Raw genomic sequence first — 113,283 nt, forward strand, 5'->3', positions numbered from 1 at the left:
ACCCGGGATGTCTGCGGTGAGCGCGACTTCCACGAAGATCAGCGGTTCGTCGGGCATGGACGGGTGGAAAAAGGCGAAGCACCTGCGGTCGCCAGGGGCCAGGCGGCTGCGCAGGTCTTCCCAGCTGGTGATTTCGTGCACGGCCTCATAGGCGATGATCTTTTCAAGGATATGCGCCGGACTTTCCCAGCTGATCGGCCGCAGCACCAGAAAGCCCCGGTTGAACCAGGAAATGAACAGGTGTCGGAAATCCTGGTCGAGCGCCTGCAATTCCGGATCGGCGCCTCCGAGGCGCAGGAGGTCGGCGCGCATGCGCACCAGTTGCTCGGTGGCACCGGGAATCTGGTTCAGCCGCCGGATCAATTCCTGGCGCTTGGGCTCCACAGCCGCCATGAAGGCCGTGTATGTCTTCCGGTTCGGGCTTGCCTCATAGGCATCCAGGGCAGTGCGCACGCCGGCCGGATCGATGTTCATGTCGTGGGCAAGGTGGCGGAAGAACTGCAGCTTGTCGCTATCCTCCATTTCCTGAAACCGTTGCAGGAGCGTGCTGGCCGCGGCAAGGCCCGTCACGTCGCCAGCCGTGCCGACAAGTGCGCTGACCAGATCCTCCATCGGCCGATTGTCGCGCCGGTCCGGCGCCGCTGTGCGATAGCGGCGCTCGAAGATGGTCGACAGCAGGTCGCCGAGAATGGTCATGTGGGCCTCCAGAACGTCCAGTGAGGGGTGGGCTCTGTCCTGAAGATAAGAGGTGTGAGGCTTTGACCCAATTCCCCAAAAGAGGCAATCCGGGTACGAACGCCCGGGTTGGATTGCCTAACAGCCAGTGTGCCTAGGCGGCTTCGCTGTCCTGCTGGTCGAGCGGGCCTTTCTTCAGCGATTTGAAGAAGGCCGCCACTGCTTCGGTGAGCTGCCCGGCGTTGGAGGACATGCTTTCCGCGGAGCTCAGAACGGTCTTGGAGGCCGCGTGAGTGGTTGCCGCATTCTGGGCGACACCATCCACAATTCCGGTCACCTTGTTGGTGCAGGCCACGGTGTTGGTCACGTTCTCCTGTATGGCCTGTGTCGCTTCCGCCTGCTTTACCGAGGCGTTGGAAATCATCGTGGTAATGGATTCGATTTCCGTAATGGTTTTGGAAATCGTGTCGAAGGACTGAGCCGTATCGCGGCTGGCCGCGTCGACCTCTTCCAAAGACTGGGTGATCTCCTGAGTCGCCTTGGCTGTCTGCGTTGCCAGTTCCTTGACCTCGGCAGCAACCACCGCAAAACCCTTGCCCATTTCACCGGCACGGGCCGCCTCGATGGTGGCGTTGAGTGCCAGCAGGTTTGTCTGGTCGGCAATGGAGGAAATCAGGTCGATGATCTCGCCGATAGCTTCGGCGGAAGTCCGAAGGCTGTTTGCCTTGTCCTGGCCTTGCGTGACCTGGATAACGGCAGCACGGGCGATTTCGATGGAGCGTTCGATCTGGCCGCTGATTTCGCTGGCTGTCGAGGACAGGTGATCGGCGGCGGATGCTGCCGCATTCACATTTTCGGCTGTCAGGTCGGCCGCGTCGGCAATGGCGGTCACGACTTCCGAATTGGAAACGGCAGAGGTTTCCATTTCCTCGGCCGTACCGGTCATCTGCTCGGCGGAAGCCATCAGGCTCTGGGCAATCTGGCTGATCTGGCTTTCAAAGGAATCCGTCGACTGGCGGAAGGCTCCGACCCGGCCCTTGATGGTCTCGATGGCCGTGTTCATGATTTCCGCATTCTGCAGATAGCTGCCATTAAGGCCACCTGGCTGGATGCGGCGGTAGTAGCGGTTGTTCTCGATTGCCGTCATCGAAGCGGCAGCCTCACGCAGGAAGGCGTCCGTCCGGTCGATCATGTGGTTCATGGAGGTCATCAGCTCACGGACTTCACCGGCTTCGGTGTAATCCTTGGCCCTCACCTCGAAGTTGCCCCAGCCGATCTGGTTGCAGACCTCTGTCGCAGCCACAAGCCCCCGCCGGGTCCGATGCACCGCGGTCAGCGCGAACAGCATGGCCAGCATGACGATGGCGCCACAGAGGACCGTAGCCATGGTCAGGCCCAGCAGGGCACAGACCACCGTCGCCGCGCCGCCCACCAGCGCGACACCCGACGCGATCGTGGCGTTAAAGAGTGTGAATGAGCTCGTCATAGCTCACGCCTTTCGATTGAAGGATCGATACCAGCTGATCGTGACCGGCCTGCATGCCGGTCTTGCGGTTGTCCGCCTGCTGTTCTGTCTGTCGCAGCTGGGCGTAAAGCGGGGTGATGATGTCGTCGACAATCCGGCGGTTGGGCACTCGGCGATTGGAATGATAGCCGATGATCTTGCCGCTCTCGCCATAGGACGGCGTGACATGGGCCAACACCCAGTAGTGGTCGCCGTTCGCGGACATGTTGACCACATAGGCGAAGATCTCTCCGCCGGCCTCTATCGTGTCCCACAGCAGCTTGAAGACACAGCGCGGCATGTCCGGGTGGCGGATGAGGCTGTGCGGCGCATTCTCCAGAGCCTTGCCATCGAAACCCGCAATATCCCGAAAGATGTTGTTGGCGTAGGTAATGCGCCCGCGCGTGTCTGTTTTCGAAACGATCAGGTCCCGTTCGGAAAAGAACCGTTCCACCCCCGTCGGGGTGACCTTGTACTGGGTCATCCTTGGTGCGCCCGCTCATGTTGGCAATTCAGGGTTAGGGTACGGTTGTGTGCTTAATGATCCTTAAATGAAACCGGATGAGGTTTGATTTTTAACTATATGAATTCATTCGTATTTCTAACGATGTCATCTTTCTCTGTAGAGAGTTTTGTTGAGGCGAATTGTTGTCGATCTTTTTGTTGCTCTGACGCTATTCTTCGATTCTTCCGAAGGGTTTGGGCGATGTTCCTTTCGACGAACTTCAATCGGCAAGTTCCGCGTTGCATGGCCCTTGGCGCATGTTCGGTTGTGCTCAGCCAAAACCTGCAGGGCGGCCTCGCCTGCAGAGAACCGGGTCCGAGAAACTGCGGACTTTTCAGAAGGGGGGCTTAGGCTGTATAGAGGGCGCCAATAGCCGGGTGGTGCTTTTGCCCCTTGGGCCCGGCGTCTTTCAAGAAACAGAACAAGCCCCATGAACGAATTTCTCGTTGCCGCCCTTTATATGTTTACGCCGCTCGACGACTTCGAGGCCATGCGCAGTCCACTCAAGGCCTATTGCGAGGAACGGGATGTGCGCGGGAGCCTGCTGCTTGCAGGAGAGGGTATCAACGGCACGATATGCGGGCCGGAAGCCGGTGTGCGAGAGGTCCTTGCGCATCTGCGGTCGGATCCGCGGCTTGCCGGGCTGAACCACAAGGAAGCCTGGACCCACCGACATGTCTTCAAGCGCATGAAGGTGAGGCTCAAACAGGAGATCGTGCGGCTTGCGGTTGACGGGATCGACCCGAACGAGATCGTCGGCGAATACGTCAAGCCGGAAGACTGGAATGCCCTAATCTCCGATCCGGATGTCGTCGTCATCGACACGCGCAACGACTACGAATTCGCTTTCGGCACCTTCGAGCGGGCGCTCAATCCGAAAACCCAGTCGTTCCGGGAATTCCCGGCCTGGGTGGACGGCGAAGACGAGCTTCAGAAAAAGCCGAAGGTCGCCATGTTCTGCACCGGTGGCATCCGCTGTGAAAAGGCGACGGCCTGGATGCTGAAAAACGGCTTCGAGGAAGTCTATCACCTGGAAGGCGGCATCCTGAACTATCTGGAGAAGGTGCCGGAAGCCGACAGCCTCTGGAAGGGCGAATGTTTCGTCTTCGACGACCGGGTGTCCGTCGACCATCAGCTGCAGCCACGCTGGGGAGAATGGATCCCCGAAGAGGCCCGTCACATCATCAATGAGGACACCGACTACGAGAAGAGTGCTCGCGCTGAAGCTGATGACGAAGACGTCGAACAGCAGATCGTCAGGGCCGTTTCTTAACGGATATTAACTTTTTCGCTTTAATGCCTTGTGGAACTTCCCTAAAGTCAGGGGTGCGGGAGATCTCCTGCGCCAGACTGGGGGAAAGTACATGCGTCACAGGTTCTGGAGCGCGCTTGCCGCGCTGATCGTCAGTCCGTTGGTCAGCACGTCCGTGCTGGCCGGGGGCAAGGCACTGTCCTGCTATGAACAGGCCACCGTGCCGGCCGTCTACAAAACCGTGAACGAGCGAGTGCTCGTCCAGCCGGCATCAAGCTACGTGGTGCAGAAGCCGGCCGTCTACAGTTATCAAGCCCGGCGTGTTCTGGTGCAGCCGGAGCAGGTCAGCTATCGCACATCGCCTGCCGTCTACCAGACACGGCAGAGCCGGGTTCTGGTTCAACCCGCCAGCGTCGGCTGGGAATACCGGGTCATCAACGGTCGCAACATCCTGTGCAAGGTGCAGAACCCCGCCGTTTATCGAACCGTCAGCCAGAAGGTTCTCGTGCAGTCGGCTTCACGTGTCGCAGTACGCCAGCCTGCCATTTACAGCTCTGTGAAGGAAAAGGTGCTGGTTCAGCCTGCCACGAGCTACCGGGTGCAAAAGCCCGCGGTTTACCAGACGGTCAGCCGTCAGGTGCTGGTTCAACCCGCCCAGACAGTCTGGAAGCCCGTAAAGGTGCGGGGTTGCCGCTACTAGGTGACTGGGTCAAGATCGGTTCCCTGTTCGTTTTCCGGAGCAGGTTGAAAGCCGGTTACCTGACCAGTTGTGGGGCTGAAACATGATTTGCACATTGATTGCGTCTTCCATCCTGCTCAGCATGGAGGACGGTTCCATGGCCGTGCTCATTCCCGAAAACCAGTCGGTCCGCATTTTCAACGAGCAATCGGTGAAGGGGGAAGGCGCCGTCGTTCACCTTTACGGGGAAACGAAAATCCAGGTGCCGGGTGTGAAAGCGGAGCAGATCATTGAGGCTCTCAGGGACTGCCAGCCTCCGAAAGATGCTGAATAACCGGCCCTAAACAACTGCCGTCGACAGACAGCAGTCAGGCGGGCCGCTCAAAAATTCGTCCCGGCATGGCCTCCGAGCCAAAGGCTCTCCCTCATCCTTAGGAAGAGAGATGTTTGTCTTCACCCTGATGTTGTGCCCGGGTCGGCGGAACGGATGACAGGCCAAATGTGCGGCAGGAGCCGGTTCCAGCAGAAACCGACTTGCCCAAGGCGTTGCTTTTGATCAGCTTTTTGCTGTCCTGAACCGGTAGGTCTTCAAGCCGGTCTTGCCGTGACCTTCCACCAGGAACAGGCCGCCTGACAATGTGTCGGGTTCGACCGCGGTCGGGTCGGCGGGCTGCTTGATGCTGGTGACGATCAAATGGTCCAGATCCGGGCCGCAAAAGCAGGGCATGGTGGGCTTGTCGACCGGAAGCTTGATGGCGGCAAGCAGGTTGCCGTCCGGAGCAAAGCAGTTGAGAACGCCGGCGGATACCCCTGCGCTCCAATAGTTGCCTTCGGTGTCGACCGCTGCGCCATCCGGCCGTCCGGTGTCGTTGGTCTGCTGGGCGTACAGCATCTTGGAGCCAAGTGCACCGGTCTCCGGGTCGAAGCCGTAATATTCGATCCAGCCGGGGGAGGTGTCGGAGTGGTACATGTAGGTGCCGTCCGGCGTCCACGCGAGCCCGTTGGAGCATTGCAGTTCGTCACGGATCTCGGCAACGTCGCCGCTGCCGTCGACCCGGTAAAGACCGGCTATCGGTTCACGCGGTGAGCTGGTGTCCATGGTGCCGACCCAGAAGGCCCCATCCGGACCGACCTTGCCGTCGTTCAACCGTGTGCGCGGCTCATCAGCCTGAACTTCCGCCAGAACCTCGCAGGCACCGCTTTCGGGATCGAACAGAACGATCTTGTCCCACACGCTGACAATCAGGCGATCGTCATCCGTCAGGCCGAAGGAACCGACCTCATTGTCGAATTGCCATGTGGTGATCTCGCGGCTGGCCCAATCCATGGACTGGATGGAGCGGCCCTGGATGTCAGCCCAGAGCAAGCGGTTCAATCTGTCGTCCCAGGTCGGACATTCTGCAAGCTGGTAAGTCGTATCGATGAAACGGGTGATCGTATGGGTCACCGGAGCGGGTTCCTTGAAAAGCCGGGCAGTTGAATGGATGCGGACTATACCTGCCAGTGCTGGCTGCGTCGAGACGCTGGATTTAGTGACGGAATTGCAGGCGGTTTGGTTGTGGACCGGTCCTGAAGGGAACTCATGTTTCGCCATTCAGGGGAATCGCCGTGCGTCTGACGATCGGCCGGATGGCGAAGGACGATTTCATTCTGAGAACGCCTGGGAGCTGGGCAAGGTGGTCGCGGTGGATGCGTTCGAAGTCGATCGGGTCACGGGCCGAGAGGCGCAGAATGTAATCGGCATCACCCGCCATCAGGAAACACTCCATGATTTCGCCGGACCGGGCCACGGCGCGTTCGAAATTCTCAAGCGTTTCCTTGGACTGACCGGTCAGCGAGATTTCCACGAAAACGTCCATGTGCCGGCCGAGTTTCTTCTGGTCCAGAAGCGCGACGTATTTTTCGATGATGCCGGCTTCCTCCAGCGCGCGCATGCGCCGCAAACAGGCGGAAGGGGAAAGCCCCACCTTTTCCGCCAGGTCCGCGTTGGCGATGCGGCCGTCGCTTTGCAGAACGTTCAGGATCTTTTGGTCGAGGCGATCGAGTTTCATTTTTGCTGCACCGCACATAATGCCGAGTTCAAGATAATACATAGCAGATAATTTGAAGAAATATCAATTCGACACAATAAAATTGCGCGTATTTGAATGGAGGCCCCCGGGAACGCAAGCACATTCGACGAAAACAGGCGTAAAATCGTCGGCAATCAATAATGCTTCCAGAGGAGTCGAGTTATGCGCATTGGTGTGCCGAAAGAAATCAAAAACCACGAGTATCGGGTTGGTCTGACCCCGAACAGTGTTCTTGAAATGGTGGCACATGGCCACGAAGTTGTCGTTGAAACCAATGCCGGTGTCGGCATCGGCGCCAGCGATGCCGACTACGAAGCAGCAGGCGCGAAGATCCTGGCAACAGCCAAGGAAGTCTTCGATGCCGCGAATATGATCGTGAAGGTCAAGGAACCGCAGGCCGTCGAACGCGCCATGCTGCGCCCCGACCACATTCTCTTCACCTATCTGCACCTGGCGCCAGACGCGGAGCAGACCGCGGACCTGGTAAAGTCCGGTGCGACCTGCATTGCCTATGAAACCGTTGTCGATGCTCGCGGCGGTCTGCCGCTTCTGGTGCCGATGTCCCAGGTTGCCGGCCGCCTGTCGGTGATTGCCGGCGCCAAGGCGCTGGAAAAGGCCCAGGGTGGCTCCGGCACGCTCGTGGGCGGTGTTCCCGGCGTCGAACCGGCCAAGGTCGTTGTCATCGGCGGTGGTGTGGTCGGCTCGCATGCCATTACCATGGCGCTTGGCCTCGGAGCCGATGTCACCGTTCTCGACCGGTCTACCGCCGTTCTGGGCAATCTCTCACAGACGTTCGGTCCGGCTCTGAAAACCGTCTATTCGACCAAGGCTGCCCTGGAGAAACATGTGCTGGAAGCTGACATGGTCGTCGGTGCGGTGCTGGTTGCCGGTGCGGCGGCTCCAAAGCTGGTCTCACGCGAGCTGGTCAGCCGCATGAAGCCGGGCTCGGTTCTCGTTGATGTTGCCATCGACCAGGGCGGTTGCTTCGAAACCTCCAAGGCAACGACGCATTCCGAGCCGACCTACATCATCGATGAAGTCGTTCACTACTGCGTCGCCAACATGCCGGGCGCCGTGCCGAAGACGTCCACCTACGCGCTGAACAACGCCACCCTGCCGTTCGCTCTTGCACTGGCAGACAAGGGGGCCAAGAAGGCGCTGCTCGATGATCCGCACTTCCTGCCAGGCCTTAACGTGATCGGCGGTCAGGTGACCTGTGAGGCGGTCGCAACCGCTCTCGGCTATGCCTACGTCGATCCGAAGGTTGCTCTTGAGCAGGCCAAGGAAAGCGCTGCAGCCTGATAAGGGGACTTCGCTTCAAAGATGAGAAAAGCCGGTCCGTTGGGCCGGCTTTTTGCTTTCGCAACGGGATTTTGGACTGACGTGACAGCGGTGAGCCCGTGACCTGCTGTTCGGCGCAACTCGCGTTGAAAATGTCGGTCTGTTTCGCAGGTTATTGCATTCCTGATTTCACAGGGGGGCAAACAAACCTTATTTGCTGTGCGAAAGGGGTTACGGGCAGCGGACCTTGTAAGGTGTGCCCTGTTCATCCGTGGCAATGCAGTTGCGTGGGGTGGTGACGACACCGATCAGGCCGCCTCCGACGGCGCCGAGAGCGGCGCCTGCAAGGGTCGCGTTCACCGTGGAACCGGCAACGGCGCCGATCGTGGCGCCCGTTGCTGCACCGAGACCTGCCCCGATCAGCATCCTGTCCCGTTGACTTTCGGTGTTGGCGCAACCTGTCAGCACAATGGCGAGACTTGCGGCTGCAAGGACGGATCTCATCCAGAACCCCTTGGCGAAAAACATGTGTGAGCCAAGGGTGGAGATCTATGGTTAACAGTTTCTTACCAAGGCGGATTTATCCAAGGCAGATCCTGAAAGCAAAACGGGCATGCCCATGAATCCATGGCCATGCCCGGTATTGTCGTTAAATTCGTCCGCTCTGACGATGGTCAGGACGACAGAGAGCCTGGCCTTACGGGCAGGCGACTCGGTAAGGGTTGCCATACCGGTCATGCGCCACGCAGTTTTTCGGCGTGGTCGCAGCGCCGATAACAGCGCCACCCGCAGCACCGATAGCGGCACCGGCGAGAACCGGAGCTGCACCGGCACCGGCGGCGGCACCGACAATGGCGCCGGTCGCGGCACCAAGGCCACCGCCGACAAGCGCGCGGTCTCTCTGGCTGCTTGACTGACAGCCGGCGAGGGCGATGGCCGCAAGGGCCACCAGCAGGATCTTTTTCATTTCGTAAACCTGTGAAGACCCGATTGACTCAGGTCAGTTGAGATCAGGGGCAGGCGACGCGGTACGGGTTGCCATACCGGTCGTAGGCGACACAGTTCTTGGGTGTCGTTGCAGAGCCGATGATGGCACCGCCTGCTGCACCGATTGCCGCACCGGCGAGGGCCGGGCCTACGCCGTTACCGGCGGCGGCACCGATCACGGCACCGGTTGCCGCACCAAGACCGCCGCCAACAAGCGCGCGATCCCTTTGACTGTCAGACTGGCAACCTGCCAGAAATGCGGCCGAAGCGGCAATCAGAAGGAGTTTCTTCATAGTTTTCTTCCCAACGGTCTATTACCGAAACGAAAAAGGATCGCTCCCGATTACGGGCAAGCGACCCGGTAAGGATTGCCGTAGCGGTCGTAGGCGACGCAGTTCTTCGGAGTCGTTGCACTGCCGACAATTGCACCACCGGCTGCACCGATTGCACCGCCAACCAGGGCGCCGCCGACATCGCCGGTTGCCGCAGCACCGATTGCTGCACCGGTTGCCGCGCCAAGACCACCGCCTACGAGGGCGCGGTCGCGTGAGCTATCGGATTGGCAGCCCGCCAGGGCAAGGCCTACTGCTGCGAGCAGAACTAGTTTTTTCATGAAATCAGTCTCCCTGTCGGACCGCAACCTTGGTGGGTCGAATGTATAAAATCATTCCAAGCCTAAGCTGCTTTGCACGTTGGGGCAATCTCTGTTTGCCGCAGCCGGCCCGTGTTCATCGTGAATACCAATAAGAGTTCTTCAACGATGTGAACCAGATAGGGCCGGTTGGGCAAAATTATGACGAGATCGCCTCACGTATTAACGCGTAAACAAAGGTGTGGTTCCCGCGTCAACTTTTCAGGGCGGCAAGCAAGCCTTTGGTCGAGGCGTCCTTGGAATCTGCAGAGACTTCGCCCTTGACCATAGGCAGCAGGGCAGTGGCCAGTTCCTTGCCCAGTTCCACGCCCCACTGGTCGAAGGAGTTGATTCCCCAGATCACGCCTTCAACGAAAACCCGGTGCTCGTAAAGGGCGATCAGGCGGCCGAGTGCGAAAGGTGTCAGCTGGTCATAGACAAGGGTCATGGAGGGCCTGTCACCCGGGAACACCTTGTGGGGTGCCAGACGATCGACTTCGTCTGCAGCCATTCCGGAAGCGCTGAGGAGTGCCTTTGCCTCGTCAAGCGTCCGGCCGAGCATCAGGGCTTCGGACTGGGCCAGGCAGTTCGCGACCAGAAGGTCGTGATGATGTTTCAGGTCTTCTTCATGGCCGTTGGCGGCAATCAGGAATTCACACGGGATGACAGTCGTGCCCTGGTGCAGGAGCTGATAGAACGCGTGCTGACCATTCGTGCCTGGTTCGCCCCAGACCAGTGGTCCGGTTTCCTCGGTCACGGGGCTGCCGTCCAGCTTTACGTGCTTGCCGTTCGATTCCATGTCGAGCTGCTGCAGATACGCGGGCAGGCGTGACAGGCGCTGGTCGTAGGGCAGGACGGCGCGGGCGGAAAGGTCAAGCGCGTCCCGGTTCCAGACGCCGATCAGAGCCATCAGAACCGGCAGGTTGTTTTCAAGCGGGGCTTCGGCGAAATGGGTGTCCATCGCATGGGCGCCGGACAGAAAGTCACTGAAGGCGTCCGGTCCGATGGCGATCATGAGAGGCAGGCCGATGGCCGACCAGACGGAATACCGGCCGCCGACCCAGTCCCAGAAACCGAAGACGCGGCTTTCGTCGATGCCGAAGGCGGCAACCTTGTCGAGGGCGGTGGAGACGGCGGCGAAGTGGTCGCCGACAGCCTCTTCGCCAAGAGTGCCGGCAATCCATTTGCGCGCGGTCTGCGCGTTGGTCATGGTCTCGATGGTGGTGAAGGTCTTCGAGGCAACGATGATCAGCGTCGTGGCCGGGTCGAGTTTTTCCAGCGTATCGGCAATATGGGCGCCATCCACGTTCGAAACGTAGTGCAGCTCCGGACCATCATGATAGGGGCTGAGCGCGATTGTCGTCATGACCGGCCCGAGGTCCGAGCCGCCGATGCCGATGTTGACCACGTCGGTAAAGGCGTCGCCGGTGGATGAGGTCAGTTCGCCGGAGCGAACCGCTTCGGCAAAATCCGCCATCGCGTCCAGAACCGCACGTACATCGGGCATCACATCCGCGCCGTCGACCAGAACCGGCTGGTCCGACTGGTTGCGAAGTGCTGTGTGCAGGACGGCGCGCTTTTCGGTGCCGTTGATCTTCTCGCCGGCAAACATGGCCGCACGCTTGCCTTCCACGTCCGCAGCGCGGGCAAGGTCGAGCAGCAGGTTGAACGCCTTGTCGTCGATCCGGGACTTGGAATAATCGAGCAACAGGTCGTCTGTGCTGGCGGAGAACGTGTCGAACCGGTTGGGGTCGGCCGCAAACAGTTGCCGCAGGGAGGTGCCCTTCAATTGTTCCGCCTGCCGGTTGAGAGCCTCAAATGCTGCTTCTAGCGCCATGAACAATCCTCTTAAATCGATTTAACAGCTTGTTTTCGCGCCGACGCGCGCGGGGCATCCATTAGCATACCCGCCCGGCGAGGGGGAGAAGAAATTCAAGGAGAATGCCGCCGGAAACAGGCAGGTGGATTCCGGCGGCTGAAGTCCAATCAATTGGAAATAGGGGCCAGCAATTCTGGGGCTGTCACAAGTTGGCGAATGCCGTGGGAATGGTCTTCCTTGAAGACATTGCCTTTTTCCGCCCAGGCGTTGAGCGAGTTGATGTCCAGCTTGGCGCATTGCGGATTCACGCTCCAGGTCACCTGGAGCGGGGAGCAAGTCGCCTGGGTGAAACTGGGCCCTGTTGTCGACCCGATGAAGGTGACCGGCGTACCCGTGCCTTCCGGCAATGACTTGGCCTGATGCAGGCCATTCACGATGTTGCCGTCATAATCGAAGTCGAGAAAGCTCAGTGCCTTGGGATCATTCACGACAAGGAAGACCTGGGCCTCGACACGAAGTTGCGGATTGGCGCAGGCATCGCTCAGGCAAGAACCGAGTCCTTCACCTGGGGTGATGTTGCAGGATGTATGCACCCAGTGGACTTCGATCGTGTCGCCGGGCTTGACGCCATGGAAAGCTGACCCGGCGGGTTCTGCCAGTTCAGCCTCGGTCAGGTCGGCGGTCTCGTTGCACTTGTAACCGCCATGATCGCCATCGCCGGCAAAGACGGTGAAGCCCGGCCCCTTGTGTTCCGCGTTGGTGTGCGTGTGGATGTTGCACAGGTTCAGCTTGTCGGCGGACGGCGCTATCGAGACAGAAGACGTGTTCAGTCCTGCAGTCTGCGAGATATCGCGTGGTGTTTGCGGGCCGAAACCCTGACAGAGCTCTTCTGCCTGAGCCTGGGAGAGAAAACCGAGGCCCACGAGGGCCGCAATTGTGAGTCCGATGTATTTCGCCATGGGAATCTCCTGCAAATGTGGTTGAGGCAGGCTGTTGGGCGCATTTCAAGAAAAGGTAGCCGAAGTGGCGCGGATGATTTGAACGCGCTTTTGATAGGAACACCAATTGCAAAAATTGCTCAGGGTAAATCACCGTTCAGGGCAAAAAGCCCGAAGTTGGCGGAAAACAACGATAAATTGAATTGTCAGACTGTATTTTAAGTGAAATGAAAGTTTGCTCAAGGTAAACTAAATCTATGAATTCCGAAAACAAATCACACGGTCTGACCCATCTGCTCGATCAACCTGATGCCGAGGAAGAAGTCCTCGTGGTTGATTTCGACAATCTCTCGGTCATCAACGCGGTTGCATCCAACGTCAGCGAGTGGGGCTTCCGGTTGACCTCTCCGGATATCGGCGAGCTTTACAAGAACATCGGGGTTCGGCCCAAGGATGCAAGCAAACTGGTGAAGGCTCACGTCACTTCCGTAAAGGGCAATGATGCCGCTGTGGTCTTCGCCAAGAGCGAGAAATCCGTTTCGGACAAGCGTCGCGAAAAACGGAACAACGTCAGCATTCCGGTAAAGATCGCAGACCTGGACGGAATTACGGAAATCAGTGGCACGATCGTTGATGCCGGCAAGAACGGTTGCCGCATAACTGCCAAAGGTCTGACAGCGCTTCCAGAGGAAGTTCTGCTGACGATGAAAAAATTCGAAAGGCCAGTCGTCGCCGAATTCGCCTGGCGAAATGACACCTCCGCCGGCATGCGTCTCTTGTGGGATCGGACGCTTGAGCAGGACGACGATCACGGAGACGACGACGAGACCGACGTCACCTCAGAAACGGATACCGAAGAAGCCCAGAGCGTCTGACATGGCCCGCTTATGCTGCGGTCGGCGTGTGTCCCAATCAACTCCCCACAATTGACTGAGCTTGCCGCGCGGGCGTGAAACAAAGCGCGGCGAGCGGTGGTTTCACGCGTCCATCCGTACCTTGGGTGCTGGGCGAGTTTTCCGCCTGTCTTCGAAAAGGCAATTGTCACTTTTTTCGAAAATTTAGTTTTTAAGCCGGAACTTCTTTCTTCCTCGGTTGTTCTCACAGTAACCGCCTCATCAATAGCAATACTGATGTTGCCGGCTTGGGAAATCACAGTGAGAGGAAATAATATTATGAAACGGATTATCACCGCTACCGCGATGTCCTTGATGCTGACAACATCACTTTACGCGGCAAACGAAGTAAAACCGCTCCAGACTTATGAATTCAATGAGTCTGCAAACATGAGTGATGTTCTTGCATCTGATCTGATTGGCATGCGGATCTACTCGGTCGAAGAAAACTATGACCGGTTCAACGAAGACTATCAGGCTCAGGCTGACGAAGAAAAAGACTGGGACGACATCGGTGAAGTCAACGATGTGATCCTTGGCTTCGACGGCTCGGTAAAGGCCGTTATCCTGGGTGTCGGTGGTTTCCTTGGTATTGGCGAGAAAGACATCGCCCTTCCGATGGAGCAGCTGAAGGTTGTCCGCGAGCAGGATGACGCCGATAGCTACTTCCTGGTGGTCAACGCCAACAAGGACGTGCTGACCAATGCTGCGGCGTATGAGAACCCGTATGCTGACGAAGCGGAAACGGCTGCCACACAGACTTCTGAAGGTATGGAGAAGCCTGCTGATACGGCAATGACGACGGAAACCGACACGTCGACCGAAACCGCGATGAGCCAGGATAGCGACGCCGGCGTGACGGCTGCTCCGGAAACTGCAATGGCGCCCCAGACCGATGCTGATGGTCGTGCGCTTCTGCCGCGTGCCGAAGTCGAGCGTGAAGGCTACACCGAAGCGGTTGTTGCCGAACTTACTGCCGACGATCTTGAAGGTGCCACCATCTACGACGCCAACGATGAAGACATCGGTGAGATCGATTCACTCATCGTGAGCCAAGACGGTACCATCGAAAAGGTCATCCTTGATGTTGGCGGCTTCCTGGGTATCGGCGAGCGTGAAGTTGCCGTCACCTTTGACGAGCTGCAGATCATTCGCAACGAAGACGGTTCGGACCTGCGCGTCTATGTAGGCGCCACCAAGGAAGAACTGGAAGCTCAGCCGGACTACGTCGCTGAGTAAGAGTAGTGGACTGCTCCGGGTGTCATCACCCGGGGCAGCCTGACACAGCGTTCGGTTCTATCGAGATCCTTCCCGATATACGGACGCCTATCCCGAGACAGATGGCTTCAACAGGCGTCTGTCACTTTCTCAAACCTCAACACATGCAGCAGTTGGCCGGAAGCCTCCGGTCGAGAAGCTGACTGCACCCTGACTGGAGTGATGAAAATGAACTGGGACATTATCGAAGGCAATTGGAAACAGGTTAAAGGCAAGGCCCAGGAACAGTGGGGCAAGCTGACCAACGACGATTTGGATCGGATCGAAGGCAATCGCGACCAGCTTGCCGGCAAGATCCAGGAGCTCTACGGCAAGTCGCGCGACGAAGCAGAGCGCGAAGTCGATGAGTGGGCAAGTCGCCACTGATCGTCGAACAGATGAAAAAGAGCCGGGCGATCCGTCGCCCGGCTCTTTTCGTTCGAAATTGCTGATCTGCTGGTTGCTGATCAGATTTTGAGGGCAGCAGCCGCCTTTGCACGGGTTTCAATGCCGGACCAGTCGTCCTCCGCAATCGCCTTTGCGTCGGCAATCCAGGAACCGCCAACGCACAGGACGTTCGGCAGTTTCAGATAGTCCGGAGCCTTGTCGAGACTGACGCCGCCGGTGGGGCAGAATTTGGCCGCCGCCAGCGGGGAGGAGAGAGACTTGAGGTAAGACGCACCGCCTGCCTGTTCGGCGGGGAAGAACTTCAGCCGCTCATAGCCGCGTTCCAGCAGGAACATGACTTCCGATGCGGTGGCTGCGCCTGGAAGCAGAGGCACGCTGTGCTGGTCGGCTGCGTCCAGCAGGTTGGCGGTTGCGCCAGGGGAGACGATGAAACGGGCACCTGCAGAAACGGCGGCATCATATTGCTTGCCGTCCAGCACCGTGCCGGCACCCACAATCGCGCCTTCCACATGCTCGTTGACCGCGTTGATCGCTTCCAGGGCATGGGCCGTGCGCAAGGTGATCTCGATGGCGGGCAGGCCGCCGCGCACAAGCGCCTCGGCCATGGGGACGGCCTTCCTGGGATCCTCCACGATCAGCACCGGGATCACCGGTGCCGCGCACATTACCTTCTCGATCTTTTCAATGTCCTGGGCCATATCGCCTCCAAAATCTCTTTCTTGTCGTCCCTGCACCGACCGCAGCCGGAGCAGATCGCAGACACTATCGTGCCGAATTCACCTGGCCGATCCGGACCTGATCCTTACTCACCAAACACATGCGCGCCAGTGTCGGCCGAACCAACTGCACCGCGGAAGGCGGCGAAAAGATCCCGGCCGGTGCCGAACTGGCTCTGGCTCAGGTCAGCTTCCGCCAGCGGGCGGGCGTTGAATTCTGCTTCGTCGACCAATACTTCCAGTTTACCCGTCACCGCATCGACTCGGATCATGTCACCGTCACGGATTTTGGCGATCGGGCCGCCGGCAGCAGCTTCCGGGGTCACATGGATTGCCGCCGGGACCTTGCCGGAAGCACCAGACATGCGGCCGTCGGTAATCAGGGCGACCTTGTGGCCGCGGTCCTGAAGGATGCCGAGGCAGGGCGTCAGCTTGTGCAGTTCAGGCATGCCGATTGCCTTCGGGCCCTGGAACCGGACTACGGCGGCAACGTCGCCGGTCAGTTCCTTGTTGTTGAAGGCGGTCAGGAAATCGTTCTGGTCGTGGAAGACGCGGGCAGGTGCCTCGATGATGTGGCGTTCCTTGGCAACAGCCGAAATCTTGATGACAGCCTTGCCCATGTTCCCGGTGAGCATCTTCAGGCCGCCCGTCGGCTGGAAGGCCTTGGCAACGGGAGCCAGCACCGTTTCGTCGCCGGAGGTCTCAGGAACCTCTTCGCGTTGCACGTTGCCGTCAGCGTCGAGTTTCGCTTCCACGGTGTAACCGGAGAGGTCTGTGCCGTAGACGGTCTTCACGTCCTGGTGCAGGTAACCGTCACCCAGCAGTTCGCGGATCAGGAAGGCAAGGCCACCGGCGGCCTGGAAGTGGTTCACATCGGCCTTGCCGTTCGGATAGACGCGGGCCAGAAGCGGCACGACATCGGAGAGATCGGAGATGTCGTCCCAGGTCAGCCTGATGCCTGCAGCAGCAGCAATTGCCACCAGATGCATGGTGTGGTTGGTCGACCCACCCGTGGCGTGCAGGCCGACAACGCCGTTGACGATCGCCTTTTCGCTGATGACTTCACCGGCGGGGGTGAACTCGTTGCCGAGAGCGGAAATCGCGATGGCGCGCTTGGCCGCTTCCCTGGTCAGGGCGTCGCGCAGGGGCGTGCCCGGATTGACGAAGGAGGCACCCGGCATATGCAGGCCCATGATCTCCATCAGCATCTGGTTGGAGTTGGCCGTGCCGTAGAAGGTGCAGGTGCCCGGCGAATGATAGGCGCGTGACTCGCTTTCCAGCAGGGCGTCACGGCCGACTTTGCCTTCGGCATAGAGCTGGCGGATCTTGGCCTTCTCGTCGTTGGAAATGCCTGTCGGCATCGGACCAGCGGGAACGAACACGGCCGGCAGATGACCGAAGGAGAGGGCCGCGATGGCAAGACCGGGCACGATCTTGTCGCAGATGCCGAGAAAGACCGCTGCATCGAACATCTGATGCGACAGGCCGACGGCAGCAGCCATGGCGATCACATCGCGGGAAAACAGCGACAGTTCCATGCCGTCCTGCCCCTGGGTGACACCGTCACACATGGCCGGAACGCCACCGGCAACCTGGGCAACCGCGCCGATTTCGTGTGCGGCTTCGCGGATCAGGGCCGGATAGGTCTCATAGGGCTGGTGGGCCGACAGCATGTCGTTATAGGAGGTGATGATGCCGAGGTTCGGTACCACGTCGCCGGAAAGGGCCTGCTTGTCGGAGAGGCCACAGGCGGCGAAGCCATGGGCGAGGTTGCCACAGGACAGGCGCGAACGCTGCGGGCCCTTGTCGGCGGCCTTGCCGATGCGGTCCAGATATCTTGAGCGGCTGTCGTGACTGCGTTTGACGATCCGTTCGGTGACGTCGCCAATGCGATCCTGGATGGTCATTGCTTCAAATCCTTTGCTAGCCGCGCCGCGGCCTGGCTGGTCCTATGTCCGGCACATAGGGCGTTGCGGCGAGCTTGCCGCTCTCTAATCGATTTAAGAGGCCGGAAACGCGCAAGGCCGGGCCTTGCGCGAGTGATATCAGTTGCTGTCGTCTTCGGCCCAGGTGCGGCCGTCACGCTCGACCAGAGCGATGGAGGCGGACGGACCCCAGGTGCCGGCGGTGTAGCCTTTCGGCGTTTCCTTAGAGGCTGCCCATGCAGCCTGGATCGGGTCGATCCACGCCCAGGCGGCGTCAACTTCGTCACGGCGCATGAACAGGGTCTGGTTGCCGCGGATCACGTCCATGATCAGGCGTTCGTAGGCATCCGGGTTACGCACCTTGAAGGCTTCGGCAAAACTCATGTCGAGCGGAACCTGACGCAGGCGCATGCCGCCGGGGCCGGGGTCCTTGATCATGATCTGCATCTGGACGCCTTCATCCGGCTGCAGACGGATGATGAGGCGGTTGGCGGTGATCGCCCCGGCTTCCGCGTCGAAGATCGAATGCGGGATCGGGCGGAACTGGACGACGATTTCCGATACACGCTGCGCCAGACGCTTGCCGGTGCGCAGGTAGAAGGGCACGCCGGCCCAACGCCAGTTGGCGATTTCCGCCTTCAGGGCGACGAAGGTTTCCGTCCGGCTTTCGTTGTTGCCGAGCTCTTCCAGGTAACCGGGAACCGCACCCCCGGCCGAAGCCCCTGCGCGGTACTGGCCGCGCACGGTCAGCTTGTCGATGCTCTGCTCGTCAATCGGGGCAAGAGCTTTCAGAACTTTCAGCTTCTCGTCGCGCACGCTGTCGGCGTTCATGCTTTCCGGCGGCTCCATCGCAACAAGGCAGAGCAGCTGCAGGATGTGGTTCTGCACCATGTCGCGCAGGGCACCCGCAGTGTCGTAGTAGCCGGCACGGCCGCCGGTGCCGAGCGACTCGGCCACGGTGATCTGGACGTGGTCGATATGGGCCGCGTTCCACAGCGGCTCGAACAGGGCATTGGCAAAGCGCAGGGCCATCAGGTTCTGCACCGTTTCCTTGCCGAGATAGTGGTCGATACGGAAGATCTGGTGTTCGTTGAACACAGCGCCGACCGTGTCGTTGAGTGCCCTGGCGGACTTGCCGTCCTTGCCGATGGGCTTTTCCATGACGACGCGGGAATGGTCGTTGACGACGCCGATCCGGCCCAGGTTCTCGCAGATCGTGCCGAAGAGATCCGGGCCGACTGCAAGATAGAAGGCGCGGATGACTTCAGGGCGTTCGTCCAGGATGGTTCTCAGATCTTCAAAGCCGTCGCCTGTGGCGATGTCGATCTTGACGTAGCGCAGGCGCTTCAGGAACTGCTGAAGATGCTCGTCGTCCAGATCCTTGACGTGTTCTTCAAGCGCGGCCTTGGCATAGTCGCGATAGTCGTCGTCGGAATAGTCCCGGCGGGCACTGCAGATGATGCGGGCGTTTTCCGGCATCTGGCCGTCCGCGTCGCGGTGGTAAAGGGCAGGCAGAAGCTTGCGGTGGGCGAGGTCTCCGGAGGCTCCGAAAACGACGAGGTCGAATTCTTCAACTTCAATGACGCGTACCGCCATAAAACATCCCTTCTCACAGCTGCCAGTCCGATGGGCCGCTCCGGCCTGGACCGTTTTCGACTGCCTTTTAAATCGATTTAATTCTCTTGTCAGCCCCTCATTTCAGGGCCGACCACTCTTTTTCCAGTTCGCTCCTGCGCGGCAGATCCGCTCCCCGCCGGGAGCAAGTGATGGCAGCTGCCCCGACAGCGAAGTCAAGAAGACGATTTAGCTGGCCGGCGTCAAGGGCTGCAAGAGCATCACGGTCGGTTGCACCTAGATGTTTCAGCCCTGCAAGCAGAGCTGCCTGGAAGGTGTCGCCCGCGCCAACGGTGTCTTCAACGGTTACCTTGATGCCCGGACGGCTGACTTCGATGCCTTCGGCAAATGCGGTTGCACCGTCGCCGCCCCGTGTGACGATGACCAGCGAAGCCCCCATGCCGAGCCAGGCGCGGGCAATGGTTTCGACGGGTTCACCGGGAGCGATCAGGGCAAGGTCTTCGTCCGACACCTTGACGACATCCGTCAACGGAACAAGGCTTTCCGTATTGCGGCGCCAGAGCGCCATGTCCGGTACCACGGTCGGGCGTATGTTCGGGTCGAAGGAGACCAGCGTATGGTCTCGCTCGCGTTCGATCAGAGCCCTGAAGGCGGCCGAAACCGGCTCGACCAGTGCCGTGTAGGACCCGATGTGCAGAAACAATGGCGGTTCGTCGAACTGCGGCAGGTCATCGACGGTCACCATGCGGTCAGCCGCGTTCTCGCCGTAGAACGTATAGGCAGGAGAGCCGTGCTCATCCTTCTGGACGAGGCTGAGCGTCGTCAGGTAGTCAGTCCTCAGGATATAGCGTTCCGAAACGCCTTCACTGCGGAACTTCTGGACCAGACGTTCGCCAAGGGCATCGCGTGAAATGCCGCCGAAAAACCCGGCGTCCTCTTCAAGGCGCGCCAGCCCCATGGCCACGTTGAAGGGGGATCCGCCGATACGGGCGTCGAAAGAAACACTGTCGCCGGAACCGGCTTCTCCAAAGAGATCGAACAGTGCTTCGCCGCAAATCAAAAACATATACGTTCTGGTCTTTCGTCGTTTGTCAGGAACCGCATCGACGGCGGATTCATGGCTTTGTGTCATTTCGCGGCAGCGGCCTTTCAGACCACCGCCTCATCCGAAGGTGGCCCGCAAGGCGCCGAACTCGCCGCCCATCCTTCGAGACGAACCTTTCGGTTCTCCTCAGGATGAGGGTTCGGGTGGGAGAGGTGCTGAACCCGGAGTCTCCCGTTCCCTTATTTGTTCCAACGAGGCCTGCCAATGGCACCCGTTGAATGACCTTTCTCCACCCCACAGCGGCTTATCAAACCACCACCTCATCCTGAGGAGGGCCATAGGCCCGTCTCGAAGGATGGGCCACAAGCACCGAATTTGCCGCCCGTCCTTCGGGACGAACCTTTCGGTTCTCTTCGGGATGAGGCCTCGGGTAGGAGGCGCCGGATGAAGGCACCTCCCGTTTGTCTTCCCTGGTCTAGGCCGCCATGCTGTCCGGCGGATCCATGGCTCCGGTCATGATCGCCACCGCATCGGACATGGAAAAGTCCGACGGTTTGATGACACAAGCCCGACTGCCCAGCCGATGAATGTGGATACGGTCGGCAACCTCGAAGACATGGGGCATGTTGTGACTGATCAGCACGATGGGCAAGCCCCTGGCCCTGACATCCTTGATCAGCTCCAGCACGCGCCGGCTTTCCTTGACGCCGAGAGCGGCGGTCGGCTCGTCCATGATCACGACCTTGGAGCCGAAAGCGGCCGCCCGTGCCACCGCCACCCCCTGGCGCTGACCGCCGGAAAGCGTTTCAACGGCCTGGTTGATGTTCTGAATGGTGAGCAGCCCAAGTTCGTTCAGCTTTTCGCGGGCGATCTCTTCCATCTTCTTTCGGTCCAGCTGGCGCAGCCAGGTGCCGCGGAAGCCGGGTTTCTTCAACTCACGGCCCATGAACATGTTGTCGGTGATCGACAGGGCAGGGGACATGGCCAGGGTTTGGTACACCGTCTCTATCCCGGCTTCGCGGGCATCGATGGGCGAGGTGAAGTGAACGGGCTTGCCATCGAGCAGGATCTCTCCGCCATCAGGCTGCACGGCTCCGCTGAGAGCCTTGATCAAGGTGGATTTGCCGGCCCCGTTGTCGCCGATCACGGCGAGGATCTCGCCGGGATAGAGTTCGAAGTCGGCTCGGTCCATGGCCACGACACGGCCGTAGCGCTTGACCAGTTTACGCGCTTGCAGGACAGGTTCCATCACACAGATACCTTTCTGATCCATTGGTCGATCGCGACCGCGCCGATGATGAGGATGCCGATCAGCAGGTAGGTCCACTGCGCATCGGCGCCAAGCAGGCGCAGGCTGAGCGTGAACACACCGACGATGAGCGCCCCGAACAGGGTGCCGAGCACGGATCCACGTCCGCCGAAGAGCGAGATGCCGCCGATCACCACGGCCGTGATGGATTCGATGTTGGCAAGCTGACCGGTGGTCGGGGAGACCGAGCCGATGCGGCCGATCATCGCCCAGCCGGCGAAGGCGCAGATGAGCCCGGACAGCATGTAGACCGATATCAGAACCTTCTTCACCTGCACGCCCGAAAGCTGCGCGGCCTCCGGATCGTCGCCAACGGCGTAGACATGCCTGCCCCAGGCTGTCTGACGCAGGGCGTAGGCCAGCACCAGCACCAGAAGCACCATGAAGATGACGCCATAGGTGAAGACTGCGCCGCCGACATTGACCTTGTTGCCGAAGAACTGAAGCAGCGGTGCCACTTCGGCGATTTCCTGCGACCGGATTGTCTCATTGGCCGAATAAAGGAAGTTGGTGGCAAGCACGATCTGCCACATGCCGAGCGTCACGATGAAGGGGGGCAGCTTGACGATGGCGACAAGGAAGCCGTTGAGATACCCGCAAAAGGTACCGCAAATAAGGCCGCAGACGATGGAGACCTCCACCGGCAAACCATAGCGGAAGGTGAACTGCCCCATGACGACGGAGGACAGCACCATGATCGCGCCGACCGACAGATCGATGCCGGCGGTCAGGATGACGATGCTCTGTGCTGCCGCCACGATGCCGACGATCTGGACCTGCTGCAGGATCAGCGTCAGTGCGAAGGGGGAGAACAGTTTCGATCCGAGCAGCAGCCCGAAAACGACAAGGGAGAGTACCAGGACGATCAGCGGAACCAGTGATGGGGTCTGGTGCAGCGTGTGCTGGATTTTATGCCCGATCCCATGACGTTCGTCATCGAATGAGGCGACAGCTTGCGGTCCGGAGGTGGCAGCGGATTCGTAGTCCGCCGGCCCCTTGGCCGTTTTGCTTTCTAAGGTCATGCCCGTTTAACCTTCTTTGCGCCGGTTTTGAAAAAAGGGGCAAGGTCGCCCATGCCCCTTTTGATCTCGTCCAGGGGTGTCTTAGCCCCAGCAGAGATCCGTTCCCTTGGCGGTGTCGATGGATTCGACGCCTTCAACCGGCTTGTCGGTCACAAGGGCAACACCGGTATCGAAGAAGTCCTTGCCTTCGGTCGGCTCCGGCTTGGTGCCATTGTCGGCCCAGGCCTTGATGGCCTCGATGCCGAGCGATGCCATCAGCAGCGGATACTGCTGCGAGGTGGCGCCGATAACACCGTCCTTGACGTTCTGAACACCCGGGCAGCCGCCGTCGACAGAAACGATCAGCACGTCGTTTTCGCGGCCGATGGCCTTCAGTGCTTCATAGGCGCCGGCAGCAGCGGGTTCGTTGATCGTGTAGACCACGTTGACCATCGGATCCTTGGCGAGCAGGTTTTCCATGGCCTTGCGGCCACCTTCCTCGTTGCCTGCGGTCACGTCGTTGCCGACGATGCGCGGATCGGTTTCGTCACCCCACTTGTTCGGGTCGCCAAGCTCGATGCCGAAGCCCTGCAGGAAGCCCTGGTCACGCAGCACGCCGACGGTTGGCTGGCTGATGCCGAGATCAAGCATGGCGATCTTGGCATTGGCTGCCTCGTCGCCCAGGCTGGCCGCGGCCCACTGGCCGATCAGCTCACCTGCCTTGAAGTTGTCGGTGGCGAAGGTTGCGTCGGCTGCGTCGATGGGATCGAGCGGCGTGTCGAGTGCAATCACCAGAAGGCCGGCGTCGCGCGCCTGCTGGACAGCCGGCACGATGGACGACGTGTCGGATGCAGTCAGCAGGATGCCCTTGGCACCGTCAGCAATGCAGGTTTCGATCGCTGCCACCTGGGTTTCATGGTCGCCGTCGATCTTGCCTGCGAAGGACTTCAGTTCGATGCCGAGTTCTTCAGCCTTTGCGGTGGCGCCTTCCTTCATTTTCACGAAGAACGGGTTGGTGTCCGTCTTGGTGATCAGGCAGGCGGAGATGTCTGCTGCGACTGCCGGAGTGGCAGCCATGGCGGCGAGAACGGAACCGGTCGCGAGTAGTTTGCGGATCATTTGCGTTTTTCCTCCCTGGCCAATTCAGGTTGAACGGTTGGGTGTGGCCAGATGTGACCCCAACCGTGCTGCCCGTGCCGGAAAGCTGGCTCTATCCTCCGAGCTGCCAGCCCCGGCGGGTCCGGTGTCTTTCCCGCCCGTCAGGATTGCTGCCCTGGGCGAGAAATTGAAGAATTGCGGCAGGCTGGCTGCGCCGATGGCGCCTGCGTCGTGGCCAAAGCTGCCGATTTCGATGTCGGGTGAATGGCGTTTCTCAGGCGCGGCCTTTTCCACGGCCTTCTTCAAGGCTGCCCGGAACGTTTCCGGGAACGGGCCGCCCAGGTCGCCGTCGAGGACGACCAGCGGAACATCCAGAAGCGCATAGGCCGAGCGCAGGGCAAGTGCGAGCGCTTCGGCGCAGTCTTCCAGCCACTCGGTGTATTTCGGATCTCCGGTTTCAACCGCGTGCTGCAAGTCGGAGCGGTTGAGCTTTGGAAAATCTTCCGGCGACATGTGTCGGGCGAGTGCCACCAGCGATGCGCGGGTCAGCAGCAGGTCCCAGGAATTGCGGGCCTTTGGTGCGGTGGTCAGCGTGCTTGGCGGAACGGGGATCATGGCGACGTCGCCTGCGTTGCCGGATACACCGCGCACCACATCGCCCTTCAGGATCAGGCCGCCACCGATCGCAGGCCCAAGGAAAAGGTAGACGAAATTGTCGTTCTGCCGGCCCAGACCGTAGAAGAGTTCGGCCACCGCGGCTGCCGTGCCGTCGTTCTCGCTGAACACCGGCAGGCCGGTTGCCTTTTCAAGGGCGTCGGTCAGGTCGAAGTCTTCCCACTTCATGAAATCGGCCTGGGGCAGGCCCAGTTCGTGCAGCCAGGCACCGAGGTTGAACGGTTGCGCCAAGCCAATGCCGGTGATGCGGGACTGGTCTTCCTTGCTCAGATGCTGGCGCAGGAATTCCAGATCGTCCTTGAGGATTTCCATGGCCTCTTCGGGTGCGGGCAGGATCATGTCATGAAGCCGGCGGGCAATCAGCTGGCCGGAAAAATCCATCAACACGGTTTCCATGTTGGTCCGGTCCAGCCGCACCCCGAAGGAATAGGCGCCGCGCGGGGCAAGCCGTAGAATGGTTGCCGGTTGCCCGCGGCTGCCGTCGTGGCGCTTGCCGGCTTCCACGATCAGCCCTTCCTCGATGAGGTTCTGGATGATGGCGCCGATGGCCGCGTTTGTCAGCTGGACCGCCCGGGCGAGTTCCGCCTTGGAGGCCTCACCGGCACGCCGAAGGATCTGAAGTACGATGCGTTCGTTGTACCGACGCAATTGCGCGGAATTCGAACCACGGCCGCTTTTTGGCGTGTCCTCCACCGGTCTTGCTCCTCCCCAGGAACTGCCTGCTCTCGTCGGCGGCATCATAATAAATAAGTTTGATAAAATTATTCGCCCAAGTGGCCCGGCTGTCAATCGCAATCTGTTTTGCAACGCACGTTTTCGATATTGTGGCGCGGTAAGTCTCTGCGCAACAACACGAAAAATTCTCGCCTGCCTCGGTAACATTTTTCCGGCAGGGGCCGGTCTGGCACATCCGCGCAGCCTGGGTGCGCACGGGATTGACGGGCGATCCGTATTTCAGCTCTTTCGTGCAGGACATCCTAACACACCTTCGCGAAATCGTTGCCGGAGCTTTCAACATCCGTATTGTCGGGGATGGACGAGAATCGGAGACAAAAAATGCCGGCCACACATGATGAAGCGTTTCTGGAGCGGGCGATTGCTGCCGGGGCAGGGGAGCGTCCTGCCGATCTGGTGATCAGGAACGTCAGCCTGTTCAGCGTTGTCGATGGATCCACGATCGAAACGGATATTGCGATCGTCGGTGACAGGATCGTCGGCACACACGGGCAGTATGAAGCCGCGGAAACCATCGACGGCAGCGGACTGACCGCCGTTCCCGGTTTCATCGACACGCATCTTCATGTGGAATCGTCTCTGGTCACACCGTTCGAGTTTGACCGCTGCGTGCTGCCGCACGGAGTGACCACAGCCATTTGCGATCCGCATGAGATTGCCAACGTTCTGGGTGCCGAAGGGATCCGATATTTCCTGGACAGTTCTCTGGAAACGGTGATGGACCTCAGGGTCAACCTCTCGTCCTGCGTTCCCGCGACGGCTTTCGAGACGGCCGGGGCCTGTCTGGAGATCGAGGACCTTCTGCCGTTCCGCGATCATCCAAGTGTGATCGGCCTTGCCGAATTCATGAATTTTCCAGGTGTGCTTGCGCGCGATCCCAAGGTGCTGGCAAAGCTCGCCGCGTTTCAAGACGGTCATATCGACGGCCATGCGCCTCTGCTTCAGGGCATCGGCCTCAACGGTTATCTGGCCGCGGGCATCCGCACCGATCACGAGGCAACCTCCGCCGAGGAGGCGCTGGAAAAGCTCGCCAAAGGCATGACGATCCTGATGCGTGAAGGCTCCGTTTCCAAGGACCTGGAAGCGCTTGCCCCGATCCTGACACCGGATGTTTCCGCGTTCGTCGCGTTGTGCACGGACGACCGCAATCCGCTGGATATCGCCGAAGAGGGCCATCTCGACAGCATGATCCGCCGCCTGATCGCCAAGGGCATTCGTCCGCTCGACGCCTATCGGGCCGCAAGCTGGTCGGCGGCCAATGCCTTCGGCCTGAAAGACAAGGGTGTGATTGCACCGGGCAAGCGCGCAGACATTGCGCTGTTGAGCGACTTTGCCGATTGCCGAGTGGCGCAAGTGATCTGCGGCGGTGTTCAGGCGACGGACGCGGCCTTTGCAAAAAGAACCATCGTCCCGCCGGTTGGCCTCGACAGCGTGCATGTCGGCCAGGTCACCGCGTCAAAGTTCGATATACCGGCGCGCAACAGCGAGGCCGACGTCATCGGCGTGGTGCCGGGCAGGATCATCACCGAACACCTGAAGCGCACCCTGCCGGTTACCGGCGGCAAGACGCTGGCCGATCTTGACCAGGATGTGCTGAAGGTCGCTGTCGTCGAACGGCACAAGGGCACGGGCAACATCGGGCTCGGATTCGTCAATGGTTTCGGCATGAAACAGGGCGCAATTGCTTCGTCCGTCGGCCATGACAGCCACAACATCTGCGTGGTTGGCGCGGACGAGGAAGCCATGGCGCACGCGGTCAATCGGGTGATCGCCATGAAGGGTGGATTTGCGGTTGCCGACAAGGGCGGAGTGAAGGCTGAGCTTGCCCTGCCGCTGGCGGGACTGATGAGCCTCGAACCGTTCGAAACGGTGAAGGAGGAGCTGGAGCATCTTCGTGCCGCCGCCAAGGATCTCGGCTGCACGCTGGCCGAACCGTTCCTTCAGGTCGCCTTCCTACCGTTGCCGGTCATTCCGCATCTGAAGATCACCGATTTTGGCGTCTTCGACGTCAACAAATTCGAACTGGTGGATCAGGGGAGCTGAAACAGGTCTTTCGATGATCCTCACTCTTGCCGTTTCCGGATACCGCTCGCTACGCGACATCGTCTTGCCGCTCGACCGCATCACCCTGGTGACGGGCGCAAACGGCAGCGGCAAATCGAGCCTTTACCGGTCGATTCGTTTGCTGGCCGAAGTCTCGCAGGGCCAGGCGATCGCCTCGCTGGCGGCAGAAGGTGGCCTCAATTCGACGCTCTGGGCCGGCCCTGAAGCTTTCTCCCGCGCCATGAAACAGGGCGAAGTGCCGGTTCAGGGAACCGTGCGCAAGGGCGTGGTCAGCCTGAAGCTGGGCTTTGCCGATGAGGACTACGGCTATGCGATAGATCTCGGTCTGCCGGCTGACGCCGGGCGGTCGCTGTTTTCCATGGATCCGGAAATCAAGACCGAGGCCCTTTGGGCCGGCGAAGCATTGTCCCGTTCGAACGAAATCGCGGCCAGAAACGGCCCGACGGTTCGGGTTCTCAACAGCCAGGGGCAGCGCATACCGGTATTCCAGAACCTTGCCCGCTTCGACAGCATGATGACCCATGCCGCCGATCCGAAAGACGGTCTGGAACTTCTGGTCATGCGTGAGCGCATGCGCGCCTGGCGCTTTTATGATCACCTGCGCACCGACAGGGACGCTCCCGCGCGGTTTCCCAAGATAGGAACACGGACACCTGTGCTGAGCGGGGATGGCGGGGATCTGGCAGCCGCTCTTCAGACCATCCTGGAAATTGGTGACGAGCGGGCCCTGGAAGAAGCTGTCGATGACGCGTTCCCCGGAGCATCCGTCAGGATTTCGGTCAACGACGGCTATTTTGAACCGCTGATGCAGCAGAAGGGGCTGTTGCGCGAGCTACGGGCCAGTGAACTGTCTGACGGAACGCTCCGGTATCTCCTGTTGACGGCGGCGCTCCTGTCTCCGCGCCCGGCGCCCTTGGTGGTGCTGAACGAGCCCGAGACAAGCCTCCATCCGGCATTGCTGGAGCCTCTCGCCCGGCTGATTGCACGGGCCGCGGAAAAGACGCAGGTGATCGTCGTTTCCCATGCGGAAGAACTGGTGTCCGTGCTGTCGTCGGAAAGAGGCTGCATGCGCTACGATCTGCGCAAGGAACTTGGCGAGACGGTTGTGGATAGCGCTGACACACCTCGCTGGAACTGGCCAAAGAGATAAACCGCCTGTTTTGCGGAGTTGTCTATAAGTTTTTGATTTGACGTCTCTATTGCCAACCGGCTCAGCTGGCTTATCTTAAGCGGATGGTTCTTCGCGCGCAAAAAAACGACGAGGTGTCGTTACGTCGCGAGTTGACGTGAACGGAAGGTTGCGTCATGTCAGAAGAGACCCAAAGAGGTGACGCCTCATTGGTGGCCGGGCCCTTGAGGAGGACCATTTCGCGGTACGGATTTTGTCCGGATCACGAAATTTCAGGATAAAGGCCCGTCCGCGCAGTGAAGCGATAAAACGCGTTGGAGAACGTAATGACGACTGCGGAGGAGTGGAACGCGGCGTTCAAGCCCCGTCCAGTACACGAGTATCTCGAGACGACCGTTGCCCAATACGGGACCCGTCCTGCCTGTGATTTCATGGGCAAGGTGTGGACTTATGCCGAGTTCGGAGCGCTGGTCGACAGGACGGCTGCCGGACTGCAGGCGATGGGCGTCGGCCCGGGTGTTCACGTCGGCCTGTGCCTGCCAAACACACCTTTCTACACGATCTTCTATTTCGCGGTTCTGAAGATCGGCGCCACGGTCGCCAACTTCAATCCGCTCTACGTCGAGCGCGAACTGTCGTTCCAGGCGCGAGATGCCGATGTGCGCATCATGGTGACCATGGATCTGAAGGTGATCTACGACAAGGTCGAGGAGGTTCGCAAGGAACGGGCGCTCGACAAGATCATTGTCTGCCCGATGGCCTGGTGCCTGCCGACGATCAAGAAGGTGCTGTTCAGTCTGTTCAAGCGAAAGGAACTGGCGGACATTCCCCTTGATGACGCCCACATTCGTTTCGAAGACCTGCAGACGAGGGGAGACAAGCCCAAGCCGGTCGCAATCGATCCGGCAAACGATATCGCGGTGCTGCAGTATACCGGGGGCACCACCGGCGTTCCCAAGGGCGCGATGCTGACGCACAGAAACCTGTCGGCCAATATCGAGCAGATGCGCTGCGTCTTCGAAAAGGCGCGGCCGGGCCAAGAAAAGATGCTGTGCGTTCTGCCGTTCTTCCACGTCTTCGCAATGACGGTGGGGCAGAACCTGTCAATCATTCTGGGCGCTGAAATGGTGCTGCAGCCGCGCTTTGAGCTGAAGTCACTGCTCGAAGCGGTCAAGCGCAAGAAAGTGACCCTCTTTCCGGGTGTGCCGACGATCTACACGGCCATCAACAACTCGCCCATGACGGCGAATTACGATCTGACCAGCATCAGGATCTGCTTGTCGGGCGGCGCGCCTTTGCCGGTGGAGGTCAAGGAAAGCTTTGAAAAGATCACGGGCTGCATTCTGGTGGAAGGGTACGGCCTCACCGAAACGTCGCCAGTTGCCGCGGTCAACCCGCTGGACGACAGTCGCCGGGCGGGGTCCATCGGAAGGCTGGTGCCGGGGACCAGTGCCCGCTTCGTGAGCATCGAGGACCGCGAAACCGTGGTTCCGGCAGGCGAGAAGGGCGAGTTGCTGCTGCATGGGCCCCAGGTGATGAAGGGCTACTGGAAGCGCGAGGACGCGACCGCCGAGACCATCACACAAGACGGCTATCTGCATACGGGTGATGTCGGTTATCAGGATGATGGCGGCTTTATCTATCTGGTCGACAGGATCAAGGACCTGATCCTGTGCTCTGGATACAACGTCTATCCGCGTGTCATCGAGGAAGCGATCTACCAGCACGAGGCCGTGGACGAGACCATCGTCATTGCCGTGCCGGATGCCTATCGCGGCCAGAGCCCGAAGGCCTTCATCAAGTTGAAGGAAGGCCATTCGCTCACCGCCGATGACATGAAGGCCTTCCTGAAGGACCATTTGTCGACGATCGAACTGCCAAGAGACTATGAGTTCCGTGACGAGTTGCCGAAAACCATGGTCGGCAAATTGTCGAAGAAGGAACTGGTCGAGGAAGAAGCCCAGAAGCGGGCAGCGGCGGAAGCCCGGAGCGCCTGAGCGCACCGTTCCTGAAAACACTGGGAGCGCTCTCAATCGAGCGCTTCCGCGCAATGCTTTCTGTCTAAACCGGCACAATTTTCATGTCACGCAGGGCGGGTTTCCACCTGACAAGCAGACACACTGCTGTCGCATATACCCGTTGCAACGGAGCGGCGTGATTGCCTCACAGTGTCTTTAAATAGTCCTGAAATTCCTTGCCCGGCTCCTTCGGAAACCGTGTGTCGGTGATCGCAAATGACCTGATGCGGTCGAGCCGGAAATTCCGGAAGCCGTTCCGTACTTCGCACCACGCAGTCAGCACCCAGACACTTTCGAAGGCGGTCAGTCCCAGCGGGCGGGTGAGGCGTTCACTGACGCGGTCTTGCAGGTCGCTGTAGCCGAGTTGCACCTTGCGCCGTTTGCGGATGGCATCGCGCAACGGAGACAGGGCGTCATGTCCTTGTGCCGAGGAGGCCTTGCCGACCGCAAGCAACGGACGGTTCAGCGAGCGTTCGCCTTCGGACAGAACAGCTCCAAGCTTGCCGAGCACCCGCTCGGCCGTTTCGCGCATGGTTTTGTCGCCACGTGCCTTGACCATGCGAATGCCGAGCAGGATGACATCCAGCTCGTCCGGATCGAACTGCATTGGCGGCAGAAAATAGCCGCGTTCAAGAACGTAGCCGACACCGCCTTCACCGCGAATGGGCGCGCCCATCGCCTTAAGCGTGGCCATGTCCCGATAAATGGTGCGTTCCGTCACGCCCAGCAGCTCCGCAAGCATGGCGGCCGGAACGGCGCCTCTGCGGCTGCGCAGGGTATCCAGGATGGAAAACAGCCTGATGGTTCGCATGGGGTTCGGTCTCCGGCAGGTTTCTGCAAGGCGCTCGCTGCGGTCCAGTTTCCGGCGACCATAGACGCATCCCCCTGACAGAAGCTGTCTCTGACCTCTTCTATAGAGCTGGCAGCAGAAACACGGAAGGACATCTCATGCTGCGAAAAGAACTGGGACCGATGAAAGTGATGGGGTTTGCCCGCTACGAGGCGAAAGCGGGCGTTGGTGCGCCGGACCTGATAACGGCCGCCCACCTGTGGCAGAAGGAGTTCCTGAGCAACCAGCCGGGCATCGCCTTTCACTGCTTCTTAGGCAATGCAACAGGCGGTTATGCCGATGCAATTCTGGCAAGGGATGAGGCCAGTTTCGCAGCCATGTCCGAGGCGCATATGCAGGCTGCGTGCTCAAGGGCATTCATGGAATTGCTGGAGCCCGGCAGCATTCGCCTGTGTCTCAACCGTCTGATGAAAGACCTCGAGGCGGTGCCGGACGGATTTTCCGCCATCGAATTCGGTACCTTTCGTCCCAGGAACGACGGCAGCTTTTCAGAAGAGGCGCTGATGGCTGCGTCCGGACGGATCGAGAGGGAGTATCTTGCCCCCTTGCCGGAAACCAGGGCGCATCTGATGGCGCGGGCAGGGGAGGATACCTATTCGGAGATCTGCTTTGTGGAAACGGAAGGTGCTGCCAGGGAGATCTGCGGAGGCTATGTGTCGAACGCGGCCTGTGCGCCGCTTTTGAACCTGTTTGATCCCGCCAGCGTCGATCTGGATTTCTGGCACGTGCTTGCCTGAGCCGGCAGGCGACCTAATCGCCTGACGGTCTAGCTATTGTACCCGCGTCCGTCCGAGGCCCTTGCCAGTTTCTGGCCGCGTTTGGCCTCGCGGCGGACAGTGTAGATCGACGCGGCGATGATGACGGCGGCGCCCACCAGTGTTTCCACACGCGGCCACTGGTGGAAAACCAGGGCGCCGAAAACGGTGGCATAGAGCAGCCTTGTGTAGTCCAGCGAGGCAATGGCGGTGGCTTCGCCGGCGCGGAATGCCTGGATATTGGCCATCTGGGCTGCCCAGGACACGATGCCGATCCCAAGAAGAATTCCCCATTGTGCCAGGGTCGGGCTCTGCCAGGTCAGGATGGCGGGGATGATCATGATCAGCCCGACGCCGAAAGCCTGGTAGGTCAGGATGGTGACCGGGGGATCGGTACGCGTCAGCAGGCGGACGACAATCATCACCAGGCCGGCACAGGCCGCTCCGGCAATGGCGAGCAGCGCAAAGGGATCGATCAGCCCGTCGCCTTGCGGGCGGAGCATCAGAACAACCCCCAGAAAGCCGACGATGGTGGCACCCCAGCGGTGCACACCGACTGTTTCTCCCAGCAACCAGATGGCGAAGATCGTGAGGAAGAACGTCTTGGAGAAGCTGATTGCCGTGGCATCGGCCAACGGCAGTTCGATGACGGCCGTGAAGCCGCAGAGCATGGCGGTCGCGGCAACCACGATACGGGTCAGCTGAAGTCCGGGACGTTTTGTTGCCAGGGAGGTCGGCAATCCGCTGAGGATCTTCGGGGCAACGATGGCAAGCATGATGCCCTGGCGGATCACCAGGATTTGGAACACCGTCAGGTCCTTGCCGAGCAGCTTGATCAGGGTGACCATGATCGAGAACAGAAAGGCGGCCAGAAGGATCCAGAGCGCGCCGATGGTGTTCGACGGCAGGTTCTCCGTCAGGCTGGTCACCTTGCGCCGAAGACGGTTGCCGGTTGCCTCGGAAGGCTCCGGCTGTTGGGTGGGCATGTCCATCGTGAATCCTTGCCGGAGGGTATGCGGATGCGGCGGCGCATTGGGCCGGAGCACAGGCAAGACTCGGATAAGGCTGTTTGTTGCAGTTGAAACAAGCTTAGCGCTTTTCGCTGAGAAGGAAAGAGGGCGGCTGTTTGCCATCGCCAGCAGATGCAATTTAAACTGCGCCGAACGGGGAGGACTTCCATGGAAAAAATCCAGACGCAGGGCGTGCATCACATCACTCTTGTCGGGGCCGACAGGCAGACTTCCATCGATTTCTGGGAAGGGCTGCTGGGCATGCCTTTCGTGTTCGAGCAGCCCAATCTGGACGATGAAAACCAGAGCCATCTCTATTTCGATCCGGGCGACGGCCGTCTCATCACGATCTTCACCAACGAAGACCGCAAACCGGACCCGGAGCCGGCTCCCCAGACAATCGGCTGTGTTCACCACCTGGCACTTGCCGTATCGCAGGCAACCTTTCGGCAGATTGCCGAGCGGCTTGATGTACGCGGCATATCGCACAGCGGTCCGAAGGATCGCGGCTTCATGGATTCCATCTATTTCCGTGACCCGCTCGGGCTGCTGATCGAACTGGCCAGTTATCGCTTTGTACCGCCGGAAGGCGTGGCCATGGGCGAGGTCATGCTGGAAGCACACAAGATCCGGGTGGCGCGGGGTGACTACAACATTCAGGAAGTCCATCTTGCCGATGCCATCGAGCAGTTGACGCGCGAAACGAGGCGCAGCCTGTCTGACGACCGGCGCCCGAAGAACCCGTACAAGCGGTAGGGCGTCATCCGGGTGTTGCACCTGCCAGACGTTCTTTGCACTCGCTCGCAAATTCGCTTGCGCGCCGATGTGAATCATGATGATGAGCTGCGTCCGAAATCTTGTTTTCAGACCGGACCGCAACCTCAGTTGCGCTCTCCGGCGGGCCATGCAATGCTCGGTTAACAAGGTCGTTTGGGAAAGGCCCCAGCAAGGGGGCTCCAGGGTTTTTTTGAATGACAATGGCTAAGAAGGGGCGTCCCTTGGCCGCTGCCGATATCATCGGCTGGCGTGAAATCGTGAGCCTTCCCGAACTGGGCGTTTTCGATATGCGTGCCAAGATCGACACCGGCGCACGCACCTCGGCGCTCCATGCCGAAGAACAGGAAGTGTTCGAACGCGACGGCCGGACCTGGGTACGTTTCCGGGTGCCTGCCTCGCGTCATCACAGCGATTTCCGGGCGGAGGTTCCGGTTCTGGACGAGCGCAACATCAAGAACACCAGCGGTGTTCCCGAGCGGCGCATTGTCATCCGGACGTTACTTCATCTTGGAAAACATCACTGGCATGTGGATGTGTCGCTGGCGGACAGGTCGAACATGGGGTTCGACATGATCCTCGGCCGGACGGCGATCAGGCGGCACAACGTGCTGGTGCATGCCGGCCGGTCTTTCCTGGCGGGAAAGCCCGCGCTGGCAACAAAACACTAAGCTGCGCGTTTACGTGGCAGGAAACAATCACTGAAAATTCGGTGTCGCAACACCGGTCGGAACGAGGCTGAGACCGAGGGACTTGAACCAATGAAAATTGCTATGATGGCACGGAATCCCGAGCTCTATTCGCACAAGCGCCTGAAGGACGCTGCCGAGGAGCGCGGTCACGAACTGGAAATCATCAACACCCTGCGCTGCTACATGAACATCGCCTCGCGGCGGCCGGAAATCTATTACAACGGTAGCAAGCTGACCGGCTTCGACGCGGTAATTCCGAGGATCGGCGCATCGGTCACTTTTTACGGTCTGGCCGTGTTGCGCCAGTTCGAGATGATGGGCGTCTACCCGCTGAACGAATCCGTTGCTATCGGACGGTCGCGCGACAAGCTTCGGTCGATGCAGCTGCTTGCCCGCGACGGGATCGGCCTGCCGGTGACGACCTTCGCTCACGATCCGAAGATGACCGAGGAAGTGCTGGCGACCGCCGGCGGTGCGCCGGTTGTGATCAAGCTGCTGGAGGGCACGCAGGGCATCGGTGTGGTTCTTGCCGATACGGAGCGGTCTGCCAAGTCGGTGATCGAGGCGTTTCGCGGTGCCAACGTGAACATCCTGGTGCAGGAATTCATCAAGGAAGCCGGCGGCACCGACATCCGTGCGCTGGTGGTTGGCGGCAAGGTGATTGCGGCCATGAAGCGGACGGGTGCGGAGGGCGAATTCCGTTCCAACCTGCACCGCGGCGGCAGTGCGGCCGCCATCAAGATTTCTCCCGAGGAACGTTCGACTGCCATTCGCGCGGCAAAGACCATGGGGCTGAACGTCTGCGGTGTCGATATGCTGCGCTCCAACCATGGCCCGGTGGTGATGGAGGTCAACTCCTCGCCCGGGCTGGAGGGCGTTGAAAAGGCAACGGGTATTGATGTTGCCGGCAAGATCATCGACTTTATTGCCAAGAATGCCCAGGTTGGCAAAACCAAGACCAAGGGACGCGGTTGACCACAAAAGTGAAAGCCTTCGAGATCGGCGACCACAAGATCGCACCGGGAACCCGGCGTACGATCGATCTGCCGGTCAGCGTGCTGTCGGACCACACGCCCGTGACGATGTCCGTGCATGTCCTGCATGGAAGCAAACCCGGGCCGGTCATGTTCGTCAGTGCGGCCGTGCATGGTGACGAGGTCATCGGTGTGGAGATCGCACGCCGTGTCCTGAAAGCGCCACAGCTTGAAATCCAGGAACTGGACAAGCTGAAGGGTACGCTGATGGTCATCCCGATCGTCAATGCGTTCGGTTTTCTGAACCATTCGCGCTATCTGCCTGACCGGCGTGACCTGAACCGCTCGTTCCCCGGTAGCCTGCGCGGCTCGCTGGCCGGGCGGCTGGCGCATCTTTTCATGAGTGAGATCGTCAACCGGTCTGATTATGGCATCGACCTGCATTCGGCGGCCATTCACCGGACCAACCTGCCGCAGATCCGCGTTTCGCCTTCACGGGCAGACACGCTGTCGCTCGCGAAAGCTTTCGGTGCTCCGGTCATCCTGACCTCCAAGGTGCGCGATGGGTCTTTGCGACAGGCCGCACAGCTGAAGGGAACCGACGTCCTGGTGTTCGAGGCGGGCGAAGGCCTGCGGTTTGACGAAATGGCGATCAGGGCCGGCGTTTCCGGCGTCTTGCGCGTGATGCGCTCCTTGAAGATGTTGGGCGCCAAGGGCATCACGCGGCCAAAGGCCCGTTCGATCCTCAGCAAGACGAGCTACTGGGTCCGTTCGCCGGCCGGTGGATTGTTGCGGCCGTTCAAATCGGTCGGCGATGTTGTCGAACCCGGTATGCTGCTTGGCATCACCTCTGATCCGTTCGGCGAGAAGGAACGGAACGTGCTGGCCGAACTGGGTGGGCTCATCGTGGGCAGAACCAACCTTCCGGTGGTCAACGAAGGGGACGGGCTGTTTCATATCGCCGAGTTCAACGAACGATACGACGCTGAAACGACCCTCGACAGCCTGGCTTCCCAGCTTGAGGCCGATCCGCTGTTCGACGAAGACGAAATCATCTAGCGGCGGCTTGGTTTCAGCGTTTCTCCGCGTGTGCAGCAGCTCACCCACCTATCGCATGCTTCAGGGGAGGGACTGGCTCGTGTTGATGGATGGGCCATTGGCACCGAATGAGCAAGCCGTCTCAGCCCCCACAGCTTGCCCGGAAAAACAATTGTGCGAAGCAGAATTGTCCAAACCTCTGGCCACGTCGGCTTTCGGGCACTATGTTGAACAAAACCGGCGCTCCCGGCGCGTGGATATTTCCCAAGGGAAAGTCTTCCCAATAAAAGCAGGTCCAGATTCATGAACCAGATGGTCACTCCGAAGTTCGGTGTTGGCGCCCCATTGCGCCGCAAGGAAGATGAGCCGCTCATAACGGGCAAGGGCATCTATACGGGCGATTACATGCCGGAAGGCTGCCTGCACGGGGTCGTCGTTCGGTCCGCCATGGCGCATGCGCGCATCAGCCTTGGAAATGTGGACGAGATCCGTGAGATGGACGGTGTCCGGCTGGTGCTCACCGGAGCCGAGCTGGAAGGTCGGACGATGCCTTGCCGGGCGCGTCCGAAGCAGATCGACGGCTCCAATTTCGCAGCGCCCGATCAGCCTGTCCTGTGCTCCGACGAAGTACGCTATGTGGGCGATGCGATTGCCTTTATCGTCGCGGACGATGTCAACGCAGCCCGGAATGCCGCCGAGATGCTGGAAATCGACTACGACCCGCTGGACGTTGTCGTCGGGATCGAGCAGGCCCTTGCACCGGACGCCGTGAAGGTCTGGCCGGAGTTCGGCACCAACGTCGCCTTCACATACGGTCAGGGTGATCAGTCCAAGACCGACGCTGCCTTCGAAAAGGCTGACAAGGTCGTTTCCATCGACGTCGTCAACAACCGGATCGTCGCCAACTACATGGAACTGCGTGGCTGCGTTGCCGAATTCGACGCTGCGAGCGATCGGTTCAAGCTGACGGTCGGCACCCAGGGCGGTCACGGACTGCGTGACATCATCTGCAGCATTCTGGATCTGGAAGCTGACAAACTGCAGGTGATCACGCCGGAAGTCGGTGGTGGCTTCGGTACCAAGATGTTCTGCTACCGCGAATACCCACTGAGCATGGTCGCGGCTCGCGAACTTGGACGGCCAGTGCGCTGGACGGGTGAGCGCATGGACCACTTCGTGACGGATGCGCATGGCCGGGACAACGTCACCCACGCGGAACTGGCGCTGGACGCCGATTGCCGGATCCTGGGGCTCAAGGTGCACGTCAAGGCTGCCATGGGTGCCTATCTGCACCAGTTCGGCCCGTTCATTCCCTTCGTCGGCACATCGATGACCTCCGGTCTCTACGATATTCCGGCCGTCTTTGCGAAGGTCGAGGGCGTCTACATGCACACGGTGCCGACGGATGCCTTCCGCGGCGCGGGCCGTCCGGAAGCTGCCTATCTGATCGAGCGCCTGATCGAGAAGGCGGGAGAGGAAACCGGTGTCGGATCGGTAGAGATCCGCAAGCGCAATTTCATCAAGCCGGAGCAACTGCCTTACACGACCCAGACCGGGCGAATGTACGACACCGGCGATTTTTCCGGCCACCTGCAAAAGGCGCTGGAAGTTGCCGACTGGGACGGCTTCAAGGCCCGGCAGGACGACAGTGCGAAGCACGGCAAGTACCGCGGCATCGGCATCTGTTCCTATATCGAGGCCTGTGCCTTCCCTGGCAGCGAGGAAGCCACCCTTGAGCTCAACGACAAGGGTACGTTGACGTTGCTGATCGGTACGCAGACCAACGGCCAGGGCCATGCAACGGCCTACAGTCAGGTGATCGCGGAACAGTTCGGCATCTCCATCGAGGACATCGACGTTATCCAGGGCGACACCGACCGGGTGCGCAAGGGGGGCGGCACTGGTGGGTCGCGCTCCATCCCCATCGGCCTGCCGTCTGTCCGCGATGCGGGCATTGCGCTGGTCAAGAAGGTGAAGGAACTTGCCGCTGACCGGCTTGAGGCCGGGATCGAGGATCTTGAACTCGACGGTGGCATGGTTCGTGTGGTCGGAACCGACCAGCAGGTGACACTAGCCGAGATTGCGGCAGGCGCCGGGGAAACCCTGACCGCCCGCGAAGAGGTCAATCAGACCGAGGCGACCTATCCGAACGGCACCCATGTGTGCGAGGTGGAAATCGATCCGGATACCGGTGACGTTGCCATCGTCAACTACGTGATCGTCGATGATTTCGGTGTCACGGTGAACCCGCTTCTTCTGGCCGGTCAGGTGCATGGCGGTGCGGCCTCCGCACTCAGCCAGGCTCTGTGCGAACAGACGATCTACGACGAAGACGGCCAGCTTCTGACGGCTTCGCTACTCGACTACCGCATGATCCGTGCGGCAGACCTGCCGGACATTCACTTCGAGACCCGCAACGTTCCATCGACCACCAATGCCATGGGCATCAAGGGCGCGGGTGAAGCGGGAACCATCGGCGGCTGTGCATCGGTCATGAATGCCGTGCAGAAGGCGCTGAAGGACGGAGCAGGGGTCAGTGAGCTGATCGACATGCCGGCAACCCCGCTTCGCGTGTGGGAAGCCATCCAGGCAGCAAAATAACGGAAACTGAAAAAGGCGCCCTTTCGAGGCGCCTTTTATCTTTCAGGCAGCAAGTTGACACCGGTAAAGCCCGGTTCTCAAGATTGTGTCTGTGGTTTCTTTTAAATAAACGTATGAATTATCCGGTTCTTGCCGCAATCTTGCGGTTCATCGGTGCGTGGCGCGAATCCTTCCGCTTCAAGAAATAGGATCCTCCCGTTGTTTCAGTCCTTCTTTCCCAAGCCCAAACTTTTCTTCCTGTCTGCCTTCCTCTGGTCACTCGCCGCAATCCTTGCCTGGTACGGGTTTGCTGAAGGACTGACAGAAACACTGGGCTTCGGCACGCCGCCACAGGGTGAGCAACCACCCATCGGGCTGCCCTATTTCGTCACACCTGATTTTCTTTGGTTCTATATCTATTACGGCATCTGCACGCTGCTCTTCGGCGGTTTCTGGTGGATGTTCTCTCGCGACCACCGCTGGCAGATCTGGTCGATCTGGGGCTCGTCCCTGATCATTTTCATGACCTACTACAGCGTTCAGGTGTCAGTCGCGATCAACAACTGGCGCAGACCGTTCTTCGATACGCTGCAAAACGCGCTCAATGGAGAGGAAAGCGGTGTCACCGCAGCAGACTTCTACAACCTGATGCTGATCTTCGCGCAGATTACATCGGTCTGGGTCATTCTCTACATCTTCACGCGCTTCTTCGTCAGCCACTACGTCTTCCGCTGGCGCACGGCGATGAACGACTACTACGTCGAAAAGTGGTCGAATGTGCGCCACATCGAAGGTGCCTCGCAGCGTATTCAGGAAGACACGATGCGCTTTGCTTCCATCATGGAAGGGCTTGGCGTTGCATTCATCGACTCGATCATGACACTGATTGCCTTCTTGCCGGTGCTGTTTGCGCTTTCAAGTCATGTCTCGTCCCTGCCGATCGTAGGCGAAATTCCGGCGCCATTGTTCACCGCGGCAATCATCTGGTCGCTGTTTGGGACGGTTTTGCTCGGCCTTGTCGGCATCAAGCTGCCCGGACTGGAGTTCCACAACCAGCGCGTCGAGGCAGCCTACCGTAAGGAACTTGTGTACGGGGAAGATCATGAAGATCGCGCCAATCCGGCGACCTTGCGCGAGCTGTTCGGTTTTGTCCGGCAAAACTATTTCCGGCTCTACTTCCACTATCTCTATTTTAACCTGGCCCGCGGCATTTACCTACAGTCGGACAACATCTTCTCCTATTTCATCCTCATTCCGACGATTGTGGTGGGCAAGATCACCTTTGGTATCGTGCAGCAAATCCTGACGGCCTTCAGCCAGGTGTCCTCGTCCTTCCAGTTCCTGGTGAATTCCTGGACGACGATCATCGAGCTCCTGTCCATCTACAAACGTCTGAAAGGTTTTGAGGTCTCCATTGCCGAGCGGGAGCTCGCGGTTGCCGGTGGCACCACTCCTGAACCGGGGGCGCAAGCTTAAGGTCAGGTCTGCGCAAGACGTTCAAGCCAGTTTTCTGTCCCGGCGGTTCCGCGGTCCGACGCACCGCCCGTGGCTTCATGAAGAGCGCCGGGCCTGGAAGTTGTCATGGCGTTCTTGAGCCAGAAGTCCCGTTTCTCCGGACCTCCGGCGCCTACCGGGATGACCCGGCAGGCACCTCTTATCGGAATATCGCTGAAAGTAGCCTCCACCATGGTGTTCTTCGTCATGGCAACGGCCCTCAAGATCGCCGCCGAGACGGTGCCGATCGGTGAGCTTGTGTTCGCACGGAATTTCTTCGGGCTGTTTCCGGTGCTGATCATGGTGGCGATGCGCCGGGAGTTGGGGCTCGCCTTTCGAACGGCCAACCCGCTGGGACATCTTACCCGGGCGTCCGTCGGCCTGACGGCGATGGTTTGCGGCTTTACCGCGTTGTCTCTGCTGCCCTTGCCGGATGCGACGGCGATCGGCTTTGCATCGCCGCTCTTCGTGGTGGTGCTGGCGTTTCTGCTCCTTGGCGAAAAGGTGCGGGTCTATCGCTGGAGCGCAGTCGGTGTCGGCTTTGTCGGCATTCTGGTTGTGCTGTCACCGCATCTGGGTGACGCGGAGTTGGACAGCAACTCGATGATCGGGGCCTTGATCGGCCTGACAGGAGCCGGCTTTGCCGCGCTCGCCATGATCACCGTGCGCAAGTTGTGCGAGACGGAGCGCACGTCCACGATCGTTACCTGGTTTGCGGGCATGTCGTCCGTATTGTCGCTGCTCACGCTGCCGTTGGGCTTTTTGCTGCCGGGTCAGGCCTGGATCATTCCGGACCTGCCCACGGCAGGTCTGCTTCTGCTGATCGGCCTTGCAGGTGGTGTCGGCCAGATCCTGCTGACGCAGAGCTACCGGTTCGCGGATGCCTCCACCATTGCCCCGTTCGACTATGTCAACATGCTGTGGGCGATCATTGTCGGTTGGGTAGTGTTCAGCGAAACGCCTTTGCCTGCAGTGGTGCTGGGGGCGCTGATCGTGATTGCCGCCGGTATTTTCGTCATCTACCGCGAGCACAAGCTCGGGCTGGACCGGACAAAGGCACGCCGGGCGTCATCGCCCTCGCGTTCGTAGGGGGAGAGACAAGAGGGCAGGTCCCGCTGTCTTCCCCGTCATTCCGGACAAGCACAGCAATGCTGTGCGCCGATCCGGAATCCAGACTTATTTCGCGCCTTAGGCGCGGCATTAAACAAAGAGAGAAGAGTTCGCTTTGCTCACGCTGATGCGCTGGATCCCGGATCGGCACGCAGCTTTACTGCGCTTGTCCGGAATGACGGCGAATGCGGGTGGTTTCCGAAATCGGCCTTACTGCGACTTGTATTCGAACCGCTCAACAGCGCTCTTGGTGCCGTCCTTGAAGATCAGCTGCACGCTGATCGACTGGGCCGACCCCAGGGGCAGCTCCAGATAGGGCTTGTCCTTCAGAACGACATTCTGGTTGTCCGGGTCACAGGCTTCCAGTTGCCATTCCTGCTCAATCGGGTCGTCGTTCAATCCGTAGAAGACATAGTCGATGCCGCACTTCCAGGATTCCAGGTGGGTGAAATAGATCAGCTCCTGGCCCTGCCAGTCGCGGAATGACACCCAGTTGGCTTTGGTAAGGTCCAGGATCTGCTTGATCTGCTCCGGTGGCATGCCTTGCGCGGACGCGGTCGAGCCGATCGGAGCAAGAGCGAGGGGCAGGCAAAGGGCGGCGATTTTAATGAGTTTCATGGAAAATTTCCGGGTCTGAGTTCAGAAGGCCTTGAAGGTAATGATGGTTTTGGTGTCCTGAATGCCGTCGATCGGGTGGACCTTCTCGTTCACGAAGTGGCCAATGTCCGAGCCGTCGTCGACATAGAATTTCACCAGAAGATCGTAGTCGCCGGAGGTGGAGTAGACTTCGGACGCAATTTCCGCATCGGCGATCGCATTGGCGACCTGGTAGGTCTTGCCCAACTGGCATTTGATCATCACGAAAAACGGTACCATGGGGCGCTCCGGGCAGTTGGTGTTTGAAGGGGGTGAACGTGTCACCTGAACCATCAGCCGGGCTGTTCGGTCAGCCAAACATGCCGGGCAACAGATTCACGAAAGCAGACTAGGACATCGCCTATCTCCTCCCGCCAGTCAATTGCCGAGTAGCCGCTCTGCACAAGCCGGGTCTTGCAATCGCACGGCCGGCTTGTTAGCAGTGCAATCATCTCATGGGGGTGCCCGGCCATCCTGGACCGGGCTGAGAGGCGGCCTGCCAACTCCTTGAACCTGATCCGGCTGATACCGGCGGAGGGATTTGAGATCATGATGCACACACCACTCCCTTCAACACGTCCTTTCCGGAATACCGGCAACGGGCTTTCTGTCGCAGGAGAGCCGTCATGAGCCTTTCCGTTGCTGCTTCCACGCAAGCCCTGAGCGCCGAACAGGTCTTCACCCTTCTGGAAAGGGTGCGGCAGAAAACGCCGCGCGTTCACGCTATCACAAACGCGGTCGCCCAGAGTTTCACCGCCAATGTGCTGCTTGCGCTAGGCGCGGTTCCTTCCATGACCATCGCGCGGGAGGAAGTTGCGGCCTTTGCCGGTGGGGCTGATGCACTGCTGGTGAACCTCGGCACCCTTGACGAGGAACGCCGTGCAGCCATTCCGCTAGCGATCGAAGCTGCCCGGACGGCCGGACGTCCGGTTTGTGTCGATCCGGTCTTCGTCAACCGGTCACCCGTGCGCTGCGTCTATGCGCGCGAATTGCTGGGCGTGAAGCCGGATCTGGTGCGGCTCAATCCGGAAGAACTCACTGCTGTCTTGCCGGATCGGGCGGATGCCGATGCATTGATCGAGGCCGGAACGGTTTTTGCGGTCACTGGCCCGGAAGACAGGGTCGAGAGCCGCGGCGAGGATTTCCTGCTGCGCAACGGCGATCCACTGATGTCACGCGTGACGGCCACCGGCTGTGCCGGCGGTGCGGTTCTGGCGGCGTTCCTGAGCATCGAAAAGGACAGGGCGCTTGCAGCTGCTTGCGGACTGTCCGTCTTCAACATTGCCGGCGAAATCGCTGCCGGCCGGTCAGGCGGGCCAGGCAGTCTGGTGCCGGAGTTGCTCGACGCACTCTATTGCCTGACTGACCGCGACATTGAAGCCCGTCTCAAGACCGGCTGACGCAGGCTTTTCGGCATCTACTCCCAGGAGGTTCCCATGACCGCAATTGCGGTAACCATTGCAGGATCGGATTCCGGCGGCGGAGCCGGCATTCAGGCTGATCTCAAGACCTTTTCCGCAAATGGCGTCTTTGGTGCCAGTGTTATTGCAGCCCTGACGGCGCAGAACACGCTTGGCGTCAGCGCCATTCATGATGTGCCGCCGGAGTTCGTGCGGGCCCAGATGACGGCCGTCTTTTCGGACCTTGCCGTCAAGGCGACAAAGATCGGCATGCTGTCGCGTGTCGATACGATCGAGGTGGTAGCTGAAGGGCTTCGGGCACATGAGACAGGCCCGGTTGTGCTTGACCCGGTGATGGTGGCTGCCTCCGGTGACCCGTTGCTTGCCGACAGTGCGGTCGACACGCTGATTGCCTTGCTGCTGCCGCTGGCCGATATTGTTACCCCGAACCTGCATGAAGCTGCCCGCATGTTGCAGGGCGACGTTGCCGCGGACGAAACGCAAATGCAGGCGCAGGCAGAACGTCTGCTCGGTCTTGGAGCCAATGCGGTTCTGCTCAAGGGCGGGCACGGGTCTGGCGCGAATAGCGCCGATCTGCTTCTGGATCGCAACGGCAATGCGGTCTGGCTCAGGTCAGAGCGGATCAAGACCGATAACACGCATGGCACCGGTTGCACCCTGTCATCCGCGATTGCCTCGGGTCTCGCCAAGGGGCAGGACATGGAAGCGGCCGTCAGGTCCGCAAAGTCCTATATTCAGGCCGCCATCGCCGCTGCCGACACACTTCACATCGGCAGTGGTCACGGGCCAGTCCATCATTTTCACGCGTTCTGGAGCAAGTGAGATGACCGATCAGCCAAAGACCGAAACCGGACGGATCAGCCGTCGCGGACTTCTGGGGGCTTCCGCCGCCGCCGGTGCAAGCGCATTGGCCGCCCCGGCGGTGGCGCAGGAGCAGGCGACGCTGGAATGGAAGATGGTCACGTCCTGGCCAAAGAACTTGCCAGGGCCCGGGGTCACGGCGCAGCGCATTGCCGACAGGATCGAGTTGATGTCCGGCGGTCGCCTGCGCGTTCGGCTTTATGCTGCAGGGGAACTGGTGCCGGCTCTGGGCGTGTTCGAGGCTGTCTCGGCGGGGACGGCGCAGATGGCGCACACGGCCTCGTTTTTCTGGCAGGGCAAGATCCCGGCTTCGGTCTATTTTACCGCGATCCCCTTCGGTTTGCTGCCGCATGAGCATATCACCTGGATTGAGCAGGGGGGCGGCCAGGCGCTTTGGGACGAGCTTTATGCCCCGTTCGGACTAAGGCCCGTAATGGCCGGCAACACCGGCGTCCAGATGGGTGGCTGGTTTAAGCGCGAAATCAACACTCTTGACGATCTCAAGGGGCTGAAGATCCGCATGCCGGGCCTTGGCGGCGAAGTGATGCATCGGCTTGGGGCGACGCCTGTCAGCCTGCCACCTGCAGAGTTGTTCCAGGCGTTGGACAGCGGCGTGCTGGATGCGACGGAATTCCTGGGTCCCTGGTCGGACAGGGCAATGGGGTTCCAGAAAGCAGCCAAGTCCTACTACACGCCGGGGTTCCATGAACCCAACGGCACCGGTGAAGCGCTGTTCAACAAGGTGGCGCTGGAAGGTCTGCCGGAAGACCTTGGCGCAATCGTTCTGGAGGCCTGCAAGGCAGAAAACGGCCGCTCGCTTGCAGAAAGCGATTGGGAGAATGCAGGCGCACTGAAGCTCCTGCAGGAAGAGGACGGCGTTACCGTCCGTCCTTATCCGGACGACGTTCTGGACGCTTTGCGGGAGACTTCGGCAGTCGTGCTGTCCGAGTTCGCGAGCAAGGATGCGCTTAGCCAGAGGATCTACGACAGTCATATGGCTGCGCGGGCACGCCTTGCCCCCTGGAGTGACGTTGCCATGCGTCGCTTCCTCGAAGCTCGCGACAGCTAGGCTTGCCGCTTGAGGTCGCAAACAAGGAATGGAGTGCGGTCCTGGACCATCTCTTTCTGCGAGCCGGTGCAACCCACCGGTTCGCAGCTTGCAACCTGCCTTGCCGGAAAAGCTGTAATTGGCCGGACAGTGGCGCTGCGCCTGCTGACAAACATCCTGACAAAAATTCAATTTCGAATGGAAAGACTACTGCCCAACGGTGTGCCGACGCGATTTCCGTTAGGAAAGGTGATTGGCGTTTTTACCAAGGAATATCAAGGGACTTGTCCTACAAAAGATCCACATTCCGTCACGAAACCTGTGGCAAAGCCGCAACGATTCACCGTTAAATTACGTTATCGGAAACTGACATTTCGAGTGCCTGTTTTTTAGGCAAATGTTTGAAAGTGTGTCGGTGCGATGGCGAAGAGACTCTGAACCTGTCGTTTTTGAAGTGTTTTGAATGTCTACGCAGCAATACCTACCAGAAAAGCTGCGCATTTCGCATTGCAGCATGAAAAAACGACCGCATAACTGACGTAAATATTCAGTTGAAACGGACGGCATTCTCCTAAAACCCTGTCTCAGGTTGTCATCAAGCATCCGGTGGCTAGGGGATGGGAGGAAACTCAATGCCGTGGGTAAACAAGAAATCAGTTCTACTTGCTTCTACAGCTGTAGCTCTATCAATGGTTGCAAGCTCTGCGTTCGCAGGTGGTTTCGCACTTAGAGAGCAGAGTGCCTATTATCAAGGAATGTCTTTTGCGGGGAACGGAACGACGGGTGAGTCCATCTCCTCGATGTTCTGGAACCCGGCAACGCTGATTGGTGCGGGCAAAGGGCTTACGATTGAATCGCACAGTTCTTTCATCATGCCTGAGTCCGATATCGACGGAACCTTTACGCCCGGAGCACTGACAACCGTCAATGGTGCGACCAGCAGCACAGCGGGCAGCGGCGACATTGCATCGGATGCCTGGGTACCGTCCACCTACACAGCTTACCGCTTCAATGATCAAGTGGTGTTCGGCCTTGCCGTCAATGCGCCGTTCGGGCTTAGCACCAAACCGGAGCAGAACTGGGCAGGCCAGTATTATTCCCGATCATCCGAAGTGTTCTCGGTCAACGTTAATCCGGCCATCGCCTATCAGATCAACGACATGTTCGCTGTCGGTGTCGGGGTCCAGGCGCAGTATCTGCAAGTCCGGCTGAAATCGGCCTATCCGTTCTCTACCTCTGCGGCGACGACCGAGTTCAAGGGGGAAGGCTACGGCATTGGTGTCACCGCGGGCCTGACTGTGCGGCCTTGGGAGGGGACCGAGATCGGTCTTGGCTACCGGTCCGCGGTCGCCAACAATCTCGACGGGTCCTACATCAACCCGGGCGGGCGCTTTTTTGCCGGCATGACCCCGGTTTCCTTCGCGGGCAATCGTGCAGGCATCGAGGCGACAGTCGTCACGCCAGAAACCGTTACTCTGTCGGCAAGTCACCGCATCAACGATACCTTCAAGATCGCCGGTACGGTTGAATGGACCAACTGGTCCCGCCTGAAGACAGTGCATCCGAGCAGTGATGGCGGCACGGCAACCACCAATCCGACCGGTTTGCCAAACCTGGAATTCAACTACGACGACGGTTGGTTCTTCTCGGTGGGTGGCGAGTACAACTGGAACCAGCAGGTTACCCTGCGTGCAGGTGTCGGCTACGAGCTTTCGCCGATCGATGAGGCCATTCGTTCCACGCGTTTGCCGGACAACGATCGTCTGTGGTTGTCGGCCGGTATGACATGGTCTCCGTCGGACAATCTCGCTTTCGACATTGGCTACTCACACCTGATACCAGCCGACACCAAGATCGATATCTCGGGTAACCACCAGGACTACAATTCCAATATCGGTACATACACAGGCAAGGTCGATAGCCAGGTGAACATCATCTCGGCCGCGCTCAGATACACCTACTGAGCGGAAACCCGCTGATAAAAACAAACAAGGCCGGGGCATATGCTCCGGCCTTTCTTCATGACTTTGGACGCTTAGAACGCCGCCGGATAGAGCCCGCCATCCATCAGGATGTTCTGGCCGGTGATGTAACCGGCATGGCGGGAGCACAGGAAAGCGCAGGTCTGGCCGAACTCCTCGGCTGAACCGAAACGTCTTGCCGGGATTTCCGCTGCCTGTGCCGCCCGGACATCCTCGATGCTTTTACCTGACTGCTGCGCGGCGCGCTCGAAGCCGCCTTTCAGACGGTCGGTGTCCATCTTGCCGGGCAGCAAGTTGTTGACCGTCACGCCGTGGGGGGCAAGCTGGCGGCAGACGCCGGCCAGGAATGCCGTGAGCCCCGCCCGAGCACCGCTGGACAGATCGAGCCCTTCGATCGGCATCTTTACCGAAAGCGAAGTGATGTTGACGATGCGGCCGAAACCACGCTCCTTCATGCCGGGGACAACCACCTGGATCAGCTCGATGGGGGTGACGAAATTCTGCACCACACCTTCCATCAGCGCCGCACGGTCCAGCTCGGAATAGTCGCGCCGGGGCGGGCCACCGTTGTTGTTGACCAGGATGTCCGGATCCGGGCAGGCCGCCAGAAGCGCTTCTTGTCCCTCCCGTGTGGAAACATCCGCTGCGATGGCGGCAACGCTCACGCCGAAGCGGTTCTGCAGCAGGGTGCGGGTTTCTTCCAGAACCGTTTCGTTACGTCCGTTCAGGACGATATCGCAGCCTGCTTCCGCCAGTGCTTCGGCGCAGCCCTTGCCGAGGCCGCGGCTTGACGCACAGATGATTGCCTTTTTGCCCTTGAGGCCGAGGTCCATGAACGTTCTCCTTGATGCAGGTTGGACATGCTTTGTGGCTGGCAAAACCCGATGCTGTCAAATGCCGTCAGGGACATATGGAGCCGGTCAGCATCCGGCAAGATGTTCGTGAAGCAACGGAATGAAGTGAGGGAGGCCAATACCCGATCCGTGCCGGTGTTAATCATTAAGCTGGAAAACAAACAGGCCCGGGGAAGTCTCGCCGTTTGTCATAATAGTGATACTTGAATCGCGTCTATAGCGCTCCAAAGGGAATTTGGAGAAGTGCTATGTCTACCGCTGAGGCATCGCGGCATTACCGGGCCTTGTTTATTTCCGACGTCCATCTTGGCACGCGCGGTTGTCAGGCGGAGATGCTGCTGGACTTTCTGAAGGACAATGAAGCCGAGACCATCTACCTGGTCGGCGACATTGCCGATGGCTGGCGTCTGCGGCGGTCCTGGTACTGGCCACAGCTTCACAACGACGTGGTGCAGAAGATCCTGCGGAAGGGGCGCAAGGGAGCGCGGGTCATCTATATTCCGGGAAATCACGACGAGTTTCTGCGCAGCTTCCTCGGTACGCATTTCGGCGGTGTCGAAGTGACCGACAGCATCATTCACGAAGCTGCCAACGGCAAACGCTATCTGGTCATTCATGGTGACCAGTTCGACGTGGTGATCCGCCATGCCAAGTGGCTGGCCTTCTTTGGCGACAAGGCCTATGTGACCGCGCTCGGCGTCAACACCTGGCTCAATGTGGTTCGCCGCCGTCTCGGCCTGACTTACTGGTCACTGTCCGCCTGGGCCAAGTTGAAGGTCAAGAACGCGGTCAGCTTTATCGGACGTTTCGAAGAAGCCCTGTCCGACGAGGCGCGCCGGCAGGGCGTCGATGGCGTCATTTGTGGTCATATTCACCACGCCGCGGACCGTGATATGAACGGCATTCACTACATCAACACGGGTGACTGGGTGGAAAGCTGCACTGCGGTTGCCGAGCACCACGATGGAACATTTGAGGTGATCCGATGGGTGGACCGTACCCAGGAGGAGGCCGTGCCGGCGAAAGCCAAGGAAGCACCGGTCGCCGCATGAGTTCCATTCTGATTGTGACGGATGCCTGGCATCCCCAGATAAACGGTGTGGTTCGCTCGCTGGAGCGCACAGCCGAAGAACTCGAGAAGATCGGCGTGCGGGTGGAATTCCTGACCCCTCAGGAATTCACGACGCTGCCTTGTCCGACCTATCCGGAAATTCGCCTGTCGTTGACCCATCGCGGCATCGTGCGCCGGAAGATCGAGGATTACGGTTGCGAGCATCTGCACATTGCAACGGAAGGCCCGCTCGGGCTTCTGGCGGCAAGCGTCGCCAAGAAGGCTGGGCGCCCGTTCACCACGAGTTACCACACCCGGTTTCCCGAATATGTTTCAGCCCGGCTCCCGGTTCCGCTGACTTGGTCCTACAGCTGGCTGCGCCGGTTCCACAATTCCGGCTGCGGCTGCATGGTCGCCACACGGTCGCTGGAGCAGGATCTGCGTGATCGTGGTTTTACCAATCTGATGCGCTGGTCGCGCGGCGTGGATGAGCAGCAGTTCAAGCCTTACGAGGGCTCCGTTCTGCCAGCCGACCTGCCGCGTCCGGTGTTCATGTATGTCGGCCGGGTCGCAATCGAAAAGAACATCAAGGCGTTTCTGGATCTCGACCTGCCGGGCTCGAAGGTGGTGGTCGGTGGAGGCCCACAGCTTGACAGTCTGCGCCGGGAGTACCCGGGGGTGCATTTTACCGGTTCCAAGGTGGGCGAGGATCTCGCAAGGCATTATTCCGACGCGGATGTCTTCGTGTTTCCCTCACTCACCGACACTTTCGGCAACGTGATGCTTGAGGCCCTGGCCTGCGGCGTGCCGGTTGCCGCTTTCCCGGTAATGGGCCCGCTCGACGTCATCAGCGATACGGGGGCGGGTGTCTTGTCGGAAGATCTGCGCGAAGCGGCTGAAGCCGCGCTGGATATCCCACGCGAACATTGCCGCACGATTGCCATGAATTACACCTGGGCGGCCAGCGCACGTCAGTTCCTGGACAATTGCATTGAAGCCCAGGACATACACAACGCCCGTACGACGCAGGGAAAAGCCGCCGAATAAGGCGGCTGCCCTGATGTGCAATGACGTCGCGCAGTGCGGCAAACGAAATTGACACCAAGACAAGTTCCCGCTGGAACTGCCCGCTTTCCTGTGAAAACACTTGCATCGAGACCCGGCCCTGAAAGGGGCCGAGGCATTGCCTTGTACGCTTCTGCGGCAGGCCTCCAAGCAGTTGTTTGACGTTTAGAGCGAGTTCCGATGACGAATATGCAATCGCTGCCTGTGTCTGAAGCAGGTTCGAAGTTGGCTGGTAAAACCGTTTCCATAGAGGATGTTGAAGCTGCAGCGGAGAGGATCCGAAGCGAGGCGCTGGTGACACCGCTCCTGAGACATCCGTTGCTGGATGAGGTAACCGGGGCAACTGTCGTCGTGAAACCGGAAAACCTGCAACGCAGCGGCTCGTTCAAGTTTCGCGGCGCCTTCAACCGCCTCAGCCTCATCCCGCCGGCAGACCGACCCAGGGGCGTTGTGGCCTGTTCGTCCGGAAACCACGCGCAGGGCGTTGCTGCAAGCGCGCAGCTGCTCGGCATGCCCGCAACCATCGTCATGCCGTCGGACGCTCCAAGGATCAAGCTGGAGCGCACACGCGGCTACGGGGCGACCGTCATCACTTACGATCGTGAGACTGAAGACCGTGACGCGATTGCAGGCGACCTGTGTTCCAAGTCAGGGGCGACGTTTGTCCACCCCTACAACGATGTCGGTGTCATCGCAGGGCAGGGTACAGTCGGACTGGAGATGGCAGCCCAGGCAGCTGCGCTGGGCCTGCATCTGGACGATGTGCTCGCCTGTACCGGCGGTGGCGGATTGTCCAGCGGCATTGCCCTGGCGCTGGAAGCCAAGTCGCCCGGTACGGTCTTCCATACGGCTGAACCGGAGCTGTTCGACGACTACAAGCGCTCGCTTGACGCCGGTGAGCGGCTCTCCAATGCCGTAAAGACCGGCTCTGTCTGCGATGCGCTCCTGTCCGATTCGCCGGGTGATATCGGCTTTTCAATTCTAAGCCGCGTTGCGGGCGAAGGCGTGACTGTCACGGACGAGGAAGCTCTGGCTGCCGTCGCCTTTGCGTTCACCGAACTGAAGCTCGTCGTTGAGCCCGGCGGAGCCGTTGCACTTGCAGCACTTCTGGCCGGAAAGCTGCCTTTCAAGGGCAAGACCGTCGGTATCGTTTTGACGGGCGGAAACATCGATCCACAAATGCTAAAGACTGCGCTTTCCCGTTAACGCGCCTTTAGGGGGCTACCCGCTAGAGCGGTTCCACAAGCATGGCTTGCCGAAGTCGGGTGGAGGAGACCGGACCAGGCAGTCCTGTTTGCCTTTTCGTCGGGACGGCGCGAACAGGGCTGCTGAAAATTGAATTCCAGCGTGGATTGCCAGGCAACGGCGCCGCGTCTTCTCCTTTCATCACCTGAACATTGCCAGCGTACCGATGCATCGAGCATGGCGCGGAACGCCTTGTTGTGCCTTTAAACAGCCCGCATGGGTTCGCGAGGGAACAGGTGACACGTGCTTTATTGAATCAGGATCTCCTGCCTCTTCACTGTGAGGCTCGGAGATCCGGCAACTGAAGAGCGATCAGCTCACGGGCCCGTCAAACCGGACCTCCATCGGCTGATCCAAGAGGCATTCATGCAGACAAACACCTTGAAAGATCGGCTGAAGTTTTTCCGTTTCACGGACGAGGATCGGGCTGTGGCCCAGTCCATGTGGCCGGCAATCAAGGAAGCCTTGCCGACCGTTCTGGACGGGTTCTACGCACACGTTAAAACCGTGCCGCATCTGGCGGCACTGGTCGGTAACCAGCAGTCGCGCCTGGTGAAGGCACAGATGAGCCACTGGGAAGGGCTGTTTGCAACGGGCCCGGATGAAGCCTACCACAAGCGCGCTGTGCAGATCGGCCTCACACATGTGCGGATCGGCCTCGATCCCAGCTGGTACATCGGTGGCTATTCCTTCGCCCTCACGCAACTGACGGAGACGGTCCTGAAGAAGCGCTTCATGTCGACCGGCAAGCGCGTTCGGGCCATGCAGGTGATGACGAAGCTGGTCATGCTGGACATGGATGTCGCGATCTCCACCTATCACGAGAAAATGGTGGCAGACGCTGTCGGACGCGAGACCGAACTGAAGGCCGCCATCCAGGAGTTTCAGGGCGTTCTGGGCGGTACGGTCGGCACGCTTGGCGCGGCATCCGAACAACTTGAAGTGTCTTCGGGCAGTCTGCGCCGCGAGACGGGCTCCATCGGCGAGCGGATGGTCAAGATGGACAACACGTCTGCCGAAACCGCAAGCGGTGTCCAGTCAAGCGCGACGGCAACGGAGGAAATGTCCGCTTCCATCACCGAGATCGGTCGCCAGGCAGGCCAGTCCCGCGAGATGGCACTGAAGGCCGTGGAAGGTGCACGCAGCACAAACGACTCCGTAACGAAACTTGCCGGCTTCGCGGATCAGGTCGGATCAGTGATCGGGCTGATCTCTGAAATTGCCGAACAGACCAACCTGCTGGCACTGAACGCCACCATTGAAGCGGCGCGTGCCGGGGAAATGGGCCGCGGATTTGCGGTTGTCGCAGCCGAAGTGAAGGAACTCGCCAGCCAGACCACCAAGGCGACGGAAGAAATCACCGAACAGGTCGCCAGCATTCAGCAGGCGACCAGACAGTCTGTGCAGGATATCGAAGGCATCACCTCGATAATCGGTGCCCTGTCCGAAATCGCGACCGGCATTGCCTCCGCGGTGGAGCAACAGGCGTCGGCAACGGCAGAAATCTCGGCCAACGTCCAGATCGCTGCACAGGGCACCCAAGCCTTTACCGACGAGATTACCGCTGTGCGCGGGTCGGTCGAAAATGTCGAGGGGACTGTCGGCACCATTCAGGACATGTCGACGGCGCTGAAAGACCAGGCCGGCCAGCTCGGCCAGCAGGCGGAACAGTTCTTCGCCAAGATCAATTCCGGCCGCTGACCGCCACCTTGCTGTCCCGGCCTTGCGCCGGGACCTCGGAGGCAAAGGGTCTTCCGCTCGCGCGCCCCGGCTCCCCGATCCCGGAAATCCGTAGCGTTCCATCCGCAAGAATCGATAGGAGCGGCAATAAAAAAGGCGCCGTAACGGGCGCCTTTTTCGAAAATCCTGCCGGATGCAGACTTAGTTGAAGAGTGCCTGGCGCTCGGCTTCGGACAGCTGTTTCAGCGGATCTTCACCATCTTCTTCACTGACTTCCTCGGTCAGCTCCCATTCGGCGTCGGCCTCGGCTTCGTCTGCCGCTTCATGAGTGCCACCACCCACTTCGCTGTCGAACAGGCGTTCGATGGCAGCTTCATCCAGAGTGGCGTCCGGGTCGGCACCAGCGAATTCGTCGTCTTCTTCCTCTTCGTCGGCAGCAGGAGCGGAGGCGAACATGTCGTCGATAGCGGCTGCGTCCATCGGCTCGTCACCGCCGGCCATGATGGCATCGACGTCGGCTTCGCTTGCCATGATGGCATCAACATCAGCTTCGCTGGCATGCTTCGGAGCTTCTGCCGGGGCTGCTTCCGCGCCGGTTTCCTTCAGTGCGGCGTCAAACACGTCGTCGCTGACGGACATCAGCTCATCAACGTTGTTCTGGGAAACGCCGCCCGCAAGCTGCGGACCGTTCAGGAGATGTGCATCCGGACGAGTGTCGACCGGGCCAGCCGTTGCTTCGGCTTCCAGCTCCTGGATGCCCCAGATGTTGATCATCAGGTTGATGCGGCTTTCAAGATAGCGCAGTACCTGAACAACCTTGTTGGTCCGCTGGCCGGTCAGATCCTGGAAGGAACAGGCCATGAAGATTTCGGTCGCCTTGGCATCGATGTCGTCGCACACGGCATCGTCCGCACCATTCTCGCGCAGGACCCAGGCCTTCTCCTGAATCTGCTCTGCAGCTTCCAGAATGGATTGGGTCGCGCCTTCGGTCTGGGTGACGATGGCATCGAGTTCGTGAGAGGCGTCGACAAAGCGGTTGCTTTCCTCGCCTTCCGCCTTGATGTTGGCAATCTCGGCCTTGGTACGCTCGATAGCCTCGTGCATGTCGGCAATGTCGAGACGGATCTTGTCGAGATCCGGCACCTTGCGCTGCCGGGTCATCATTTTCTCTAGCCGGCCAATCGCGGTCAGGATCTCGGTGGTTTCCGGGGTCTTGTTGCGATTGAGAAACTCTTTCAGAAACCTGCGCCCGCGATCGGACTCCATCAGGGTCTGTTCGAGAGTCTGGTATTCGGCTTCGCCGATCAGCTCCGGCTGTTCCTGTGCTGCTTCCGCTTTCATGTGGACGCGAATCTCAACTTGCCTAAGGGTCGTTTATTGCCGTAACACGGACAACTTCGCCCCCAAGGTAAGGCGGAAAACGTTAACATCCTTTTAGGGCGCTACTTCGCCCGGTATCCCATGTCGCTCGACCGTTCCAGTATCAGCAGCCGTGTCTCGGCCCTGTTCGCCAGCCATTTCTTCGGCGTTGGCCTGTTTCTGCCGTTTATTCCGGTCGTGCTCGGGTTTCGCGGGCTGACAGCGGCTGAAATCGGATTTGTTCTGGGGATAGGCACGATTGCCCGGATCGCGGCAAGTCCGCTTCTGTCGAATCTCTCCGACCGCACCGGCCAGCGCCGTCTGTCGATCCTGATCTATTCGCTGGCCGCCGCGTTTTTCATCGGGCTCTACTTTCTGCCGTTAGGGCTGGTGTTCCTGTCCGTCGCGGTGATCGGCTACATGGTCATGAATGCGCCGGTGGTGCCGCTCAGCGATGCCTATGCGCTGGATGTCCAGCGCAATACGGGAGCGGATTACGCCCGCATGCGGCTATGGGGTTCAGCCGGTTTCGTGTTTGCCAGCATCTTCGGAGGTTCGTTGGCTGCGGAAGGTACGTCCTGGCTCATCGTGGTTGCCGTCGGCCTTGCGTCCCTGGCAACGGGTGCTGTTGCCATGTCGCTTCCCCGGCAAAAACGTGGTGAAACGCCTTCCGAAGCGGCTGACGGGACTTCGGACGACCACAAGGACACGCCGTTCAAAAGCGTCTGGTTCTGGCCGCTGTTGATGGTGCTTGGATTGTACCAGGCGAGCCATTCAGCCTTTTACGGCTTCGGGACGCTTTACTGGCAGGCGATGGATGTCCCTGACTTTGCGATCGGTCTCTTGTGGGCGACGGGTGTTGCGGCTGAAATCGCCCTGTTCACGGTTGCCGGAAAACTGGCACAACGGTTTGATCCGCCAATCTTTCTGCTGGCCGCCGGGGTGGCGGCAACCTTGCGTTGGCTGCTGTTCCCCTTCGCCGACACGCTCCCCGCCATGGCTGCCTTGCAGACTTTGCACGGCCTATCTTTCGGCGCGGCCCATCTGGGGGCCGTCGCGATCCTTGCACGGGTCGTGCCGAGCCGTTGGGCGGGAACGGGGCAGGGGCTGCTTGCGACTTCCGTAGGCATCCAGATGGCGATCGGCCTCAGCATTTCCGGCGCCATTTACGAGATCAATCCGGACTGGCCCTTCTTCGTGATGTCTGTGGTTGCGGCAATCGGCACGCTGTTGACACTGGCGATGACGCCAATGCTGCGAAATCGCATGGCGGCGGAGTGAGGTTGGGGAATGTCCGTATTCTCCCGCTGAAGAGGGATTTCAGCGCCCTTCGATAGTGCAGATACGCATGCCCACAAAAAACGCCGGCCCAATGAGAAGGAACCGGCGTTTTTCTGTTTTCCGAGGTCGAAGCGCTTACCCCCACAGCTCCGGCTGAGGCGGATAGAGCGTGCTGCCTTCGAACTTCAGTCCCGGTGAGCGGTCTTCGGCCAGGAGCAGCGGTCCGTCGAGGTCGACAAAATCCGCCTTCTGGGCGATCAGGACCGCAGGCGCCATCGCGAGAGACGTGCCGAGCATGCATCCGACCATGACCTTGAGATCCTGGGCGCGTGCTTCATCGCAGAGCTTCAGCGCAGCCGTCAGACCACCTGCCTTGTCGAGCTTGATGTTGACCGCGTCATATTTTGCGCGCAGCCCATCGATGCTCTTGCCCGGATGAAGGCTTTCGTCCGCGCAGATCACCACACGCCGCTCGAGCCCTGCCAATAAACCGTCGTTCTTTGACGGCAATGGTTGTTCGATCAGGGCCACGCCCGCAGCTTCGCAGGCGGCCATGTTGATCTCAAAGCAGCTTTCGTCCCAGGCTTCGTTGGCATCGACGATCAGGGTGCTTTCAGGAGCGGCAAGGCGTACGGCAGCAATCCGCTCGTCATCACCGGGGCCGGCAAGCTTGATCTTCAAAAGCGGGCGGTGAGCTGCAGCGCGGGTCTTTTCAGCCATCTTTTCCGGCGTGTCGACGCTGATGGTGAAGGCTGTCGTGACCGGCTTCAGCGGACCGACACCGGCAATGTCCGTTGCCGGTGTTCCGGATTGTTTTGCTTCCAGGTCCCAAAGTGCGCAGTCGACGGCATTGCGGGCTGCTCCGGCGGGCATCGCCTCCAGAAGCTGTTCCCGGCTGAGGCCGTTTTTCAAAAGGGGCGCGATTTCCTCGATCTGCGTCTGAACGGTTTCGAGCGATTCGCCGTAACGCGGATAGGGCACGCTTTCGCCATGGCCGGTTGCCTTGCCGTCACTCAGGGTGACGACCACGACCTGGGCATGGGTTCGGGTCTCGCGGGAGATCCTGAAACCTCCCGCGATTTCGAAGCGTTGCGCTTCGATGCTGACCTCAAGGCTCATGGCGCACCGAATTCCGCCGAGACCTTGTCAACGATGGCTTCCATGCCGTAGCGGACCGGATCGGTTGCCGGCAGGCCGTGCTTTTCACCGACCTTTGCCAGGTAAGCGAGGGCCTCATCGTCATCGAGTGCGGTGGTGTTCACCGCAATACCGACGCAGCGGATGTCCGGATTGGTGAGTTTGCCGCAGGCAATGGTCATGTCGATGACCTGCTGGATCGTCGGCAGTGCCGCTTCGACGCCGCGCATCTTGGTGCGTGTCGGTTCATGGCAGACGATGAAACCGTCCGGCTGGGAGCCGTGCAGAAGACCAAGGGTGACGCCGGCGAAGGACGGATGGAACAGGGAACCCTGGCCTTCGATGATCTGCCAGTTATCGGGATCGGTCTCCGGAGAGATCCACTCGGCAGCTCCGGAAATGAAGTCGGCAATCACCGCGTCAAGTGCGACACCGCGGCCGGAAATGAACACGCCGGTCTGGCCGGTGGCGCAGAAGGTGCTGGAATAGCCCCGGTCGTTCATTGCTTTGTCCATGGCAAGGGCGGTGTATTTCTTGCCGACGGAACAATCGGTACCCACGGCCAGGATCCGTTTGCCGGCGCGTTTGGTGCCCTTGCCGGTGGCAAAAGCCATGCTGCTGTGGCGCACGTCGTGGAGCTGTCGACCGTTCCGTTCTGCGGCTTCCTTGATCGCCGGCACGCTGGCAAGGCGCACATGGAGGCCGGAAGCGACGTCCATGCCTGCATCGAGTGCTTCGACGACAGATTCGACCCAGTGCTCCGGCAGGCGCCCACCGGCATTCACAGCTCCGATGATGAACGTCTTGGCGCCAGCTTCCGCCCCTTCTGCAATCGACATGTCGGCAAGGCCTGTGTCGGCGGCGCATCCGGGCATGCGGACCTGGCCCAGGCACCAGTCCTTGCGCCAATCGACGATGCCGATCGCGGTCTTGGCGGCGAGGGCATCGGGAACATCACCGAGAAACAACAGGTAAGGACGTGCAATTTCCATGGATTAAGCTTTCAAGTGGCTGCTGGAGGGTTTACCAACTTCATGGTGAATGACGGTTGGTATTGAACTTCTCCATCAGGTATACGAGGGATGGTGAACCAGCGGCAAGAGGGCAGCCAGCCGGAATGGCATTCTTGGAAAAAAACATCGCACCGGAGATGGTTCTGGAAGCAGACGGGCCGGATCATCAATACCTTGCCCTTTCCGGCGACTGGACTGTCAGCACCATCGCCGACGCAGAAAAAGAGCTGAACAGCCTCACGATCGACAAAAAAAGCCTGACCTGCATCGATGTGTCCCAGATCGAGCATCTGGATACGAGCGGCGCTTGGCTGATCCACCGCACGCGCGGCCGACTGGAATTCGAGGGACGCAAGGTTGGCCTGACCGGTGTCTCTCCCGTCCGCCAGACCCTGTTCGAGGAAATCGAGAGCCACCATCCTCCGAGATACAAGCCTGACAGGAACGGATTTTCCATTGCCGGCTTCCTGGAGGCAACGGGCCGCCAGATGGTGGACGTCTATCACGACGCCCTGGCGATGCTGCATATTCTCGGCTCGCTCGGCCTGGTTCTGTCGACAGTTCTGCTGCAGCCCAAACGCCTGCGCAGCATATCGATCGCGGTTCAGTTCGACCGGAGCTGCATTGGAGCCGTGCCGATCGTCGCGCTGATGAGTTTTCTCATAGGCGCCATCATCTCGCAGCAGGGTGGCTTCTACCTCAGGCAATTCGGTGCCGATATCTTCGTGGTCGACCTTGCAGGCATCCTGGTCCTCAGGGAAATCGGCGTGATCCTGACCGCCATCATGGTGGCAGGGCGCTCGGGATCCGCCTTCACGGCGGAACTTGGGGCGATGCGGATGCAGGAGGAAGTCGACGCACTGCATGTGATTGGCCTTAGCGTGACTGAAGTCCTTGTTTTGCCACGAATTCTGGCGCTAATGATTGCTCTGCCGATCCTGACGTTCATTTCGGATCTTGCGGCGCTGCTGGGGTCCGGCATCGTGACATGGGCCTATCTGGACATTCCACCGGCCGCCTTCTTGACCCAGTTGCAGGCGGCAATCACGATCAATACGCTGGTCGTGGGGCTGGTGAAGGCGCCCTTCATGGCACTGATCGTCGGCCTGATTGCCTGTGTGGAAGGGCTGAAAGTCGAAGGCTCCTCCGAATCTCTTGGCCGTCACACCACCATGTCGGTGGTGAAAGCGATTTTTCTAGTCATCGTGGTGGATGGTTTCTTCGCCATATTCTTTGCCGCGATTGGAGTTTGACCGACCGATGACGCCAAGCCAAAGCGTGACGCCTGCAAAAGAGACCGCCGCGACGGGCGAGAAGTCGGACAATGTCCTGTCCGTGCGCGACATCACCGTCGGATTCGGTTCCAAGATCATTCTGCAGGATCTCGACCTGGATGTGCGCCGGGGCGAGGTGCTTGGTTTCGTCGGTGGATCGGGAACCGGCAAGTCGGTGCTTATGCGCACCATCCTGGGCCTGACTCCCAAGCGAACCGGGCAGATTTCGGTTTTCGGACACGACCTGTCGACCGCGAGCCCGAAGGAACGCACGGCAATCGAACGCCGCTGGGGGGTACTTTTTCAGCAGGGCGCGCTGTTTTCCTCGCTTTCGGTCAAGCAGAACATTCAGGTGCCGATGCGGGAGCACCTGAAACTTTCGCCGCAATTGATGGACGAACTGGCGACCCTGAAACTGGAACTGGTCGGGCTGCCGCAAGATGCCGCCGACAAGCTGCCGTCTGAACTTTCAGGGGGAATGATCAAAAGGGCCAGCCTGGCTCGCGCCCTTGCACTCGACCCGGATTTGGTGTTTCTGGACGAACCGACGTCCGGACTCGATCCGATCGGGGCGGCGGCCTTTGATTCGCTTATTGCAAATCTCAGTTCGACCCTCGGACTGACCGTTTATATGGTCACCCATGATCTTGATAGTTTGCATTCTATCTGTGATCGGATTGCTGTTCTTGGGAAAAAGCGGGTTCTGGCCATCGGCACGATGGACGATATGATGAAAAATGATGATCCCTGGATTAAATCTTACTTCAGGGGTGAACGGGCCCTGCGCCGAGTATAGGTTGGACTGAATGGAAACCCGCGCGAACTATATTCTGATCGGCGCCTTCATGGTCGCAATCCTGATCGGTGCGTTCGGCTTTGTGTATTGGCTCGCCGTCACCGCGGAATCCAGGCAGAATGTTGAACTGAAAATCGTCTATCCCGGACCTGTGACGGGGCTTCCGGTCGGGGGGCAGGTGCTTTTCAACGGCATCAAGGTCGGCGATGTGAAATCGCTGGACTTTGCACCGGGGGATCCGACCAAGGTTGTGGCCACCGTTGGCATCAAGCCCTCGACGCCCTTGCGCGAAGATACCAAGGCAACACTGAATTTCACCGGCCTGACAGGCGTCGCCTATGTCGACCTCAGTGGCGGATCATCTGAATCGCCGCTTCTGCTGAGCATGTCCGACGACCAGGACGAGGACAAAGTTCCGGTCATCTACGCCGAACGGTCCTTTTTCGATGACATCGTTGATGGCGCCCGCGATGTTCTCAAGCGTGCGGATTCGACCATGAAGACGGTCGACGACCTGCTGAAGGACAACGGCCCCGCAATCACCGAGATCGTCAACAACGCCGAGACCTTTTCCGCCGCGCTGGCCGCCAATTCCGATGGCGTGAAGGATTTCATGGCCAGCATCGGCAAGGCTTCCGATGCGTTTTCCAGCCTGTCCGGCCGGCTTGAGACGCTGGTGCAGGAAGGTGAACGCCTACTGGCTGCCGTGCCTTCCGACAAGGTCACCGCCATTGTCGATGACCTTTCCAAGTTTTCTGCAAGTCTCGGCAAGGCCAGCAGCGACATCGATCTCCTGATGGCCGATGCCCAGAGCGCGGCCAAGGAACTGCAGACCTTCACGGTGAACCTGAATGAAGGGCTGGATCGCGTTCACAAGATTGTTGGCGCGGTTGATCCTGAAGATGTCCAGAAGGTGGTGCAAGGGGCCGCAGCCCTTGGCGAGGTGCTGCAGAAGCGCACCGGGGACATCGACAAGCTGATCAGTTCCACCAGCGAAACCATGCAGAACGTCAATGCAGTGGTGGAAAACATCCGGAACCAGGAAGGCGCGATCAAGGATATCGTGCAAGGCGGGCGTGATGTCGTGGTCAAGGTGGATGCCATCATGACGCGCGGCGTGGAAATTGCCGCTGCCATTGATCCGCTGAAGGTCGAGGAAGTGGTTGCCAATGTCAGCACCTTCACCGACAGCCTCAATGCATCGCTGGGTAAGGTCGACGAGCTTGTGGCGAGTGTCGATCCGGAGAAGGTCAGCAAGGCCGTCGACAATGTTTCCAGCATCATCGACAACTTCAACAATCAGCAGACGCAGATCAACGAGATCATCGCTTCCACCAAGTCCACCGTTCAGAACTTCGAGGCGGTTTCAGCGACGGTTCGTGGCCAGGATGACCGGATCGCGGCGCTGATTACGGATGTTCAGGCGGCGGCCGAACGTTTTGCGACGACGCTTCAGACCGCGAATGACCTGATGAAGGCCGTGGATCCGGAAAAGGTTGCGAATATCGTCGGTTCCGTCGAAACGGCGACAGCAGGTCTTGCAAATCCGGAAGACGGCATTCCGGCCATCCTGGAAAGTGCCCGTAAGGCTGCGGACAACGTTCAGCAGATGACGGACGATCTTTCGAAGCGGACACCTGACGTCGACCAGATCATCACCGATGCCAAGCAGATGACCGCGACGCTGAATTCCACCTCGGTGCGCGTCGAAAGCCTGGTCGAGAAGGTTTCCACCATGGTGGACGGCGATGGTGAAGGCTTGATCAAGGAAGCGACGTTGGCCGCGCAGGCAATCCGCAAGGTTGCGGTTGCGTTTGAAAGCCGGGCAGATTCGATCGCCGGCGGGCTTTCCAAGTTTGCGACCCAGGGCTCTGCGGATTTCGCCGCGGCGCTGGCGCAGGTTAACCGGACACTGATCTCGATCCAGCGGGCGGCGGAAAGCTTTGAACGCAGTCCGAACCGGGTGATCTTCGGCGGTGAAGATGTGCCGACATATTCCGGCGGGCGGCGCCGGTGAGACTGAATGTGCAGAGGCAGGGGCGTATGACGAAGGCAACCACTGACATGACCCGCCGGGGCGTCTTGACCGCTCTCGGGCTCGGCGTGCTTGTGTCCGGATGCGCCAGTTCCGCGCCGTCGGCCTATTACAGCATCGGTGCGGCTGACGTCGGTGGCCTTCAGGGCCGGTCCAGCCGCGTTCAGGTTCTCGTTTCCGCGCCCCGGGCACTGAAAGCGCTCGACACCAGTTACATCGCGGTTGTCGACAAGGGGCCGGTCTACAGCTACTTCCCGGATTCTGCCTGGGCCGACACGCTACCCAACGTGGTGCAGCTGAAACTGGTCGAAACCCTGCAAAACACCAACCGCCTGCGCGGGGTTGGTCTGCCGGGCGACGGCCTGTTGATCGATTATCAGCTCCAGACGGAAATCCGTGCCTTCGAACTGCAGGTGGCGGGGGCCAATCGCGGTGTCGTCGAAATTTCGGCCCGCATCGTCAACGACCGCAACGGTCGCACAGTTGCCAACAAGGTCTTCCGGGCGGAAACGTCTTCCGGTAGCACGACCGTCGACAAGGCGGTCGAGGCCATGAACGCTTCAGCGGACCGGGTGTTTGCAGAAATGGCTGCCTGGACGCTGCAGAACGTCTGAGGCGTGTGCCCTTAACAGCCGCAATTGGAAACCTTATCCGCATGTTACCTCCGGCTCTCATGCGGCGGAGAATGATCCTCGTTCTCCGGTGTGCGCTTGTTTGCTTGATGCAGTTTGACATCCAGCGTCCTGAAAAAATAATCGTTGCCGTCTTCCCTATCTGGGGGCAGTGAACAAGGCGGCTGCCTGCTAGTCAGGTGGCCAATGTTCAACGTGAGACGAAACATGACGAGAGTTGCGGGTGATCTCTGGTGCAAGGCTGGTGCCGTGCTTTTCATTGTTCTGCTGGGGGCGTTTTCCATGCCCTTTGCAAATGCAGCCGACTTCAGGCTGCGGCCGGATCTCGAGCCGCACCTGAGAAGCCTCAAGCTTATCTATCCCCCTGAAGGACCGCACAGCGTTCTGGCGCAGCTTCCGAACTTGGAAGACGGGGAGGTTAGGCAGATCGATCAGTTTGCGCTTTATCCTGCGGAACCGGAAATGGGAACGCATGTGATCGAGCTTTCAGGCCCGATCGTAAAGGGGGATGCCGGCAAGTTGTCTGCCTTTCTGGACAGCATAAGTGGCCCGTCGATGCGCTACCTCGTTTTCAACAGTCCTGGTGGCGATTTCCTCGAAGGGTTCAAGATCGCTGACAGCATCCGGTACAATCTTGAAAGTCAGGACCCGAACATTGGTGGTGTCTTCGTACTGAAGAACACCAGCTGTGTGTCTGCCTGTGCTCTGGCATTCTCCCTGTCCGTGGACATGGTGCACCCCTTTGCCAGCGATGCCAGATATGTCGAAAAAGGCGCGGAACTGGGCTTTCACATGGCATATCTTGCCGGAGATCAGGGCGCGCAGGTCGAGCGTATCGACAAGATCCTGGCCTTTGGCTACCAGGTGACCGAACAATACAGCAAGCTGATTGGCTTCAACATCAATCCGCCTGAGCTGATGATGGAAGCCCTGAAGCATTCGACGGCAGACAGCTTCTTCTATCTGCGCGGCGGAATTAATACCTGGAATCTCGGCTTTTCTCCCGTTTCCAACGAAGCTGAAGCAAACCTTGTCCATGTGGGAGATGGTGTCGATTACGATGCCAACGAAATCTGCAATGCCGTCAACGTGGCGGGGCGATCCTTCAAGGCCTACTATGAGGTCGCCGACCTGTTTCAGTTCATGAACTCGGAGTTCTCGCTTTTGGACTTGAAAGCTTTGAAAGGCAGAACGGCAACCCTCTATACCGATACGTTCTCGTGCCAGCTGTCGATGACGCCAGAAGGGGCTCTGTCCGTTGCACTCTGGCGTGGCAAACCTCTTTGTCTGCAACAGGGCCCCGGAAACGAGGAGGTCGACGGTGGCTTGCAGGGCTGGTGTGCTTCCAGGAAAGTCGTTTCAGCCCCTGTAACGCTGGGTCTGATGGGGAACGTCCTTGGGTGCTCGGACAACAGGCTTGTTTCCAAAAACAGCTGGGCTGGCGAAAACGGTGGCCCGTCCGGCCGGGTGAAAAGCAATGTGAATTTCCGCTCCAGCCCTGATGTGGGTGGGCAGGTACTGGGTATGTTACCTGCCGGCGCCACGCTCTCCTTGACCGGTTGCATGATCCGCGGAGACAAGGTCGGCATCTGGTACCAGGGACAGTTCGAAGGGCAGACAGGTTGGGTCAGCGCCCGGTACATATCGCCGAACCTTTACTACGAAGCCGGTCAATTTCTGCCGATTACGCGCCGGGTGAAGCCATCCTGGGAGGGGTTCTCGGAACAATAGACGGTTCAGGTCGTTGCACCTGCCTTGCCGTATCTGACGGGCGGGCAGCCAACGTGCCGGGTAAAGGCTGTGCTGAAGGCGCTGGTGGAGCCATAGCCGGTGCGGCTGGAAATCTCGCCGATGCTGTGGAGGCCTGAGCGCAGCATGTGCTTGGCTAGCGTCATGCGCCAGTTGAGCAGGTAACTCATTGGCGGCAGGCCGACAATGCGGTTGAAACGGGTAAAGAACGCGGAGCGGGAGAGGCCTGCCTCGCCGGCAAGCGCCCGGATCGACCAAGGCTGTTGCGGCGCGCCGTGCATGGCACGCAGGGCAGGGGCGACCCGAGCATCCGCCAGGCCGCTGAGAAGCCCGGTGGAAGCGGTGGACTGGACGCTTGAACGGAAGGCCTCGATCAGGAGGACCTGCAGAAGGTTTTCCAGCACCACATCCCTTGCAGGGCGATCGGCTCGTGCCTCGTCGCGTACCAGGGCTGCCAGCGACGCCAGACGATCTTCGCCGCGCACAACCACCATCTCCGGCAGAAGAGAGACCAGCAGTTCGGCATCCGGGCTCCCGAAGCTGCAATGGCCAACCAACTGCTGAACCTGGGGCGGGGATTCACGCGGGTCCAGCATGCCGACGCGCACAACACCATCTTCCCCGTAAACAGGCTGGCTGAAATAGCCTGGAGGTGGTGGCGGATCGAGACTGGTGACAGTCAGCCCGCCAACGGCGGGCAGCAGCGCAAAATCGCCCGCTGACAATATCACCGGTGCTCTTCCGTCCACTTCCAGGTTGAGCCGCCCCATCAGCACCAGGCAATAGAACGCTTCGTTGACATCGTCCCGTCGCACCCGGAAGGGGCCGGAGGCTTCCCCGATTTTCGAGAAGGGGGCTCTGGGCCGCAGAAGTGTGATCACTTCGGACAGGGGATCTGCCATTTCGGACTTTCGATAAAAAGACTGAGACTTCTCATGATAGAAAGTTTTGTCCGTCGTGTCGATATGGGGAGCATCCAACAACAGGAGACTTTGTCATGAAGACCATCATGATTACTGGATGTTCCTCCGGCTTCGGTCTGGAAACGGCGCGGCATTTTCTGAATGAGGGCTGGCGGGTGGTTGCGACCATGCGCAAACCCGACGCCACCTTGCTGCCGGCCTCCGAACATTTGCGCATTCTGCCGCTGGACGTGACAGATCACACCAGCATTGCCGAGGCCGTCGCTGCCGCCGGTCCGGTTGACGTGCTGGTCAACAATGCTGGTGTTGGCTGGTTGTCGCCCTTCGAGGCAACGTCGGAAGACGTGGTGCGCAGGATATTCGACACCAACACCTTCGGGACTTTCGAGATGATCCGCGCGGTGCTGCCGCAGATGCGGGAGAAGGGCGAGGGCGTTATCGTCAACGTGTCGTCCAGTGTCACGCTGAAGTCCTTGCCGCTGCTGCCGGTCTATACCGCCAGCAAAGCGGCCGTGAATGCCTATACCGATTGCCTGGCTCTGGAGCTTGCGCCGCTTGGCATCCGCGTCCAGCTGGTTTTGCCGGGCCGCGCACCTTCGACCAGCTTTGGCACGAATGCACGAGCGTTGATGGCGGACGCGATGGAGGCGCCTGCGGCCTACAAGCCCTTTGTCGAGGAAGTGATGGGGGCCTTCATGGCAGATGCCGACAAGGAACCGACCCGGTCGGAAGATGTGGTCAAAGCCATCTGGCAGGCGGTAACCGATCCGTCGTGTCCCGCCCACCTTCCTGCCGGCAGCGACGCAGAGGCGCTGGCGGCCTGATGAAAGGTATGCCGGGCGGTGTGGCCACCGCCCGGCAATTTTTTGGAATTCGGTTTTCCTGGCCATGCACCGGTTGGTAAAGCCTCAGATGAGCGCCAGTGACAGCAGCGGAACAGCAATCAACAGCGCCAGTCGCAGGATATCGGCCAGCCAGAACGGCAGAATGCCGGCGAACATCGTCCTCAACGGCACGTCCGTTAGCACAGAGCGAAGCACGAAGACGTTGAGGCCGATCGGCGGCGAGATCAGGCTGATTTCGGTCACCACCACCACGATGATGCCGAACCAGATCAGCACCATTTCCGGATCTGCCAGCAAACCGCCACCAAAATCGAGCGAGCTGACCAGCGGGAAGAAGACCGGGACCGTCAGCAGGATCATCGACAGGCTTTCCAGCACTGCCCCCAGCACCACGTAGATCAGTACCAGAACCAGAATGACGACATAGGCGTTGACGTCGAGCGACTGAACGAAGGTCAACAATGCGTCAGGCACACCGGCATAGCTGATGAAGTTGGAAAAGACTTCCGCGCCAATGATGATCGCGAAGATCATCGCCGTGGTGCGCGCGCAGTTGAGCGCGGCGGTGTAGAGCTTTTCAAACGTCAGACCACCGGACACGAGCGCGATCACGAAGGCGGCGGCAGCACCGATGCCGGCTGCTTCTGTCGGCGTGAAGAAGCCGCCGTAGATGCCGATCATGATCACGGCAAATAGCCCGACAACTGCCAGAACACCCCAGACGTCACGCTTTTCGAGCTTCATGTCTTCGGACGCGGTTGGCGCAAGCTCGGGTTTCAGCAGAACCGTGACGTAAATGGCGCCGAGATAGAACAATACGCCCAGCAGGCCCGGGATGATGCCGGCAATGAACAACTTGCCGATGTCGGCCTCGGTAAGCAGGCCGTAGATGATCAGGATGACAGAAGGCGGGATCAGGATGCCAAGCGTGCCACCGGCAGCGATGGAGCCGGTTGCCAGACTGTCGGCATAGCCTGCCTTGCGCATGGAAGGCATGGCCACCTTGGACATTGTGGCGGCCGTTGCCAGAGACGAGCCGCAAACTGCCGAAAAGCCGCCACAGGCGACAATGGCCGCCATGGCAAGGCCACCACGCATGCGGTGAAGCATGTGGTGAGCGGTCGAGAACAGGGACTGGCTGACACCGGAAATGGTCAGGAGGTTGCCCATCAGAATGAACAACGGGATCACCGAAAGGGTGAACGAAAGGCCGGTTTCGAAGGCCGCATTTCCGAGAAGGTTCAGCGCGGCATTCCAGTTGCGCAGGGCCGCGAACCCGGCAGTGCCGACAATGATCATTGCAATGGCAATGGGCACGCGCAGCAACACGAGCGCGAAGAGCGCAACGAAACCGATCAGAGCTTCAAGCATATTCAATACTCACTGGTATCAAGCTTTTTCGCGGAACCGCCTGGCCGCGAAGACTATGGCGGCGATGGCGGAGAGCGCGAAGGAGGCAGCTCCCAGCCAACCGATCAGCGAGAGCGGGATCTGAAGGGAATCCGTCACTTGTCCACGACGGTCCATCTTCTCGGCATGCTCGAACAGCTTGAACGCGATCAGGGCCAGGACACCGACCGTGCAAACAGCGGCAACCAAGGTGCCGAGCCGTTTGAGAAGGACGCTCTTGAGCCCGTCGAGCAGCTCCACCTCGATATGTTCGCCGGCAGCGGTCGTCAGTGGCAGGGCCAGGAAGATCAGCGTGGCCAGCAGCAGCTCCGTCAGCTCATAGGCACCGTTCACGGGGCTGTTGAAGGCATAGCGTGCGACGACGTCGACACAGGTTAGCCCGATCAGGGCGGCCAGCACACATAAACAGGCCAGCCCGAGCAGGAAACCGGCCCCTCGCCGGATCGTATCGATCCGGCGAGGGGCCTGGCCGTTGGATTCGGCAGACATGCTTAGTGCTTGATGCCGGTCTTGTCGCGGAACTCGGCCAGAGCGGCGGTGCCGTCAAAGCCGGTTTCGGCAACGGCAGCTGCCCAGGTGGCTTCATGCTTGGCTGCAAGTTCCTTGACCGCCTCCAGAACCGGGGCCGGTGCGTCGTAGACCTCAATGTCCTTGTCGGCAATGTAGGAAGCCGCACGGGCATCCGCGCCATCCCAGACGCCGCCGGCCATTTCGGCAAGGGCTTCACCGGAAATCTTGTCGATGGCCGCCTGGTCTTCTTCCGACAGGCCGTCCCAGACATCTTCATTCATGACCATGAACCAGGAGGTGTTGTAGAAGCCACCCGGCAGGCTCATGGAGTATTTGGTGTAGTCGGTCAGATTGAAGGCCTGCAACGCTTCCATGGGGAAGGTGACACCATCGATGACACCGCGGGACAGCTTCTCGTAGACTTCGCCCGGGCCCATGAACTGGGTGATGATGTCAAGTTCCTGAGACAGGTCCGCAACATAGCCGCCCGGAGTGCGGATCTTCAGACCGGCAAAATCTTCAGGCTTTTCGATCTTGCGCTGGTTGTTGTGGAACATGCCGGGGCCGTGAACCCAAAGGCCGAGCAGCTTGGTGCCCTTGTGTTCGCCTTGCGCGTCCAGCGTACCGCCATAGACGTCCCAATAGGCCTTGGAGCCTTCTGTCGCAGTGTTTGCGATGAAGGAGAACTGGCCAATGCGCGAACGCAGGAAACGGTCGTCGCGCGTGAAGGAGTGCAGGCCGTAGGTGATGTCGACGATGCCTTCGGCGGCAAGGTCGAAATGCTCGGGCGGCGAGCCGACCGGCTTGGGCAGAATGCGCACGGTTACGCGGCCATCGGTAGCCTTGGCGACTTCCGCTGCCCAGGGCTCCATCACGTCGGTAACGAGCGGGTGTTTCGGCGGCAGCCAGGACGACAGAACCAGTTCGTCGGCGGATGCGCTGGCGATGAAACCGGTCAATGCGGACGCTGCCACACCTGCGAGAATGGAAAGACACTTCAACTGTTTCACGATTTTCTCCTCCCCTTCATTTCATGAAGGCCGTTCTTGCCGGTATGATCCCGGACTTGAAACGTGATGCCAAACATAGTTACATATGCAACAAAATAGTTACACATGAAACCAAGTCAATCGTAAAATCGTGCAGACGACCTAACCAATACTGTTGAGCGCCGATGACCAAGCTGACCAATCCGGAGACCGAGACCCAAGAAGCCATTGGGATTGCGAGCGAAACGCCGGAGACGCCATTGCCCGACTTCGAGCTGGAAACTTTTTTTCCCTACCGGGTGCGTGTCTTTTATTCCGACGTCACACGGGCTCTTTCAGCGGTTTACCAGCGCGATTACGGCATGATGCCTGCCGAATGGCGCACCATGGCCATTCTCGGCTCGGCCTCTGGCGGACTGCAGGCAAGCGAGATCGTTGCCCGCTCCAGCATGGACAAGGTGGTTGTCAGCCGGGCCGTGAAACGTATGGAAGAGCGTGGGTTTCTGACACGCGAAAGCAACGAGGCCGACGGCCGCAGTTTTCTTTTGCAGCTTTCAGAGGAAGGACGCGCGGCTTTCGAGGATCTTGCTCCCAAGCTGAAAGCCGTCGAACAGAAAATGCTCAGCGGCCTCTCACCTGCGGAAATCGAGGGGTTTCTCGCGGTTACCCGGCGGATCCGGGAAAACCTCTCGGACGAATTGGACGGGGTGAGTGATTGAGAGGCGGTGGTCATTCGACTTCCCGCGGCCGGGCGATGCCCTAAGACGGCATTGCGTGCCGGATCTTGCGTCCGACTTGAAAGAGGCATCGCCTCATCCAACTCTCATACGCTCTGCAAACGAGTAGGCCCCGGGTCTCGCGCTGCTCGCCCGGGGTGACACCGGGGGTAGGGTGCCATTAAATCATGCCACTCGGGATTGGACTTCTCGATTAGTTGAACTTTCCAGGATCTGCGCCATTTCTTGAGGCGTTTCTCCATGGCGCTGGCTTCGCTCACATCGTCGAACGCTTCTGCAAATACCAAATTGCCGATGCCGTGCTTGCGGGTGAAATCGCCGCCTGCCCCACCGCGATGCTCCTCAACGCGCCGGGAAAGATCGTTTGTCACCCCAATGTAGAGCGTGCCGTTCATCCGGCTTGCCAGGATGTAAACGTAATAGGTCAAGCTTCATCTCTGAAGTGAATTGCATTTGACGGTACAACCGTTTTGCATCTTCAAGTCAAGCGGCGTCGGTCGCTTTGCGTCCCTGGATCAATCCAGGCAGGTCGTCACCACGGGCGAACGAAGTGAGACCCGGGGCCTACTCGTTTGCAGAGCGTTGGTGTGTCGGTGCGGGCGTTACTTTGGAATGCCCGCAGTTCCATCCAAGCGGAAATGCGGGTGTCCCCCGACGCTCCGCTTCGCTTGGGAGGATTTTGATGCCGTTTTGAGCTCATGCAGGTAATTGGCCTTGAATGGGTTGCTTGCGTCCAGCGATGAAGTCGGCGGCCGTTTTTTGCCCCTGCAAATAAAAAAGGCGGCCAGTGGCCGCCTTTTTCGTGTCTGACTGTCCGTCTCTTAGTCGAGCCGGCCGCTGGCGTGGGCCAGCATGGTGTAGACCTTCCCGGTGTCCGACGTCAGGTACGTCTGGCCGAGCATGTTGTCGCGGTCGTTGCGCGATACCTGGGCCAGGAGCTGCTCGAAGTCTGCCACATACCGTTCGACGGCAGTGCGGAACTCCGGATCGCGAGAGTACTTCTGACGGATTTCGTCGAAGGTCTGCTGACCCTGCAGCGTGTAGAGGCGGCGGGTGAACACGTGGCGTTCGCCATTGCGGTAGCGGTTCCACAGATCGACGAAGGTTTCGTGATCGATGGCGCGGGCAATGTCGACCGACAGCGAGTTGAGGCTTTCAACCGTGTGCAGCGGCGTGCGGCTCATGTCCGTGTCCGAACCGGCATCGTCGTCGCGCGAGGCGCGGCGCAGCAGGTCGGCAACCCAACCCTTGCCACCGGAACTGGTGGTTTCGGCAGGGGCCGGCTGCTGTCGGCGACTGGTGACCGGTGCCGGACGCGGTTCGCTTGCCGGGGCGCTCTGCTGACGGGCAGGGGCTGCCGGAGCATAGTTCACCGGAGCCTGCGGCTGCGGGGCAGGAGCAGGAGCGGCACTTGCCACTGCTGCCTGGGCCTGCGGCCGGGAGATGTCGAGCGCGTTGGACTGCTTGGCGACAATCTCGGAGAGTTCCGTCAGAGCGCGGATCTGCTCGTTGACCACCTTCCGCAGCGCTGCGGAAGATTCTTCCGCTTCTTCCGGCAGGTTCAGGACACCCTGTTTCAGTTCGCTGCGAGTTGCTTCCAGCTCGCGGTGAACGTCGCGGGCAACATCGCGCATCCGGGCGGCCGCATCGTTGAAGCGATCGGACGCTTCGGTAACGGTGCGGGTCATCTCGGCGATGATGTCGTCCTGTGCGGAGCGGATAGCTTCGCGGGCCTTCTGTCCTTCCATGCCTGCCGTGAGGCGCATGGATTCGAACTGCTCGGACACCTGCTTGGACGCTGCTTCAGCCGCCGCGGACAGCATGTTGGCTGCATCGCGTGCCTTGTCGTCTGCCGTTTCCAGCGTTTCGGACAGGGTCTTGGTGAAGGAGCGCATGAGCGTGTCGACGGCTTCGGTCTTCGCCAGAAGCGTGTCCGCAACGTCCTCGATCGCAGTCCGGCGCTCGGAGACACGGCTCTCGACGGAGCGGTTGGTGTCTTCCAGGTGACGGGCTGCCTTGGTCAGTTCCTCCGACTGGTCGCCGAAGCGGCCGGTGAGGTTCTTGATGTCCGCCAGCGTGGTGTCCGTCACATCGCGCAGGTTTGCAACCTGTTCGGTGATGAGGGCCGTGGTGGAGTTGGTTTCCGAAACCGCCCGGTCGACGGCAGAGCGGAACTCGCCGGCGCGGCGGGCCAGGTTGCCCTCCACTTCGTTGAGGTTCTCGCCCGCAGTCGCGACGATACCCTGCAGGTTGCTGTTGGACGTCTCGATCTTGTTGAGGATCTCGGTAACGTCCGCTTCCAGCCGACGCTTGGTGTCGGTGAGCAGGGTGGTTGCCTGTTCGCTGCGCTCGTTGATGCTGGCGACGATACGGTCGCCGGCTTCCACCAGCGAGCGGGTCGCGTCGAGGCCGGTATGGGCGAATGTATCGGTGACATCGCGGCCCTTGACCGTGATGGCTTCCAGGATCGCCGTGTGGACCTCGGACAGGCGTCCGGTAAGGTCGTTGGCACGCAGTTCGATGGCGCTGATGAGTTCGTTGCCGTCGGTGCCGACGATCTTCGCCAGTTCGCCGGAACGGGCGCCGAAGGCTTCGTTGAGCGCCGTTGCCTTGTCGAGCAGTTCGTTGGCGACCTCGTTGCCGCGGCCGACCAGAAGATCTGCTGCTTCGGTAACGGCGCTGTTGACGCGGGCACGAACCATACCGGCTTCGCTCGACATCTGGCCGCGGATTTCCTCCAGCGTTTTCGCCAGTGTCATGCGGGCCTGCTCGCTTTCGGCGGACAGGTTGCCGGAGATTTCGGCAATCAGGCCGGACAGTTCGTTGCGGACCTTGTCGCTTTCGCCGGTCAGAGACCCGGAGAACTCGGCCAGGGTGCCAGCGTAGAGTGTACGGGCCTTTTCGCTTTCAGCAGCCATGGCGCGGGCGGCATCGCCAACCGCGCTGAGAACCAGCTCGCGGATCTTGCCGCTTTCACCGGACATCGCGCCGGTAGCCTGGCTCATTGCAGAGGTAACCGCATCGGCTGCCTTCTGGCTTTCGCCAACCAGGACGCCGCGAGCTTCGCCGACGGAGCCCAGGACGATCTGGCGCATGCGATCGCCTTCACCGGAGAGCTTCTCCGTCGCCTGGCTGAGAGCACTGTCGACGATTTCGACCGTACGATTGCGTTCGTCGGAGAGGGTCTGGACAGCGGCGGTGACCGCTTCCTGAACCACATCACGCAGACGCGTGCTTTCGGTGGAGAGCGTTGCTCCGGCTTCGGAGATAACGGCCGTGAGAATGTCACGGGCACGCTCGCTCTCGCCGGTGAGGGTGCCGGAAATGCTTTCCAGACGCTCATTCAGCAGCGTTTCCAGCTGGGTGGCGCGGCTGTCGAGGGTTTCGGCAACCTCGAACACCTTGGCACCCAGGGAGACGTTGATCTCGGCGATCCGCTCGGACAGGGATTCCGTCAGCTGCTCGCTCTGCTTGCCCAGCACGCTGCCGGCTTCCGCCAGACGGTTGTCGAGGGCAGAGGTCATCTCGTCCTGACCGTCGACAAAGGCCTTGGCGATTTCCTTTGTGCGGGAAATCAGGGTTTCGGAGATCTGGCGGGCACGCGCATCGAGGGTCTCGTCGATCCGGTCGGTACCGCTGGTCATGGAGGCGGAGATCAGCTCGGCCTTGTCAGCCATTGCAGACGTTGCTGTATCAACGCGCTGCGACAGGGACTGGCCGATTTCCTCGGCGCGTTCGGCAAGGGTGTTGCCGGCCGCTTCGATGCGCTGACCAAGCTGCAGCGTGATGGCGTCGGAACGGTCCGCAAGTACATCGGTGATGTTGCGGGTCTTTTCCTCCAGCGCATCGCTGATGCCGGTGGTGCGGTTCTCGATGGCATCGGACAGGATCTGCGTACGGGCTTCCAGTGTTGCCTCGAAGGCCGCGGTCCGCTGATCGAGCGTCAGGTCCAGGGTGTTGATGTGACTGCCGAGAGAGGAGTCCATCGTGGAGATCCGCTCGCTGAGCGAGCTGTCCATCGACGAGAGGCGATGCTCAAGCGAATTGTCCAGCGTGCTGATGCGATCGGTGAGGGTGGCGTCCATCAGGGCGTAGCGCTGTTCCAGCGAAGCGTCCATGGTGCCGATCCGCTCGCCAAGGCCCGCATCCATGGTGGTGAAGCGGTGCTCCAGAGAGCTGTCCATGGTGGCGATACGGTCGGTCAAGGTCGTGTCGATGGCGGTGTAACGCTGTTCGAGGGTCGCATCCATGGTGGCGATACGATCGGTCAGGGTCGTGTCGATGGCGGTGTAACGCTGCTCGAGGGTCGCATCCATGGCCGCGATACGGTCGGTCAGGGTTGCATCGATTGCCGAATAGCGCTGGTCGAGCGATGCATCCATTGTCGCGATGCGATCGCCCAGAGAGGCGTCCATGGAGTCGATACGGGTGGCGAACGTCGTATCCAGCGTGGACAGGCGTGAATCCAGCGCTTCGGACAACAGCAGGGTCTTGGTGTCGAAAGCGTCGATCAGCTGGCCGCCGCGATCGGTGACGATGGTTTCCAGCTCGGTGAGGCGGCTCGACAGGCCGTCCTGCAGCGCCTGGCCACGTACTTCCAGAGTTTCGGCGATCTTGCCACTGATCTGGTTGATGTCGCCGGCTACACGGTCGCCGCGGCTGCCGATGAGTTCGGCAAGCTGGGTTCCGGTTTCCGCCAGTTTCTGGGTAAGTGCACCGGTCTGGTCGCCGAGGCTCGCAGAGAATTCGCCGGAGACGCTTTCCAGGGTCTCCCGGAAGCCAATGGTCTGCTGTTCCAGGATGGTGGCCATCTCGTTGCTGCGGGCAGCCAGACGTTCGTCCAGTTCGCTGCCGTTGATGGAGATGGCGGTGTAGATACGTTCGGAAATGTTGTCGAGTTTCTCGGCCAGCTCACCACCGCGAACGGAGATGGTCTGGGTGAGGGACCCTGCGGTTTCGTCGAGCTTGGAGGCGATTTCACCGCCGCGCAGCGACAGATCGACCACGATGCTCTCACCGGTGCCACGCAGGATTTCCGCAACTTCCGTAGACCGGCTGGACAGGGTCTCGACGATTTCCGCACCTCGGATCGAGATGGTGTCGGTAACTGCCTGGCCTTTTTCGGAAATGCTCTCGACCACACGGTTGCCGGTTTCGGCAAGGGACTCGTCCAGCGTGGTCACGCGGTTGTCGACGGTTGCCACCAGTTCCTCGGTGCGCGAGGTAATGGTGTCGATGAGACGGCCGGAGGTGAGCGACAGGTTGGCGTTGATTTCCTCGCCGCGCGCCGTGATCACTTCGCCGACGTTGTTGCCGGTCGTTTCCAGGGTAAGCCGGAATTCGTCCGCCTTTTCGCTCAAGGTGTTGATCACCGAGTTGCTGGAGGTTGCCAGGGTCTCGTTGATCGTCGTGCTGCGAGCGGACAGGGTTTCCACGAAGGTGTTCGCGGTGTCCGCGAAGCGTTCGTTGACCTCGTTGCCACGTGCCGTGAGCGTTTCCCACATGGTGGAACCGGTTTCCGCCAGGCTGTCTACCAGGTCGTTGCCGGTAGACGAGAGGCGGGCAACATAGTCTTCCGCGCGGACCGTGAGGCTGTCGACCAGTTCATTGCCGGAGGCGTTCAGCGTTGCGCCGAGAGACTCGATGCGGCTGTCGACGGTGGATGTGAGTTCTTCAACACGGCTGTTGACCGCATCGATCATGCGCTGGGTTGCATGGTCCACGGTGCTGCCGAGTTCACCGGAGGTGCTGGAGAGCTGTGAGGCGAAGCTCTCATGGGCACCGGCGATGGTTTCGCGCACGCGCTCGGCGTTCATGACAATGGACTCGCGCTGGCTGATCAGTTCGTCGATCAGGGCGCGGATCTTCAGTTCGTTGTCATTATAGGAGCGTTCCAGCGAAGACACTTCATTATGGACAAGGACTTCCAGCTCGCTGGCGCGCGCGATCGCGCGTTCGATGCCGTCGCCCATGGCGGCGACTTCGCGGCGGATGGCCTGGCCAACGCTGAGGATGCTTTCCTTGGCCATGTCTTCCGGTTCGGCAAGACGCAGGGCCACCTCAGTCATGCCACGGGCGACAATGCGCATTTCCTGCGCGCGCCAGATCATCATGGCCATGACGAAGAAGAAGATGATCGGAACGACGATGCCGACGACGGCCAGGATCATTTCAGGAGAGCTGAGCAGCGTCTGGGGATCGGTCAGCGATCCGACCTTGTCGGGGAACGCTGTCATGAAGAGGCTGCTGCCAAGCGCGGCCCAAAGGGCGCTGAGGGCGAGGGCGCCCCAGAACGGCGCTGAAGACGGACGGCGCTGCAAGGAGTAGATCAGGTTGCCGATGTTCCGGCGATCGTCGTTGGCTGCCGGCGGGCGTCCGCCGCGGCCACGGCGTCTTGACTGACGCTGCTCTTCGCGCTGGGACTGGCCTCGCGTTTCCCCCTGGGACCGGCGTGCCGGTTCCGCCTGGGCAGGGCTAGCCTCTGCCGCGGAGGTTGTTTCTGTGGTATCCGGGCCGCCGAAATCAAGTTTCAGGGCTTCTTCAACTGCTGAGAGAGCCGCTTCTGCCGGATCTTTCGCCTTTGTCGGATTTGCCATTTAGGGTCGCCTCACATCCGTACTCATTACACACCGGTAATCGTGCAGAGCCGCTGGCGCAGCTCCTTACAGTTATCTACCGGATGCGTCCTCGTTGCGAGCGTTGCCCAGCTGTGGCAACGCCGCAAAACCTGTTCGTGCGAGAGGGCCGCCGCTGACCGACCGTGAACTTTCCGTTCGACGGTACACTCCCCACCTTGCCGCATCAGTAACTGTAATGGCACAATCTCTCCTAACGAACAAGAAACGGCAATAGCGTGAGTCACTTAGGGGGCGGATTGGATGCCGGATTCAAAGCAGGTTGACGCATCGGCAGATGCTGAAAATACGGTTCTGGAAGTTACTCTCAAAGCGGGAAAGTTGACGGCTGCGCAAAAGCGGTGGTTGCAAAAAGGGCTCGGGCAGGCGGGGGGCAAGCTGCCTCTGTTCGATGACAACGGCCGGGAAATTCCGGCGCGCACAATCCGCGCCTGTATCGATGCAGGTTGGGCAGAGCCTTGGTTTTCCAACCCAATCAAGCCCGACTGGCTGGTCTGCAAGCTCACGCCCGCCGCCATCGAAGCACTTTCTGCAAGTCAAAAAGTCAAAAAAAGTTAACGGCGAATCAGATCATTAAAATTTTAGCGATTCAGGAAATCGGCGGAAACGCAAGGACTTTTTTAATCCTGTTTCGTAACCTGCGTTAAAACGCATTAACCATGAAATCAATTTTTTGGGGACATGGGCCGAAAGGGACGGTTTGAGCAACCGGTTTAACCGGGTGTTTGGGCTTGGGGCGCATTGTTGTGGCTCTACAGCTTGCGGCGGGGTGCCGTCAGGCAGGTATCGAGTAATGTGGAGCACCCTTATGGCCCCTTCTTCCATGGCCCGCGTCGCCGGACGCGCCGGTCCGGAGGCACCGATTGATCTGGTGCAACTGGCAACCAATACGCTGGGTAACCGGGATCTAGAAGTGCAGGTCCTGCATCTGTTCAAGTCACAGTCCATCTCGACGCTTGAGCGGTTGAAACAGGAAACCGACAATTCCGTTCGCCTCGACCTCGTGCATACCCTGAAAGGGTCCGCCCGGGCCATCGGCGCGGAGCGGGTCGCGATCGTTTGCGAAAATCTGGAAGGCAAGATGCGCTCCAGCACCGATACGGCCACCGAAGGCCTGATTGCGGCAGTCGATGAGGCAAACCGATACATCCGGGACCTTCTGGAAGGTTGAAGGTCAGACCCCGGCCAGAACGGGAGAGGCAGATTGCCGCGTGGAAATGGCACGGTCCTTGACCTTTTGCCGTAAATCTTTATGTCGTGCTTCGAAGACCCGCAAATTCAGGCTTGGACGCGACATATGCCGAAAATCACATTTGTAACCGCCGATGGAACCCGGACCGACGTTGACGCCGCTGAAGGCTCTACGGTGATGGAAAACGCCATCAAGAACATGGTCCAGGGCATCGAAGCGGAATGCGGCGGTGCATGCGCCTGCGCTACCTGCCACGTTTATGTAGATGATGCCTGGAGCGGCAAGACCGGATCTCCGGAACCGATGGAAGAGGACATGCTCGACTTTGCCTACGACGTGAAGCCGACCTCGCGCCTGTCCTGCCAGATCAAGGTGACTTCCGATCTCGACGGCCTTGTGGTGCATGTGCCTGAGCGGCAGGCCTGATCAGGTCAGTTCAGACAGGATTTCAAACAAAACGCCCGCCGGATCACTCCGGCGGGCGTTTTGGTTTGTCCAGGTGCAGAGTTTACTCTGCTGGTTGGGCAGAAGGCTTGCGGTACCAGAAGTCGACTTCATGGCCTTCTTCCGGATTGCTCGGGATCAGGGTTGCCAGAACAAGGCTGACCAGGGCCATGGCAGCGCCGGCCAGGAAGACCGCAGCCGGGGACACCAGCCAGATGAAGCCGAATACCACCGGAATGAACACCGCGGCGATGTGGTTGATCGTGAAGGCGACACCGGCTGTGGGGGCGATATCGGCAGGGTCGGCGATCTTCTGGAAGTAGGTCTTGATGGCGATGGCGATCGCGAAGAAGGCGTGATCGATCACATAAAGGCTGGCCGCCAGTGTCGCGTTGGTGACGAAGGCATAGCAGATGAACACCAGGACCAGGCCGACATACTCAAGAACCAGCGCCTTGCGCTCGCCGAAGCGAACAATCAGTTTTCCGATCTTGGGTGCCAGCACCATGTTGAAGGCGCCGTTCAGGAGGAACAGGCCCGCAACTTCGTGAACGTCATAGCCGAAGCGTTCGACCATCAGGAAGCCGGCGAAAACCGTAAAGATCTGCCGCCGCGCACCAGCCATGAAGGTAAGGGCATAATAGAGCCAGTAGCGTTTTCTCAGGATCAGCTTCTTGTGCTGCGGCACGCCTTCACGGAAATGCGGATAGGCGAAGATCAGGAAAACAAGAACAACCAGCGTCAGGCCACCGGCAATGGCGAAAACCACCGTGAAGGACAGCTCGAACATCTTCCACGCCAGGAAGATGACACCATAGGCGATCAACTGGGCGAAGGCGCCAACGGCCAGGATCTTGCCCATGCTTGCAGCGGCCGTTGCCTTGGGCAGCCATTGCAGCGACAGTGACTGCGCCATCGTCTCATAGTAATGGAAGCCGATCGACATGATCAGCGTCGTTACATAAAAGCCGATCGCGGTCGGGAAATAGCCTGTGACGGCAACGCCGACGCCCAGGAGCAGCAGCGACACATAGGCGAGCGTCTGCTCGCGCATCATCAACAAGAGATAGACCGCAAGGAAGCTCAGGAAGCCCGGGATTTCCCGGATCGATTGCTGAATGCCGATCTCCCGGCCGGTGAAATCCAGCTCCTGGACGGCGAAGTTGTTCATCAGGTTCCACCAGGCAGCAAAGGAGAGCTGCATGGCACCTGCCATGATCATCAGGAGAACCACAGGAGACCGCCAGCCGGTCGCCTCGTTCGGGTGGGCATTCTGGGTGAAGTAAGACATTGTGTGGCCGTGGAAAAAGAAAACGTTCGGCAGTGTTGCGAGCCGTTTCTAACGCCAATTGTGGTTTGCGTGTTAGCGCTGTTTTGTCATGAGATGTTTCCGACACGCCAAATTCTGGCTGGGCAGCGTTAGGCATCCGGCAAAAAAGCGAAATGATCCTTGTCGATCATGGCTTGGCGCAAGGAAAGCCTTTCACCTTGCCGGCAGGAACCGGGCATAGTTGCCGGGTCCTCCGGTGCTATTGGCCCTCTGTGCAATATCGGGGTGAAGGTATACGATCCGGCGCATGAGCATTCATCCCGAACTTGCCGAGTTTCCGAAAGAGGCGGTTGCCGCACCGATTATCGGATACGCGCGGACCCAGTTGCAGGGCCGGAACAATGGCTGGCATTCGCATGATGCAGCGCAGCTCTTCCATGTGATCAGGGGGTCGATTGCCATCGACACGGAGATGGGCACCTATTTCGTGCCACCCGAGCGGGCGGTCTGGTTGCCGCCCAGGGTCAGCCACCAGACCCGGTATCTGACCGACACGGAGCTGCGTTACATCTATGTCCAGTATGATTACACGAGGGATCTGCCGCAAACACCGCAGGTGATGCAGGTGACTACCCTGCTCAGGGCACTCATTCTCGAGTTCATGTCCTATCCGCGCTCCGAGACGGACAAGGGGCCGGCGGCACGGATCGCCGCGGTTATCCTGGATCAGTTGAAGATGCTGCCGGTTGCCCCCCTGCAGCTGCCGATGCCGCAGGATGCCCGACTGCGCGACCTGTGCGAAGGCGTCGTCCGATGCCCGGCACATATTCCCTCGCTCAGCGAGGCCGCGGACCGGTGTGCGACTTCCGTGCGTTCATTCGAGCGGCGCATTAAAGCGGAGACGGGGCTCAGCTACCGAACCTGGTGCCGCCAGGTGAAACTGTTCCGGGCTCTGGAGTTGCTGGCGTCCGGGCGAAGCGTTTCCGACGTCTCCCACAAGCTCGGTTACGAGGGGCCGAGTGCCTTCGTCTCGACCTTCAAGAAGGCCTTCGGCGTGACACCCGGCCGATACTTTGACGGTGTCGAAGCCGATTGATCCTTGTCATGGCGGCCCATGTCTTCCGGGCGCACAAAAAGTCGACCTGATTTTTTGGGGAGACAAGACATGTTCAAGAAAATCCTCGTTCCCGTTGACCCGGCCGAAACCGGCTTTGCCACGGAGGCGCTTGCCAAAGCCTCGCAGATTGCCCGCGACTATGGCGCAAAGATCCATCTGATGGCGGTTTGCCCGGAAGTTCAAAGCTTCGTGGCGAGTCAGCTTCCGGAAGGCTGGCAAAAGCGGGAATTCGAGGAAACCGCGAAAATCCTCGACAAGATCGCATCTGATCTGGATGTTCCCGAAGGCACTGTCGATGTGACCGTGCGTATGGGGTCGGTGTATCATGAAGTGATCGAGGAAGCCGAAAAGGCGAATTGTGACCTGGTGCTGATGACATCGCACAAGCCGGGCCTGTCGACCTACTTCATCGGCTCGAATGCTGCCCACATTGTCCGCCATGCACCGTGCTCGGTCATGGTGCTGCGCAGCTAGAGCGACATGCAGCGATCAGGCCGTTCGATGCCGGGCTTATGAAGGTCGATCGGCTGGTGAACCTCAGCCGTCAGCCATTGCGCGTCAGCAGCATGGCGACGGCTGCATAACGGAAGGGGTAGAGGCTGGTGTCAGCCTTCAGGAGGTCTTCGGCCCTTGCAAAGATCCGGTTGATCAGATCCTCCCGCGACGGGCTTTCAGGCAGGGCTGCGCGCAACACCGCTTCGGTGAAGGCGCGGAAGAAATTGACATAGTCGCGGGCATAGCGGTCAAGATCGCCGTCCTGCTTGAAGCGGTCGATGAACGGGACCGCAATTTCGTACTCCATTGACCGGTCGAGTGAATAGAGACCGGCAGCTCTATACATATCGTTGGTGACCGGGTCTGCAAGTTCTTGCAGGTCTCGCATGTACACCGGCTGGTAATAGCGGTCATAGACCTCCCTGCTTATGTCTCCGGCCTCGACGAAGTCCAGAACCGCGTCATTCAGAAGATCATAAAGGCCGTCACAGGTTCGAGCCGGTCCCTTGGAGCCAAACACCTGGACCAGCAGCTTGCCACCTGGAACCAGCTCCCTTGCGCGGACGGTGAGGAAACGGGCGATATCGTTCTTCGCCTGTTCGGCAAAGGCATGCCGGTCTTCTTCGGAAACATAACCGTTTGCCCGTGCCACACTTGGGCCGTTGGGAAGGATATAGCCGGGCAACCTGTCGACGGGACGGCAGGAGAGAAAGCCGATGGCGTTGAAGGTGGTGGCAAGGTGCAAGCTCTGCGGCGGGTAGAGCTGATCGTACATCGAGCCACCGATTGCGGCCGAGTAAACCCTCTCAGACCCGAAGACCGAGCCGCCATCCGGTCTGAGGCTGCGGAAAAGTTCAGAAAAGTCGTTTGTGGGAAGGTCTGAATGGATGGTCTGGATTGGCCGTTCAGTGCGCGCAAGCAATGCCGGGAGGGCGTGTTTCATGACCGCAACAGAATTGCGGCCCTCCGAGCAGCCGTAATCGGCAATGCCGACGGGGCCGGTACCCTTAACCGGCAGGTTCGCAATCGCCTCTTCAACGAGTGGCAATATCTGTTCGATGGCAGACCATTGGGCAGCCGAGTTGGCGTTGTAAAATCCCCCGCCGGACATGCCGGTGGTGGTTGCGTGGGAAACAGGTTGCGAGAAAGGGTGCTCGGGTTTCGGGGTCGGTTCCATTTCATCCCTTTCTGCGCCTTGTGTGCGGAAGATCTACCTGGCCAGTTCCTTCATGGCATCCGTCAGGCCTTCGACCGTCATGGGAAACATGCGGCCTTCCATCAGTTCGTTCAACATCTGGATGGAATGCGTGTAGTGCCAGTGTTCCTGCCGAACCGGGTTCAGCCAGACCGCACTCTTGTAAAGCCCGGTGATCCGCTGCATCCAGTCGGCTCCGGCTTCCTCGTTCCAGTGCTCTACCGAGCCGCCGGCATAGGCAATCTCGTAGGGGCTCATGGACGCATCGCCGACAAAGATGATCTTGTAGTCGGCTGGGTACTTGTGCAGCACGTCCATCGTCGGCATGCGCTCGGTATGGCGGCGGCGGTTTTCCTTCCAGACATACTCGTAAAGGCAATTGTGGAAGTAGAAGTGTTCCATCACCTTGAATTCGGAACGTGCGGCTGAAAACAGCTCCTCACAGACCCGGATATGATCGTCCATCGACCCGCCGATATCGAAGAACAACAGCACCTTGACCGCGTTGTGGCGTTCCGGCCGCATCTTGATGTCCAGAAGGCCCTTGTGGGCTGTTGCACGGATGGTGTCGTCGAGGTCCAGTTCTTCAGCAGCGCCCGTTCGTGCGAAGTTGCGCAGTCGCTTGAGGGCGACCTGGATGTTGCGGGTGCCTAGCAACTGGGTGTCGTCGAGATCCTTGAATTCGCGCTTGTCCCAGACCTTGACCGCACGACGGTGCCGGCTTTCGTGCTGGCCGATGCGCACACCTTCCGGATTGTAGCCATAGGCACCGAACGGCGACGTGCCGGCTGTCCCGATCCATTTGCTGCCGCCCTGGTGGCGCTTTTGCTGCTCCTTGAGGCGTTCGCGCAGGGTCTCCATCAGCTTTTCAAAGCCGCCGAGTGCCTCGATCTGGGCCTTTTCCTCTTCACTGAGGTGCTTTTCTGCCAGGCGGCGCAGCCAATCCTCCGGAATCTCGGTGGTGGCAACCTCGCTCATGAGGTCGAGCCCCTTGAAGACGTGGCCGAAGACGCGGTCGAACTTGTCCAGGTTGCTCTCGTCCTTCACCAGCGTGAGCCGGGCGAGATAGTAGAAATCCTCGACGCTCTTTTCCGCCAGATCCTTATCCAACGCTTCCATGAGCGTCAGATATTCGCGGAGCGAGACCGGGATGCCGGCCGATTTCAGTTCGGTGAAGAAGGTAATGAACATGTGCGAAAGGTAAGTTCCTGGCAGTTGCCTGTCGAGGGGTCAAAAAGGACGCTTCGACAGGAGTTTGCGAAGCAGCTTGCCACTTTTGCGAAAGGGCGCTGTCATCTTCCAGGACGACGAGGTGAGGATTGCGTCGTAACGGCGCTTCTGCAGGTCGAGTTCGGCCTGCAATTCGCGGATTTTCCCCTGCTGGGCGGAAACCGTTTGCGTCTGCTGGGCCGCGTTGTCCGCATGGTGCCGGCTTTCGGACCTGAGGTGGCTGATCAGCATTTCATTGCAACTGGTCTGGAAATCCTGCCTTTCCGCCGGATCGGCAAACCTTTGCATCAGAGCCATCATTTCACCCTGCCTCTCGGCAAGCGACATGTCCTGACGGTGCACGGCGGAAGGCTTGATGCATTGAACCGTGGGCCGTGTTGCAAAGGTGAAGTCCGGGCGTGCCAGAAACTTCCGCCACATGAAGAGATCGGTCCAGAAGTCAGGCGGTGCCGGGCTCCAGCCAACATCCAAAGACCGATAGGCCTCAAGGCAATAGCCAACTGTCGACGGGCCGAAGAAGTTCCAACGCGTCTCCAGCATCTTGCGGCGCGTGTCCGCGTCCGACAGGTCTCCAATATGAACTGTGAATGTCCCGTTGGGCAGAATTTCAGCTTGAAGCAGATTACCGAAGTCGCAGGTTTGCAGCAGGCGGCCCAGTTCCGACAGATGTTCGGGAAACCAAATGTCGTCATCGCCGATCTGGGCAACAAATTTGCCGTTTGCCTGCTTGAGAGCCGTGTCCCGATGAGCTTCGCCGTGCCTTTCTCCCTTCGGGAAGGAAAAAACGCGGATCCTCTCGTCACGCCCTGCCAGCTTCTCCGCTTCCTGCACGGTCTCTTGGGGCGCGCCGTCACAAACAATGAACAGTTCGAAATCTTGCAGGGACTGGCCCAGAACACTCTCGACGGCGAATGGCAGAAGCGCGGGAGGTCTGTTGACCGGCAGCAGGACGGTGAAGCGCTGATGGGTCACGGCAATCCTGCGAGCGCTCTGAGTTCGGCAATCCGCCTGACGATCAATGCGCCTTCTGCAGCCGAGGACTTTGGAGCAGCCCCCCCTTCCAGATGCGCGACGAATGCTTCCAGTTCGGCCAGAAGAGGCATTTTCGTGCCAACCTCGATTTGCTGAGGCTTCTGGCCGTGATCTCTCGGAGCAAGGAGAATGCGATCGTCATAGGATGAGGCCAGTTGGGCCACCGCCTTGCTGCCGATTACGACGGCGGAGCGTTTTGGAGCCGGATGGAGGGAAGAGATCTCCATGGTGACGGTGAGCGGTTCCCCATCGTTTTGAAGACGGGCAATCAGGTCCTCACCACCCAGGCCCGGGATCTGGGCGATCGCCGAATGTGCCTTGGGCAATGTTCCCAGGATTTCGAGTGCGATCGAAAGATCATGCGGCATCAGGATCCAGAGGCTGTCGACATCCTTGTGAGGATTGCCCCAGCCGAGCCGATAGGTGCGCACCGCTTCGATCTGGCCCAGAGCGCCGGATTTTGCCAGTTCCGCAAGTTTCAAAATGCCGGGATGATAGCGCCACTTGTCCATGACGAAGAGACGTTCGTGCAGCGTATCGGCAAGTCTTTGCGCCGCCTGTGCGTCGTTGGTGACCGGTTTCTCGCAGAAGATCGGCCGGTTCCGCGGTGCAAGTGCGTCGATGCAGGCCGCGTGAAGCACTGTTGGTGGCGCAACGACATATCCCGTGCAGTCAGGAAGCTTGGCAGCGCTATCGCACACCGAAACGGCTCCGGCCTCCCGGGCTGCGTGCTGGCTCTCCGAACCGGGCACCGCCACATGCACGTTTACACCCAAGCTGCGCAGATCGCGAAAGATGAGCTTTCCCCACCGGCCAAAGCCAACCAGACCGATATCAGTCATGGCTGTGTCCAACAGCCGGCGATGTGAAATTGCAGGTGACTGCATAATCAGGCATTGGCGTCCGCATAGAATTTATCAAGCATCTGCGAATAGTTGTCGGCTGTTCTGTCTCTATCGGAAAGGATGGGGTCCTTCGTTGGCCAAGACAGGTTCAGTTCCGGACAATCGAACTTGCAGCCCAATTCGTCCGTCGGGTCAAAGTAGGTGGAAACGGAATAAAGATGCGTCGCGGCTTGCGGAAAATAAAACCCGTGGCAAACCCCCGGTGGGATTGAAACAGCTCGTCTGTTTTCCGCTGAAAGATCGAGAAACTGTGATGTTCCAATGGTTGGGCTGTCGCGGCGTATGTCATGCAGACCAAGCAGCATCTTTCCGGACAGGACCATCAGATAATCGGAGTGATCCTTGTGCACGTGAACACCGCGCAATGTGTCTTCTTTCGAGGTGACGATGTTCCACTGGATCGACTTGAAACCGGTGAGCCAGGTCTCCCGGTAGATTTCGGTGAAACTGCCGCGATCATCGATGTGCGAAACCAGGTCATGGACAATCACGCCTTCAATTGACGTTTCTTCGGTTTTCATCGAATTGCCAGACCCCAACGACCGTTTTTCTCGCGCAAGCTTCGCGGCCCATCCGGACCCAGGGACAGACTAACAGGTTTCACGACGATGTGGAGGCCAGCATCGGAACAGCGTTTGAGGGAAGGGGGCTTTCCCAAGTCCTCAGAAACTGATCTTGGCGCCCAGGCGAACCGATGCGGATAGTGTATCGGCGCTGTCGTAACCGCCTTCTATTCCGGCGAGAAATTTCGTGCCGTCATTGACCTGCCACACGGCATCGGCTGCCGCAAAACCGCGGAGCACCGCATCGTCGTCGTCGACGGACAGGTTCAAGGCAGCTCCCTGCAGGGTGCCGTCGACACTGTCGTTTAGCGTGAAGATGCCGTCGATACCCGCATTCGCACTGAGATAGAGCGTGCCGCCATTCTGGACGATGGGGGCATGATCGTAGGTCGCCTGCGCGCGCAATTCCAGAACGTGCAGCGACCGGCCGGAAACCGAAAGGCCGGTTGCGCTTTCATCGGCGTCGCCCGTTTGCCAGAGACCCGAGTAGCGCACACGAGCGCTGGGTGTCAGCGTACCCTCACTCAGGGCGAGGGCATGGCCGAGGCGCGCGGAGGGCGTGACGTAGACATAGTCGTAGTCGATGGAAAGGTCCTGCAGGCCACCGACAACCATGTTGTTGAGGACGGTGACGTCTTCATCGCTCTTCAGGTAGCCGCCGAGAAGGCTGAATTGAGCAAAGGTCGCCTGCCAGGAGCGGCTGAGATAGCCACCGGCGTGGATGCTGTAGCTGGAGGCCGAGTGAATGTCGCCGTCGCTGGTCGTCCTGCCGATGGTGAAACCACCGGCAACACCGGCGGCAAGCCCTTCGGCGAATGTCTTCTCAGCCCCGGCAGTGATGCCGCCGAATGTATGGTCGAACCCGTCGCTGCCTTGCCTGGAAAGAACACCGCCAAGAGGCGTGACCCAAAGAGCGGTGGCGTTTTGCTCTTCCGGAGCCGGACCGTTGGTTGCGACGAAGGACGTGCCGCCCAGTCGATTGAGGTCCATCTGCTGTTCAAGGCTGCCGGTGACAGCGCGCGTCATGGTGTTGAAGGTCTGGGCAACCGTGTCCAGCCGGAAGTCGTCCGGATTGAGGATGGTGATCGTGTTGCCGTTGGTCGCTGAAGTGAGGCCTGCTGTCGTCAGCGTTCCCGGGATGCCGCTGAAGGTCAGGATCGCCGTTCGCCCGGCCGCGTAGTTCAGGGTTGCGGTGGTCGGATCGGTAAAGGTCAGAACACCCTGAAGTATGGTGCCATTGTTCAGGGTAACGGTTGCATCAGAACCATCGACATAGATCGAGGACCCGTTGCTGCTGTAGATCTCGCCGGAGTTGGTGATCGTGACATTGTCGCCATCAACGGCAATGCCATGTCCGACATCGTCATGATCTCCGGAAATCGTGCCAGTGTTACGTAGCGTGCCGCTGTTGGAGATGGTGACGTCATCGCCATTGGATTCGATCGGGTTGGCGTCTTCCCCAGAAACAGTAATCGTGCCCGAGTTGGTGATCGCGGCGCGGTCACCGTCATTGTCGATGCCGTCTGCCAGCGTACCGGACATTGTCATCACACCGGTATTGATCAGGATGACATCGTCGCCGTCGCTGTCAAAGCCGTCTGCGTCCTCTCCAGTCGTTGTAATCGTTCCGGTGTTGGTTATCTTCGCGTCGTCTTCATCGGTGTCGATCGCATAGGCGTCGTCACCTGTCGTGGTGATCGTGCCTGAGTTCAAGACAGTCGGACGGTCGCCCTCGGCATTGATGCCATAGGCAGCTTCACCAGTGGTGGAAATCGTGCCGGAGTTGGTAATGTCCGTGTCCGCACCAAGCGACAAGATTGCATCGGATTCCTTGCCCGTTGTGGTGATGGTACCCGAGTTGGTGACCGTGAAGTCGTCCCCGTCACCGGCAATGCCGAAGGCACGGCTGCCGTTAGTGGTTATGGACCCATTGTTGTGAACGGTGGCGTCGTCTTCGTTCGACCCAATACCGGCAAAATTAGGTGTGCCAATGGTTGTCTTGGTGACGCGGATGGTGCCGTTGTTGGTTGCTGTCTGGTCGTCGTTGTCCAGAACGAGGCCATCCTGATCGGTAACCTCGATGGTTCCTCCGCTCTCGACTGTTCCGGTGTCGCCAACGTCCGTCAGCGTCTGTGTTGTGGTGACCGTGGTGCCTGAGCCGATGGTAATGTCACCGGCAAGGCCTTTTTCCGGACCAAGCAAAACCAGGGCGCAACTGCAAAGCAGAAAAGCCTTGAGTTGGCGGCGATGCTGAAGGGCGGATTTCGTCTGGGTTGGCAACGGCCTGTCGCTACACAAGTTAACGTCTCACCTGGCTATTATTGTTGTATTCCGAGGAAGACGCCACTGCTCGTCCGCAGAAACCTTAACGAATGAAACGTTTATGTGTCATCGGTAGAAATAGCAATCGATTTGGTTACGTTGTGCGTGTAACCATGCCGTGTATTATTTGAAATCTAAACTTTAAGACTTGTCGGCCGGGTCTTCTTTTTTGGCAAACGAGACAAGCTCACCCATAAAGTCCGATATGGTCGGTCCAGTGCCGGCCACGAACGGTGCCGGCCTGCAGACTGCAATTGCTGCAATGCCGATGCGGGCAGTGAGCAGTCCATTGACCACGCCTTCGCCCAGGCGGGCGGAAAGTCGAGCCGCCAGACCGTGTCCCAGCACCTGCGAGGCAAGGCTGTCGCCTGCTGCCATGCCGCCGGTCACTGCCAGATGTGCCATGACGTGTTTTGCGAGGCGCAGAAAGCCAAGTGTGCCGGGTCTCCCGCCGTAAAGGGCGGACAGGCGCCGGATCGTGCGCAGGTTCTCGAACAGGACCGCCAGCAGATCGACCAGTGCCCGTGGGCTGACGGCCGTGACGATGGAAACGCGTTTTGCACTGTTCATCACGATGCGCCGGGCTTCCAGGTCGAGCGGGCTGAGCAGATCGCGTTCGGCCAGTTTCACCAAATCACGGCCGTCGATGACTTCCCGCATATGCCCCGCCAGCGCCTTGCGGCCCTGGGCCGTTTCGGGACGGTCCTTGTAGAGTGTGAGCAGTTCCTTCAGGCCGACTGATGCCGCCTTCGCGTCATCTGCTTCGGCGGCGCTCTGCAGCCGGTCGCGCAGGTGGTCTATTCGGCCGAGGCGCATGAGGCCGGCGATCTCGCGAATGACCAGGCCGAGCAGGCCAAGCGCCGCCAGAACGGCAAGAGCCACACCCAGCCATCCCAGCCAGTCGGTCCGGGCAAAGAGATCCCGTATCAGGCTGTCGACCGCAAGGCCGACAGCCAGCGAGACGAGGCCGGACAAGCCGATCATCAGCCACTTGCCGAACCGAAATCCGGATCTGGGAGTGCTGGCAGCGCGGGGAAGGCGAGGTTCCTCGTCATCAATGAAGGCCTGGGTGACCAGGGCTTCGCCGGCCGAGGGCATCCTTGTTTCGTCATCGGTCATCCGCACCTTGGAATCATCGAGACGGAAGGCGGTCGGTTTGCGATTGGACGGGGGCTGGGAACCGGTCATGCCAGGCGATCTCCGATCAGGAATTCCAGGGCGCGGTCAAGCCGGATATGCGGCAGAGACAAAGTCAGGCCTTCGGCGGTCTTGTCGAGTTCCGGCGGCCGGAACCTCAGGAACTGAAGGTCTGCCTGAGCGGTTTGAAAGCTTGCTCGAAGTGCTTCAGAAACTGAGTCAGCTTGTCCAAAAAGTGATTCAGGGTCGTCCGGCAAGTCACCGGGAAACATGGCGATTTCGGTTTTTCCGTCGTAGGTGTCACCGTTCAGCCGTTCGCCCGGCAACGGTGTTCCAAGGATCGCAGGCAGAGCTTCGCCGCGATGTTTGACCGTTGCCTCACGCGTCGCACGGACCGCGGCCATGGCCAATACTTCGACCTCCGCACCCTTGAATGTTGCCTTCTCTTCTGCTCGGGCAACCAGTCTCTTCAGGATCAGCTCCAGTCGGTCGTGATCCGACCTGTGCAGGTGGTCTGCCTTGGTCGCCGCGAACAGGATGCGGTCGATCCGGCGCGACAGGATGGAGGACAGCCAGCTGCGTTTGCCCGGACGGAAAGCTCCGAGAACTTCGGTGAGGGCGGTTTCCAGATCGGCAATCGCGTGCGGCCCTGCGTTCAGGGCATGAAGGACATCGACCAGCACGATCTGGCGGTCGAGGCGCGCGAAGTGATTGCGGAAGAACGGACGCACAACGTGGGTCTTGTAGGCCTCGTATCGCCGCTCCATCATCGCCCGCAACGTGCCTGTCCTGGCCGGGGCGGCGTCTGCCGGAATGTCCAGCGGTGCGAAGGTCAGGGCCGGGGAGCCGTCGAGATCCCCGGGCATCAGGAAGCGTCCCGGGGGAAGCATGGACAGGGCGTGGGCGTCGGCTCTGCAGGCAGCCAGATAAGTTTTGAAATTTGCCGCCAGCTCTTGTGCCGCCGGTTCGCTTTCCTCCGCGTTCGCATCCGTAGCTGCCAGGATCTTCAGAAACGGCGCGGCGATCTCCGCCCGGTTTTCCGCCCGGGCGCGCCGCATTGCCTCGGCGGAGAAGGTGGCAAAGTCCTTGCCGAGAAGCGGCAGATCCAGCAACCACTCGCCGGGATAGTCGATCAGGTCGAGATGAAGGCGGCCTGGACCAAGCTTGCGGTGGAAGTAGGAGGCGCTCTCATAGTCGATGGTCAGGCGCAGCTCGGAGACCTGACGGGTCGAATCCGGCCAGATACGCTCACTCACCAGGGCACGCACGTGCGCTTCATAGTCGAAGCGCGGCACGGCGTCGTCAGGTTGCGGCTGAAGCCTTGCGCCGGTCATTCTGTGCCCGGAAGCGGCGCTGAAGAGCGGCAGGCGGCCACCATGAACGAGGTTATGCACGAGGGCGGTCAGAAAGACGGTCTTGCCTGCGCGCGCAAGTCCGGTCACGCCCAGCCGGACGCTCGGCACTGCCAGATCGGTTGCCGCATCGGCAAGATTGGCCAGTGTCAGCCGGGTTTCTTCTGCAAGTGTCGTCAATGGGTTCACAAGGGCCTCCAGCGCGTTCATGTAGGCGCAGGCGGGAACAAGTACAATCCGGGACTCGGCTGATGCTCTAGTCGAGGTCTTCCTTCAGGTCCCGTGGTTTGACGAAACGTTCCAGATGGCCGGTCTTCGGCTGCAGCTCTGACCAGTCGGCAATGTCGAAATCGATCACGGCAAGAGCGCCGGTCGGAAACTTTTCCTGAATATCGGCAATCGCGTCGCTGGATGCCGTGCCGCTGAGGCTCAACGCCGTATCCTCGGTTGCCGGGTTATGGCCAATGACCATGAGGTTCTGGGCCCGGCCACCATATCGGCGGATCAGCCCGACATAGTCGTCTTCGCTTTGCTGGTAGAGGTCGGACACCAGGTGGATCTGTGTTTCCTGTGTGAGGGTAGGCAGAAGTCGGGCCAGGGTTTCCCGGGTCCTCTGTGCAGTAGAGCACAGGATCTGGTTGGGCTGCAGGCCCTGTTCCTTCATGTAACGGGCCATCTTGACGGAGGCGGTCTTGCCGCGGCTGTTCAGAGGCCGGTCGATGTCGGCCAGGTTCGCGTCGCCCCAGTCTGATTTGGCGTGTCTGAACAAAAGGAGCCGCATTGTCTTTCCTGGTTCCTTGAAAGTGGAAAGTGTGCCGGCGGGTCAAAAGCCGGACTGCCGGTCAGTTCTGGTTGGCAAGCGCCATGGTGAAGGCGGTTACCGCCGGTCCGATCTCCACTTCCTGAGTCGGCAGCGTGTAGGACAGCCACAATGTATAGTCCGATGTGGCACCGGAAAAGTACCACATCGTTTCGCACAGGCTTGTCGGCGTCCAGTTGCGGGTCCGGAAGGAGATGCCGGAGGCGGCAGCGCCTGTCAGCTTGATCGGTTCGAAACCGGCTGCCTTGTAATTGCGGGAAAATGTCAGCGCTTCGCGGCGGCCGGTGCCCTGCAGGTGTTTGCGCAGGACAGCGGTAATGCCGTCGCGGCCGGTGTAGATGCATCCCGCCTGGCTGACGGCATCACCCTCCATCACCTTGATGCGGTAGTAATCGCCGATCATGTCGGGGCAGCGCAGGCCGGTGAAATGGCGCAATCCGCCGACATCGCTTTGCCAGCCTGCGTCCTTTTCGGGAGGCACTTGTGCAAGAACAGGCCCGCTCGCCGCTATCGGCAGCGTGAGCATCGCCAGCACCAGAAGAGCGGTGGCCTGTTTCACCAAGTCAGTCTCCTTGTCACCCCGACCCGAAGATCGCGTTTTGCCCGGTCAGCCGCCCGGGCGTTCAGCCTCGACAAGCTTTCACGTTGAGGCATGCCCGGATCTTCAGGACCGTTCCCGCCGCGCCATGAATGCCAGGCGTTCGAACAGGTGCACGTCCTGTTCGTTCTTCAACAGCGCGCCATGCAGCGGCGGTATCAGTTTGGAGCTATCTTGTTGACGAAGGGTTTCAGGATCGATGTCTTCGTTCAGCAGCAGCTTGATCCAGTCGATCAGCTCCGAGGTAGAGGGCTTCTTCTTCAGTCCGGGGACGTCGCGTACGTCATAGAAGAGGCGCAGTGCCTCCGACAGAAGCCGTTGCTTGATGCCGGGAAAATGCACTTCAACGATTTCCGCCATGGTATCGGCATCGGGGAACTTGATGAAATGGAAGAAGCACCGGCGCAGGAAGGCGTCGGGCAGGTCCTTCTCGTTGTTTGATGTGATGATGACCACCGGGCGCCGCTTTGCACGGACGGTTTCACCGGTCTCGTAGACGTGGAACTCCATGCGGTCGAGTTCCAGGAGAAGATCGTTCGGAAACTCGATATCGGCCTTGTCGACTTCGTCAATCAGCAGAACCGGCCGCTCTTCAGCGTCGAATGCTTCCCAGAGCTTGCCCTTGCGAATGTAGTTGTTGATGTCCTTGACACGCTCGTCACCGAGCTGGCTGTCGCGCAAGCGCGAAACGGCGTCATATTCATACAGGCCCTGCTGAGCCTTGGTGGTGGATTTTACATGCCATTCGATCAGCGGGGCTTTCAGGGCGACCGCAACCTGTTCGGCGAGCACGGTCTTGCCGGTGCCGGGTTCACCCTTGATCAGCAACGGCCTCTCCAGGGCGACTGCGGCGTTGACCGCGACCCTCAGGTCTTCCGTGGCAATATAGCTTTCAGTTCCTTCAAAGCGCATTTGGCCGTCCGTTTTTCCTAGGTTGGCCGCAAGGTGGCAGGCCACGCGCGGCTGTGCAAGCCCGTAAAAGGCAGGAGTGCCGGCGCACGGCAATTTTGAACATCTGCCACCGGCCAGAGCGGAAGTTTTTGCCTGTCGGGTCGTGACCTGCCGGGTTCTTTTTTCCGCTTCTGGAAAAGGAAAATTTCCTAAGTCTATGAAACAAAACGATAAATTATGTCCTCGTCAAACTGGCACGGCCTTTGCGGAGGAAGGCCGATTATGGGCGTAAGCCCGCGTCGCAGTGCCCGATCTATAAAGAGGACCGCAAATGGGTATTTATGGGGCTATCAACTCGGCTGTCTCCGGACTGGCTGCGCAGGCTACGGCTCTGGAGAATATTTCCGGTAACGTCGCAAACTCGCAGACGACCGGTTACAAACGGCTCGACACGACCTTTTCGGATCTGGTTTCCGGGGGTGGGGCCAAGCAGGCCCAGCAGGTTTCCGGAACCACCTTCGCCACATCCCGCGCCACCAACACCGTGCAGGGTGATATCACGTCGGTCGACGTCGATACCTACATGGCCATCAACGGCGCTGGCTATTTCGTCGTGACCAAGGCGTCCGACGTGGTCGACGGCTCGACCACCTTCGCAGATGAGACCTACTACACCCGCGCCGGTGATTTCGAGCGCGACAAGGAAGGTTATCTGATCAACAGCTCCGGCTATTATCTGCAGGGCTTCCCGCTGGACCCGAACACCGGAAATGCGATCGGCGACAACCCGGCCGTCATCCAGATCGAGAACCAGCCACTGGCAGCATCCGCAACCACGACTGTGGACTACCAGGCTAACCTTCCTCGGGTTCCCGCGACTACCGACTATGATGGCACGGATGAAACCACTGCCCTCCTGAACGCTTCGGTTGGTGCCGGTAACGTTGCCGTTGCAGATGAAACCGACTTCCTGAACAGCTCCATTTCCGGCGGATCCACAACGATCTACAATCAGAACGGCACGGCGATGAACGTCGAAATCCGTTATGCCAAGACCGCGAACTACGATGCTGGCCCGCCCATCGTGGAGGACGCCTGGTCGATGTATATCGGTACTGGCGGCGATGCGACCGATGCCTGGTATGATGTTGGTACCGTCCAATTCGACGATACCGGCGAGATGACGACCCTGACCGCCGGTGCCATGGCCGGTTCCGCAGTGAATGGTACGGGCGACGGCTTTACAATCTCCTCGCTGACCATCGGCGGCACGACGGCAACGGACGTCGAGTTCTCCTTTGCCGACGGCTCCCTGACCCAGTATTCCGACAAGGACGGCCGGGCCAGCTCCGTGTCGCTGGATCCGGATGGATATCCTGCAGGTGAGCTGATCGGGGTGGCTGTAGACGCTTCCGGCCGTGTCATTGCCAGCTATTCCAACAACCAGCAGCGTCCGGTTTACCAGATCCCGCTTGCGACGTTCGAGGCCGAGCAGGACCTGCAGCGCGTTGACGGTGCCGCGTTTGCGGCAACGGCCGGATCGGGAGACGCGGATCTTTCCGGAGGCGGGCAGATCCTGGCCAAGAAGCTGGAACTCTCCAATGCCGATATCGCGGACGAGTTTTCCAAACTGATCATCACCCAGCAGGCCTATTCGGCAAACTCGCGGATCGTCACCTCAGCAGACGAAATGCTCGACGATGCCCTGAATATGGTCCGGTAACACCGCCTAGGCCGGCGGGGCACTGACCCGCCGGCCATCTGGCCTGGTCGCGTATAAGGAAGGAGAAGCCGCCATGGGTCTTACAAGTGCCCTGAATACCGCGGTTTTCGGAATCACCTACAATCAGCGTCAGCTGGACGTCACCGCGTCCAACATTGCGAACGCGGATACGGCCGGCTATTCGAAAAAAATAATTTCGGCGAATGTCTATTTCGACGGCAACGGCAACGTCGCCGGAATGAATGCGACGGAAGTGCGCCGGATTGTCAACGAGCAGATCCAGTCCGACTATTTCAACTCTCTCGCCGACACCAGCTACTCCCGGCAGATTGCGGATTTTACCGACCGTCTGGACGATATTTTCGGCACGATCGACGACAAGAGTTCGTTGTCGTCCCTTGCAGGCAATCTTTCAGCTGCACTTGCCGGCCTGGTAAATGATCCGGGCAACTATGCCGTTCAAAAGGATGTGGTGTCAGCCGCCGAAGCTTTTGCGCGCGAAATCAACTCATCCTATGAGCAGATTGCGGACCTGCGCCAGGAAGCGGACAACGCACTGGCTTCCCAGACAGATAGCGTGAATGGCCTGCTCTCAAGCATTGAAGACATTGACGAGGCGATCCAGAACGCGACCCAGTCCGGTGTTTCGACTGCCGACATGGAAGACGAGCGCGACCGGCTGATTGAGCAGTTGTCCGGTTATATCGATATCGACGTCACCAAGAACGACAACAATTCAATTTCCATCCGCACCGCCAGCGGCGACCAGCTTTACGCAGACGGCCAGGCATCGACGCTGACCTTCGATGCCACGCATCTACTGCAGCCGGGCCAGGCAGGCAACTCGGTGATGGTGAGAACGCCAGGCGGCACCCAGTTCGATCTCATCGCGTCGTCGAAATCTGGTTCGATACAGGCAACTGCTGAATTGCGCGATGATATCCTGGTCGAGGCGCAGACACAGCTCGACACGATTGCTGCCGAACTGTCACTTGCCTTTTCCAATGTGAATGTTGAAAGCACAGCTGCGACCGTCGGTCTGGACAGCGGTTTCGATCTCGATGTGTCCGCGCTTCAACCGGGCAACACGATCACGCTGGATTACACCGACAGCAGCGGCAATCCGCAGTCAGTCACTCTTGTGGCCGTGGACGATCCCGCACTGCTGCCGCTGGACAACTCCGCTACGGCAAATCCGGGCGACACGGTCTTCGGTATAGACATTTCCAGCGGTGTTCCGGCAACCTATATCACCAACATCACCGCAGCACTTGCCGGTACAGGTCTTCTGGTCAGCAATGACGGGTCGGACAACCTTCGGGTTCTGGGCGACAACACGGCGCCGACCAGCGTTGAAAGCCTGAGTGCGAATGTCACCGTGACGGCGAATTCCGATCAGGGGTTGGGCCTTGCGATCTTCGTTGACCAGCGGGCTGGAACGGACCTCTTCACCGATGCGCTTGAAGGCGGCGGCCAGCGGCTCGGCTATGCCTCCGGAATCAGCGTTAATCCGGATCTTCTGGCCGATAGCGCGCTTCTGGTGAACTATCAGACCACGCCGACACCGAACACGACCAACGATCCTGCGCGTGCGCAGTTCCTGTCGGATGCCCTCAGCGTCGGCACGAAACACTATGACCCGGGCTCGGGTATCGGCAGCGCGTCGACACCGTTCCAGGGAACGCTGCTGGGCTTTGTCAACCAGACCGTCGCGTTTCAGGGCAACCAGGCGGAAGACGCAGCCACATATGCGGATTCCAAGGAAGCGCTGACCATGAACCTCGCCATTCGTTACGAGCAGAGCTACTCGGTCGATCTCGACGCCGAACTGGCCTTCATGGTTCAGCTGGAAAACGCCTATGCGGCCAATGCCCGCGTCATGCAGACCATCAAGGAACTCTTCGAAGAGCTCCTGAACATCGTTTAAGGTTGGGTGCGTTATGGCTGTTTCGAATATCACCACCTCCCGGACTTACCTGACCCGCCAGCTCGGCGAGCTCAACGATCTGCTGGCAAGCAAGACAACCCAGCTCGCCAGAGGCAAGGTCGGTACCACATACGGCGAAGTAGGCGACCGCCGGCTTCTGGACATTCAGCTGACACAGAAAGTCAGCATGATAGAGAGCTACCAGGACACCATCACCATCGCCAACTTGCACCTGAAGACCTCGACCATGTCGCTGGAGCGTCTGGAGGATATCCGGCAGGATGCGAAATCCGCGCTCGATACCAACGATTTCGTGCTGCAGGACGACGGGCAGACGCAGACCCAGTCCCGCGCCAAACTGCTGTTGAACGAAGCGCTCAACATTCTGAACACGGAAGTCGCCGGATTTTACGTCTTTGGCGGCACGGATGCCGTTCAGGATCCGGTTGCCAAGATCGATGCCATTCTGGAAGGGGCGAACGGCCGGGACGGGCTGAAAACAGTCATGAGCGAGTATTCCCAGGCAAATCTGGGTGCCGGCAACAATGGCCGCACATCGACCTCCGCGCTGACAACCAACTACGCTGGCCCCGTGCCAACGGATTCCACCTTCACCATTGCCGAAGATGGTGCACATGATTTCGGTTTCGACATAGCATCGGTTGCCTCGACCCTGACCAACGTCGCGATCACCGGGCCTTCGGGCACCGATCCGGACAGCTTCGACGTTCAGTTCACCGGTCAGCCGGAACTTGGCGAGACCATCACGGTGGAATTCTCCCTGCCGCCTGACCACAGCGAGACGATCTCCATCGAGCTGACGGCAGCAAACAGCACGGCTGAAGACGGAACCTTCGCGATCGGCGCCGATCTTGAGGAAACGGCGCAGAACCTGCGCGATGCCCTGGAAGCGGAGATCGAGCACCAGGCTCAGACAACCCTTCGCGCCGTGTCGGACGAATGGGCGGCAGAAGAGTTCTTCAGGACGTTCGGCGGGGAAGAGCCGCAGCGGGTCGACGGACCTCCCTTCGACAGCGCAACCGCGCTGATCGGTGGCGGCTCGACGACTGTCGCCTGGTATACGGGCCGCAACACGGCCACCGACGATCCACGCACGGACAAGAACGCAGTGATCGACAGCAATTTGACGGTGAGCTACGGCGTCCGGGCCAATGAAACACCGCTGCAGGAACTGGTCCAGTCGCTTGCGGCTTTCATTGCCGCGGATTTTTCGGGCGGCTCGACGATCGACGAAGAGTATTACAATACCCTGTCGACCAACCTGCGCACGACCTTGCAGCCGCCAGGTGTCGATCAGTCCGGGATCACCGATATTGCCACGGACATTGCCATCACGCATCGGACAGTGTCGCTGACCGATGACCGGCACGTGCAAATGAAGAGCAGCTACGAAGGCACGATCGCGGATATCGAGGGAATCGACCAGGATCAGGTCGCCGCCGAGATCCTGCAATTGCAGACCAATATCGAGGTTTCCTACAGGGCCTCGTCGATCGTGTTCAACCTGACCCTGTCCGATTACCTCTAGGATCGCACGGAACTTCCGGCTTTTCCCCGGGCGGTCTTCGCTACCTGCTGCCTGGACTGCCGGTCAGGGCCGGGAAAGGCCTTGAAATATTCCCCCTTTGGGGAAACACTCTTCTGGTTGCCTTTCTTCCCGACGGATATCTTCTGGTGTCCAGTTCCAACCGGTTTGCCGCCGGGGCCTTTGGCAACGGCGCGTTCTTTTCATTATCCCTTTTCAAAAAACAGATCGCGGCATACCGCGTAAAGATAGACACCATGGGAGGGAGAGCCGATGTGTCACGTATTTGCCGGACAGGATCCGGAACGCTATGCCAGCCAGACCCGGCGGTTGCGGCTCAACGGACAGAGCACGAGCATCCGACTGGAAAATTCCTTCTGGGCAATTCTGGATCAGATTGCTGCATCGGAAGGGGTGACGACACCGCATTTCATCTCGACGCTGCATTCAGAAGTGATCGAACTGCGCGGTGAACCGAAGAATTTCACATCGCTGTTGCGTTGCGCCTGTCTGAAGTTCCTCGAGATTTCGTCGAACCAGCATGCGGCTTCGATTGCCGCTGAATGACATTTTGCGCTGCAGCGCAAGTTTTACCGCTCGCAGTATAAGCATACTACCCGAGCGATAGTTGCCACGCGCTACGCTTCCGTCATGCAAATACAAGCAGAGCGGAGTAACGCGTGGCGAAAGCAATACATTCTATGATCCGTGTTCTGGAAGAGCACAGGTCTCTTTCCTTTTATGAAAAAGCATTCGGGCTGACCGTAGCGGATCGTCTGGATTTTCCCGATTTTACCCTGATCTACCTGCGCAACAGCGACTCCGGCTTCGAGCTGGAGCTGACCGTCAACAAGGGGCGGACAGAGCCCTATGACCTGGGCGACGGCTATGGGCATCTGGCGTTCAGTGTCGATGACCTCGACAGCGAACACGCACGCTTCGAAGCAGCAGGTCTCAATCCAAGAAAACTGGTCGATTTCGCACCGGCGGGAGACGTCATAGCGCGCTTCTTCTTCGTTGCGGATCCCGATGGCTATCAGATCGAGGTGCTTCAGCGCGGCGGTCGATACGAATGAATTGAACGGGAGGAGAGCATGAAAACCGAAAACAGTCCGAGAGGTCTGACCAGACGACAGCTTCTGGCCCGGGCGACGGCGGCAGGCGCTGCCTTCGTCACTGGGACCGGATTTCTGGCAGCAAGGGACGGCGCCTGGGCGACGGAGCTGACGGCACTCAAGCCGGACAGTTTCGCGACGCTGGTGCAGATGGCGCGGGACATCTACCCGCACGACCATGTCGGCGACGAATACTATGTCATTGCCGTCAAGGGATATGACACGCCCGACCACGCCGAGGATATCGAGGCCGGTATCGAGGCCCTGAACGGAGCAGCCCAGGGGAGAGGGCATACTTCCTATCTTGCGATCGGCTGGGAGCGTGACAGGGCGGACCTGCTGCGGTCCATGGAGGACAGCCCGTTCTTTCAAAGGGTCAGGGGCGGACTGGTAACGGGTCTCTACAATCAGAAAGCAGTCTGGCCGCTGTTTGGCTACGAGGGAGCTTCCTACGAACTGGGCGGCTACATCGACCGGGGCTTCAACGACATCAACTGGCTTTGAGCCTTAGGGAGGAAACCATGGCTGCACCATTTGACCTGAATGACGACACGGTTGTCGTCGTGATCGGAACGGGCGCCGGTGGCGGTGTGCTTGCCAACGAGCTGGCGCAGAAGGGCGTAAGTGTCGTGGCTCTGGAGGCGGGCGGACGCTATCTTCCGGATGATTATGTCAACGACGAGTGGGAAAGCTTCGGGCAGCTTGCCTGGGTCGACCCCAGAACCACGTCGGGCGACTGGCGGGTTGCAAAGGACTTTTCCGGCCTGCCGGCCTGGATCGTCAAGGCCGTCGGGGGGACCACCGTTCACTGGGCCGGGGCGTCGATCCGCTTCCAGCCACATGAATGGAAGGCAAAAACGTCCTACGGCAACGTCCAGGGAGCCAATCTGCTCGATTGGCCGCTGGATGCGGAGGAAATGGATCCCTGGTACACGCTTGCCGAAACAAAGCTGGGCGTGACGCGCACAGGGGGGCGGGCCGGACTGCCGGGCAACAACAACTACCTGGTGTTCGAAAAGGGCGCCAAGGCGCTCGGCTACAAGGAAGTCCATACAGGCCGGATGGCCATCAACTCGGCCGACTACGACGAGCGTATCGCCTGCCAGCAGACCGGTTTCTGTTTTCAGGGCTGCAAATGGGGAGCGAAGTGGTCCGCCGCCTACACGGATATTCCGCGGGGCGAGGCAACCGGAAATCTGGAAGTTCGCGACCAGGCCCATGTCGCACGAATCCTGCACGACGATGCAGGCAAGGTGACCGGGGTCGAATATTTCGACAAGGACGGCAATCTGCAGCTTCAGAAAGCCCGTGTCGTCTGCGTTGCCGGCAATTCCTTCGAAAGCCCGAGGCTGTTGCTGAATTCAGCGTCTTCCATGTTCCCGGACGGTCTTGCCAACAGCTCCGGCCAGGTCGGTCGCAATTACATGCGCCATACCACAGGCTCGGTCTATGCCATTTTCGACCAGCCGGTGAAGATGTGGCGTGGAACAACGATGGCGGGGATCATTCAGGACGAAGCCCGTCACGACCCGTCCCGCGGCTTCGTCGGCGGATATGAACTTGAAACCCTGGCTCTTGGACTGCCGTTCATGGCGGCGTTCCTTGATCCGGGAGCGTGGGGCCGGGAATTCACAAGTGCGCTCGACGGTTACGAGAACATGGCAGGCATGTGGATCGTCGGTGAGGACATGCCCCAGGAAACCAACCGGGTCACGCTCAATCATGATGTGAAGGACAGCTTTGGCCTGCCGGTTGCGAATGTCCATTTCGATGATCATCCCAACGACGTCGCAATGCGCAATCATGCCTACAAGCAGGGGATGGCCATCTACGATGCCGTCGGGGCGACCCGGACCTTCCCGACGCCGCCTTACCCGTCTACCCACAATCTGGGCACCAACCGGATGTCGGAAAATCCGCGGGACGGGGTGGTCAACCGCTGGGGGCAAACCCACGACATTGCCAATCTGTTCGTGTCGGACGGGTCCCAGTTCACCACGGGCGCTGCCGAAAACCCGACCCTGACGATCGTGGCACTAGCCATCCGTCAGGCCGATCATATCGCCCGGGAAATGAGTGCCGGCAATCTGTAGTCCCGTGAGGGCCGGCTTCCGGAAGGCTGGGCTTTCAAAGCCCGGCCAACGCGGAGGTTCTGAATGGATTGCCGGGCTCGCACTGGGCCGGTGCTGAATATCTCATGGCTGCAAATCCTGCCCGCAGCTTGAGGACCCGCTGATCTCCGGTGGAGGCTTCCTCCGTTTCCGCTGGAGGAGGGCAGGTGAACGTTGCAGTCAAGAGAAAGGCCGCCGAGGTTACCCTGGCGGCCTTTCTTGATCTTCTATCGTGTTTTCCGAGGCTGTTCTCGAACCGGCCGCACCGGGATCAGGACCTCAGACCCTCGGCAATCGAACGATTGATGCTGATGAGGGTATCGAGCTTGTTTTCGTCGTCAGTCGTCATGACTGTCATGGTCTGCTTGAACACGAACACGCCCAGCGAGGCGATGTTGTTCTTGATGTCCTGAGGCAGTTCGCTTTCAGGACTGGTCGCGGACGTCACGAGAATTGTCCAGAGCTTGCGATTGTACACCAGGGCGTCATCTTTTTCCGCAAGCGAGGAATTTGCCCATTCATCCTTGATCAACTGAAGCCGGGCTGCGGCCTTCATCAGCAGATTCGCTTCCAGCTCCCTCGGTGACATCGCCACCTGGCTTGTTTTCTGGTAAGCCTGCGCTGCCTGTTTGTACATGACTGATCAGCGTCCCTTCGTACTCGATGAGCTTACGTGCTTCTTTCAGTGCTTTATAGAAGGCGCCGGTTAGTATGGCGTTACTAATCCTGGTGACAAAAGGGATCGTACTCGGCGCGGCTTTCACTATGTCATTGACGAGGCTGAAGTAACTCTCCTGTATCTTCTCCAAGTCAGTTGACAGATACATCAGCTGAACGGCCAGGTAGACCCGTTTGGCTGGTGTATCCGCAGTGGCCGGCGTGAGAATATCCTTTTCTCGCAGAATGGGAGCCTGGCCTTCGATAAAGAGGCGAGTGCGTTGATTGTCATTGGTGATAACGCTTTCCCCAATGATAATTCGCTCGCCCGGTTTCAGCTCGACCTTGAGCGCCATTCCGTGACCTCCACGCAGAAGTATCGCTGTGAAACGTTAACGAAATCGTTAACGATTTGCCCCCGATACCTTAATGATAACTGCCGCCGGTGTTAACCGAACAGGCTCAAGACGCTCTGATCTGCCTGGTTGGCCAGAGACAGAGCAGTCGAAGAAAGCTGCTGACGGGTTTGCAGCGCCAGCATGTTAGCACCTTCTTCGTTCATGTCCGCAATAGTTAGGTGGCCAGCGCCAACCTCCAGCGTGTTGATCAGATTTTGGGTGAAATCGGTCCGGATTTCCACAGTCGAAAGAGCCGTACCCATCGACCGGGCCGCATTGCGAAGCTCGTCGAGCGCCGCGTTGATGGCCTGAAGCGTTCGATCGATATCCGTATCCGACTTGAATTCGGACGGCGCTGCCGTCAGTGACACGATTCCTGTCGTCGATCCGAGCGTCGTTCGGTTGAAGTCGCTGTTGCTGCTGGAAATGTCGAAAGAGACTTCGCCGATAAGGCTGATGCTGCCGCCCGAGAAGGTGGCATCCAGGCCCTTTACGTTGTTGATGAAGGTCACGAGATCGCTGACCGTGGTTTCTTCGTCGATCTCCAGAGAGGCCGGCTCGAAGCCGTTGCCGTCGGTGATCGTGATCGTGTCGCCGGCCTGGAAGCCGCCGGAGGAGACCAGCGTTGCCGTGGAACTGAGAGGAGACACCGTCATCGTGGTCGTTGTGCCGCCGGTGTCGCCACCGTCCGTCGCTGCGCCACCGCCGGTGTTGTCCTTGGAGATATAGAGAGCGTTGTCGAGACCGGACGTGATGGTGATGGAGTCCGTGGCTTCGTCAAAAGTGGCGTGAACGCCGTTCAGATCGTTCAATGCGTCCACGTAGTCCTGCACCGTGGTGATGTCGGTACCGACCGTCAGGTTGGTGGTGCCGGAGGAATCCGTGATGCTGACAACGTTGCCGGTTGCCCAGTCGGCGAGGTCCGTCAGATTCGAGGACGCCTGCAGGCCCGACAGGGAAATGGAGGTGGTGCCGCTGAAGAGGTTGAAGGACGACGTACCGGTGCCACCGGCATCCAGGTCATCCAGATTGAGACCATCATCTAGTGAAGTGTCTGTAAAATCTACCGGATTAACGGTCAGATTCGAGGTGCTGTCCTCGTTGAAGATAACTTCCAGCTCGTTGCCGGCACCGGCAAGAAGGTTTTTGCCCTTGTAGCTGGAGTCCCGTGCCATATCCTCGATCTGCTCGAGCAGATCGTTGTACTGGCTGGTGAACAGCTTGCGTTCGTATTCACTGGAGGTCTGCAAGGCCTGGTTCGCGATGGCCTTGGCCGATTCCACCAGTTTGGTAATCGACGTGATGCCCTTGTCCGCTGCCCGGATCGTCTGAACCGCCTGGCCCATGTTGTCCAAGAGGTTGGACAGATCACTCGCGCGGTCGTTCAGGGATTGTGCCGTGAAATAGGAGTTCGGATTGTCGAGCGCCGTGTTGACCTTCAGGCCCGTTGCCAGGCGCGTTTGCGTGATCGACTGCAAATCCGCCGTCTGTTTCAGCGACAGGAGATTGTCCCGGACAGCACTGGAGAGAACAATATCAGGCATCAGACTTCACCGCTTTCCCTATTCAGGTCTCGCCAAAGGCAACATGCGGGTAATCCAAGTCGAGCATGCACCTTTGCCGTAAATCTAAATGGAAAGTTAATCACTGATGCACGTATTAACGTCCCGTAAATAAAAGTTACCAAAAGGTTTCTTTTAAGATGTTGATTCTCAATGATAAAAAATTTCGGGTTCAGACAGTAATTCACGGCGTAAACGAAAACGGCGGACCAGTGGCCCGCCGTTTCTGATGCTTGTCTGTGAGTCGTGCGTCCGACTGATTCTCTTTGAATTAGAAGAGGGATAGCACGGTCTGGTCCGCCTGGGAGGCGAAGGACAGAGAGGTGGAAGCAAGCTGCTGACGGGTCTGAAGGGCCAGCAGGTTTGCACCTTCCTCGTTGGTGTCGGCCAGGGTCAAAAGACCTGCACCTTCCTGCAGAGTATTGATCAAGGTCTTCGTGAAGTCTTGCCGGATCTCAACAGTCGAGAGGTTGGTACCGAATTCGGAAGCCTGGGACCGCAGGTTTGACAGACTGGTGTTCAACCGGTCTATGACGCGGTTGATGTTCGTATCCGTTGCGAACCCACTGTCGGAGATCGCTTCGATCACGATGCCATCCGTGTCCGCGGTAAAGCCGGAGCTGTTGAAGTCCGTGTTGTCACTGGTCAGCGACAGGTCGGTTTCCGACGTGATGGTGATACGACCGGAGCCGTCATCGAACTTGGCCGAGACGCCGTTGAAGTCGTTGATGAAGTTTTCCAGGTCATCAACGGTGCTGTCTGCTTCAACTTCGAAGGTGCCGAGCTCGTAGCCGTTACCGTCCGTCAGCGTCAGAGTATCGCCAACCGCAAAGGAACCGGAGTCGATCAGGGCATCCGTGGTCGAAGAGAACGCAGTCGCGTCGACGAGGGTGCCTGCAAAGCTCGTGGTCGCAGAGCCGTTACCACCGATGTAGAAGTCTTCATCGGAGTAGATGGTCAGTTCGCCCGTGCCGTTGTCGAATTCTGCACGAACACCGGCAATGGCGTTGAGGCCATCAACCAGATCCTGAACGGAAGCCGTCGAGGAAACACCACCGGAGAGCACGGCCGGGTTGGTGGCAGTGTCGTCGACGAAGGACAGGCTCTGGGTCGTGGAGATCAGAGTGGAGTCCGACAGGGTGGAGGAAGTGTTCAGGGCAGAACCGCCTGCATCCTGCAGGGTGATGACGGTCTTGCCGCCCTGCAGCTGCAGGGAAGAGGTTGCACCTTCGCCTTCTGCCAGGTCGGAAAGGTTCAGACCGGTGGACAGTGCGGTGTCGGTGTAGTCGACCGCTTCAATTGTCAGCTTGGAGGTCGCATCTTCGTTGAAGATGGTGGTCAGGTCGTTGCCGTCACCTGCAAGCAGGTTCTTGCCTTTGTACGAGCTGTCCTTGGCGACGTCTTCGATCTGTTCCAGCAGGGCGTTGTACTGTGCTGCGTAGGTTTTACGCTCGTACTGGCTCTGTGTCTGCAGGGCCTGGTTGGCCTTCGCCTTCGCGGTTTCAACCAGATCCGTGATGGTCTGAATGCCTTTGTCCGCGGCTTTGATGGTCTGCAGGGACTGGCCCATATCGTCCAGCAGGGTGCTGAGATCGCCTGCGCGGGAGTTCAGTCCGGATGCCGTGAAGAAGCTGTTCGGATTGTCCAGCGCGGAGTTCACCTTCATGCCGGTTGCCAGCTTGTTCTGGACGCCCGACATCAGGTCTGCAGTGGATTGAAGTGTGAGGAGGTTTTGCCGCACGGCGGCTGACAGCGTAATGTCACGCATCGAATTATCCCTTTCCTGGGTCAAATTTCAACTGCTCTTCCTGAGCAGGTTGGGACCGATCATCGAGCGTTAACCTTAATCAATGGTTAAACGCTTGAAAAATAGGGTTATCAGGAGGTTAACGCCGTTTTGCGCCCTGTCTGAACTGTCAGGACGATTGCCTTCAAGTGCCGAGGCAGGGTTCCAAAAAGTGCCAGTGTCTTTACTGCGAGGGCAGGGTGCCAGGTTACGGCGATAGGCATGCAAAGCCCGGAGTCCGGCGGGTTTTGTCCTCGTCGGGTTCTGGCGGGACAAGCGTTCTCAAAAAAATTCAATGCGAGGCGTCATGGGAGCCGGTGCCGGCCTTGCATGTTTGCGCTGGCGTCGAGAGAGGGCCCGAGCAGCCATGGCAATTTGAATGAATGGGCGCAGGCTGCGAGCTGCGTTTATATCCACCTGAGCCAGAATCTTAACGATTGGGATCAGGCAAGGCTTTGAAACCGATGTTCGTGAAGAGGGGAGGATTCGGGCTGGGGGCGTGTCTTGGGAGTGAGCTTGGGGAGTGGGGCCGAATATAGATGCGCTTAAAGTTTTCCGCGGGCGCGAACGGCTGGATCGGGAAACGCGCTTGAGGATCCGGAAACAAGAAAAGCGGGCCGTGGCCCGCTTTCCAATGTCGTTCTAACCGAAATGTCTGGCTTAGAAGAGACGCAGAACGTTCTGGTCTGCCTGTGCTGCGAAGGACAGCGAGGTAGAAGCCAGGCTCTGGCGAGTCTGCAGGGCCAGCAGGTTTGCACCTTCTTCGTTGGTGTCGGCCAGCGTCAGCTTGCCAGCACCTTCTTCCAGCGTGTTGATCAGGTTCTTGGTGAAGTCCTGACGGTTTTCAACGATGGAGAGGTTGGTACCGAAGGAGGAAGCCTGCGTTCTCAGGTTCGACAGTGCAGTATTCAACCGGTCAACAGTACGGTTGATGTCCGTATCCGTCGCAAAGCCACTGTCGGAGATCGCCGAGATGCCGATACCGGTGGTGTTTGCGGTGAAGCCGGAGCTTGCAAAGTCGTCGTTGTCACTGGTCAGCGACAAGTCGGTTTCCGAAGTGATGGTGATGCGGCCAGAGCCAGTGTCGAAGTCAGCGGAGACGCCGTTGAAGTCGTTGATGAAGTTTTCCAGATCATCAACCGTGCTGTCGTCTTCAACTTCGAAGGAGCCGAGCTCGTAGCCGTTGCCGTCCGTCAGCGTCAGAGTGTCGCCAACAGAGAAGGAACCGGAGTTGATCAGAGCATCCGTGGTCGAGGAGAACGCAGTCGCGTCGACGAGGGTGCCTGCAAAGCTCGTGGTCGCAGAACCGTTACCACCGATGTAGAAGTCTTCATCGGAGTAGATGGTCAGTTCGCCCGTGCCGTTGTCGAATTCTGCACGAACACCGGCAATGGCGTTGAGGCCATCAACCAGATCCTGAACGGAAGCCGTCGAGGAAACACCACCGGAGAGCACGGCCGGGTTGGTGGCAGTGTCGTCGACGAAGGACAGGCTCTGGGTCGTGGAGATCAGAGTGGAGTCCGACAGGGTGGAGGAAGTGTTCAGGGCAGAACCGCCAGAATCCTGCAGGGTGATGACGGTCTTGCCGCCCTGCAGCTGCAGGGATGCGGAAGCGCCTTCGCCTTCTGCGAGGTCGGAAAGGTTCAGACCGGTGGACAGTGCGGTGTCGGTGTAGTCAACAGCTTCAATGTCGAGCTTCGAAGTGGAGTCTTCGTTGAAGATGGTTCTCAGGTCGTTGCCTTCACCTGCGAGCAGGTTCTTGCCTTTATAACCGGAGTCCTTCGCCAGGTCTTCGATCTGCGTCAGCAGGTCGTTGTACTGAGCAGCAAACTGCTTGCGCTCGTACTGGCTCTGGGTCTGCAGGGCCTGGTTGGCCTTTGCTTTTGCAGATTCAACGAGCTTGGTGATGCTCGAAATACCCTGGTCGGCTGCCTTCAGGGTCTGCGTGGACTGGCCCATGTCGTCCAGAAGAGTGGACAGGTCGTTTGCACGGGAGGTCAGGCCGGAAGCCGTGAAGAAGCTGTTCGGATTGTCCAGAGCGGAGTTCACTTTTTTACCGGTCGCCAGTTTGTTCTGGACGTCCGACATGAACTGTGCGGTGGACTGAAGGGTGTTGAGGTTCGCGCGAACCGCGCTCGACAGAGTAATGTCGGCCATTTTGTGTCCTTTCTAGGAGTACAAGATACGAGGACCCTTCCTGGGTCCGAGGGACATCTATCGGCGCTTTCTTGTAAGAAGTTCTAAACAAAGATGGTTAGCGCAAATTAACCTTAACAGCCCCCTAAGCCGAGCAACTAAAATCATTGCCAGAAAAAGTTGAGTATATTGTTTTGAAAGATAAATTTTAGCTGAGTAAAGATCTTAACGGGGACCAGCGAAAGCTTGAAGAATGCCTCTTGCCAGGTGCTCGGGCAGCGCAAATTTCCCCTAAGGGCGGTCGACTTGTCTGAAACCTGACGGATTTGTTAACTCGTGTGCGGAACGAGGCAGGTGAAGGTGCCGAAATCGAGGACGATAGACAGATGCGCCGGCAAGACGCGCCGGGCCGATTGCACGCGGGGTTTGCCAGCAGCTTTATAGAGCAAGCGTCAGGGGGGCGTGAGGAGGCTGCAAGCGATCAGTTCAAAGACCGTGTGGGGGCGAAGCTGAAGGCGTCGCTGGAGGAGGGCAGCAAACCTGCGGGAGGGGATTGGGGAAAGTCGAGTAGACAGGGGATTACCAAGGTCACAGCAAAGCCAGGCGCCGTCGGGAAACGGGCAAGGTATGAGGATGGCTGCGCCTGATCAGATAACGCGTTGAACCGGTTCTGCCTGAGGCTGGGTTTGCCGGGTTTCTATCGACTCGTTGTACGCCCGCAGACGAAGCAATGTCTCTGCAGGTATCTGCCGGACGACCTGACCGGTTTCGGTGTTGGTCGCAACATAGACCAGGGCATCATATTCCGGGTCGATGATGTTCTGGCGTTCAACCGTGGAAGAAAACCGTTCGCCAAACGAACGCTGGTCGCGCTCGTTGTTCGCACTGCGCTGTGCGTTTTGCGTCTCGGTGGATGGTCTTACGGTCTCTTCGACCGGAAGGTCCGTCTCAACTGAAGGAGCATTGCGCTCCGGAGCCCGCGCTACCGGCGTAATCGCCGTATATGTCGGCGATGGCGGCCGGGCCAATCCCGTGTCCAACATCTTTTCCTCCGGGTGACTAACAACTTTTACCCGATCAATCTGGAAAGATAACGTAAGGGAATGAATCGTCTGTTAACGGAATGATTAGACTTTTAAGGATTGCGATCTATCCGGTTGCGCCTGTTCCTGATTCGCTCTCGCAGTCCCGTCCTGCCGTTTGGGGAAACCTCTGGGCAGGTTTCGCGAGGGGGATAAATACACGAAAAGCTCCCGGCGGGGAGCTTTTCATCGTTACAGGATACCCGGCGTGGTTCTTGCTAGCTGTCAGCAATCCTCAGAGCGACTGATTGACAGCGATGCCCCGAGCGGATTGCGGTCCGGTTGGCGCAGAACCGTTTCGTCCGTAGGTGGTCGGTGCATTGGCATTCTTGGCGCCGGCGACCTTCGCGACGGTTGCAACGATGTTATTGGCAACGTCTCTTGCCGTTGAAAGCACCGCCAGGTTGATGCGCAGAACCGGCTGGAATTCGCTGTGCTGGCGACGCAGCGACTGGGTGGATGCCGGGGAAAGATTGCCCAGGGCGACCGCGTGTTCCTTCGCTGTCATCATGCCGCGGGTGTATTCGTGGATCAGCCGGGCCTTGTCGGGCTGCAGCTCGCCAGCTTCCCGGAGTTTACCGGCCCTGACCAGATCGGTTTCCATTTCGATCACGGACAGGAGGGCTTCCATGGTGCCGGACAAGGCAGAGCAGAACTGCTCGGCTTCCTGCTGGCTGGTAGGCCGCTCAAGGGAAAATGGAAAGGTGGATGCGTTGGGTTGTGCGGTCATCTTGACCCCTCCTGCAATGCGAGCAGTTCACGTTCCACGCTGTCGGCAAGGCCGATGCCGCCTGTTTGGGCGATGTTGCGTGCATATTCGTCGACCAGAAGGCTCTGCCAGGCATCCGCCCCGTGGCCTTTGCCCCAGGTGCCACCGTTTTCAAGGCCGGTGAACATGTTCTGGAGCATGGTGTTCAGGAAAACGGCCTCAAACTCTTCGGCGGCCTCGCGAACCCGCGTCTTGTTGGTCCGGTCGACGCCGCGCAGCGTGTCCAGCGGGCTTTGTTGAAAGGATGTCGGTGAAACAAGCTCGGCCATCACAGCACCTCGATATCGGCCTGGAGGGCACCTGCGGCCTTGATGGCCTGCAGGATCGAGATCATGTCGCGCGGACCGATCCCGAGGGCGTTCAGGCCATCAACAAGCTGCTTCAGCGTGACGGTTTGCGGAACGATGGCGAGTTTGGAGCCTTCCTCGTCCACGGTGACGTCAGAACGCGGTACCACGGCGGTCTGGCCGTTTGCGAAAGGCAGCGGCTGCGAGACCTGTGGAGATTCGGCAATCGTCACGGTCAGGTTGCCCTGGGCAACGGCGACCATGGAAACCTTCACGTCCTGTCCCATGACGATGATGCCGGAGTTCTCGTCGATGACGATGCGGGCTGCCAGATCCGGTTCGACGATCAGCTGCTCGATGTCCGTCAGAAGATCGACGATGTTGCCATCATATTGCTGCGGCAGGTCGATGCGTACGGTTGCCGGATCAAGCGGTTCGGCTGTCGGCATGCCGATCAGTTCGTTGACGGAGAGCGCGATGCGCCGCGCTGTGGTCAGGTCCGGATTGCGCAGGGCGAGACGAAGCGTGGTCAGCGAAGCCAGCTTGAATTCCAGTTCGCGTTCAACAAGGCCGCCGTTGGCGATCCGTCCGGCGGTGGGAACACCGCGAACAACCGACGCGGCATCCGCTTGTGCGGAAAAGCCGCCGATCGCGATCGAACCTTGGGCGATAGCGTAGACTTCACCATCGGCACCGACCAGCGGTGTGACCAGAAGCGTGCCGCCCTGAAGCGATTCTGAATCGCCGAGGGCGCTGACGTTGACGTCGATCCGGGTACCTTGTGTGGAGAAGGGCGGCAGGTTGGCAGTTACCATGACGGCCGCGACGGTGTTGGTGTTCAGGTCGATGTTGCGGGTGTTGACACCGAGACGTTCCAGCATGGCCTGCAGGCTCTGCTGCGTGAAAGGCGAATTGTTGAGCGAGTCGCCAGTGCCATTCAGGCCGACCACGAGGCCGTAGCCAATGAGCTGGTTTTCGCGAATGCCTTCGAAATCGGCAATATCCTTGATACGGGAGGCGGCGTGTACCGGTGCCAGCAAGGTTGTTGCAGCAACGGCGGCGGCAGCACCCAGAAGTGCCAGCCGCTTGAACCCTCCGCAGATCATTTCACCAATTTTTCGCATTACTGATCTGGCCCGCCATCGTGTTTCCGGCTTTGCTGCCGGGATACATATATTCGAAATGCGCAATGCGAGAGCCGTGCCACTTTTTACAAAGGCTTTGGTTCTTTCCATAAAAGTGGCGGAAATCCGGGCTCTTTGCTGGTATGATCACGAGCATATCCACGCAAAACTGTCGCTTGAGGTTAAAGAATTGTACCTGTTGGTCGGCAAATATTGCCTCACCCCCAAGGACTCATTTACCCTTCTCGGCAGAATCTGACGGGCAGAGCCACTCCATGCGCCAGAATTGCCGTCAGTCCGACTGGAAGATCGATCATGCGTATTACAGGCAATAAACCCATTTCCGGCGTTCAGGGACGAGGCGCCAAGAAGAGCGTTTCTTCAAGCGGCGACCAGTTCGCACCGGACCTTGGGGGTGAGGTTTCACAGTCTTCCCAGACCGCGGGCGGTGCGTCCATTCAGGGCATGGATGCCTTGCTGGCCCTGCAGGAGGTTGACGACCGTGCCGAGCGCCGATCCCGCGCTACCAAGCACGGGCACAATCTGCTGGACACACTGGAGTCGGTGCGGGCGGATCTGCTTGCCGGACACGTGTCGGAGGACCGGCTGGAGCTGCTCGCCAGGCAGGTTTCCAAACGCCAGTCGAGTGGTGATCCTGAGGTTGATTCGGTGCTCGAGGAGATCGAATTGCGGGTCAAAGTCGAGCTTGCAAAGCTCGGCCGATTCCAGGATTGAGCGTGCACACAAATCGATAAAATTTGTCGGCTTAGTGTTCAAAATTTACGCAACGTCTTGAAAGGTATAAACTTTCCTTGACGCCATTTTTAGCAAATGAACCGTTGTCCGCTGGCGGAACCGCCTATATATTGCGCCCGGCATAACGGTAATCCGGAGCTATCGATGACGGTTGAAATTGAGTCTGAATATCGACCCTCGGAAGACGAGCCGTTCATGAATGACAGGCAGCGCGAGTACTTTCGGAACAAGCTGCTTGTGTGGAAAGAAGAGATCCTGAAGGAAAGCAAGGAAACCCTCGCCAATCTTCAGGAGGAAAGCCAGAACCATCCTGACTTTGCCGACCGTGCGTCGTCCGAAACGGATCGGTCCATTGAACTTCGCGCCAGGGACCGTCAGCGGAAACTGATCTCGAAGATCGATGATGCCTTGGAACGCATTACAGACGGAAGCTATGGCTATTGCGAAGAGACCGGCGAGCCGATCTCTCTTCGGCGCCTCGAGGCGCGCCCGATCGCGACTTTGTCGATCGAGGCTCAGGAAGCCCACGAGCGTCGGGAAAAAGTGTATCGCGACGACTGATTTCCAGAAAACGGCCGGTTTGCCGCACAGACGGCAGATCCGTAACGACTTTCAAGACCTTCCCCTCGTGGGAAGGTTTTTTTATGTCTGTGGGCAGCTTTCCCATGCCGACCGCCCGCACGCCTCACCCTGAGAAGGACCATCAGGTCCGCCTCGAAGGTTGGGCAGCACGCTCACAAGCATGCGACCCATCCTTCGAGACAGCGCTATGCGCTTCCTCAGGATAAGTTTTTGGGGGAGCCTGCTCGTTCAAGCAGGCTTGCGAAAGTCGAGACCGTTCAAAGCGTGATCCGGTAACGGGCAAAGCCGTCTGCGCCGTCACCTGCCGGTTCAATCTTGACCCCTTCCACCGAGGCAGCGTGCTGTGTACCGCCCGGGCCGGTTTCGAACAGGACGCTGGTATCCGGCATCGGTTTGAACGACCAGTTGGCATCTGCCGAAGGGTTGATCGTGCCCTGTTCGACAATGTAGCGCACCAGGACGTCGCGATTGGTGTCCGGGCCGATGAAAACGACAACGTCGTCGCTGATGCCGGGGAAATTGC

At 59.4% G+C, this 113,283-nt stretch carries 105 protein-coding genes and 1 riboswitch (2 of these 106 only partly in view); of the genes, 50 read left to right on the forward strand and 55 right to left on the reverse strand.

The genetic code is table 11. The features are described from left to right. The 3 genes from B0E33_RS21675 to B0E33_RS21685 all read right to left on the reverse strand — a co-directional run. A protein-coding gene (locus B0E33_RS21675; protein ID WP_077292402.1) for a malonyl-CoA decarboxylase crosses the window boundary here: on the reverse strand, positions 1-696 show its 5' portion. Its footprint begins 579 nt before the window's first position; 696 of the gene's 1,275 nt are visible here — the first part of the coding sequence; the start codon lies at positions 694-696; the stop codon falls past the left edge of the window. Between the two features lie 133 nt (positions 697-829). Further along, on the reverse strand, positions 830-2,161 hold the full coding sequence (locus B0E33_RS21680) for a methyl-accepting chemotaxis protein (protein WP_077292403.1): 1,332 nt from the start codon (positions 2,159-2,161) through the stop codon (positions 830-832). Continuing rightward, positions 2,136-2,663, reverse strand: a complete 528-nt coding sequence (locus B0E33_RS21685) for a PAS domain-containing protein (protein ID WP_023000600.1) — start codon at positions 2,661-2,663, stop codon at positions 2,136-2,138. The genes B0E33_RS21680 and B0E33_RS21685 overlap by 26 nt, the downstream gene beginning before the upstream one ends. A gap of 451 nt (positions 2,664-3,114) precedes the next feature. On the opposite strand from B0E33_RS21685, the gene trhO reads away from it, so the two are divergent. The 3 genes from trhO (at position 3,115) to B0E33_RS21700 (ending at position 4,949) form a co-directional block, all read left to right on the forward strand. Then, a complete protein-coding gene (gene trhO / locus B0E33_RS21690) occupies positions 3,115-3,957 on the forward strand; it encodes an oxygen-dependent tRNA uridine(34) hydroxylase TrhO (protein WP_077292404.1) in 843 nt (280 codons plus the stop codon). 91 nt (positions 3,958-4,048) lie between these two features. Next, entirely contained in the window at positions 4,049-4,636 is a 588-nt protein-coding gene (locus B0E33_RS21695) for a hypothetical protein (protein ID WP_077292405.1), read from the forward strand. A gap of 82 nt (positions 4,637-4,718) precedes the next feature. After that, positions 4,719-4,949 (forward strand): hypothetical protein, encoded by a 231-nt coding sequence (locus B0E33_RS21700; protein ID WP_023000603.1) that lies wholly within the window; start codon positions 4,719-4,721, stop codon positions 4,947-4,949. A 222-nt stretch (positions 4,950-5,171) separates the two neighbouring features. Here the strand turns inward: B0E33_RS21700 and B0E33_RS21705 are convergent, their stop codons facing one another. Together B0E33_RS21705 and B0E33_RS21710 are read right to left on the reverse strand one after the other, a co-directional pair. Then, positions 5,172-6,062, reverse strand: a complete 891-nt coding sequence (locus B0E33_RS21705; protein WP_077293526.1) for an SMP-30/gluconolactonase/LRE family protein — start codon at positions 6,060-6,062, stop codon at positions 5,172-5,174. Between the two features lie 133 nt (positions 6,063-6,195). Further along, the gene (locus B0E33_RS21710) at positions 6,196-6,666 is read right to left on the reverse strand and encodes an Lrp/AsnC family transcriptional regulator (RefSeq protein WP_023000605.1); all 471 of its coding nucleotides are present in this window, start codon (positions 6,664-6,666) and stop codon (positions 6,196-6,198) included. 183 nt (positions 6,667-6,849) lie between these two features. Here B0E33_RS21710 and ald point away from each other — a divergent pair, with 183 nt between their 5' ends. Beyond that, positions 6,850-7,989 (forward strand): alanine dehydrogenase, encoded by a 1,140-nt coding sequence (gene ald / locus B0E33_RS21715; RefSeq protein ID WP_023000606.1) that lies wholly within the window; start codon positions 6,850-6,852, stop codon positions 7,987-7,989. Between the two features lie 210 nt (positions 7,990-8,199). Here the strand turns inward: ald and B0E33_RS21720 are convergent, their stop codons facing one another. From B0E33_RS21720 to B0E33_RS21745, 6 genes are all read right to left on the reverse strand, one after another. After that, positions 8,200-8,472, reverse strand: a complete 273-nt coding sequence (locus B0E33_RS21720) for a YMGG-like glycine zipper-containing protein (protein WP_006932815.1) — start codon at positions 8,470-8,472, stop codon at positions 8,200-8,202. Between the two features lie 193 nt (positions 8,473-8,665). Next, positions 8,666-8,935 carry a YMGG-like glycine zipper-containing protein gene (locus B0E33_RS21725; protein WP_023000608.1) on the reverse strand — a complete coding sequence of 90 codons (270 nt, stop codon included), beginning with the start codon at positions 8,933-8,935 and terminating at the stop codon, positions 8,666-8,668. Between the two features lie 43 nt (positions 8,936-8,978). Beyond that, positions 8,979-9,248 carry a YMGG-like glycine zipper-containing protein gene (locus tag B0E33_RS21730; RefSeq protein WP_023000609.1) on the reverse strand — a complete coding sequence of 90 codons (270 nt, stop codon included), beginning with the start codon at positions 9,246-9,248 and terminating at the stop codon, positions 8,979-8,981. 50 nt (positions 9,249-9,298) lie between these two features. After that, the gene (locus B0E33_RS21735) at positions 9,299-9,568 is read right to left on the reverse strand and encodes a YMGG-like glycine zipper-containing protein (RefSeq protein WP_055655348.1); all 270 of its coding nucleotides are present in this window, start codon (positions 9,566-9,568) and stop codon (positions 9,299-9,301) included. A gap of 232 nt (positions 9,569-9,800) precedes the next feature. Then, on the reverse strand, positions 9,801-11,423 hold the full coding sequence (pgi, locus tag B0E33_RS21740; RefSeq protein WP_077292406.1) for a glucose-6-phosphate isomerase: 1,623 nt from the start codon (positions 11,421-11,423) through the stop codon (positions 9,801-9,803). A gap of 149 nt (positions 11,424-11,572) precedes the next feature. Then, entirely contained in the window at positions 11,573-12,364 is a 792-nt protein-coding gene (locus tag B0E33_RS21745) for a delta-class carbonic anhydrase (RefSeq protein WP_077292407.1), read from the reverse strand. A 236-nt stretch (positions 12,365-12,600) separates the two neighbouring features. Between B0E33_RS21745 and B0E33_RS21750 the strand changes: the two genes are divergently transcribed. The 3 genes from B0E33_RS21750 (at position 12,601) to B0E33_RS21760 (ending at position 14,880) form a co-directional block, all read left to right on the forward strand. After that, positions 12,601-13,218, forward strand: coding sequence for a PilZ domain-containing protein (locus B0E33_RS21750; protein WP_208997681.1), 618 nt, complete (start codon positions 12,601-12,603; stop codon positions 13,216-13,218). Between the two features lie 297 nt (positions 13,219-13,515). After that, complete coding sequence (locus B0E33_RS21755; RefSeq protein WP_075284425.1) at positions 13,516-14,475, forward strand: PRC-barrel domain-containing protein; 960 nt, start codon at positions 13,516-13,518, stop codon at positions 14,473-14,475. A gap of 207 nt (positions 14,476-14,682) precedes the next feature. Further along, positions 14,683-14,880: a CsbD family protein gene (locus B0E33_RS21760; protein ID WP_031269168.1), complete on the forward strand. Its 198-nt coding sequence runs from the start codon at positions 14,683-14,685 to the stop codon at positions 14,878-14,880. Positions 14,881-14,960: 80 nt separating this feature from the next. On the opposite strand, the gene eda is transcribed toward B0E33_RS21760, so the two are convergent. The 8 genes from eda to B0E33_RS21800 all read right to left on the reverse strand — a co-directional run bounded on the left by eda (position 14,961) and on the right by B0E33_RS21800 (position 24,938). Further along, a complete protein-coding gene (eda, locus tag B0E33_RS21765) occupies positions 14,961-15,599 on the reverse strand; it encodes a bifunctional 4-hydroxy-2-oxoglutarate aldolase/2-dehydro-3-deoxy-phosphogluconate aldolase (RefSeq protein ID WP_023000616.1) in 639 nt (212 codons plus the stop codon). 104 nt (positions 15,600-15,703) lie between these two features. Continuing rightward, positions 15,704-17,524: a phosphogluconate dehydratase gene (gene edd / locus B0E33_RS21770; RefSeq protein WP_062488222.1), complete on the reverse strand. Its 1,821-nt coding sequence runs from the start codon at positions 17,522-17,524 to the stop codon at positions 15,704-15,706. A 138-nt stretch (positions 17,525-17,662) separates the two neighbouring features. After that, positions 17,663-19,138, reverse strand: coding sequence for a glucose-6-phosphate dehydrogenase (gene zwf, locus B0E33_RS21775; protein ID WP_055655338.1), 1,476 nt, complete (start codon positions 19,136-19,138; stop codon positions 17,663-17,665). A gap of 97 nt (positions 19,139-19,235) precedes the next feature. Beyond that, positions 19,236-20,183, reverse strand: a complete 948-nt coding sequence (locus B0E33_RS21780) for a carbohydrate kinase family protein (protein ID WP_077293530.1) — start codon at positions 20,181-20,183, stop codon at positions 19,236-19,238. A gap of 454 nt (positions 20,184-20,637) precedes the next feature. Then, entirely contained in the window at positions 20,638-21,435 is a 798-nt protein-coding gene (locus B0E33_RS21785) for an ATP-binding cassette domain-containing protein (protein ID WP_208984213.1), read from the reverse strand. Continuing rightward, the gene (locus B0E33_RS21790) at positions 21,411-22,493 is read right to left on the reverse strand and encodes an ABC transporter permease (RefSeq protein ID WP_023000621.1); all 1,083 of its coding nucleotides are present in this window, start codon (positions 22,491-22,493) and stop codon (positions 21,411-21,413) included. The genes B0E33_RS21785 and B0E33_RS21790 overlap by 25 nt, the downstream gene beginning before the upstream one ends. 81 nt (positions 22,494-22,574) lie before the next feature. Next, entirely contained in the window at positions 22,575-23,591 is a 1,017-nt protein-coding gene (locus B0E33_RS21795) for a sugar ABC transporter substrate-binding protein (protein WP_023000622.1), read from the reverse strand. Positions 23,592-23,615: 24 nt separating this feature from the next. Further along, entirely contained in the window at positions 23,616-24,938 is a 1,323-nt protein-coding gene (locus tag B0E33_RS21800) for an ROK family transcriptional regulator (RefSeq protein WP_201030462.1), read from the reverse strand. Positions 24,939-25,301: 363 nt separating this feature from the next. Between B0E33_RS21800 and ade the strand changes: the two genes are divergently transcribed. The 3 genes from ade (at position 25,302) to B0E33_RS21815 (ending at position 30,170) form a co-directional block, all read left to right on the forward strand. Next, complete coding sequence (ade, locus tag B0E33_RS21805) at positions 25,302-27,023, forward strand: adenine deaminase (RefSeq protein WP_077292409.1); 1,722 nt, start codon at positions 25,302-25,304, stop codon at positions 27,021-27,023. Between the two features lie 13 nt (positions 27,024-27,036). Then, positions 27,037-28,194, forward strand: a complete 1,158-nt coding sequence (locus B0E33_RS21810; protein ID WP_077292410.1) for an AAA family ATPase — start codon at positions 27,037-27,039, stop codon at positions 28,192-28,194. A gap of 305 nt (positions 28,195-28,499) precedes the next feature. After that, positions 28,500-30,170: a long-chain-fatty-acid--CoA ligase gene (locus tag B0E33_RS21815; RefSeq protein ID WP_077292411.1), complete on the forward strand. Its 1,671-nt coding sequence runs from the start codon at positions 28,500-28,502 to the stop codon at positions 30,168-30,170. A gap of 166 nt (positions 30,171-30,336) precedes the next feature. Here the strand turns inward: B0E33_RS21815 and B0E33_RS21820 are convergent, their stop codons facing one another. Then, positions 30,337-31,002, reverse strand: a complete 666-nt coding sequence (locus tag B0E33_RS21820; RefSeq protein WP_077292412.1) for a helix-turn-helix transcriptional regulator — start codon at positions 31,000-31,002, stop codon at positions 30,337-30,339. A gap of 137 nt (positions 31,003-31,139) precedes the next feature. Here B0E33_RS21820 and B0E33_RS21825 point away from each other — a divergent pair, with 137 nt between their 5' ends. Next, positions 31,140-31,778 carry a hypothetical protein gene (locus B0E33_RS21825; protein WP_197923240.1) on the forward strand — a complete coding sequence of 213 codons (639 nt, stop codon included), beginning with the start codon at positions 31,140-31,142 and terminating at the stop codon, positions 31,776-31,778. 29 nt (positions 31,779-31,807) lie between these two features. Here the strand turns inward: B0E33_RS21825 and B0E33_RS21830 are convergent, their stop codons facing one another. Beyond that, a complete protein-coding gene (locus B0E33_RS21830) occupies positions 31,808-32,788 on the reverse strand; it encodes a DMT family transporter (RefSeq protein WP_062488228.1) in 981 nt (326 codons plus the stop codon). Positions 32,789-32,974: 186 nt separating this feature from the next. Here B0E33_RS21830 and B0E33_RS21835 point away from each other — a divergent pair, with 186 nt between their 5' ends. The 7 genes from B0E33_RS21835 to B0E33_RS21865 all read left to right on the forward strand — a co-directional run bounded on the left by B0E33_RS21835 (position 32,975) and on the right by B0E33_RS21865 (position 41,447). Next, on the forward strand, positions 32,975-33,562 hold the full coding sequence (locus B0E33_RS21835; RefSeq protein ID WP_077292413.1) for a VOC family protein: 588 nt from the start codon (positions 32,975-32,977) through the stop codon (positions 33,560-33,562). Positions 33,563-33,777: 215 nt separating this feature from the next. Beyond that, positions 33,778-34,251, forward strand: a complete 474-nt coding sequence (locus B0E33_RS21840) for an ATP-dependent zinc protease family protein (protein ID WP_208984212.1) — start codon at positions 33,778-33,780, stop codon at positions 34,249-34,251. A gap of 90 nt (positions 34,252-34,341) precedes the next feature. Then, positions 34,342-35,247, forward strand: a complete 906-nt coding sequence (gene rimK / locus B0E33_RS21845) for a 30S ribosomal protein S6--L-glutamate ligase (protein WP_006932769.1) — start codon at positions 34,342-34,344, stop codon at positions 35,245-35,247. Further along, complete coding sequence (locus B0E33_RS21850) at positions 35,244-36,305, forward strand: succinylglutamate desuccinylase/aspartoacylase family protein (RefSeq protein WP_023000635.1); 1,062 nt, start codon at positions 35,244-35,246, stop codon at positions 36,303-36,305. The genes rimK and B0E33_RS21850 overlap by 4 nt, the downstream gene beginning before the upstream one ends. A gap of 282 nt (positions 36,306-36,587) precedes the next feature. Continuing rightward, the gene (locus B0E33_RS21855; protein WP_055655322.1) at positions 36,588-38,885 is read left to right on the forward strand and encodes a xanthine dehydrogenase family protein molybdopterin-binding subunit; all 2,298 of its coding nucleotides are present in this window, start codon (positions 36,588-36,590) and stop codon (positions 38,883-38,885) included. 198 nt (positions 38,886-39,083) lie between these two features. Further along, positions 39,084-40,340: a peptide antibiotic transporter SbmA gene (gene sbmA / locus B0E33_RS21860; protein WP_023000637.1), complete on the forward strand. Its 1,257-nt coding sequence runs from the start codon at positions 39,084-39,086 to the stop codon at positions 40,338-40,340. A gap of 105 nt (positions 40,341-40,445) precedes the next feature. Then, entirely contained in the window at positions 40,446-41,447 is a 1,002-nt protein-coding gene (locus tag B0E33_RS21865; RefSeq protein ID WP_051990128.1) for a DMT family transporter, read from the forward strand. A 231-nt stretch (positions 41,448-41,678) separates the two neighbouring features. On the opposite strand, the gene B0E33_RS21870 is transcribed toward B0E33_RS21865, so the two are convergent. Both B0E33_RS21870 and B0E33_RS21875 read right to left on the reverse strand, forming a co-directional pair. Continuing rightward, positions 41,679-42,086: a hypothetical protein gene (locus B0E33_RS21870; protein ID WP_023000640.1), complete on the reverse strand. Its 408-nt coding sequence runs from the start codon at positions 42,084-42,086 to the stop codon at positions 41,679-41,681. Positions 42,087-42,107: 21 nt separating this feature from the next. Beyond that, positions 42,108-42,344: an Lrp/AsnC ligand binding domain-containing protein gene (locus tag B0E33_RS21875; protein WP_023000641.1), complete on the reverse strand. Its 237-nt coding sequence runs from the start codon at positions 42,342-42,344 to the stop codon at positions 42,108-42,110. 207 nt (positions 42,345-42,551) lie between these two features. Further along, a riboswitch (TPP riboswitch) is annotated at positions 42,552-42,662 on the forward strand. 68 nt (positions 42,663-42,730) lie between these two features. Between B0E33_RS21875 and thiM the strand changes: the two genes are divergently transcribed. The 5 genes from thiM (at position 42,731) to B0E33_RS21895 (ending at position 47,398) form a co-directional block, all read left to right on the forward strand. Further along, positions 42,731-43,504, forward strand: coding sequence for a hydroxyethylthiazole kinase (gene thiM / locus B0E33_RS21880; protein WP_077292414.1), 774 nt, complete (start codon positions 42,731-42,733; stop codon positions 43,502-43,504). A gap of 36 nt (positions 43,505-43,540) precedes the next feature. Continuing rightward, on the forward strand, positions 43,541-44,347 hold the full coding sequence (gene thiD / locus B0E33_RS21885; RefSeq protein WP_077292415.1) for a bifunctional hydroxymethylpyrimidine kinase/phosphomethylpyrimidine kinase: 807 nt from the start codon (positions 43,541-43,543) through the stop codon (positions 44,345-44,347). Between the two features lies 1 nt (position 44,348). Further along, on the forward strand, positions 44,349-45,455 hold the full coding sequence (locus B0E33_RS21890; RefSeq protein ID WP_023000645.1) for a TRAP transporter substrate-binding protein: 1,107 nt from the start codon (positions 44,349-44,351) through the stop codon (positions 45,453-45,455). Positions 45,456-45,488: 33 nt separating this feature from the next. Continuing rightward, entirely contained in the window at positions 45,489-45,827 is a 339-nt protein-coding gene (locus B0E33_RS30985) for a hypothetical protein (RefSeq protein WP_156912464.1), read from the forward strand. A gap of 296 nt (positions 45,828-46,123) precedes the next feature. After that, complete coding sequence (locus tag B0E33_RS21895) at positions 46,124-47,398, forward strand: OmpP1/FadL family transporter (protein ID WP_208984211.1); 1,275 nt, start codon at positions 46,124-46,126, stop codon at positions 47,396-47,398. A gap of 71 nt (positions 47,399-47,469) precedes the next feature. Here B0E33_RS21895 and B0E33_RS21900 read toward each other — a convergent pair whose 3' ends face one another. After that, complete coding sequence (locus tag B0E33_RS21900) at positions 47,470-48,249, reverse strand: SDR family oxidoreductase (RefSeq protein ID WP_077292416.1); 780 nt, start codon at positions 48,247-48,249, stop codon at positions 47,470-47,472. Between the two features lie 269 nt (positions 48,250-48,518). Here B0E33_RS21900 and B0E33_RS21905 point away from each other — a divergent pair, with 269 nt between their 5' ends. The 4 genes from B0E33_RS21905 to B0E33_RS21920 all read left to right on the forward strand — a co-directional run bounded on the left by B0E33_RS21905 (position 48,519) and on the right by B0E33_RS21920 (position 53,332). After that, positions 48,519-49,322, forward strand: a complete 804-nt coding sequence (locus B0E33_RS21905) for a UDP-2,3-diacylglucosamine diphosphatase (RefSeq protein ID WP_023000648.1) — start codon at positions 48,519-48,521, stop codon at positions 49,320-49,322. Next, complete coding sequence (locus tag B0E33_RS21910; protein ID WP_055655308.1) at positions 49,319-50,368, forward strand: glycosyltransferase family 4 protein; 1,050 nt, start codon at positions 49,319-49,321, stop codon at positions 50,366-50,368. Before B0E33_RS21905 ends, B0E33_RS21910 begins: the two co-directional genes overlap by 4 nt. Positions 50,369-50,566: 198 nt before the next feature. Further along, complete coding sequence (locus tag B0E33_RS21915) at positions 50,567-51,592, forward strand: threonine ammonia-lyase (RefSeq protein WP_023000650.1); 1,026 nt, start codon at positions 50,567-50,569, stop codon at positions 51,590-51,592. Positions 51,593-51,997: 405 nt separating this feature from the next. Beyond that, positions 51,998-53,332 carry a globin-coupled sensor protein gene (locus B0E33_RS21920; RefSeq protein WP_167579583.1) on the forward strand — a complete coding sequence of 445 codons (1,335 nt, stop codon included), beginning with the start codon at positions 51,998-52,000 and terminating at the stop codon, positions 53,330-53,332. A gap of 180 nt (positions 53,333-53,512) precedes the next feature. Here the strand turns inward: B0E33_RS21920 and B0E33_RS21925 are convergent, their stop codons facing one another. Further along, positions 53,513-54,652, reverse strand: coding sequence for a protein phosphatase CheZ (locus B0E33_RS21925; RefSeq protein ID WP_077292417.1), 1,140 nt, complete (start codon positions 54,650-54,652; stop codon positions 53,513-53,515). 120 nt (positions 54,653-54,772) lie between these two features. Between B0E33_RS21925 and B0E33_RS21930 the strand changes: the two genes are divergently transcribed. Continuing rightward, entirely contained in the window at positions 54,773-55,951 is a 1,179-nt protein-coding gene (locus tag B0E33_RS21930; RefSeq protein ID WP_055655304.1) for an MFS transporter, read from the forward strand. A 135-nt stretch (positions 55,952-56,086) separates the two neighbouring features. On the opposite strand, the gene dgcA is transcribed toward B0E33_RS21930, so the two are convergent. Beyond that, positions 56,087-57,070, reverse strand: coding sequence for an N-acetyl-D-Glu racemase DgcA (gene dgcA, locus B0E33_RS21935; protein ID WP_077292418.1), 984 nt, complete (start codon positions 57,068-57,070; stop codon positions 56,087-56,089). After that, a complete protein-coding gene (dgcN, locus tag B0E33_RS21940) occupies positions 57,067-58,080 on the reverse strand; it encodes an N-acetyltransferase DgcN (protein WP_062488239.1) in 1,014 nt (337 codons plus the stop codon). The genes dgcA and dgcN overlap by 4 nt, the downstream gene beginning before the upstream one ends. Before the next feature lie 125 nt (positions 58,081-58,205). Here dgcN and B0E33_RS21945 point away from each other — a divergent pair, with 125 nt between their 5' ends. The 5 genes from B0E33_RS21945 (at position 58,206) to B0E33_RS21965 (ending at position 64,569) form a co-directional block, all read left to right on the forward strand. Continuing rightward, a complete protein-coding gene (locus B0E33_RS21945; RefSeq protein ID WP_023000656.1) occupies positions 58,206-59,354 on the forward strand; it encodes an ABC transporter permease in 1,149 nt (382 codons plus the stop codon). Positions 59,355-59,361: 7 nt separating this feature from the next. After that, on the forward strand, positions 59,362-60,171 hold the full coding sequence (locus B0E33_RS21950; RefSeq protein ID WP_023000657.1) for an ABC transporter ATP-binding protein: 810 nt from the start codon (positions 59,362-59,364) through the stop codon (positions 60,169-60,171). A 10-nt stretch (positions 60,172-60,181) separates the two neighbouring features. Further along, positions 60,182-62,188, forward strand: coding sequence for an MlaD family protein (locus B0E33_RS21955; RefSeq protein WP_077292419.1), 2,007 nt, complete (start codon positions 60,182-60,184; stop codon positions 62,186-62,188). A 26-nt stretch (positions 62,189-62,214) separates the two neighbouring features. After that, on the forward strand, positions 62,215-62,820 hold the full coding sequence (locus tag B0E33_RS21960; protein WP_023014540.1) for an ABC-type transport auxiliary lipoprotein family protein: 606 nt from the start codon (positions 62,215-62,217) through the stop codon (positions 62,818-62,820). A 225-nt stretch (positions 62,821-63,045) separates the two neighbouring features. Further along, positions 63,046-64,569 carry an SH3 domain-containing protein gene (locus B0E33_RS21965; protein WP_167579584.1) on the forward strand — a complete coding sequence of 508 codons (1,524 nt, stop codon included), beginning with the start codon at positions 63,046-63,048 and terminating at the stop codon, positions 64,567-64,569. A 5-nt stretch (positions 64,570-64,574) separates the two neighbouring features. Here the strand turns inward: B0E33_RS21965 and B0E33_RS21970 are convergent, their stop codons facing one another. Continuing rightward, complete coding sequence (locus B0E33_RS21970) at positions 64,575-65,489, reverse strand: AraC family transcriptional regulator (protein WP_077292421.1); 915 nt, start codon at positions 65,487-65,489, stop codon at positions 64,575-64,577. A 95-nt stretch (positions 65,490-65,584) separates the two neighbouring features. Between B0E33_RS21970 and B0E33_RS21975 the strand changes: the two genes are divergently transcribed. Beyond that, the gene (locus tag B0E33_RS21975; protein ID WP_062488241.1) at positions 65,585-66,334 is read left to right on the forward strand and encodes an SDR family oxidoreductase; all 750 of its coding nucleotides are present in this window, start codon (positions 65,585-65,587) and stop codon (positions 66,332-66,334) included. An 84-nt stretch (positions 66,335-66,418) separates the two neighbouring features. On the opposite strand, the gene B0E33_RS21980 is transcribed toward B0E33_RS21975, so the two are convergent. From B0E33_RS21980 to B0E33_RS21990, 3 genes are read right to left on the reverse strand one after another with little or no spacing between them, the layout of a single operon-like run. Continuing rightward, positions 66,419-67,726 (reverse strand): TRAP transporter large permease, encoded by a 1,308-nt coding sequence (locus B0E33_RS21980; RefSeq protein ID WP_055655294.1) that lies wholly within the window; start codon positions 67,724-67,726, stop codon positions 66,419-66,421. Positions 67,727-67,744: 18 nt separating this feature from the next. Beyond that, entirely contained in the window at positions 67,745-68,254 is a 510-nt protein-coding gene (locus tag B0E33_RS21985; protein WP_077292422.1) for a TRAP transporter small permease, read from the reverse strand. 2 nt (positions 68,255-68,256) lie between these two features. Next, positions 68,257-69,285 (reverse strand): TRAP transporter substrate-binding protein, encoded by a 1,029-nt coding sequence (locus tag B0E33_RS21990; protein WP_228148033.1) that lies wholly within the window; start codon positions 69,283-69,285, stop codon positions 68,257-68,259. A 164-nt stretch (positions 69,286-69,449) separates the two neighbouring features. Between B0E33_RS21990 and B0E33_RS21995 the strand changes: the two genes are divergently transcribed. Further along, positions 69,450-69,983, forward strand: a complete 534-nt coding sequence (locus B0E33_RS21995; protein WP_062488244.1) for a MarR family winged helix-turn-helix transcriptional regulator — start codon at positions 69,450-69,452, stop codon at positions 69,981-69,983. Between the two features lie 104 nt (positions 69,984-70,087). Here the strand turns inward: B0E33_RS21995 and B0E33_RS22000 are convergent, their stop codons facing one another. Both B0E33_RS22000 and B0E33_RS22005 read right to left on the reverse strand, forming a co-directional pair. Further along, positions 70,088-70,429, reverse strand: a complete 342-nt coding sequence (locus B0E33_RS22000) for a GIY-YIG nuclease family protein (RefSeq protein ID WP_077292423.1) — start codon at positions 70,427-70,429, stop codon at positions 70,088-70,090. Positions 70,430-70,822: 393 nt separating this feature from the next. Next, positions 70,823-76,597: an apolipoprotein A-IV repeat region-like domain-containing protein gene (locus B0E33_RS22005; protein WP_077292424.1), complete on the reverse strand. Its 5,775-nt coding sequence runs from the start codon at positions 76,595-76,597 to the stop codon at positions 70,823-70,825. Positions 76,598-76,879: 282 nt separating this feature from the next. Here B0E33_RS22005 and B0E33_RS22010 point away from each other — a divergent pair, with 282 nt between their 5' ends. The 3 genes from B0E33_RS22010 (at position 76,880) to B0E33_RS22020 (ending at position 78,254) form a co-directional block, all read left to right on the forward strand. Continuing rightward, positions 76,880-77,194 (forward strand): hypothetical protein, encoded by a 315-nt coding sequence (locus B0E33_RS22010; protein ID WP_023000670.1) that lies wholly within the window; start codon positions 76,880-76,882, stop codon positions 77,192-77,194. A gap of 250 nt (positions 77,195-77,444) precedes the next feature. Further along, positions 77,445-77,807 carry an Hpt domain-containing protein gene (locus B0E33_RS22015; protein ID WP_208984210.1) on the forward strand — a complete coding sequence of 121 codons (363 nt, stop codon included), beginning with the start codon at positions 77,445-77,447 and terminating at the stop codon, positions 77,805-77,807. Positions 77,808-77,933: 126 nt separating this feature from the next. Beyond that, positions 77,934-78,254 (forward strand): 2Fe-2S iron-sulfur cluster-binding protein, encoded by a 321-nt coding sequence (locus B0E33_RS22020; RefSeq protein WP_023000672.1) that lies wholly within the window; start codon positions 77,934-77,936, stop codon positions 78,252-78,254. 82 nt (positions 78,255-78,336) lie between these two features. Here the strand turns inward: B0E33_RS22020 and B0E33_RS22025 are convergent, their stop codons facing one another. Continuing rightward, positions 78,337-79,563 carry an MFS transporter gene (locus tag B0E33_RS22025; RefSeq protein ID WP_023000673.1) on the reverse strand — a complete coding sequence of 409 codons (1,227 nt, stop codon included), beginning with the start codon at positions 79,561-79,563 and terminating at the stop codon, positions 78,337-78,339. Positions 79,564-79,849: 286 nt separating this feature from the next. Between B0E33_RS22025 and B0E33_RS22030 the strand changes: the two genes are divergently transcribed. Further along, positions 79,850-80,638, forward strand: coding sequence for an AraC family transcriptional regulator (locus B0E33_RS22030; RefSeq protein WP_023000674.1), 789 nt, complete (start codon positions 79,850-79,852; stop codon positions 80,636-80,638). Between the two features lie 69 nt (positions 80,639-80,707). Beyond that, positions 80,708-81,133, forward strand: coding sequence for a universal stress protein (locus B0E33_RS22035; protein WP_077292425.1), 426 nt, complete (start codon positions 80,708-80,710; stop codon positions 81,131-81,133). Positions 81,134-81,203: 70 nt separating this feature from the next. On the opposite strand, the gene B0E33_RS22040 is transcribed toward B0E33_RS22035, so the two are convergent. The 11 genes from B0E33_RS22040 to B0E33_RS22090 form a co-directional block, all read right to left on the reverse strand. After that, entirely contained in the window at positions 81,204-82,331 is a 1,128-nt protein-coding gene (locus tag B0E33_RS22040) for a class I SAM-dependent methyltransferase (protein WP_077292426.1), read from the reverse strand. A 33-nt stretch (positions 82,332-82,364) separates the two neighbouring features. Beyond that, the gene (locus tag B0E33_RS22045) at positions 82,365-83,540 is read right to left on the reverse strand and encodes a vWA domain-containing protein (protein WP_077292427.1); all 1,176 of its coding nucleotides are present in this window, start codon (positions 83,538-83,540) and stop codon (positions 82,365-82,367) included. 39 nt (positions 83,541-83,579) lie between these two features. Continuing rightward, a complete protein-coding gene (locus B0E33_RS22050; RefSeq protein WP_167579585.1) occupies positions 83,580-84,551 on the reverse strand; it encodes a glycosyltransferase family 2 protein in 972 nt (323 codons plus the stop codon). Further along, positions 84,548-85,453, reverse strand: coding sequence for a Gfo/Idh/MocA family protein (locus B0E33_RS22055; RefSeq protein WP_167579586.1), 906 nt, complete (start codon positions 85,451-85,453; stop codon positions 84,548-84,550). The genes B0E33_RS22050 and B0E33_RS22055 overlap by 4 nt, the downstream gene beginning before the upstream one ends. 47 nt (positions 85,454-85,500) lie before the next feature. Then, complete coding sequence (locus B0E33_RS22060) at positions 85,501-86,037, reverse strand: dTDP-4-dehydrorhamnose 3,5-epimerase family protein (RefSeq protein WP_077292430.1); 537 nt, start codon at positions 86,035-86,037, stop codon at positions 85,501-85,503. Between the two features lie 141 nt (positions 86,038-86,178). Beyond that, on the reverse strand, positions 86,179-88,359 hold the full coding sequence (locus B0E33_RS22065) for an autotransporter family protein (protein ID WP_077292431.1): 2,181 nt from the start codon (positions 88,357-88,359) through the stop codon (positions 86,179-86,181). Between the two features lie 183 nt (positions 88,360-88,542). Next, positions 88,543-89,589 (reverse strand): YcjF family protein, encoded by a 1,047-nt coding sequence (locus tag B0E33_RS22070; RefSeq protein WP_062488255.1) that lies wholly within the window; start codon positions 89,587-89,589, stop codon positions 88,543-88,545. After that, entirely contained in the window at positions 89,586-91,100 is a 1,515-nt protein-coding gene (locus B0E33_RS22075; protein ID WP_077292432.1) for a YcjX family GTP-binding protein, read from the reverse strand. The genes B0E33_RS22070 and B0E33_RS22075 overlap by 4 nt, the downstream gene beginning before the upstream one ends. 46 nt (positions 91,101-91,146) lie before the next feature. Further along, a complete protein-coding gene (locus B0E33_RS22080) occupies positions 91,147-91,671 on the reverse strand; it encodes a SixA phosphatase family protein (protein ID WP_023000684.1) in 525 nt (174 codons plus the stop codon). A 61-nt stretch (positions 91,672-91,732) separates the two neighbouring features. Beyond that, a complete protein-coding gene (locus B0E33_RS22085; protein ID WP_208984209.1) occupies positions 91,733-92,269 on the reverse strand; it encodes a hypothetical protein in 537 nt (178 codons plus the stop codon). 105 nt (positions 92,270-92,374) lie between these two features. Further along, complete coding sequence (locus B0E33_RS22090) at positions 92,375-93,220, reverse strand: AAA family ATPase (RefSeq protein ID WP_077292433.1); 846 nt, start codon at positions 93,218-93,220, stop codon at positions 92,375-92,377. Between the two features lie 310 nt (positions 93,221-93,530). On the opposite strand from B0E33_RS22090, the gene B0E33_RS22095 reads away from it, so the two are divergent. The 7 genes from B0E33_RS22095 (at position 93,531) to B0E33_RS22125 (ending at position 101,603) form a co-directional block, all read left to right on the forward strand. Continuing rightward, a complete protein-coding gene (locus tag B0E33_RS22095) occupies positions 93,531-94,922 on the forward strand; it encodes a flagellar hook protein FlgE (RefSeq protein WP_075284272.1) in 1,392 nt (463 codons plus the stop codon). A gap of 73 nt (positions 94,923-94,995) precedes the next feature. Next, positions 94,996-96,849, forward strand: a complete 1,854-nt coding sequence (flgK, locus tag B0E33_RS22100; RefSeq protein ID WP_077292434.1) for a flagellar hook-associated protein FlgK — start codon at positions 94,996-94,998, stop codon at positions 96,847-96,849. A gap of 13 nt (positions 96,850-96,862) precedes the next feature. Then, complete coding sequence (locus tag B0E33_RS22105) at positions 96,863-98,398, forward strand: flagellin family protein (protein ID WP_077292435.1); 1,536 nt, start codon at positions 96,863-96,865, stop codon at positions 98,396-98,398. A 270-nt stretch (positions 98,399-98,668) separates the two neighbouring features. Next, positions 98,669-98,962: a ribbon-helix-helix domain-containing protein gene (locus B0E33_RS22110; protein ID WP_006932702.1), complete on the forward strand. Its 294-nt coding sequence runs from the start codon at positions 98,669-98,671 to the stop codon at positions 98,960-98,962. Positions 98,963-99,075: 113 nt separating this feature from the next. Next, complete coding sequence (locus B0E33_RS22115) at positions 99,076-99,471, forward strand: VOC family protein (protein WP_031269183.1); 396 nt, start codon at positions 99,076-99,078, stop codon at positions 99,469-99,471. A gap of 18 nt (positions 99,472-99,489) precedes the next feature. After that, the gene (locus B0E33_RS22120) at positions 99,490-100,014 is read left to right on the forward strand and encodes a Twin-arginine translocation pathway signal (protein WP_077292436.1); all 525 of its coding nucleotides are present in this window, start codon (positions 99,490-99,492) and stop codon (positions 100,012-100,014) included. A gap of 17 nt (positions 100,015-100,031) precedes the next feature. Beyond that, on the forward strand, positions 100,032-101,603 hold the full coding sequence (locus B0E33_RS22125; protein ID WP_023000692.1) for a GMC family oxidoreductase: 1,572 nt from the start codon (positions 100,032-100,034) through the stop codon (positions 101,601-101,603). Positions 101,604-101,892: 289 nt separating this feature from the next. Here the strand turns inward: B0E33_RS22125 and flaF are convergent, their stop codons facing one another. The 9 genes from flaF to B0E33_RS22175 all read right to left on the reverse strand — a co-directional run bounded on the left by flaF (position 101,893) and on the right by B0E33_RS22175 (position 111,404). Next, entirely contained in the window at positions 101,893-102,258 is a 366-nt protein-coding gene (gene flaF / locus B0E33_RS22130) for a flagellar biosynthesis regulator FlaF (protein ID WP_075284275.1), read from the reverse strand. Next, positions 102,140-102,634, reverse strand: a complete 495-nt coding sequence (gene flbT / locus B0E33_RS22135) for a flagellar biosynthesis repressor FlbT (protein ID WP_006932693.1) — start codon at positions 102,632-102,634, stop codon at positions 102,140-102,142. Before flbT ends, flaF begins: the two co-directional genes overlap by 119 nt. Positions 102,635-102,726: 92 nt before the next feature. Further along, positions 102,727-104,220, reverse strand: a complete 1,494-nt coding sequence (locus B0E33_RS22140) for a flagellin N-terminal helical domain-containing protein (protein ID WP_062488259.1) — start codon at positions 104,218-104,220, stop codon at positions 102,727-102,729. 289 nt (positions 104,221-104,509) lie between these two features. After that, positions 104,510-106,006 (reverse strand): flagellin N-terminal helical domain-containing protein, encoded by a 1,497-nt coding sequence (locus tag B0E33_RS22145; protein ID WP_077292438.1) that lies wholly within the window; start codon positions 106,004-106,006, stop codon positions 104,510-104,512. A 678-nt stretch (positions 106,007-106,684) separates the two neighbouring features. Then, positions 106,685-108,181: a flagellin N-terminal helical domain-containing protein gene (locus B0E33_RS22150; protein ID WP_077292439.1), complete on the reverse strand. Its 1,497-nt coding sequence runs from the start codon at positions 108,179-108,181 to the stop codon at positions 106,685-106,687. A 626-nt stretch (positions 108,182-108,807) separates the two neighbouring features. Continuing rightward, positions 108,808-109,203 carry a hypothetical protein gene (locus B0E33_RS22160; RefSeq protein WP_062488262.1) on the reverse strand — a complete coding sequence of 132 codons (396 nt, stop codon included), beginning with the start codon at positions 109,201-109,203 and terminating at the stop codon, positions 108,808-108,810. A gap of 274 nt (positions 109,204-109,477) precedes the next feature. After that, positions 109,478-109,972, reverse strand: a complete 495-nt coding sequence (locus tag B0E33_RS22165; RefSeq protein WP_023000699.1) for a hypothetical protein — start codon at positions 109,970-109,972, stop codon at positions 109,478-109,480. Then, positions 109,969-110,280: a rod-binding protein gene (locus B0E33_RS22170; RefSeq protein WP_023000700.1), complete on the reverse strand. Its 312-nt coding sequence runs from the start codon at positions 110,278-110,280 to the stop codon at positions 109,969-109,971. The genes B0E33_RS22165 and B0E33_RS22170 overlap by 4 nt, the downstream gene beginning before the upstream one ends. Next, on the reverse strand, positions 110,280-111,404 hold the full coding sequence (locus B0E33_RS22175) for a flagellar basal body P-ring protein FlgI (protein WP_023000701.1): 1,125 nt from the start codon (positions 111,402-111,404) through the stop codon (positions 110,280-110,282). The genes B0E33_RS22170 and B0E33_RS22175 overlap by 1 nt, the downstream gene beginning before the upstream one ends. Here B0E33_RS22175 and B0E33_RS31170 point away from each other — a divergent pair. The 3 genes from B0E33_RS31170 (at position 111,385) to dksA (ending at position 112,739) form a co-directional block, all read left to right on the forward strand. Further along, entirely contained in the window at positions 111,385-111,681 is a 297-nt protein-coding gene (locus B0E33_RS31170) for a hypothetical protein (protein WP_167579587.1), read from the forward strand. The two genes, B0E33_RS22175 and B0E33_RS31170, sit on opposite strands and share 20 nt — an antisense overlap. A 56-nt stretch (positions 111,682-111,737) precedes the next feature. Next, on the forward strand, positions 111,738-112,157 hold the full coding sequence (locus B0E33_RS22180; protein ID WP_075284324.1) for a flagellar assembly protein FliX: 420 nt from the start codon (positions 111,738-111,740) through the stop codon (positions 112,155-112,157). A gap of 165 nt (positions 112,158-112,322) precedes the next feature. Beyond that, entirely contained in the window at positions 112,323-112,739 is a 417-nt protein-coding gene (dksA, locus tag B0E33_RS22185; RefSeq protein WP_006932683.1) for an RNA polymerase-binding protein DksA, read from the forward strand. A gap of 278 nt (positions 112,740-113,017) precedes the next feature. Here dksA and B0E33_RS22190 read toward each other — a convergent pair whose 3' ends face one another. Beyond that, on the reverse strand, positions 113,018-113,283 hold the 3' end of the coding sequence (locus tag B0E33_RS22190; protein ID WP_077292441.1) for a bifunctional 2',3'-cyclic-nucleotide 2'-phosphodiesterase/3'-nucleotidase. It continues 1,717 nt past the right edge of the window; the window shows 266 of its 1,983 coding nt (coding positions 1,718-1,983); the start codon falls outside the window, past its right edge — the gene reads right to left on this strand; its stop codon occupies positions 113,018-113,020.

This window comes from Roseibium algicola, from assembly GCF_001999245.1.
Lineage (GTDB): Bacteria > Pseudomonadota > Alphaproteobacteria > Rhizobiales > Stappiaceae > Roseibium > Roseibium algicola.

What these genes read in the sequence shown, in the direction of transcription:
- B0E33_RS21730 (WP_023000609.1), bottom strand. Translation starts at nt 9,248, where the DNA reads ATGAAGAAACTCCTTCTGATTGCCGCTTCGGCCGCATTTCTGGCAGGT.
- thiD (WP_077292415.1), top strand. Translation starts at nt 43,541, where the DNA reads ATGACCGCAATTGCGGTAACCATTGCAGGATCGGATTCCGGCGGCGGA.
- pgi (WP_077292406.1), bottom strand. Translation starts at nt 11,423, where the DNA reads ATGGCGCTAGAAGCAGCATTTGAGGCTCTCAACCGGCAGGCGGAACAA.
- B0E33_RS21930 (WP_055655304.1), top strand. Translation starts at nt 54,773, where the DNA reads ATGTCGCTCGACCGTTCCAGTATCAGCAGCCGTGTCTCGGCCCTGTTC.
- B0E33_RS21695 (WP_077292405.1), top strand. Translation starts at nt 4,049, where the DNA reads ATGCGTCACAGGTTCTGGAGCGCGCTTGCCGCGCTGATCGTCAGTCCG.
- B0E33_RS21985 (WP_077292422.1), bottom strand. Translation starts at nt 68,254, where the DNA reads ATGTCTGCCGAATCCAACGGCCAGGCCCCTCGCCGGATCGATACGATC.
- B0E33_RS21685 (WP_023000600.1), bottom strand. Translation starts at nt 2,663, where the DNA reads ATGACCCAGTACAAGGTCACCCCGACGGGGGTGGAACGGTTCTTTTCC.
- B0E33_RS21790 (WP_023000621.1), bottom strand. Translation starts at nt 22,493, where the DNA reads ATGACCTTAGAAAGCAAAACGGCCAAGGGGCCGGCGGACTACGAATCC.
- thiM (WP_077292414.1), top strand. Translation starts at nt 42,731, where the DNA reads ATGAGCCTTTCCGTTGCTGCTTCCACGCAAGCCCTGAGCGCCGAACAG.
- B0E33_RS22120 (WP_077292436.1), top strand. Translation starts at nt 99,490, where the DNA reads ATGAAAACCGAAAACAGTCCGAGAGGTCTGACCAGACGACAGCTTCTG.
- B0E33_RS21970 (WP_077292421.1), bottom strand. Translation starts at nt 65,489, where the DNA reads ATGGCAGATCCCCTGTCCGAAGTGATCACACTTCTGCGGCCCAGAGCC.
- B0E33_RS22105 (WP_077292435.1), top strand. Translation starts at nt 96,863, where the DNA reads ATGGCTGTTTCGAATATCACCACCTCCCGGACTTACCTGACCCGCCAG.
- flaF (WP_075284275.1), bottom strand. Translation starts at nt 102,258, where the DNA reads ATGTACAAACAGGCAGCGCAGGCTTACCAGAAAACAAGCCAGGTGGCG.
- ald (WP_023000606.1), top strand. Translation starts at nt 6,850, where the DNA reads ATGCGCATTGGTGTGCCGAAAGAAATCAAAAACCACGAGTATCGGGTT.
- B0E33_RS21955 (WP_077292419.1), top strand. Translation starts at nt 60,182, where the DNA reads ATGGAAACCCGCGCGAACTATATTCTGATCGGCGCCTTCATGGTCGCA.
- B0E33_RS21975 (WP_062488241.1), top strand. Translation starts at nt 65,585, where the DNA reads ATGAAGACCATCATGATTACTGGATGTTCCTCCGGCTTCGGTCTGGAA.
- B0E33_RS21840 (WP_208984212.1), top strand. Translation starts at nt 33,778, where the DNA reads ATGACAATGGCTAAGAAGGGGCGTCCCTTGGCCGCTGCCGATATCATC.
- B0E33_RS21810 (WP_077292410.1), top strand. Translation starts at nt 27,037, where the DNA reads ATGATCCTCACTCTTGCCGTTTCCGGATACCGCTCGCTACGCGACATC.
- B0E33_RS21785 (WP_208984213.1), bottom strand. Translation starts at nt 21,435, where the DNA reads ATGGATCAGAAAGGTATCTGTGTGATGGAACCTGTCCTGCAAGCGCGT.
- B0E33_RS22145 (WP_077292438.1), bottom strand. Translation starts at nt 106,006, where the DNA reads ATGCGTGACATTACGCTGTCAGCCGCCGTGCGGCAAAACCTCCTCACA.
- B0E33_RS21725 (WP_023000608.1), bottom strand. Translation starts at nt 8,935, where the DNA reads ATGAAAAAGATCCTGCTGGTGGCCCTTGCGGCCATCGCCCTCGCCGGC.
- B0E33_RS22175 (WP_023000701.1), bottom strand. Translation starts at nt 111,404, where the DNA reads ATGATCTGCGGAGGGTTCAAGCGGCTGGCACTTCTGGGTGCTGCCGCC.
- B0E33_RS21905 (WP_023000648.1), top strand. Translation starts at nt 48,519, where the DNA reads ATGTCTACCGCTGAGGCATCGCGGCATTACCGGGCCTTGTTTATTTCC.
- edd (WP_062488222.1), bottom strand. Translation starts at nt 17,524, where the DNA reads ATGACCATCCAGGATCGCATTGGCGACGTCACCGAACGGATCGTCAAA.
- B0E33_RS21910 (WP_055655308.1), top strand. Translation starts at nt 49,319, where the DNA reads ATGAGTTCCATTCTGATTGTGACGGATGCCTGGCATCCCCAGATAAAC.
- B0E33_RS22030 (WP_023000674.1), top strand. Translation starts at nt 79,850, where the DNA reads ATGAGCATTCATCCCGAACTTGCCGAGTTTCCGAAAGAGGCGGTTGCC.
- dksA (WP_006932683.1), top strand. Translation starts at nt 112,323, where the DNA reads ATGACGGTTGAAATTGAGTCTGAATATCGACCCTCGGAAGACGAGCCG.
- B0E33_RS21950 (WP_023000657.1), top strand. Translation starts at nt 59,362, where the DNA reads ATGACGCCAAGCCAAAGCGTGACGCCTGCAAAAGAGACCGCCGCGACG.
- B0E33_RS21780 (WP_077293530.1), bottom strand. Translation starts at nt 20,183, where the DNA reads ATGTTTTTGATTTGCGGCGAAGCACTGTTCGATCTCTTTGGAGAAGCC.
- B0E33_RS21760 (WP_031269168.1), top strand. Translation starts at nt 14,683, where the DNA reads ATGAACTGGGACATTATCGAAGGCAATTGGAAACAGGTTAAAGGCAAG.
- B0E33_RS21680 (WP_077292403.1), bottom strand. Translation starts at nt 2,161, where the DNA reads ATGACGAGCTCATTCACACTCTTTAACGCCACGATCGCGTCGGGTGTC.
- B0E33_RS21755 (WP_075284425.1), top strand. Translation starts at nt 13,516, where the DNA reads ATGAAACGGATTATCACCGCTACCGCGATGTCCTTGATGCTGACAACA.
- B0E33_RS21915 (WP_023000650.1), top strand. Translation starts at nt 50,567, where the DNA reads ATGACGAATATGCAATCGCTGCCTGTGTCTGAAGCAGGTTCGAAGTTG.
- B0E33_RS21735 (WP_055655348.1), bottom strand. Translation starts at nt 9,568, where the DNA reads ATGAAAAAACTAGTTCTGCTCGCAGCAGTAGGCCTTGCCCTGGCGGGC.
- flgK (WP_077292434.1), top strand. Translation starts at nt 94,996, where the DNA reads ATGGGTCTTACAAGTGCCCTGAATACCGCGGTTTTCGGAATCACCTAC.
- B0E33_RS21750 (WP_208997681.1), top strand. Translation starts at nt 12,601, where the DNA reads ATGAATTCCGAAAACAAATCACACGGTCTGACCCATCTGCTCGATCAA.
- eda (WP_023000616.1), bottom strand. Translation starts at nt 15,599, where the DNA reads ATGGCCCAGGACATTGAAAAGATCGAGAAGGTAATGTGCGCGGCACCG.
- B0E33_RS22180 (WP_075284324.1), top strand. Translation starts at nt 111,738, where the DNA reads ATGCGTATTACAGGCAATAAACCCATTTCCGGCGTTCAGGGACGAGGC.
- B0E33_RS21870 (WP_023000640.1), bottom strand. Translation starts at nt 42,086, where the DNA reads ATGAAACTCATTAAAATCGCCGCCCTTTGCCTGCCCCTCGCTCTTGCT.
- B0E33_RS22005 (WP_077292424.1), bottom strand. Translation starts at nt 76,597, where the DNA reads ATGGCAAATCCGACAAAGGCGAAAGATCCGGCAGAAGCGGCTCTCTCA.
- B0E33_RS21920 (WP_167579583.1), top strand. Translation starts at nt 51,998, where the DNA reads ATGCAGACAAACACCTTGAAAGATCGGCTGAAGTTTTTCCGTTTCACG.
- B0E33_RS21900 (WP_077292416.1), bottom strand. Translation starts at nt 48,249, where the DNA reads ATGGACCTCGGCCTCAAGGGCAAAAAGGCAATCATCTGTGCGTCAAGC.
- trhO (WP_077292404.1), top strand. Translation starts at nt 3,115, where the DNA reads ATGAACGAATTTCTCGTTGCCGCCCTTTATATGTTTACGCCGCTCGAC.
- dgcA (WP_077292418.1), bottom strand. Translation starts at nt 57,070, where the DNA reads ATGAGCCTTGAGGTCAGCATCGAAGCGCAACGCTTCGAAATCGCGGGA.
- dgcN (WP_062488239.1), bottom strand. Translation starts at nt 58,080, where the DNA reads ATGGAAATTGCACGTCCTTACCTGTTGTTTCTCGGTGATGTTCCCGAT.
- B0E33_RS22080 (WP_023000684.1), bottom strand. Translation starts at nt 91,671, where the DNA reads ATGCGGCTCCTTTTGTTCAGACACGCCAAATCAGACTGGGGCGACGCG.
- B0E33_RS21865 (WP_051990128.1), top strand. Translation starts at nt 40,446, where the DNA reads ATGGCGTTCTTGAGCCAGAAGTCCCGTTTCTCCGGACCTCCGGCGCCT.
- B0E33_RS21710 (WP_023000605.1), bottom strand. Translation starts at nt 6,666, where the DNA reads ATGAAACTCGATCGCCTCGACCAAAAGATCCTGAACGTTCTGCAAAGC.
- B0E33_RS22015 (WP_208984210.1), top strand. Translation starts at nt 77,445, where the DNA reads ATGGCCCCTTCTTCCATGGCCCGCGTCGCCGGACGCGCCGGTCCGGAG.
- B0E33_RS21815 (WP_077292411.1), top strand. Translation starts at nt 28,500, where the DNA reads ATGACGACTGCGGAGGAGTGGAACGCGGCGTTCAAGCCCCGTCCAGTA.
- B0E33_RS22170 (WP_023000700.1), bottom strand. Translation starts at nt 110,280, where the DNA reads ATGGCCGAGCTTGTTTCACCGACATCCTTTCAACAAAGCCCGCTGGAC.
- B0E33_RS21830 (WP_062488228.1), bottom strand. Translation starts at nt 32,788, where the DNA reads ATGGACATGCCCACCCAACAGCCGGAGCCTTCCGAGGCAACCGGCAAC.
- B0E33_RS22020 (WP_023000672.1), top strand. Translation starts at nt 77,934, where the DNA reads ATGCCGAAAATCACATTTGTAACCGCCGATGGAACCCGGACCGACGTT.
- B0E33_RS21825 (WP_197923240.1), top strand. Translation starts at nt 31,140, where the DNA reads ATGCTGCGAAAAGAACTGGGACCGATGAAAGTGATGGGGTTTGCCCGC.
- B0E33_RS22150 (WP_077292439.1), bottom strand. Translation starts at nt 108,181, where the DNA reads ATGGCCGACATTACTCTGTCGAGCGCGGTTCGCGCGAACCTCAACACC.
- zwf (WP_055655338.1), bottom strand. Translation starts at nt 19,138, where the DNA reads ATGGCGGTACGCGTCATTGAAGTTGAAGAATTCGACCTCGTCGTTTTC.
- B0E33_RS21835 (WP_077292413.1), top strand. Translation starts at nt 32,975, where the DNA reads ATGGAAAAAATCCAGACGCAGGGCGTGCATCACATCACTCTTGTCGGG.
- B0E33_RS22060 (WP_077292430.1), bottom strand. Translation starts at nt 86,037, where the DNA reads ATGAAAACCGAAGAAACGTCAATTGAAGGCGTGATTGTCCATGACCTG.
- B0E33_RS21965 (WP_167579584.1), top strand. Translation starts at nt 63,046, where the DNA reads ATGACGAGAGTTGCGGGTGATCTCTGGTGCAAGGCTGGTGCCGTGCTT.
- B0E33_RS21925 (WP_077292417.1), bottom strand. Translation starts at nt 54,652, where the DNA reads ATGAAAGCGGAAGCAGCACAGGAACAGCCGGAGCTGATCGGCGAAGCC.
- B0E33_RS22140 (WP_062488259.1), bottom strand. Translation starts at nt 104,220, where the DNA reads ATGCCTGATATTGTTCTCTCCAGTGCTGTCCGGGACAATCTCCTGTCG.
- B0E33_RS21795 (WP_023000622.1), bottom strand. Translation starts at nt 23,591, where the DNA reads ATGATCCGCAAACTACTCGCGACCGGTTCCGTTCTCGCCGCCATGGCT.
- B0E33_RS21855 (WP_055655322.1), top strand. Translation starts at nt 36,588, where the DNA reads ATGAACCAGATGGTCACTCCGAAGTTCGGTGTTGGCGCCCCATTGCGC.
- B0E33_RS22165 (WP_023000699.1), bottom strand. Translation starts at nt 109,972, where the DNA reads ATGACCGCACAACCCAACGCATCCACCTTTCCATTTTCCCTTGAGCGG.
- B0E33_RS22075 (WP_077292432.1), bottom strand. Translation starts at nt 91,100, where the DNA reads ATGAACGCGCTGGAGGCCCTTGTGAACCCATTGACGACACTTGCAGAA.
- B0E33_RS21995 (WP_062488244.1), top strand. Translation starts at nt 69,450, where the DNA reads ATGACCAAGCTGACCAATCCGGAGACCGAGACCCAAGAAGCCATTGGG.
- B0E33_RS21945 (WP_023000656.1), top strand. Translation starts at nt 58,206, where the DNA reads ATGGCATTCTTGGAAAAAAACATCGCACCGGAGATGGTTCTGGAAGCA.
- B0E33_RS22010 (WP_023000670.1), top strand. Translation starts at nt 76,880, where the DNA reads ATGCCGGATTCAAAGCAGGTTGACGCATCGGCAGATGCTGAAAATACG.
- B0E33_RS21895 (WP_208984211.1), top strand. Translation starts at nt 46,124, where the DNA reads ATGGTTGCAAGCTCTGCGTTCGCAGGTGGTTTCGCACTTAGAGAGCAG.
- B0E33_RS22055 (WP_167579586.1), bottom strand. Translation starts at nt 85,453, where the DNA reads ATGACTGATATCGGTCTGGTTGGCTTTGGCCGGTGGGGAAAGCTCATC.
- B0E33_RS21980 (WP_055655294.1), bottom strand. Translation starts at nt 67,726, where the DNA reads ATGCTTGAAGCTCTGATCGGTTTCGTTGCGCTCTTCGCGCTCGTGTTG.
- B0E33_RS22025 (WP_023000673.1), bottom strand. Translation starts at nt 79,563, where the DNA reads ATGTCTTACTTCACCCAGAATGCCCACCCGAACGAGGCGACCGGCTGG.
- B0E33_RS22040 (WP_077292426.1), bottom strand. Translation starts at nt 82,331, where the DNA reads ATGGAACCGACCCCGAAACCCGAGCACCCTTTCTCGCAACCTGTTTCC.
- B0E33_RS21720 (WP_006932815.1), bottom strand. Translation starts at nt 8,472, where the DNA reads ATGAGATCCGTCCTTGCAGCCGCAAGTCTCGCCATTGTGCTGACAGGT.
- B0E33_RS22125 (WP_023000692.1), top strand. Translation starts at nt 100,032, where the DNA reads ATGGCTGCACCATTTGACCTGAATGACGACACGGTTGTCGTCGTGATC.
- ade (WP_077292409.1), top strand. Translation starts at nt 25,302, where the DNA reads ATGCCGGCCACACATGATGAAGCGTTTCTGGAGCGGGCGATTGCTGCC.
- B0E33_RS22090 (WP_077292433.1), bottom strand. Translation starts at nt 93,220, where the DNA reads ATGCGCTTTGAAGGAACTGAAAGCTATATTGCCACGGAAGACCTGAGG.
- rimK (WP_006932769.1), top strand. Translation starts at nt 34,342, where the DNA reads ATGAAAATTGCTATGATGGCACGGAATCCCGAGCTCTATTCGCACAAG.
- B0E33_RS22110 (WP_006932702.1), top strand. Translation starts at nt 98,669, where the DNA reads ATGTGTCACGTATTTGCCGGACAGGATCCGGAACGCTATGCCAGCCAG.
- B0E33_RS21960 (WP_023014540.1), top strand. Translation starts at nt 62,215, where the DNA reads ATGACGAAGGCAACCACTGACATGACCCGCCGGGGCGTCTTGACCGCT.
- flbT (WP_006932693.1), bottom strand. Translation starts at nt 102,634, where the DNA reads ATGGCGCTCAAGGTCGAGCTGAAACCGGGCGAGCGAATTATCATTGGG.
- B0E33_RS21745 (WP_077292407.1), bottom strand. Translation starts at nt 12,364, where the DNA reads ATGGCGAAATACATCGGACTCACAATTGCGGCCCTCGTGGGCCTCGGT.
- B0E33_RS21875 (WP_023000641.1), bottom strand. Translation starts at nt 42,344, where the DNA reads ATGGTACCGTTTTTCGTGATGATCAAATGCCAGTTGGGCAAGACCTAC.
- B0E33_RS22045 (WP_077292427.1), bottom strand. Translation starts at nt 83,540, where the DNA reads ATGTTCATTACCTTCTTCACCGAACTGAAATCGGCCGGCATCCCGGTC.
- B0E33_RS22095 (WP_075284272.1), top strand. Translation starts at nt 93,531, where the DNA reads ATGGGTATTTATGGGGCTATCAACTCGGCTGTCTCCGGACTGGCTGCG.
- B0E33_RS21820 (WP_077292412.1), bottom strand. Translation starts at nt 31,002, where the DNA reads ATGCGAACCATCAGGCTGTTTTCCATCCTGGATACCCTGCGCAGCCGC.
- B0E33_RS21890 (WP_023000645.1), top strand. Translation starts at nt 44,349, where the DNA reads ATGACCGATCAGCCAAAGACCGAAACCGGACGGATCAGCCGTCGCGGA.
- B0E33_RS22070 (WP_062488255.1), bottom strand. Translation starts at nt 89,589, where the DNA reads ATGACCGGTTCCCAGCCCCCGTCCAATCGCAAACCGACCGCCTTCCGT.
- B0E33_RS22035 (WP_077292425.1), top strand. Translation starts at nt 80,708, where the DNA reads ATGTTCAAGAAAATCCTCGTTCCCGTTGACCCGGCCGAAACCGGCTTT.
- B0E33_RS22160 (WP_062488262.1), bottom strand. Translation starts at nt 109,203, where the DNA reads ATGTTGGACACGGGATTGGCCCGGCCGCCATCGCCGACATATACGGCG.
- B0E33_RS21700 (WP_023000603.1), top strand. Translation starts at nt 4,719, where the DNA reads ATGATTTGCACATTGATTGCGTCTTCCATCCTGCTCAGCATGGAGGAC.